99 protein-coding genes, 2 tRNA genes and 2 pseudogenes (2 of these 103 running past the window's edge) are annotated in these 115,343 nt (G+C 61.9%); 44 read left to right on the top strand and 59 right to left on the bottom strand.

Annotated elements, in window-relative coordinates; translation table 11 throughout:
* On the bottom strand, positions 1–373 hold the 5' portion of the coding sequence (greA, locus tag FJ958_RS10825; RefSeq protein ID WP_140742348.1) for a transcription elongation factor GreA. The gene continues 110 nt to the left of window position 1, outside the view; only the first 373 of its 483 coding nucleotides appear in the window; it begins with the start codon at positions 371–373; its stop codon lies beyond the left edge, outside the window.
* A gap of 115 nt (positions 374–488) precedes the next feature.
* Between greA and FJ958_RS10830 the strand changes: the two genes are divergently transcribed.
* Complete coding sequence (locus FJ958_RS10830; protein ID WP_140742350.1) at positions 489–1,865, top strand: TIGR03808 family TAT-translocated repetitive protein; 1,377 nt, start codon at positions 489–491, stop codon at positions 1,863–1,865.
* On the opposite strand, the gene FJ958_RS10835 is transcribed toward FJ958_RS10830, so the two are convergent.
* Positions 1,858–2,874, bottom strand: a complete 1,017-nt coding sequence (locus FJ958_RS10835; RefSeq protein ID WP_140742352.1) for an asparaginase — start codon at positions 2,872–2,874, stop codon at positions 1,858–1,860. The two genes, FJ958_RS10830 and FJ958_RS10835, sit on opposite strands and share 8 nt — an antisense overlap.
* 28 nt (positions 2,875–2,902) lie before the next feature.
* The gene (locus FJ958_RS10840; RefSeq protein WP_140613456.1) at positions 2,903–4,069 is read right to left on the bottom strand and encodes an acetyl-CoA acetyltransferase; all 1,167 of its coding nucleotides are present in this window, start codon (positions 4,067–4,069) and stop codon (positions 2,903–2,905) included.
* 200 nt (positions 4,070–4,269) lie between these two features.
* On the opposite strand from FJ958_RS10840, the gene betI reads away from it, so the two are divergent.
* The 5 genes from betI (at position 4,270) to betB (ending at position 10,659) form a co-directional block, all read left to right on the top strand.
* On the top strand, positions 4,270–4,860 hold the full coding sequence (betI, locus tag FJ958_RS10845; protein WP_140742354.1) for a transcriptional regulator BetI: 591 nt from the start codon (positions 4,270–4,272) through the stop codon (positions 4,858–4,860).
* Complete coding sequence (gene betC / locus FJ958_RS10850) at positions 4,857–6,386, top strand: choline-sulfatase (protein ID WP_140742356.1); 1,530 nt, start codon at positions 4,857–4,859, stop codon at positions 6,384–6,386. The genes betI and betC overlap by 4 nt, the downstream gene beginning before the upstream one ends.
* The gene (locus FJ958_RS10855) at positions 6,383–7,402 is read left to right on the top strand and encodes a threonine/serine dehydratase (RefSeq protein ID WP_181176362.1); all 1,020 of its coding nucleotides are present in this window, start codon (positions 6,383–6,385) and stop codon (positions 7,400–7,402) included. The genes betC and FJ958_RS10855 overlap by 4 nt, the downstream gene beginning before the upstream one ends.
* Positions 7,395–9,047, top strand: coding sequence for a choline dehydrogenase (gene betA / locus FJ958_RS10860; RefSeq protein WP_140742358.1), 1,653 nt, complete (start codon positions 7,395–7,397; stop codon positions 9,045–9,047). Before FJ958_RS10855 ends, betA begins: the two co-directional genes overlap by 8 nt.
* A gap of 148 nt (positions 9,048–9,195) precedes the next feature.
* Positions 9,196–10,659, top strand: a complete 1,464-nt coding sequence (gene betB, locus FJ958_RS10865; protein WP_140742360.1) for a betaine-aldehyde dehydrogenase — start codon at positions 9,196–9,198, stop codon at positions 10,657–10,659.
* Positions 10,660–10,843: 184 nt separating this feature from the next.
* Here betB and FJ958_RS10870 read toward each other — a convergent pair.
* Positions 10,844–10,920: transfer RNA gene (locus FJ958_RS10870), tRNA-Pro, on the bottom strand.
* A 420-nt stretch (positions 10,921–11,340) separates the two neighbouring features.
* On the opposite strand from FJ958_RS10870, the gene FJ958_RS10875 reads away from it, so the two are divergent.
* The 3 genes from FJ958_RS10875 (at position 11,341) to FJ958_RS10885 (ending at position 12,531) form a co-directional block, all read left to right on the top strand.
* Positions 11,341–11,556: a hypothetical protein gene (locus tag FJ958_RS10875; protein ID WP_140742646.1), complete on the top strand. Its 216-nt coding sequence runs from the start codon at positions 11,341–11,343 to the stop codon at positions 11,554–11,556.
* Positions 11,557–11,560: 4 nt separating this feature from the next.
* Entirely contained in the window at positions 11,561–12,001 is a 441-nt protein-coding gene (locus tag FJ958_RS10880; protein WP_140742362.1) for a hypothetical protein, read from the top strand.
* A 185-nt stretch (positions 12,002–12,186) separates the two neighbouring features.
* A complete protein-coding gene (locus FJ958_RS10885; RefSeq protein WP_140742364.1) occupies positions 12,187–12,531 on the top strand; it encodes a hypothetical protein in 345 nt (114 codons plus the stop codon).
* Between the two features lie 40 nt (positions 12,532–12,571).
* On the opposite strand, the gene FJ958_RS10890 is transcribed toward FJ958_RS10885, so the two are convergent.
* The 4 genes from FJ958_RS10890 to FJ958_RS10905 form a co-directional block, all read right to left on the bottom strand.
* A complete protein-coding gene (locus FJ958_RS10890) occupies positions 12,572–14,191 on the bottom strand; it encodes an ABC transporter ATP-binding protein (protein ID WP_140742366.1) in 1,620 nt (539 codons plus the stop codon).
* A 1-nt stretch (position 14,192) separates the two neighbouring features.
* Positions 14,193–15,314 (bottom strand): ABC transporter permease subunit, encoded by a 1,122-nt coding sequence (locus FJ958_RS10895; RefSeq protein ID WP_140742368.1) that lies wholly within the window; start codon positions 15,312–15,314, stop codon positions 14,193–14,195.
* Positions 15,307–16,230: an ABC transporter permease subunit gene (locus FJ958_RS10900; RefSeq protein ID WP_140693499.1), complete on the bottom strand. Its 924-nt coding sequence runs from the start codon at positions 16,228–16,230 to the stop codon at positions 15,307–15,309. Before FJ958_RS10900 ends, FJ958_RS10895 begins: the two co-directional genes overlap by 8 nt.
* Before the next feature lie 167 nt (positions 16,231–16,397).
* Positions 16,398–17,990 (bottom strand): peptide ABC transporter substrate-binding protein, encoded by a 1,593-nt coding sequence (locus FJ958_RS10905; protein WP_140742370.1) that lies wholly within the window; start codon positions 17,988–17,990, stop codon positions 16,398–16,400.
* 285 nt (positions 17,991–18,275) lie between these two features.
* On the opposite strand from FJ958_RS10905, the gene FJ958_RS10910 reads away from it, so the two are divergent.
* The gene (locus tag FJ958_RS10910) at positions 18,276–18,722 is read left to right on the top strand and encodes a TadE/TadG family type IV pilus assembly protein (protein WP_140742648.1); all 447 of its coding nucleotides are present in this window, start codon (positions 18,276–18,278) and stop codon (positions 18,720–18,722) included.
* Positions 18,723–20,480: a TadG family pilus assembly protein gene (locus tag FJ958_RS10915; RefSeq protein WP_140742372.1), complete on the top strand. Its 1,758-nt coding sequence runs from the start codon at positions 18,723–18,725 to the stop codon at positions 20,478–20,480.
* Positions 20,481–20,527: 47 nt separating this feature from the next.
* Here the strand turns inward: FJ958_RS10915 and FJ958_RS10920 are convergent, their stop codons facing one another.
* From FJ958_RS10920 to FJ958_RS10965, 10 genes are all read right to left on the bottom strand, one after another.
* Positions 20,528–22,162, bottom strand: a complete 1,635-nt coding sequence (locus FJ958_RS10920) for an alpha-glucosidase family protein (protein ID WP_140742650.1) — start codon at positions 22,160–22,162, stop codon at positions 20,528–20,530.
* Entirely contained in the window at positions 22,162–24,162 is a 2,001-nt protein-coding gene (glgX, locus tag FJ958_RS10925) for a glycogen debranching protein GlgX (protein ID WP_140742374.1), read from the bottom strand. Before glgX ends, FJ958_RS10920 begins: the two co-directional genes overlap by 1 nt.
* Before the next feature lie 160 nt (positions 24,163–24,322).
* Positions 24,323–25,951 carry an alpha-D-glucose phosphate-specific phosphoglucomutase gene (locus FJ958_RS10930; RefSeq protein ID WP_140742376.1) on the bottom strand — a complete coding sequence of 543 codons (1,629 nt, stop codon included), beginning with the start codon at positions 25,949–25,951 and terminating at the stop codon, positions 24,323–24,325.
* A 3-nt stretch (positions 25,952–25,954) separates the two neighbouring features.
* Positions 25,955–27,400, bottom strand: a complete 1,446-nt coding sequence (gene glgA, locus FJ958_RS10935; RefSeq protein ID WP_140742378.1) for a glycogen synthase GlgA — start codon at positions 27,398–27,400, stop codon at positions 25,955–25,957.
* Between the two features lie 82 nt (positions 27,401–27,482).
* Positions 27,483–28,748, bottom strand: coding sequence for a glucose-1-phosphate adenylyltransferase (gene glgC, locus FJ958_RS10940; RefSeq protein WP_140742380.1), 1,266 nt, complete (start codon positions 28,746–28,748; stop codon positions 27,483–27,485).
* 20 nt (positions 28,749–28,768) lie between these two features.
* A complete protein-coding gene (glgB, locus tag FJ958_RS10945; protein WP_140742652.1) occupies positions 28,769–30,982 on the bottom strand; it encodes a 1,4-alpha-glucan branching protein GlgB in 2,214 nt (737 codons plus the stop codon).
* Between the two features lie 107 nt (positions 30,983–31,089).
* Complete coding sequence (locus FJ958_RS10950) at positions 31,090–33,552, bottom strand: glycogen/starch/alpha-glucan phosphorylase (RefSeq protein ID WP_140742382.1); 2,463 nt, start codon at positions 33,550–33,552, stop codon at positions 31,090–31,092.
* Positions 33,553–33,685: 133 nt separating this feature from the next.
* Positions 33,686–34,492: an ATP-binding cassette domain-containing protein gene (locus FJ958_RS10955; protein ID WP_181176363.1), complete on the bottom strand. Its 807-nt coding sequence runs from the start codon at positions 34,490–34,492 to the stop codon at positions 33,686–33,688.
* Positions 34,468–35,550: an ABC transporter permease gene (locus FJ958_RS10960; RefSeq protein ID WP_140610030.1), complete on the bottom strand. Its 1,083-nt coding sequence runs from the start codon at positions 35,548–35,550 to the stop codon at positions 34,468–34,470. The genes FJ958_RS10955 and FJ958_RS10960 overlap by 25 nt, the downstream gene beginning before the upstream one ends.
* Before the next feature lie 95 nt (positions 35,551–35,645).
* Positions 35,646–36,662 (bottom strand): sugar ABC transporter substrate-binding protein, encoded by a 1,017-nt coding sequence (locus tag FJ958_RS10965; protein ID WP_140742654.1) that lies wholly within the window; start codon positions 36,660–36,662, stop codon positions 35,646–35,648.
* Positions 36,663–36,891: 229 nt separating this feature from the next.
* Here FJ958_RS10965 and FJ958_RS10970 point away from each other — a divergent pair, with 229 nt between their 5' ends.
* The 4 genes from FJ958_RS10970 to FJ958_RS10985 all read left to right on the top strand — a co-directional run bounded on the left by FJ958_RS10970 (position 36,892) and on the right by FJ958_RS10985 (position 40,856).
* A complete protein-coding gene (locus FJ958_RS10970) occupies positions 36,892–38,118 on the top strand; it encodes an ROK family transcriptional regulator (RefSeq protein WP_140742386.1) in 1,227 nt (408 codons plus the stop codon).
* Positions 38,119–38,565, top strand: coding sequence for an RbsD/FucU domain-containing protein (locus FJ958_RS10975; RefSeq protein WP_140742388.1), 447 nt, complete (start codon positions 38,119–38,121; stop codon positions 38,563–38,565). It abuts the gene before it with no gap.
* A complete protein-coding gene (locus FJ958_RS10980) occupies positions 38,562–39,485 on the top strand; it encodes a carbohydrate kinase (RefSeq protein WP_140742390.1) in 924 nt (307 codons plus the stop codon). The genes FJ958_RS10975 and FJ958_RS10980 overlap by 4 nt, the downstream gene beginning before the upstream one ends.
* Before the next feature lie 228 nt (positions 39,486–39,713).
* Positions 39,714–40,856, top strand: a complete 1,143-nt coding sequence (locus FJ958_RS10985) for a DegT/DnrJ/EryC1/StrS aminotransferase family protein (protein ID WP_140742392.1) — start codon at positions 39,714–39,716, stop codon at positions 40,854–40,856.
* Between the two features lie 9 nt (positions 40,857–40,865).
* Here the strand turns inward: FJ958_RS10985 and cysQ are convergent, their stop codons facing one another.
* From cysQ to cysD, 3 genes are read right to left on the bottom strand one after another with little or no spacing between them, the layout of a single operon-like run.
* A complete protein-coding gene (cysQ, locus tag FJ958_RS10990; RefSeq protein WP_181176371.1) occupies positions 40,866–41,657 on the bottom strand; it encodes a 3'(2'),5'-bisphosphate nucleotidase CysQ in 792 nt (263 codons plus the stop codon).
* 10 nt (positions 41,658–41,667) lie between these two features.
* A complete protein-coding gene (gene cysN, locus FJ958_RS10995) occupies positions 41,668–43,605 on the bottom strand; it encodes a sulfate adenylyltransferase subunit CysN (protein WP_181176364.1) in 1,938 nt (645 codons plus the stop codon).
* A gap of 2 nt (positions 43,606–43,607) precedes the next feature.
* Positions 43,608–44,513, bottom strand: coding sequence for a sulfate adenylyltransferase subunit CysD (cysD, locus tag FJ958_RS11000; RefSeq protein WP_140742396.1), 906 nt, complete (start codon positions 44,511–44,513; stop codon positions 43,608–43,610).
* 482 nt (positions 44,514–44,995) lie between these two features.
* On the opposite strand from cysD, the gene FJ958_RS11005 reads away from it, so the two are divergent.
* Positions 44,996–46,327 (top strand): O-antigen ligase, encoded by a 1,332-nt coding sequence (locus FJ958_RS11005; RefSeq protein WP_140742398.1) that lies wholly within the window; start codon positions 44,996–44,998, stop codon positions 46,325–46,327.
* A gap of 17 nt (positions 46,328–46,344) precedes the next feature.
* Positions 46,345–47,289: an NAD-dependent epimerase/dehydratase family protein gene (locus FJ958_RS11010; protein ID WP_140742400.1), complete on the top strand. Its 945-nt coding sequence runs from the start codon at positions 46,345–46,347 to the stop codon at positions 47,287–47,289.
* A gap of 99 nt (positions 47,290–47,388) precedes the next feature.
* Here FJ958_RS11010 and FJ958_RS11015 read toward each other — a convergent pair whose 3' ends face one another.
* The 3 genes from FJ958_RS11015 to FJ958_RS11025 all read right to left on the bottom strand — a co-directional run bounded on the left by FJ958_RS11015 (position 47,389) and on the right by FJ958_RS11025 (position 51,141).
* Entirely contained in the window at positions 47,389–47,928 is a 540-nt protein-coding gene (locus tag FJ958_RS11015) for a sugar transferase (RefSeq protein ID WP_140742402.1), read from the bottom strand.
* A gap of 121 nt (positions 47,929–48,049) precedes the next feature.
* Positions 48,050–48,982, bottom strand: coding sequence for a glycosyltransferase family 2 protein (locus FJ958_RS11020; RefSeq protein WP_140742404.1), 933 nt, complete (start codon positions 48,980–48,982; stop codon positions 48,050–48,052).
* A 167-nt stretch (positions 48,983–49,149) separates the two neighbouring features.
* Positions 49,150–51,141, bottom strand: coding sequence for a nucleoside-diphosphate sugar epimerase/dehydratase (locus tag FJ958_RS11025; protein WP_181176365.1), 1,992 nt, complete (start codon positions 51,139–51,141; stop codon positions 49,150–49,152).
* Positions 51,142–51,553: 412 nt separating this feature from the next.
* Here FJ958_RS11025 and FJ958_RS11030 point away from each other — a divergent pair, with 412 nt between their 5' ends.
* From FJ958_RS11030 to FJ958_RS11065, 8 genes and pseudogenes are all read left to right on the top strand, one after another.
* Entirely contained in the window at positions 51,554–52,345 is a 792-nt protein-coding gene (locus tag FJ958_RS11030; protein WP_140742406.1) for an ABC transporter permease, read from the top strand.
* 10 nt (positions 52,346–52,355) lie between these two features.
* The gene (locus FJ958_RS11035; RefSeq protein WP_140742408.1) at positions 52,356–53,096 is read left to right on the top strand and encodes an ABC transporter ATP-binding protein; all 741 of its coding nucleotides are present in this window, start codon (positions 52,356–52,358) and stop codon (positions 53,094–53,096) included.
* A gap of 241 nt (positions 53,097–53,337) precedes the next feature.
* Positions 53,338–54,465, top strand: a complete 1,128-nt coding sequence (locus tag FJ958_RS11040; RefSeq protein ID WP_140742410.1) for a DegT/DnrJ/EryC1/StrS family aminotransferase — start codon at positions 53,338–53,340, stop codon at positions 54,463–54,465.
* Entirely contained in the window at positions 54,450–55,400 is a 951-nt protein-coding gene (locus FJ958_RS11045) for a glycosyltransferase family 2 protein (RefSeq protein ID WP_140742412.1), read from the top strand. Before FJ958_RS11040 ends, FJ958_RS11045 begins: the two co-directional genes overlap by 16 nt.
* Positions 55,397–56,347 (top strand): WxcM-like domain-containing protein, encoded by a 951-nt coding sequence (locus FJ958_RS11050; RefSeq protein ID WP_140742414.1) that lies wholly within the window; start codon positions 55,397–55,399, stop codon positions 56,345–56,347. Before FJ958_RS11045 ends, FJ958_RS11050 begins: the two co-directional genes overlap by 4 nt.
* Positions 56,337–56,711, top strand: coding sequence for a GtrA family protein (locus tag FJ958_RS11055; RefSeq protein ID WP_140742416.1), 375 nt, complete (start codon positions 56,337–56,339; stop codon positions 56,709–56,711). The genes FJ958_RS11050 and FJ958_RS11055 overlap by 11 nt, the downstream gene beginning before the upstream one ends.
* The gene (locus tag FJ958_RS11060) at positions 56,711–58,222 is read left to right on the top strand and encodes a glucosyltransferase domain-containing protein (RefSeq protein ID WP_181176366.1); all 1,512 of its coding nucleotides are present in this window, start codon (positions 56,711–56,713) and stop codon (positions 58,220–58,222) included. The genes FJ958_RS11055 and FJ958_RS11060 overlap by 1 nt, the downstream gene beginning before the upstream one ends.
* A 281-nt stretch (positions 58,223–58,503) precedes the next feature.
* A pseudogene (locus FJ958_RS11065) lies at positions 58,504–58,654 on the top strand (IS630 family transposase); the annotation flags it as partial.
* Between the two features lie 21 nt (positions 58,655–58,675).
* Here FJ958_RS11065 and FJ958_RS11070 read toward each other — a convergent pair.
* From FJ958_RS11070 to FJ958_RS11105, 8 genes are all read right to left on the bottom strand, one after another.
* The gene (locus FJ958_RS11070; protein ID WP_246679575.1) at positions 58,676–59,173 is read right to left on the bottom strand and encodes a methyltransferase domain-containing protein; all 498 of its coding nucleotides are present in this window, start codon (positions 59,171–59,173) and stop codon (positions 58,676–58,678) included.
* A 243-nt stretch (positions 59,174–59,416) separates the two neighbouring features.
* Positions 59,417–60,616 (bottom strand): polysaccharide pyruvyl transferase family protein, encoded by a 1,200-nt coding sequence (locus FJ958_RS11075; protein WP_181176367.1) that lies wholly within the window; start codon positions 60,614–60,616, stop codon positions 59,417–59,419.
* A gap of 54 nt (positions 60,617–60,670) precedes the next feature.
* Positions 60,671–65,287 carry a glycoside hydrolase family 99-like domain-containing protein gene (locus tag FJ958_RS11080; RefSeq protein WP_140742424.1) on the bottom strand — a complete coding sequence of 1,539 codons (4,617 nt, stop codon included), beginning with the start codon at positions 65,285–65,287 and terminating at the stop codon, positions 60,671–60,673.
* A complete protein-coding gene (gene rfbD / locus FJ958_RS11085) occupies positions 65,284–66,192 on the bottom strand; it encodes a dTDP-4-dehydrorhamnose reductase (RefSeq protein ID WP_140742426.1) in 909 nt (302 codons plus the stop codon). The genes FJ958_RS11080 and rfbD overlap by 4 nt, the downstream gene beginning before the upstream one ends.
* Complete coding sequence (gene rfbB, locus FJ958_RS11090) at positions 66,189–67,259, bottom strand: dTDP-glucose 4,6-dehydratase (RefSeq protein ID WP_140742428.1); 1,071 nt, start codon at positions 67,257–67,259, stop codon at positions 66,189–66,191. The genes rfbD and rfbB overlap by 4 nt, the downstream gene beginning before the upstream one ends.
* A 70-nt stretch (positions 67,260–67,329) precedes the next feature.
* A complete protein-coding gene (gene rfbC, locus FJ958_RS11095; protein ID WP_140742430.1) occupies positions 67,330–67,884 on the bottom strand; it encodes a dTDP-4-dehydrorhamnose 3,5-epimerase in 555 nt (184 codons plus the stop codon).
* On the bottom strand, positions 67,885–68,766 hold the full coding sequence (rfbA, locus tag FJ958_RS11100; protein WP_140742432.1) for a glucose-1-phosphate thymidylyltransferase RfbA: 882 nt from the start codon (positions 68,764–68,766) through the stop codon (positions 67,885–67,887).
* 624 nt (positions 68,767–69,390) lie between these two features.
* A complete protein-coding gene (locus FJ958_RS11105) occupies positions 69,391–69,981 on the bottom strand; it encodes a biotin transporter BioY (RefSeq protein ID WP_140742434.1) in 591 nt (196 codons plus the stop codon).
* A gap of 116 nt (positions 69,982–70,097) precedes the next feature.
* Here FJ958_RS11105 and FJ958_RS11110 point away from each other — a divergent pair, with 116 nt between their 5' ends.
* Complete coding sequence (locus FJ958_RS11110; RefSeq protein WP_140742436.1) at positions 70,098–71,006, top strand: MBL fold metallo-hydrolase; 909 nt, start codon at positions 70,098–70,100, stop codon at positions 71,004–71,006.
* Positions 71,007–71,059: 53 nt separating this feature from the next.
* On the opposite strand, the gene FJ958_RS11115 is transcribed toward FJ958_RS11110, so the two are convergent.
* Together FJ958_RS11115 and FJ958_RS11120 are read right to left on the bottom strand one after the other, a co-directional pair.
* On the bottom strand, positions 71,060–71,845 hold the full coding sequence (locus FJ958_RS11115; protein ID WP_140742438.1) for a DUF1499 domain-containing protein: 786 nt from the start codon (positions 71,843–71,845) through the stop codon (positions 71,060–71,062).
* Between the two features lie 80 nt (positions 71,846–71,925).
* On the bottom strand, positions 71,926–73,554 hold the full coding sequence (locus FJ958_RS11120) for a fatty-acid--CoA ligase (RefSeq protein WP_140742440.1): 1,629 nt from the start codon (positions 73,552–73,554) through the stop codon (positions 71,926–71,928).
* 322 nt (positions 73,555–73,876) lie between these two features.
* On the opposite strand from FJ958_RS11120, the gene FJ958_RS11125 reads away from it, so the two are divergent.
* Both FJ958_RS11125 and FJ958_RS11130 read left to right on the top strand, forming a co-directional pair.
* The gene (locus tag FJ958_RS11125; RefSeq protein WP_140742442.1) at positions 73,877–74,233 is read left to right on the top strand and encodes a hypothetical protein; all 357 of its coding nucleotides are present in this window, start codon (positions 73,877–73,879) and stop codon (positions 74,231–74,233) included.
* Between the two features lie 127 nt (positions 74,234–74,360).
* A complete protein-coding gene (locus FJ958_RS11130; RefSeq protein WP_140742444.1) occupies positions 74,361–74,750 on the top strand; it encodes a DUF427 domain-containing protein in 390 nt (129 codons plus the stop codon).
* A gap of 53 nt (positions 74,751–74,803) precedes the next feature.
* On the opposite strand, the gene FJ958_RS11135 is transcribed toward FJ958_RS11130, so the two are convergent.
* The 3 genes from FJ958_RS11135 to ppdK form a co-directional block, all read right to left on the bottom strand.
* Positions 74,804–75,544, bottom strand: coding sequence for a polysaccharide deacetylase family protein (locus FJ958_RS11135; RefSeq protein ID WP_140742446.1), 741 nt, complete (start codon positions 75,542–75,544; stop codon positions 74,804–74,806).
* Positions 75,545–75,808: 264 nt separating this feature from the next.
* Positions 75,809–76,912 carry a glycosyltransferase family 9 protein gene (locus FJ958_RS11140; protein ID WP_140742448.1) on the bottom strand — a complete coding sequence of 368 codons (1,104 nt, stop codon included), beginning with the start codon at positions 76,910–76,912 and terminating at the stop codon, positions 75,809–75,811.
* Between the two features lie 129 nt (positions 76,913–77,041).
* The gene (ppdK, locus tag FJ958_RS11145) at positions 77,042–79,717 is read right to left on the bottom strand and encodes a pyruvate, phosphate dikinase (protein ID WP_140742450.1); all 2,676 of its coding nucleotides are present in this window, start codon (positions 79,715–79,717) and stop codon (positions 77,042–77,044) included.
* A gap of 224 nt (positions 79,718–79,941) precedes the next feature.
* On the opposite strand from ppdK, the gene FJ958_RS11150 reads away from it, so the two are divergent.
* Both FJ958_RS11150 and FJ958_RS11155 read left to right on the top strand, forming a co-directional pair.
* Positions 79,942–80,286 (top strand): VOC family protein, encoded by a 345-nt coding sequence (locus FJ958_RS11150; RefSeq protein WP_140742452.1) that lies wholly within the window; start codon positions 79,942–79,944, stop codon positions 80,284–80,286.
* A gap of 129 nt (positions 80,287–80,415) precedes the next feature.
* Positions 80,416–80,490: transfer RNA gene (locus FJ958_RS11155), tRNA-Gln, on the top strand.
* 156 nt (positions 80,491–80,646) lie between these two features.
* Here FJ958_RS11155 and FJ958_RS11160 read toward each other — a convergent pair.
* The 4 genes from FJ958_RS11160 to FJ958_RS11175 all read right to left on the bottom strand — a co-directional run bounded on the left by FJ958_RS11160 (position 80,647) and on the right by FJ958_RS11175 (position 86,214).
* Positions 80,647–81,159 carry a DUF1772 domain-containing protein gene (locus FJ958_RS11160; protein ID WP_140742454.1) on the bottom strand — a complete coding sequence of 171 codons (513 nt, stop codon included), beginning with the start codon at positions 81,157–81,159 and terminating at the stop codon, positions 80,647–80,649.
* 127 nt (positions 81,160–81,286) lie between these two features.
* Positions 81,287–84,745 (bottom strand): chromosome segregation protein SMC, encoded by a 3,459-nt coding sequence (gene smc / locus FJ958_RS11165; RefSeq protein WP_140742456.1) that lies wholly within the window; start codon positions 84,743–84,745, stop codon positions 81,287–81,289.
* Positions 84,746–84,805: 60 nt separating this feature from the next.
* The gene (locus FJ958_RS11170; protein ID WP_140742458.1) at positions 84,806–85,549 is read right to left on the bottom strand and encodes a DsbA family protein; all 744 of its coding nucleotides are present in this window, start codon (positions 85,547–85,549) and stop codon (positions 84,806–84,808) included.
* 164 nt (positions 85,550–85,713) lie between these two features.
* A complete protein-coding gene (locus tag FJ958_RS11175) occupies positions 85,714–86,214 on the bottom strand; it encodes a DUF721 domain-containing protein (protein WP_140742460.1) in 501 nt (166 codons plus the stop codon).
* A gap of 54 nt (positions 86,215–86,268) precedes the next feature.
* Here FJ958_RS11175 and mutY point away from each other — a divergent pair, with 54 nt between their 5' ends.
* Genes mutY through FJ958_RS11190 form a run of 3 tightly spaced genes read left to right on the top strand, consistent with a single transcriptional unit; the run spans position 86,269 to position 88,407 of the window.
* Complete coding sequence (gene mutY / locus FJ958_RS11180) at positions 86,269–87,408, top strand: A/G-specific adenine glycosylase (RefSeq protein WP_140742462.1); 1,140 nt, start codon at positions 86,269–86,271, stop codon at positions 87,406–87,408.
* A complete protein-coding gene (locus tag FJ958_RS11185) occupies positions 87,401–88,012 on the top strand; it encodes an HAD family phosphatase (protein ID WP_140742464.1) in 612 nt (203 codons plus the stop codon). Before mutY ends, FJ958_RS11185 begins: the two co-directional genes overlap by 8 nt.
* An 11-nt stretch (positions 88,013–88,023) precedes the next feature.
* Positions 88,024–88,407, top strand: coding sequence for a hypothetical protein (locus FJ958_RS11190; RefSeq protein ID WP_140742466.1), 384 nt, complete (start codon positions 88,024–88,026; stop codon positions 88,405–88,407).
* Positions 88,408–88,412: 5 nt separating this feature from the next.
* Here FJ958_RS11190 and FJ958_RS11195 read toward each other — a convergent pair whose 3' ends face one another.
* Positions 88,413–89,546 (bottom strand): site-specific DNA-methyltransferase, encoded by a 1,134-nt coding sequence (locus FJ958_RS11195; protein ID WP_140742468.1) that lies wholly within the window; start codon positions 89,544–89,546, stop codon positions 88,413–88,415.
* Between the two features lie 177 nt (positions 89,547–89,723).
* On the opposite strand from FJ958_RS11195, the gene FJ958_RS11200 reads away from it, so the two are divergent.
* Positions 89,724–90,413, top strand: a complete 690-nt coding sequence (locus FJ958_RS11200) for an HAD family phosphatase (RefSeq protein WP_140742470.1) — start codon at positions 89,724–89,726, stop codon at positions 90,411–90,413.
* 7 nt (positions 90,414–90,420) lie between these two features.
* Here the strand turns inward: FJ958_RS11200 and FJ958_RS11205 are convergent, their stop codons facing one another.
* A complete protein-coding gene (locus tag FJ958_RS11205) occupies positions 90,421–91,149 on the bottom strand; it encodes a hypothetical protein (RefSeq protein ID WP_140742472.1) in 729 nt (242 codons plus the stop codon).
* A 128-nt stretch (positions 91,150–91,277) separates the two neighbouring features.
* Between FJ958_RS11205 and thrC the strand changes: the two genes are divergently transcribed.
* Genes thrC through FJ958_RS11225 form a run of 4 tightly spaced genes read left to right on the top strand, consistent with a single transcriptional unit; the run spans position 91,278 to position 97,486 of the window.
* On the top strand, positions 91,278–92,675 hold the full coding sequence (gene thrC / locus FJ958_RS11210; protein ID WP_140742474.1) for a threonine synthase: 1,398 nt from the start codon (positions 91,278–91,280) through the stop codon (positions 92,673–92,675).
* Between the two features lie 14 nt (positions 92,676–92,689).
* The gene (locus FJ958_RS11215; RefSeq protein ID WP_140742476.1) at positions 92,690–93,982 is read left to right on the top strand and encodes a pitrilysin family protein; all 1,293 of its coding nucleotides are present in this window, start codon (positions 92,690–92,692) and stop codon (positions 93,980–93,982) included.
* A 15-nt stretch (positions 93,983–93,997) separates the two neighbouring features.
* The gene (locus FJ958_RS11220) at positions 93,998–94,594 is read left to right on the top strand and encodes a GNAT family protein (protein ID WP_140742478.1); all 597 of its coding nucleotides are present in this window, start codon (positions 93,998–94,000) and stop codon (positions 94,592–94,594) included.
* A 3-nt stretch (positions 94,595–94,597) separates the two neighbouring features.
* Positions 94,598–97,486, top strand: a complete 2,889-nt coding sequence (locus tag FJ958_RS11225) for an EAL domain-containing protein (RefSeq protein WP_140742480.1) — start codon at positions 94,598–94,600, stop codon at positions 97,484–97,486.
* 8 nt (positions 97,487–97,494) lie between these two features.
* Here FJ958_RS11225 and FJ958_RS11230 read toward each other — a convergent pair whose 3' ends face one another.
* Positions 97,495–98,103 carry a YqgE/AlgH family protein gene (locus FJ958_RS11230; protein ID WP_140610068.1) on the bottom strand — a complete coding sequence of 203 codons (609 nt, stop codon included), beginning with the start codon at positions 98,101–98,103 and terminating at the stop codon, positions 97,495–97,497.
* A 170-nt stretch (positions 98,104–98,273) separates the two neighbouring features.
* Between FJ958_RS11230 and FJ958_RS11235 the strand changes: the two genes are divergently transcribed.
* The 3 genes from FJ958_RS11235 to FJ958_RS11245 all read left to right on the top strand — a co-directional run bounded on the left by FJ958_RS11235 (position 98,274) and on the right by FJ958_RS11245 (position 100,216).
* Positions 98,274–99,080 carry a protein-disulfide reductase DsbD domain-containing protein gene (locus FJ958_RS11235; RefSeq protein ID WP_140742482.1) on the top strand — a complete coding sequence of 269 codons (807 nt, stop codon included), beginning with the start codon at positions 98,274–98,276 and terminating at the stop codon, positions 99,078–99,080.
* An 82-nt stretch (positions 99,081–99,162) separates the two neighbouring features.
* Entirely contained in the window at positions 99,163–99,645 is a 483-nt protein-coding gene (locus FJ958_RS11240; RefSeq protein WP_140742484.1) for a peroxiredoxin, read from the top strand.
* A 94-nt stretch (positions 99,646–99,739) separates the two neighbouring features.
* Positions 99,740–100,216: a DUF2938 domain-containing protein gene (locus FJ958_RS11245; protein ID WP_140742486.1), complete on the top strand. Its 477-nt coding sequence runs from the start codon at positions 99,740–99,742 to the stop codon at positions 100,214–100,216.
* A gap of 4 nt (positions 100,217–100,220) precedes the next feature.
* Here FJ958_RS11245 and FJ958_RS11250 read toward each other — a convergent pair whose 3' ends face one another.
* From FJ958_RS11250 to coxB, 13 genes and pseudogenes are all read right to left on the bottom strand, one after another.
* Complete coding sequence (locus tag FJ958_RS11250) at positions 100,221–100,805, bottom strand: histidine phosphatase family protein (protein ID WP_246679576.1); 585 nt, start codon at positions 100,803–100,805, stop codon at positions 100,221–100,223.
* A gap of 40 nt (positions 100,806–100,845) precedes the next feature.
* Positions 100,846–101,379: a ribonuclease HI gene (rnhA, locus tag FJ958_RS11255; RefSeq protein ID WP_140742488.1), complete on the bottom strand. Its 534-nt coding sequence runs from the start codon at positions 101,377–101,379 to the stop codon at positions 100,846–100,848.
* Positions 101,376–102,338 (bottom strand): homoserine kinase, encoded by a 963-nt coding sequence (locus FJ958_RS11260; RefSeq protein WP_140742490.1) that lies wholly within the window; start codon positions 102,336–102,338, stop codon positions 101,376–101,378. Before FJ958_RS11260 ends, rnhA begins: the two co-directional genes overlap by 4 nt.
* A gap of 5 nt (positions 102,339–102,343) precedes the next feature.
* A complete protein-coding gene (gene ispH / locus FJ958_RS11265) occupies positions 102,344–103,354 on the bottom strand; it encodes a 4-hydroxy-3-methylbut-2-enyl diphosphate reductase (protein WP_140742492.1) in 1,011 nt (336 codons plus the stop codon).
* Between the two features lie 88 nt (positions 103,355–103,442).
* Complete coding sequence (locus FJ958_RS11270) at positions 103,443–104,198, bottom strand: SURF1 family protein (protein ID WP_181176368.1); 756 nt, start codon at positions 104,196–104,198, stop codon at positions 103,443–103,445.
* On the bottom strand, positions 104,195–104,581 hold the full coding sequence (locus FJ958_RS11275; RefSeq protein WP_140742494.1) for a DUF983 domain-containing protein: 387 nt from the start codon (positions 104,579–104,581) through the stop codon (positions 104,195–104,197). The genes FJ958_RS11270 and FJ958_RS11275 overlap by 4 nt, the downstream gene beginning before the upstream one ends.
* A 2-nt stretch (positions 104,582–104,583) precedes the next feature.
* Positions 104,584–104,700 (bottom strand): annotated as a pseudogene (locus FJ958_RS32535) (L,D-transpeptidase family protein); the annotation flags it as partial.
* Between the two features lie 84 nt (positions 104,701–104,784).
* Positions 104,785–105,666 carry a cytochrome c oxidase subunit 3 gene (locus FJ958_RS11280; RefSeq protein WP_140742496.1) on the bottom strand — a complete coding sequence of 294 codons (882 nt, stop codon included), beginning with the start codon at positions 105,664–105,666 and terminating at the stop codon, positions 104,785–104,787.
* Between the two features lies 1 nt (position 105,667).
* Entirely contained in the window at positions 105,668–106,300 is a 633-nt protein-coding gene (locus FJ958_RS11285) for a cytochrome c oxidase assembly protein (protein ID WP_140742498.1), read from the bottom strand.
* On the bottom strand, positions 106,300–106,461 hold the full coding sequence (locus FJ958_RS11290; RefSeq protein ID WP_140742500.1) for a hypothetical protein: 162 nt from the start codon (positions 106,459–106,461) through the stop codon (positions 106,300–106,302). The genes FJ958_RS11285 and FJ958_RS11290 overlap by 1 nt, the downstream gene beginning before the upstream one ends.
* Positions 106,462–106,463: 2 nt before the next feature.
* A complete protein-coding gene (locus FJ958_RS11295; protein WP_140742501.1) occupies positions 106,464–107,408 on the bottom strand; it encodes a heme o synthase in 945 nt (314 codons plus the stop codon).
* A 69-nt stretch (positions 107,409–107,477) separates the two neighbouring features.
* Entirely contained in the window at positions 107,478–109,130 is a 1,653-nt protein-coding gene (gene ctaD, locus FJ958_RS11300; protein WP_140742503.1) for a cytochrome c oxidase subunit I, read from the bottom strand.
* Positions 109,131–109,167: 37 nt separating this feature from the next.
* A complete protein-coding gene (coxB, locus tag FJ958_RS11305) occupies positions 109,168–110,034 on the bottom strand; it encodes a cytochrome c oxidase subunit II (RefSeq protein WP_140742505.1) in 867 nt (288 codons plus the stop codon).
* A gap of 376 nt (positions 110,035–110,410) precedes the next feature.
* On the opposite strand from coxB, the gene FJ958_RS11310 reads away from it, so the two are divergent.
* Together FJ958_RS11310 and tldD are read left to right on the top strand one after the other, a co-directional pair.
* Positions 110,411–110,986: an invasion associated locus B family protein gene (locus FJ958_RS11310; protein WP_140742507.1), complete on the top strand. Its 576-nt coding sequence runs from the start codon at positions 110,411–110,413 to the stop codon at positions 110,984–110,986.
* Positions 110,987–111,152: 166 nt separating this feature from the next.
* Positions 111,153–112,565 (top strand): metalloprotease TldD, encoded by a 1,413-nt coding sequence (gene tldD / locus FJ958_RS11315; protein WP_140742509.1) that lies wholly within the window; start codon positions 111,153–111,155, stop codon positions 112,563–112,565.
* Between the two features lie 151 nt (positions 112,566–112,716).
* Here the strand turns inward: tldD and FJ958_RS31965 are convergent, their stop codons facing one another.
* Positions 112,717–112,863, bottom strand: coding sequence for a hypothetical protein (locus FJ958_RS31965; RefSeq protein ID WP_246678542.1), 147 nt, complete (start codon positions 112,861–112,863; stop codon positions 112,717–112,719).
* On the opposite strand from FJ958_RS31965, the gene FJ958_RS31970 reads away from it, so the two are divergent.
* A complete protein-coding gene (locus FJ958_RS31970) occupies positions 112,862–113,002 on the top strand; it encodes a hypothetical protein (protein WP_246679577.1) in 141 nt (46 codons plus the stop codon). The genes FJ958_RS31965 and FJ958_RS31970 overlap by 2 nt on opposite strands.
* Positions 113,003–113,227: 225 nt before the next feature.
* Here FJ958_RS31970 and FJ958_RS11325 read toward each other — a convergent pair whose 3' ends face one another.
* Positions 113,228–115,343: the 3' portion of a caspase domain-containing protein gene (locus tag FJ958_RS11325; protein ID WP_246679578.1), read on the bottom strand. 455 nt of this gene lie beyond the right edge of the window; only the last 2,116 of its 2,571 coding nucleotides appear in the window; the start codon falls outside the window, past its right edge; its stop codon occupies positions 113,228–113,230.

The following is a 115,343-nucleotide window of genomic DNA, read 5'->3' on the forward strand; positions in this document are numbered from 1 at the left end:
GCGAAATGCTGCCCTTCGACGGATCCGCTTCGTCTTCGCCGACGATCTTCCAGTGCACCTTCTTGCCGTCATCGCCTTCCAGCGTCACGCCCATGCCGAAGCGGACGACGTCGCTACCGGGCTCCGGTGTGGAAAGCTCGGCGCTCTCCCGCCGCGCGGTCCAGTAGCGGAGGTCGCGCGACACCACGGCGATGCGCTCGCGGTCGGCTTTCCGTTCGGCTTTCGCCAGAACATCGCGCAAGTCGGCCAGATTGTCCTCGATCTGCGCCAGGCCGCGCTCCGTCACCAGATTGCGGTGCGGACTGATCGGCCGCTCACCGACGCCAGCAATGGCATTCTCGCTGTCTTCTTCGCGGGTGAAAGCTCTGCTCATTCCCTGAACTTAGGCGCCGGATGGCTGCGCGACAAGCCATTGCTGCTGAGAACAAGCGCCGAACGTCTGGCACGATTCCTGCCATGTCAGGACTGAACACTGGGATTCTGTGCCGATGTTGAACAGACGAACGCTGCTGACGCGTACCGCCGGCTTTGCCATCATAGGCCTTTCGTTTGGCAAGGCGGCCGCCGCCAGCCTGACCGGCATCGAAAAGGCCTCGATGCGTGGTTCCATCAATGCCACAGAGTTCGGCGTGCAACCCGGCACCTTTGACGACCAGAGCAAGGCCTTCGCCAAGCTGCTGCGCGACGCGAACAGCCGCGATATGCCGGTGTTCCTCCCGCCCGGTACCTATCTTGTTTCCAACCTTTCGCTGCCCGGCCGCGTGCGTCTTTCCGGCGTGCCGGGTGCCACGCGGATCGTCTATGGCGGCGACGGCCACCTCTTCATGGCCGAACAGGCCGACCATATCGAACTGAGCGGGCTGGTCTTCGACGGTGCGAACCGCTCGATGGGCGACTACGCGCAAGGGTTGCTTGATTTGCGCCAGGTCGGCCATCTCGTCGTCGACAATTGCCAGGTAACCGGCAGCGGCAAGAACGGACTGGCGCTGGAACATGCGGCGGGCCGCATCGAACGCTCGGAGATATCGGGCGCAGCCGATGCCGGCATCTATTCAGTCGAGGCCGGTGGGCTGGCGATCACGGGCAACACGGTCGCCGACTGCGCCAATGGCGGCATTCTCGTTCATCGCTGGCAGGCGGCGGAAGACGGCACCATGGTCACCGGCAACCGCGTCGAACGCATTGGCGCGCGCAGCGGCGGAACCGGCCAGAACGGCAACGGCATCAATGCCTTCCGCGCCGGCAATGTCGTCATCTCGGGCAATGTAGTTTCGGACTGCGCTTTTTCGGCGATCCGGGCCAACAGCTCCAGCAACCTTCAAGTATCAGGCAACACCTGCTCGCGCTCTGGCGAGACTGCGGTCTATTCCGAATTCTCGTTCGAGGGCGCCGTCATCAGCAACAACATCGTCGATGGCGCGGCCAACGGAATCTCGATCGTCAACTTCAACGAAGGCGGCCGCATGGGTATCTGCTCGGGCAACATCGTGCGCAATCTGTCGACCACCGGCCCCTACCCGGCCGATCCGCCCGGCTTCGGCGTCGGCATCGGCGTCGAGGCCGACACCATCGCTTCCAACAACGTGATCGAGAACGCGCCGCTCTATGGCATGTCGATCGGTTGGGGACCGTATTTGCGCAATGTTGTGGCCACCGGCAACATCATCCGCAAGGCAGGCACCGGCATTGTCGTCAGCGTGGTCGAGGGTGCCGGCACGGCCGTCATCTCCGACAACGTCATTGACGGCACGTTGAACGGCGCCGTCGTCGGGCAGCGCTGGGCGGAACCGGTGACGGCCGACCTCACCCAGTTGACCAACAGCGGCTTCGCGCATCTGACCGTCGAGCGCAACCGGGTCAGTTGATCGCTGCTTTCAAGGCTTGTGTCGGCCGCAGTGCCCCGACCTTGGCCCCGACCCGGCTTTCGATCGGCGCGTTTGCCATTCCGGCCAGTTTTGCCGCCAAGGCCTCGTCCGCACGCAACAACCTGGCAAGGACGGCGGCAGCCATGGCTTCGCCGGCGCGGCCGGCACCATCATCGCATTTGATCGCTATGCCGAGGCCAAGTTCAGGTATTGCGCTGCAGTGGACGCCTTCGGCGCCGCCTTTCGCAAAAATCCGGCCCGGTGCGGCTTCCATCAAAGCGAGATCGGCGCGGCCGGTGCCGGCGACGAAGAAGGGCTCCGCCATGCAGGCGCCCAGCAACCGCTTCGCGGCCTTGGCTCGCTCGGGACCAAAACCATTTGTGGTGGCCATACGGGCAAAGCCGAGCGCGAAACTCCTGAGCGGCACTGCATAGGTCGGGATCGAGCAGCCGTCTGTCGCCCGCTCATCCGGGCCGTGGACAGCGCCGGTGACCGCCTGCATGGCGTCGCGCACCATCTCCTGTAAGGCGTGCCCCGCCTTGACGTAGCCGCGATGGCCGATGCCGGAATGGACGCAGGTGCAAAGGAAGCCGGAATGTTTGCCGGAACAGTTGTTGTGCAGCGCATTCGGCAAATCGCCGGCGCGGGCGAGCGCGATCTCCGCGTCATGATTCGACGGCCAATGCGCGCCGCATTCGAGTGCTGACTTGTCCAGTCCGGCCTTGGCCAGCATGGCCCGCGCCAGTTCGACATGCGCTGGCTCGCCCGAATGCGAGGCGCAGGCCAGCGCCAGTTCGCGGTTGCCGAAGCCATAAGCGTCGGCAGCACCGGTTTCGACCAGCGGCAAGGCCTGGATGGCTTTGACCGCCGAGCGTGGAAACACCGGCTTCGAGGTGTCGCCGATTTCCCAGACCAACTTGCCGTCGGCATCGAAGACCGCGACGGCACCACGATGGGCGCTCTCGACGATCGAGCCGCGCAGAACCTCGATCAGAACCGGATTTGCCAATGTAACCTCCCGCGAATGCAGGGGCGGTTTACCTGATCCGGTCGAGAATGGAAACGTAGTTGGCAACCGCCGCGCCACCCATGTTGAAGATGCCGCCAAGCTTTGCGCCCGGCACCTGGATGCCGCCGGCTTCACCGACAAGCTGCATGGCGGTCAAGACATGCATGGACACACCAGTGGCGCCGATCGGATGACCCTTGGCCTTCAGCCCGCCGGAGGGATTGACCGGCAAGCGGCCGTCCTTGGCCGTCGTGCCGTCAAGCGCCAGTTTGGCGCCTTCGCCGGGCTTCGCCAGGCCCATCGCCTCATACTCGATCAATTCGGCAATGGTGAAACAGTCATGCGTCTCGACGAAGGACAGGTCGTCGAGCGTCACGCCGGCGTTCTTCAGCGCGCGGGTCCAGGCCTGTTCACAACCTTCGAACGCCAGGATGTCACGCTTCGACATCGGCAGGAAATCCTGCACATGTTCGTTGGCGCGGAAGGCAACCGCACGGCGCATCTTCAAAGCCGTTGCCGTGTCGGCCAGGACAAGGGCCGCGGCGCCATCGGAAACCAGCGAGCAGTCGGTGCGCTTCAGCGGGCCGGCGACGAAGGGGTTTTTCTCGCTTTCCTGCCGGCAGAAATCATAGCCGAAATCCTTGCGCATCTGGGCATAGGGATTGTCGACGCCGTTCTTGTGGTTCTTGGCGGCAATCATGGCGAGCGCGTCCGACTGGTCGCCATAGCGCTGGAAATAGGCCTGCGCGATCTTGCCGAAGACGCCGGCAAAACCGGCGGGCGTTTCGCCATCCTCGGGCAGATAGGAAGCTTTCAGCAGGTTCTTGCCGATCTCGGGTCCAGGCGTCGTCGTCATCTGCTCGGCGCCAACCACCAGCACGATGCGGGCCGCATTGGCATCGATGGCGCGGATGCCTTGCCGGACCGCCGCCGATCCCGTCGCACAGGCATTCTCGACGCGCGTCGCCGGCTTGAAGCGCAACCGATCGTCCGCCTGCAGCACCAGGCTTGCGGTGAAATCCTGCGCCGAAAAGCCGGCGTTGAAATGGCCAAGCACGATCTCGTCGACATCGTCCGGGCCGATTCCGGCATGGTCGAGCGCGTCCGTCGCAACCTTGACGATGAGGTTTTCGAGCGTCTCGCCCTCGAGCTTGCCGAAACGCGAATGCGCCCAGCCGACGATGCATGCGGTCATGGCGGTCTCCATCCTTGGCGCCAGCCTAGCATATGGGCCCACGGCGCACTTCGCCTTTATTGTTCAAATATAAACATTCCTGCCTTCGCCGTGAAGGGCCGGAACCAGACAATCGCTTGGTGCAGGTCGAGCCTGCGACGATTTTTTTGTTGATTGATCCGTCAATAAAAAATAATCCTGCTTCAGAGGAATCTAGCGAGATGCCGAAAGTCGGAATGGAGCCACTGCGCCGCAAGGCGCTTATCGACGCGACGATCTCGGCGATCGGCGAGCGCGGTTCGCTTGACGTCACCATGTCCGAGATTGCCGGGCGCGCGGGCGTGTCCTCGGCCCTTGCCCATCACTATTTTGGCGCCAAGGACGAGCTGCTGTTCGCGACGATGCGGCACATCCTGGCCGAACTGACCATCGATATGCGTCGCGCGCTGCAATCCGCAGCGTCCCCGCGCGAACGTGTCTCGGCCGTGGTCGCCGTCAACTTTTCCGACATCCAGTTCCAGCCGGAAACCATCGCCGCATGGCTCGCCTTCTACGTCGAGGCACAGAAATCGTCCTCGCTGCGGCGGTTGCTCAGGGTCTATGCGCGACGGCTGCATTCGAACCTCATGAGCGGGCTCACCGGCATCCTGCCCAGGGCCGAGGCCGACCGTGCCGCCGAAGCGACAGCGGCGATGATCGACGGGCTCTACATCAGGCGTGCGCTGAAGGACGGCGTGCCCGACGCCGCGACCGCAATCGCGCTCGTCCAGGATTATCTCGAAACCAAACTCGGCGAGCGGCAAAAACAGTGACAGCGAAACGACCCAATTTCCTGATCGTCATGGTCGATCAACTCAACGGGACCTTATTTCCCGATGGCCCGGCGGACTTCCTGCACGCACCCCATCTGAAAGCGCTGGCCGCACGCGCGGCGCGCTTCAGGAATAACTACACGGCCTCGCCGCTCTGTGCGCCCGGCCGGGCCTCGTTCATGAGCGGCCAGTTGCCATCGCGCACGGAGGTCTATGACAACGCCGCCGAATTCGCCTCGTCCATCCCGACCTTCGCGCATCACCTGCGCTCCGACGGCTATCACACGGTGCTTTCGGGCAAGATGCATTTTGTCGGCCCCGACCAGTTGCACGGCTTCGAGGAGCGGCTGACGACCGATATCTACCCGGCTGATTTCGGCTGGACGCCGGATTATCGCAAGCCCGGCGAGCGCATCGACTGGTGGTACCACAATCTGGGCTCGGTGACCGGTGCCGGCGTCGCCGAGATCTCGAACCAGATGGAGTATGACGACGAGGTCGCTTTCCACGCTGTGCAGAAGCTCTATGATTTCGCCCGCGTTTCGGACGATGCGGCGCACCGGCCCTGGTGCCTGACGGTTTCCTTCACGCATCCGCACGATCCCTATGTAGCGCGGCGGCAATATTGGGATCTTTACGAGGATTGCGCGGCGCTCGAGCCCGAAGTGGCCTTCATTCCCTATGACAGCCAGGACCCGCATTCGAAGCGGCTGTACAAGGCCTGCGACCACGACAGTTTCGACATCACCGCCGAGCAGATCCGCCGCTCCCGTCGCGGCTATTTCGCCAACATCTCCTATCTCGACGACAAGGTCGGCGAGTTGCTGTCGGTGCTGGAGCGCACGCGCATGCTCGACGACACAATCATCCTGTTCTGCTCGGACCACGGCGATATGCTCGGCGAGCGCGGGCTGTGGTTCAAGATGTGCTTCTTCGAGGGCTCGGCGCGGGTCCCGCTGATGATCGCGGGCAAGGGCGTGCCGGCCGGCCGGATCGACACGCCAGTCTCCAATCTCGACGTAACGCCGACCTTGTGCGATCTCGCCGGCATCGACATGAGCGCGATCGCGCCCTGGACCGACGGGCAGTCGCTGCTGCCTCTGCTTCAAGGCAGGCAGCGCACCGCGCCAGTGCTGATGGAATACGCCGCCGAAGGCTCCAACGCGCCGTTGGTGGCGATCCGCGATGGCCGTTACAAGTTCGTCCATTGCGAGATCGATCCGCCTCAACTCTATGATATCGAATCCGACCCACATGAATTGGCCAATCTCGCCGCCGATCCGGCGCATGCCGGGCTGGTGGCGGCGTTCATGGAAAAAGTCCGCGCGCGCTGGGACATGGCGGCGTTCGATGCCGCCGTGCGCGCCAGCCAGGCGCGGCGCTGGGTGGTCTATCCGGCGCTGCGCAACGGCATGCACTACCCCTGGGAATTCCAGCCGCTGCAAAAGGCGTCGGAACGTTACATGCGCAACCACATGGATCTCAACGTGCTCGAAGAGCAGAAACGGTTCCCGAGAGGCGAATGATGGCAGACCTTCTTGTCCCTACCCTCGACCATCTCAAGCAGGCATACGCCGTCACCTCCCGGGCGACACAGATCACGCCCCTGCTGGAATCGGCGGCACTGGCGCGCGAGACAGGTGCGGCCCGTGTCTTCGTCAAGCCGGAATCGCTGCAATGGGCCGGATCCTTCAAGATACGCGGCGCCTATTGGCGGCTGAAGCGGCTTTCGGCCGACGAGGCGAAGATGGGCGTCGTCGCCTATTCCTCCGGCAATTTCGCGCAGGGACTGGCCGCCGCCGGCCAGGCGCTCGGCATTCCCGTCACCATCGTCATGCCGATCGACGCGCCGGCCGCCAAGCGTGACGCAACGGCAGGCTATGGCGCCCGCGTCGTGCTCACCGACCATGGCGATCGCGCCCGTGAGGAAGTCGCCGCCGCCAAGGCGCGCGAGATCGCCGAGACCGAAGGCTTGGCCCTCCTGCATCCGTTCGACGATCCCGAGATCGTCGCCGGCCAGGCGGGTGCCGGCCTCGAAGCACTCGACCAGCTTGCCGCCAAGGACGCCAGCGCCGACCTTTTGTTCTGCTCGGTCGGCGGCGGTGGGCTGATCGGCGGTGTTTCGCTTGCCTTCCACTATTTGTCGCCGGCTACCGAGATCATCGGCGTCGAGCCGGAAGGTTTCAACGGCATGGGTGCCTCCCTGGCGCATGGCAGCATCGAGACGATGCCGATCGGCCCGAAATCGATCTGCGACGGGTTGATGGCGCGCAAGCCGGGCGACGCGCCCTTCGCGGCGGTCAAGACCGCGGGCGTTCGCGGCATCACCGTCGACGATCAATCGGTGCGGCAGGCAATGCGGATCGCCTTCGAGCGCATGAAGCTGGTGCTGGAGCCGTCAGGCGCGGCATCGCTGGCGGCACTGCTCGGCGGCAAGGTGGATGTGAGGGGCAAGACCGTTCTTGTGGTGGCTACCGGCGGCAATGTCTCGCTCGCCGATTTCATCACGCATATGAATAATGGGCGCATAAACCATGCTTGAAGCGGATTTCGTCATCATCGGCTCCGGCTCCGCCGGCTCGGCCATGGCCTATCGCCTGTCGGAAGACGGCAAGCATTCGGTCATCGTCATCGAATTCGGCGGCAGCGATATCGGGCCGCTGATCCAGATGCCGTCGGCGCTGTCGATCCCGCTCAACATGAGCCTCTACGACTGGGGCTTCGCCAGCGAACCTGAGTCCCATCTCGGCGGCCGCGTGCTGGCGACGCCGCGCGGCAAGGTGATCGGCGGTTCGTCCTCGATCAATGGCATGGTCTATGTTCGCGGCCATGCCCGTGACTTCGATCATTGGGCCGAAGAGGGAGCGGCCGGTTGGGGCTTTGCCGACGTGCTTCCCTATTTCAAGCGCATGGAAGATTCCGACGGAGGCGAGGACGGCTGGCGCGGACATGGTGGGCCGCTGCATGTGCAGCGCGGCTCGCGGCGCAATCCGCTCTATGGCGCCTTCGTCGAGGCGGGCCGTCAGGCCGGGTTCGAACTGACCGACGACTACAATGGTGCCAAGCAGGAAGGCTTCGGCGCGATGGAGCAGACCATCCAGGGCGGTCGACGCTGGTCGGCGGCATCAGCCTATCTGAAGCCGGCGCTCAGGCGCAAAAACGTGAGTCTGGTCAAGGGCTTTGCCCGCCGGGTGATCATCGAGAATCAACGCGCCATCGGCGTCGAGATCGAGGCTCACAAACAGATTCAGGTCGTTAAGGCGCGACGTGAGGTGATCGTCGCCGCATCGTCGATCAACTCGCCCAAGATCCTGATGCTGTCCGGCATCGGCCCGGCCGAGCATCTGCGTGAAAACGGCATTGCCGTCGTCGCCGACCGGCCCGGCGTCGGCCGCAACCTGCAGGATCACCTGGAGCTCTACATCCAGCAGGAATCGACCAAGCCGATCACCCTCAATTCGGTGTTGAACCCGTTCTCCAAAGCGATGATCGGCGCACAGTGGCTGTTCTTCAAATCAGGCCTCGGCGCCACCAACCATTTCGAGGCGGCGGCATTCGTGCGCTCGCGCGCGGGCGTCGACTACCCCGATATCCAGTACCACTTCATCCCGGCGGCGGTTCGTTATGACGGCAAGGCGGCGGCGAAGTCGCATGGCTTCCAGGCCCATGTCGGACCGATGCGGTCGAAGTCGCGCGGTTCGGTGACGTTGCGCTCGCCGGATCCAAAATCGAAGCCGGTGATCCACTTCAACTACATGTCGCACCCGGACGACTGGGCGGAGTTCCGCCACTGCATCCGGCTGACGCGCGAAATCTTCGGCCAGTCGGCGTTCGACGCCTATCGCGGCGAGGAAATCTCGCCGGGCAGCCATGTGCAGTCGGACGACGATCTCGATGTCTTCATTCGCGACCATGCCGAGAGCGCCTACCACCCGTGCGGCACCTGCAAGATGGGGCGAGCCGACGACGCAATGAGTGTCGTCGATCCGGAATGCCGGGTCATCGGTGTCGAGGGCTTGCGCGTCGCCGATTCCTCGATCTTCCCGCGTGTCACCAACGGCAACCTCAACGCGCCATCGATCATGACCGGCGAGAAAGCCTCCGACCATATTCTCGGCCGCACGCCGCTGGCGCCTTCCAACCAGGAGCCATGGATCAATCCGCGCTGGCAGGTGTCGGACAGATAGCGCATGATCCCGGGGCATTCCGCTGGCGCATGATCCCGAAATCGGATTCGATTTCCGGCCAGATCATGCGCAAAAATAAGGTGCTGCAGCGTCCTTTGCGCATCCAGGAGGACGCGCGGCGCTGCCGCGAGACGATTTGGAGACACCCATGCGCGCCCAGCCCACGGCATCGCACTATGTCAACGGACGCTATATCGACGACGAGCAAGGCGCGCCGTTGCCGGTCATCTATCCGGCAACGGGCGAGACCATCGCCATGCTGCGTTCGGCGACGCCGAATGTGCTGGAACTCGCGATCGAGGCCGCACGGGCCGCACAGCCGGCCTGGGCACGGCTGAAGCCGGTGGAGCGCGGCCGCATCCTGCGCCGCGCCGCCGACATTTTGCGCGCCCGCAACGCCGATCTTGCCCGCATCGAGACCCTCGACACCGGCAAGGCGATCCAGGAGACACTGGTCGCGGACGCCCCTTCGGCCGCGGACTGCCTTGAATATTTCGCCGGCGCGGTCGCGGTCTTCAACGGCGAGGCGGTCGACCTCGGCGGTCCCTTTGCCTACACGCGGCGCGAGGCGCTCGGCGTCTGCGTCGGCATCGGCGCCTGGAACTATCCGATCCAGATCGCCGGCTGGAAATCGGCGCCGGCGCTGGCCATGGGCAATGCCATGGTGTTCAAGCCGTCGGAGAACACGCCTCTTTCAGCGCTGGCGCTGGCCGAGATCTACAGCGAGGCCGGCCTGCCCGACGGCCTGTTCAACGTGGTGCAGGGCTACGGCGATGTCGGTGCCGGGCTCGTCGGCCACGATGTGGTGGCCAAGGTCTCGGTGACCGGCTCTGTGCCGACCGGCCGCAAGGTGCTGTCGCTTGCCGGTTCGAAGATGAAGCACGCGACGATGGAACTCGGCGGCAAGTCGCCGCTGATCGTCTTCGACGACGCGGACATCGAAAACGCCATCGGCGGCGCCATGCTCGGCAATTTCTATTCGACCGGCCAGATCTGCTCCAACGGCACGCGCGTCTTCGTGCAAAGCGGCATTCATGACCGCTTCGTCGAACGATTGGTCGAGCGCACGAAGAAAATCCGTATCGGCGATCCGCTCGACCCGGAGACCCAGATGGGTCCGCTGGTATCCAAGGCGCAGCATGAGAAGGTGGTTGGCTATATCGAGGTCGGCAAGCAGGACGGCGCTGCACTCGCCTGTGGTGGCAACGTACCTTCCTTGCAAGGCTTCCAGGGCGGCTTCTTTGTCGAGCCGACGGTATTTACGGGTGTCACCGACACGATGCGCATCGCGCGCGAGGAAATCTTCGGGCCTGTGATGAGCGTGCTGAAATTCGATGGCGAGGACGAGGTGATCGACCGCGCCAACGACACCGAATTCGGCTTGGCCGCGGGCGTGTTCACGCGCGACCTGTCGCGCGCCCATCGCGTCATCGCCGAGCTTCAGGCCGGCACCTGCTGGATCAACGCCTATAATCTGACGCCGGTGGAAATCCCTTTCGGCGGCTTCAAGCAGTCCGGCATCGGCCGCGAGAACTCGCTGGCGGCACTGGCGCTTTATTCGCAGCTGAAGTCTGTCTATGTCGAGACGGGGGATGTGGCGAGCCCATATTGAGCGGTGCTACGCCGCCTTATCCTGCTCGCAAAAACCGAGGCCACTTTTGGGTGGCATGCCGCGCAGGCGATGAAGAACAGCAGGCCAGCCGATGTCAGCGGCGAAGCGAGACCTCTTAGTCCTTGTTTTCACCAAGATATAAGGTGGGCGCCACAGTCGGGATGCGCTAACATATTGTTTTTTCTGGTCGGAGTGGCAGGATTTGAACCTGCGACCCCCTCGTCCCGAACGAGGTGCGCTACCAGACTGCGCTACACTCCGTGACCAGACCGCGGGCTTATAGCCGCCACACTTCGTTCCTGCAAGCGGCAATGGCAGCACTTCTGTCGCATTTCGTCAGCTTTCGTCGCACGCGGGTGCGGAGCTGTGCCTGGACGGTCAGCCGATGGCTATGCCAATCACCATGAAGGTGATGGCCATCGCGAATTCCGGTGCGGGCAACCAACGCGCCTGGCCAACACTTTTCTCCATGGGCTTCCTCCGACGATTCTGCAGCGGACAACGAGGACAACCGGTGGCTGTTCCGGGCGGTGCGCCTGACGGGGCCAAAGGGTTTGCGGTCAGACTTAGGTCCTGCTCCCAACCGACCGAAGCCCGGCCCCGGGAACATTTGCACTCCGTCCCAGTTCGTTGGTGGGCGCGGACACGATCACACGATCAGATGAGCGGAATTGGATGAACATGTCGAACCGTGAGACTGCAAGATCCCATGCCTTGGGAATGCGCGTGGCCGGGCTCAGAAACAGGATGCGGGAGGCCCGGATTACCGAGGGTGAAATAAGGACCTTCCAGAAGGTCGCAGCCGTGATCGAGGACGGTCACGGCCGGATTGATGGCGACGATCTGATCGCGGCTTCTTTCGTTACCGACACGCTGGCCGACAAGGGAACGCCCTGAGACCATGCGGACAATCAGCAGGCTTTTTGATTCCCATGCCGAAGCGGCACGGGTCGCCGGCGATCTGGTGGCGGCGGGCATTCCTTGCGTACGCATTGCCATTATCGGCCCCTACCACGACGAGATCGGGATCCTAAGGACGCCGGCCGTCATCCTTGGCGCTGTCGCCGGGGTGCTGGCTTGCCTGAGTGCTGCCGCCGTCTACGGCGTCAGTTCGCTTCCGGCCGGATTATCCGCAACTGCAATGATTGGCGCGCTCTGCGGCGGTGGCGCTGGCGCGCTGCTTGGAGCATTCGTCCCGACTGCCAGAAAGCCGGATGATCGGAGCGCAGCCGAGGGGATTGTTTTGGTGACGGCGCATGTCGATGAAACCGAGACCGACATCGCGCAGGCCGTGCTTGGCGGTTGCGCGCCCTTGGACAGCTTGGTCGCCGAGGCGGCATGAGAATTTCCAAAAAGATCGATGCATCGGCCCAATAGCCACCGTGGGTGGGTCGACGGTTCACGCATTATGGCCGGAGCGGGCGGCGACCATGCCCGGCGGGGCGCAAGCTTTGACGAAATGGTCATCGGCCCTAGGTAGTTCGATGGAGATGAGGGGGCCGGTAAGACGGCGAGCCGGACGCGGACATGAACTTGGTTTCAACGACAGTGTCGGCACCGGCTGTTTTGGTTGCGGTGCTTCTTGCTGCCGGCTGCTCGTCGATCGGCGGAACGGGCGACCCAGCGAAATACGACAGCATGAGCTGCACCGAACTCAACAGCGCGCTGGGAAGCACCGCCAGCGCGATCTCGCAAACCGCGATCACGCGCGGCAAGGTCGCCAACAGCAATGTCCCACGCTGGCTTTTGGGTGGCTCGCGCGTGAAGACCGCGATCGCCAACCGCGAGACGGCCAGGATCGACCGGCTGAAGCAGCAACATGATGCCCTTGTCGCTGCCCGGGCGCGCAGGTGCCAAAGGTCAGCTGGCTGAACGCACAGCCGTGATGATTGCCTTCACCTGACGCGATGTCTCACGCATTCAACCGGAACCGCGTCACGTCGATCGCGGCGTTCATCAGCGTCTGCGTGTAGGGTGCTTGCGGATTGCTGAAAATCGCCTCCGTCGGCCCTTCTTCGACGATCTTGCCCTGCTTCATGACGATGATGTAGTCGGCCATGGCGCGCACCACGGCGAGATCGTGGCTGATGAACAGGTAGGACAGTTCATGGTCCGCCTGCAGCTTGCGCAATAGTTCGACGATCTGTTTCTGCACCGAGCGATCGAGCGCCGAGGTCGGTTCATCCAGTACGACCATTTTGGGCTTCAGGATCATGGCGCGGGCAATGGCGATGCGCTGCCGCTGCCCGCCGGAGAATTCATGCGGATAGCGGTTGCGGGCGTTCGGATCGAGGCCGACTTCGCGCAAGGCCTCGACCGCGCGCTGGTCGCGCTGTTTGCCCGAAAGGTTCGGCTCATGCACCAGCAGCCCTTCGGTAACGACCTGGCCGACCGTCATGCGCGGCGATAGCGAGCCGAATGGATCCTGGAAGACGAGCTGCATCTGGCGCCGCAACGGCCGCATCGCCTGCCGGTCGGCGGTGGAAATGTCGCGATCGCCAAAACGGATCAAACCCTCGCTCGGCAGCAGCCGCAGCAATGCGCGGCCGAGCGTCGATTTGCCCGAGCCGGATTCACCGACGATGCCGATGGTCTGGTTGCGCTGCAGCCGGATCGAAATGTGATCGACCGCACGCAGCATCAGCGGTTCACCAGCCAGAAATCCGCCGCCGATCTTGAATGTGACTTCGACGTTCCTGCCTTCAAGAACCACCGGCGCATTGGCGGGCGGAGGCGCCTTGGTGCCTGTCGGCTCGGCCGCCAGCAGCATCTTGGTATAGGCATGCTGCGGGTTGACGAAGATCGCCTCCGCCTCGCCTTCCTCGACGACCTCGCCCTGGCGCATGACATAGACCCGGTCGGCGAAGCGCCGGACGATGCCAAGGTCATGGGTGATGAAGACGATCGCCATGCCAAGCTTGCGCTGCAACTCGGCCAGAAGCATCAGTATCTGTGCCTGGATGGTCACGTCGAGGGCCGTCGTCGGCTCGTCGGCGATCAATATGTCGGGGTCGTTGGCGAGCGCCATGGCGATCATAACGCGCTGGCGCTGACCGCCCGACATTTCGTGCGGGTAGGATTTCATCCGCCGCTCGGGATCCGGAATATGCACCAGCCGCAGCAGCTTCAGCGCTTCTTCATGCGCCTCGGCGGCATTCAGACCCCGATGCCGCCGGATCGGTTCGATCAACTGGTTGCCGATCGAATAGAGCGGATCGAGCGAGGTCATCGGCTCCTGGAAGATCATGCTGATCTTGCGGCCCCTGACCTTGTTCAGCTCGGATTTGCTCAGTGTCAGCAGGTTGCGGCCGCGATAGTCGACACTGCCTGACGCCTCGCCATTGGAGGCCAGCAAGCTCATCGCCGCCATCATGGTCTGGCTTTTGCCGGAACCGGATTCGCCGACCACGGCAACGGTCTCACCCGCGTTGACATGAATGTTGATGCCTTTCACCGCCTCGACCGCGCCATCAAGGGTACGGAAGCGGACCCGCAGGTCCTTGACGCTGAGGATCGTTTCAGGAGCGGCCATCTCAGCGATCCTTCGGGTCGAGCGCGTCGCGCAGGCCGTCGCCGACGAAATTCAAGGCGAACAGAGTCGAGACGAGGAAGAAGGCGGGGAACAGGAGCAGCCAGTTGGCGGTGCCGATGTTCTTGGCACCGACCGAGATCAGCACGCCCCAGCTGGTCATCGGCTCCTGGATGCCAAGGCCGAGGAAGGACAGGAAGCTCTCCAGGATAATGACCTGTGGGACCAGCAGCGTCATGTAGATCACCACCGGACCAAGCAGGTTGGGGATAACATGGCGTAGCAGGATGCCGCGGTGGCCGACGCCCATCGCCTCCGCCGCCTGGACATATTCCTGACGTCGGATCGACAATGCCTGGCCACGCACGATGCGTGCCATATCGAGCCACAGCACGGCACCCACCGCCAGGAACATCAGCACGAAATTGCGGCCGAAGAACACCACCAGCATGATGACGAAGAAAATGAACGGCAAGGAATAGAGCACGTCGACGATGCGCATCATGATCTCGTCGACCTTGCCCCCTGAAAAGCCGGCCGTGGCGCCGTAGATCACCCCGATCACCACCGCCACGACACCAGCAAGCAGGCCGATGGCCAGCGATATGCGGCCGGCCATCAGTGTGCGCGAGAGAAGATCGCGGCCGGTATTGTCGGTGCCGAACAGGAAATATTGCTGCTTCACCGACGTGCTCATCACCACTTCGAGACCGTCGGGCGACTTGCTCTCGATCTTGGTGTCGTCGAAGGCGTCGGAGCGGTCGAGGTAGCGGATGTTGCGATCATCGATCGGCTTGGTGGAGGTGACGGTGACCGTGACGCGCTCCCCATCCTGCTTCCATTCCTTGATGTCGACCCGCATGCGCTTGATCGCATCGTTGAGGGCCGTCTCGATCATATCTGCCTTGGGGTAGGCCGTAAGACTCGGCGGCGTGCGCACATAGTCGGCATAGATGGTCGTGTACTGATGCGGCACGAACCAGGGGCCGAACACGCTGATGACGGCGATAAAAACGAGGTAGTAGAGGCTGAGCATGGCGGCGCGATTGGCCTTCAGGCGAGCCCAGGCATCGCCCCAGAGCGAGCGGCCGACGACGACGGGAGCTGTGGCTGCGATGTCAGTCATAGCGCACCCTCGGGTCGACGACCGCGTACATGACGTCGACGATCAGGTTGAAGACAATGGTGAAAATGGCGATCACCACCACCGTTCCCATCACCAGCGTGTAGTCGCGGTTGAGCGCGGCATCGACGAAATAACGGCCGACGCCGGGAATGGAGAAGATGGTCTCGACGATGACCGAGCCGGTCAGCAGCGCTGCCGCCGCCGGACCGGTGAAGGAGACGATCGGCAGGATGGCACCGCGCAGCGCGTGCTTGACCACCACCGACCAGTCGGAAAGGCCGAGCGCGCGGGCGGTTCGGATATGGTGGGACCGCAGCGATTCAATCATCGAACCGCGCATGAGGCGGGCAACGATGGCAATCTGGGGCAAGGCAAGCGTCAGCACCGGGCCGACCTTGTTGATGAAGGCACCATCACCCCAGCCGCCGATCGGCAAAAGCTTCCAGGTCAGCCCGAACAGGAGCTGGATCACCGGCGCGATGACGAAGGTCGGGATGGTGCTGCCGGCTGTCGCCAGCGCAATCACCGCATAGTCGCCAAGCTTGTTCTGGTTGAGCGCGGCAATGGTGCCGAGCAGGCTGCCGAGCAGCAGCGCCAGGATCAGCGCCGAGGCACCGAGCTGGACGGAAATGGGCAGGCCCTTGGCAAACAGTTCGGTGACGGTGAAGTCCGGCATGTTGTAGCTCGGGCCGAAATTACCGCGCAGCAGATTGCCGAGATAATGCGCATATTGCAGCCAGAGCGGGTCGTTGAGACCATACTGGGCTTCAAGATTAGCCCTGATCTCGGGGCTCAGTCCCCGCTCCTGGTTGAATGGGCCGCCTGGCGCAACCCGCATCAGGAAGAACGCCATCGTCACGATGACGAACAGCGTCGGGATGGCGGTCAAGAGCCGCCGGAATACATATCGCAGCATCGGTGCCCCGCTTGATCCGGAACACATCCGTCCAACAGGACGATTGTACTCCGGCTTTCAAATCTCCGCACCGAACTTTCCGAAAAGCGATTCCGGTTCCCGAGCCGATGCGATGGCAAACCAGTACCGCCGCACCACTCAAGGGCGCGGCGGTTTGGCCTGGGAGGTCAGTCCTTGCTGATGAAGCGGGACGGGTGAACGTCCATCACATTGTCGACAAAGCCGTGCAGCTTCGTGGAAACGATGTCGTGGTAGCTATAGTAGAGCAGCGGAATCTGACCGACGTCGTCGACGAGGATGCGCTCGGCTTCAGCGAGATCCTTCATGCGCTCTTCAGGCTTGCCGCCGGCAGCGGCTGCCTTGTCCATGGCAGCCTCGTATTGGGGGCTGTTGTAGCTCGAATAGTTGTTGCCGCTCGCCTTGCGCGAGATGCCGAGGAAGGTTTCCGGATCCTTGTAGTCGGCGATCCAGGCGGCGCGCGCCACGTCATAGTTGCCCTTCTGCTCCAGGAAGGAATAGTGGGTCTTGGTGTCGGTGTTGAGCAAGGTGACGTCGACGCCGAGGGGCTTCAACTGCTCCTGAATGGCAACGGCTGTGTTCTTGTGGTTCTCCGAGGTGTTGTAGCGGATCTCCATCTTCAGCGGATGTTCGGGCGTGTAGCCGAGCTTCTCGAGGATTTTCTTGGCCGCGTCCTCACGATCGATCTGCGGCATGTCGGCATATTTGGCCATTGCCGGCGTGTAACCCTCGATGCCGGGAGGCACCATCGAATAGCCGGGCAGCATCGAGTTCTGCCAGACCTTTTCGGCGATGAAGTCACGGTCGATCGCCATCGAGATGGCGTTGCGCAGCTCGGGGTTGTTCCACGGCGCCTTGTCGGTCTTGATCGCATAATAGTAGGTGCCGAGATACGGCCCGACATGGATCTGGTCGCCGAACTTGGTTTTCAGGTCGGCGAGCTGTTCAGTCGGCAGATCGTCGTAGCTGTCGAGTTCGCCAGCCTCGAAGCGCTTCATCGCCGAAGAACGGTCCTCGGTGGGAATGTAATTGACGACGTCGATCTTGACGCTGCCCGCGTCCCAGAATTTCGGATTCTTGACCAGCTTCATGTGGTCGTTGGGGACCCACTCCGCCAGCGTGTAGGCGCCGTTCGACACCAGCTTGCCCGGCTTGATCCAGTCGGCGCCGAGCTTTTCGATGGAGGCCTTGCTGACCGGATAGGTCGCCTGGTGAGTCAACATCTCCAGGAAGTAGGGTGTCGGCGCCTTCAGCGTCACTTCCAGCGTATTTGCGTCAATCGCCTTGGCGCCCATATCCTCGGGCTTGCCCTTCTTGGTGTTGACCTCCTCGGCGTTCTTGATGGGATAGAGCATGGAAGCATATTCGGCGCCGGTGGCAGGATCCTCCAGCCTGCGGAAGGCATAAACGAAGTCCTCGGCCGTCACCGGGCTGCCATCCGACCACATGCCGTCCTTGCGCAGCTTGAAGGTGTAGACGGTGCCGTCATCCGATACCGTCCAGCTCTCGGCGGCGCCTGGGATGACATTGGCCTTCTCATCCTGCATGACGAGGCCCTGGAACAGGTCGCGCAAGACATTGGCTTCGTAGACCGTCGAGGTCTTGTGCGGGTCGACGGATTCGGATTCGGCAGCGGTGCCTCGGTTGTAGACAATTTCGGCGAATGCCGGCGTGTAGAACGTGCCGGCGGTCACTGCCATGGTCGTGGCGAAAACCGTCGCCTTCAGCATGTTTTTCAGCATGAAGTTCTCCCTATCGGCGCTGCCGTCGCGCGCCTTTTTCGTGTTGACGCCCCCGGAACCGATGCCTGGCTCCTTTGAGCGCGCCGCCGGTTCCCTCCGGCAGCTGGTGGCAGGAGACTAGACAGGAGGTAAGCTCTTTTCAACCGAGTACTGATTGACCCTAAGTCAATCCCCGCAACCACAGAAGCAACCGCTAAATTAGAACGGCTTTTTCAATCGTGCGCAGCTGCCGGTTGTACCCAGAGTTTTCGCTTTCTGCATGCGAAATTTGGCATGCTCGGCACCATGGTTGAGAAGCTTATTTCCATGGTCAGAAGGCGCGCGTTCCGGACAGATGCTTCGGGGACCTCGGCGGTCGAGTTCGCCGTGCTGTCACCGCTCTTCATCCTTCTCCTACTCGGAATGGTTGCATACGGCATCTATTTTGGGGCCGCCAACTCAATCCAGCAGATCGCGGCCGACGCCGCCCGGACGGCCATCGCCGGGTTGAACCAGACCGAGCGGCAGACGCTCGTGGCCAGCTTCCTGACAAACAACGCCGGCGGCTATCCCTTCGTCGACGCCAGCAAGCTGACCTACCAGGCCAACGACAGCACCGCCGACGGGAGCCAGTTCGTGGTGTCCATCCAGTACGATGCACGCAACCTGCCGATCTGGAATCTCTTTCCGGGTATAGCCATGCCGGGGACCACGATCACGCGCCAGTCAACGATCAGGGTTGGGGGTATCTGAATGCCGTTGCGTCGGCGCACGAAGGTGGGGCGGCTTGCCCAGCGTATGCTTGCCGACAAGAGGGCGAACTTCGCCGTCATGACGGCATTGAGCGCACCGGTCGCGCTGGCGCTGGCCGCGGTGGCCATCGATGAGGCCTCAATCTACACCGAGCGCCGGCAAGCCCAGGCGATGGTCGACCTGGCGGCGATCACCGCCGCCTCGAACATCAACAATGTCAACACCGCGGTCGTCACCACGCTCACCGACAACGGCATGCCAGGTGTCGTCGTTCAAGCTTCGGGCCAGACCATTCCCCCGGCTGTCGATAAGACAGTGGTGACGGTCACGCGAGGCCGATATGCGTCGTCGACCGCCAATGTCGGCCAGCGCTTCCAGCCGGGCGTGACACCCTATAATGCAGCGCGCGTCACGTTGACGAAAATCCCCGCCCGCTACTTCGCCAGCTCGCTTTTGCCCACTCCGGTCATCGGCACCCAAGCCACCGCCAGCACGACGCCGCAGGCGACATTCTCGGTCGGATCCAGACTGCTCAGCGTCAACGGCGGCATCCTGAACGCTCTTTTGAGCGGACTTCTCGGCGGCAACATCTCGCTCAGCGTCATGGACTATAATGGGCTGATTTCGGCCGATGTCAGCGTGCTTTCCTTCATGAGTGCGCTCGCCACACAACTGAACATCACGGCCGGCACCTACTCCGACGTCCTGGCCTCGAAAGCGACCGTGGGCCAGATCGCCACCGCCATGGCCAATGTTCCTGGCCTCGGCAATACCGCCAAGGTCGCGTTGCAGACCATCGCCTCCAAATCGACCGGTACCGCCAAGATCCCGCTCAGCAGCCTTGTCGACCTTGGTTCCATCGGCAGCCTCGGCCTCGGGCAACAGCCCTCCGGCCTTGGGATCGACGCAAGCGCCGTGGGAATGTTGACCGCCGCGGCCGTACTCGCCAACGGCACCAACCAAGCCGCGGTCGATCTCGGCGCCACCATACCGGGGTTGCTTTCCACCAAGCTCAACATTGCCATTGGGGAGCCGGCGCAATCCTCGCCCTGGCTCGCGGTCGGCGGCATCGGCACTGTCGTGCGGACCGCCCAGACGCGCATCAAACTCACGGCCTCCGTCGGCATCGGCACGCCCGGCCTCGCCGGCGGCATCAACCTGGTCGCCGTCAATCTGCCGCTCAATGTGGAAGTCGCCTATGCCGAAGCGAAGCTGACCGACATCACCTGTCCGACAGGACCTTCCAGCATCAACGTTTCCGTCGCCGCACACCCCGGTATTGCCCAGTTGAACCTGGCCAACAGCAACACCCCCTCCAGCTTCGCCGATTTTAGCCAGCCGCAAACCTTCACCGATGCGGACATCGCCGAAGTGAAGCTGCTGTTGATACCACTGATCCAGGTGACAGGGTCGGCCGCGACCTCGGTCACCAACAACAGCCCGCAACCCCTGACCTTCAACGCGACCGATATCGCCAACAAGACGGTGAGGACCGTTTCGACGCGCAACATCTCGCAGTCGCTCACCACCTCGCTGGTCGACGACCTGTCGCTTTCGGCCAATCTGCTTGGTCTCGGGATCGATGCGACCGCCCTGCTCAGAACGGTCAAGCCGGCGGTGGTGGCTTTGCTTAACACCGTAACGGCGCCCGTCGACGACTTGCTTTATAATGTGCTTTCGGCACTGGGTGTCGGTCTCGGCCAGGCCGACGTGCGCGTCACCGGAGCGACCTGCGGGCGTGCGGTGCTCGTTCAGTAGGGCATTCCGCGGCCAAACGGATCGCTTGGAGGCCGGTCGAACCGCGATCAGTCAAGCCGACCGAGGAAACAGCCGAGCGCCGGCAGCGCGAGCGCGTTGTCGTCAACGTTTGTGGTGCCGCCCAAGACAGCCGTAACAGTTCCGATATCCGGCGGCACCGGCCAATTCGCCGGCTCCCAGGCGAAATTGAAGACACAGAGCAATCTCTCCTCGCCGCCTTCGCGGATGAAGGCGAGCACGTCGCCCTCGGCGTCAAGAAAGCGGATCGAACCGCCGACCAGCGCCGGATGCCGCTTGCGCAAAGCGAGCGCTGACCGGTAGGCGGCCAGCACCGATTGCTCCTCGCCGTTCTGCACATCGACCGCACGGGCACGATGGCTTGCCGGCACCGGCAACCAGGGCTTGCCAGTGGAGAAACCGGCATTGTCGGCACCAGCCTCCCAGACCATCGGCGTGCGACAACCATCCCTGCCCTTCACACCGGGCCAGAAGCGGATGCCAACGGGATCGCGCAGATCCTCATAGGCAAGCTCCGCCTCCTCGAGGCCAAGTTCCTCGCCCTGGTAGAGACAGATCGAGCCGCGCAGGCTGCACAGCAACAGGATCGAGAACCTGGCCACCGTGTCCGGATCGCCGTGCGGCCGCGTCCAGCGGCTCACATGGCGCATCACATCATGGTTGGAGAACGCCCAGCAGACCCAGCCATCGGCAACCACGCTTTCAAAAGCCTCGACACAACCGCGCACATGCGCGGCCGAAAACTGCGGACCGAGCAGGTCGAAAGTGTAGCACATCTGCAGCTTGTCGCCGCCGGATGTGTAGGCGGCCAGCGTCTGCAGCGAGCGTCCTTCATCGCCGATCTCACCGACAGCGGCGCGGTCCTGATACTCGTCGAGCAGCGCCCTGAAGCGCCTCAGGAAGGCAAGGTTTTCCGGCTGCGACTTGTCGAACAGATGCTCCTGATAGAGATAGGTGTTGGTCTCGCCATTGGTGCCGGCGACGCTCGACGCCAGAGGCGGGTTGCTGCGCAGCCAGCGGTCATGGACGTAATAATTGACCGTATCGAGCCGGAAACCGTCGACGCCACGCTCCAGCCAGAAGCGCACCGTGTCCAGAAGCGCATCCTGGACATCCGGATTGTGGAAATTCAGGTCGGGCTGCGAGGCGAGGAAATTGTGCATGTAATATTGCCGGCGGGTCGAATCCCACTCCCAGGCCGGCCCGCCGAAGACGGACAGCCAGTTGTTGGGCGCGTTGCCATCGGGTTTCGTATCGGCCCAGACGTACCAGTCTGCCTTGGGATTGTCTCGGCTGGCTCGACTTTCGACAAACCATTCGTGCCTGTCGGACGAGTGCGACAGCACCTGGTCGATGATGATCTTCAGGCCCAACCGGTGCGCCTCGGCAACCAGCGCATCGAAATCGTCCAGCGTGCCGAACATCGGATCGACGTCGCGATAGTCCGATACGTCATAGCCCATGTCGGCCATCGGCGACTTGAAGAAGGGTGATAGCCAGACGGCATCGACACCGAGCGAGGCGATATGGGCAAGCCTCGCCGTGATGCCCCTGAGATCGCCGCTGCCGTCACCGGTCGTGTCCTGGAAGGAGCGCGGATAAACCTGGTAGATGACGCAGCCGCGCCACCATTCGGCCCCCTGCCCGGCACCATCATCGACCATCACGAATCCTTCCCGGCGCGGTCCATTCCGGTCCGGCGCTCAATCATGAAACCGACGCCGCGGCCCGGCAGCGGCCGCGCGAGGTCGATCGTCTGCGTTTCCATCGCCGGCAGCCATTGGAACCCGTCACGCGCAGGCAAGGTGAAGACGCATTGGCGGCGATCGCCGTTGATCATGACGGCAAAGCGGCCGCCCTCTGGATCGCCCAGCAGCATGACGAGGCGGTGTCGGGCGGGATCGTTCCAATCCGCTTCGGCAAGCGCCACGCCGGTTTCGGTCAGCCACGCGACATCGGGAACGCCTGAAGCACCGGCCGGCTCTCCTGTCAGGAAATGCGTGTCCGACAACGCCGGGACAGTACGGCGCAGCGCTGCGAGCGCCGAGGCGTATTGCTCCAGCGCCTGGTCGCGGCCTGCCCAGTCGAGCCAGGTGATGGCGTTGTCCTGCGCGTAGGCGTTGTTGTTGCCCTTCTGGGTGCGGCCGAATTCGTCGCCGGCGGTGAGCATGATGGTGCCGCGCGAGGCAAAAAGCGTGGCAAGCAGCGCGCACTGGTCGTCGAAGCGCGCCCTGGTGATCGCCGCATTGTCGGTCTCGCCTTCGGCGCCATTGTTCCAGGACAGGTTGTCGTTGTGGCCGTCGCGGTTCTGCTCGCCATTGGCGCCGTTGTGCTTGCGCTCATAGGCGACGATGTCCGCCAGTGTCATGCCGTCATGGGCGGCGATGAAATTGACCGCGCGGCCGGTTGGCTGGCCAGTCTTGCCAAAAATATCGGACGAGCCGGCAAGCCGCGTCGCCAACGGTCCAACCGCGCCGGCATCGCCACGCCAGAAGCGCCTGACATCGTCGCGATAGCGATCGTTCCATTCAAGATAGCGCGCCGGAAAATTGCCGAGTTGATAGCCGTCGGGACCGATGTCCCAGGGTTCGGCGACCAGCACGCGATCGGCGAGGACAGGATCTCCAGCGATCGCCCCGAGCAATGGCGATGCGGGATCGAACGCGCCGTCGACGCGCCCCAGCACTGGTGCCAGATCGAAGCGAAAACCGTCGACGCCGGCGTGGCGGACAAAATGGCGAAGCGTGTCGAGCACCATCTGCCGCATCACCGGACGGTCGCACGCAACCGTGTTGCCGGTGCCGGTGTCGTTGACCAGCCGGCCATCCGGCTGGTGCCGGTAGTAGGCTTGATTGTCGAGCCCGCGCAGCGACAGCGTCGGACCCAGCCGGTCGCTTTCACCCGTATGGTTGAAGACAAGATCGAGAATGGTGCCGATGCCGGCCTGACGCAGCGCCGCGACGGCGTCGCGCAATTCCGCCAGGCCGCCGGGCGCCAGGCGCGGGTCGAGCGCCATGAAGGTCACGGGATTGTAGCCCCAAGCGTTGCTGAGGCCCAGCGGCGGCAGATGCCGCTCGTCGATCGACGCCGTCACCGGCATCAGTTCGACGGCTGAGACGCCAAGCCTTTGCAGATGCTCGATGACAGTCGGGTGGGCGAGCGCCGCGATGGTGCCGCGCTGCGCCTCCGGCACGTCCGGATGCAGCTTGGTGAAAGCGCGCACCGGCACCTCATAGATCAGGCCGCCCGGACGAAACAGAGGCGGCAGGATGGGCGCAACCGTGGGCAAGGCCTTCGCCACGGTCTTGGGCATCAGCGGCGCGGTGTCGGCGCCCTCATTGCGCCGCGCGGCAAGCCGCCAGTGATAGGCATAAGGCCGGTCGATTTCGAGAGCGTAGGGATCGGTCAGCAGCTTGTCAGGGTCGAACCAAAGCCCCCGCTCTGGCGCATAATCGCCATCGGCACGGAAGCCGTAGCGCGTGCCCGCGGCAACGCCAGAGACAAAGAGCGCATGCACCCCCTCGCCTTCCGGCTTCAGCTCCAGCCGGTCGAGTTCACGATTTCCCTGCTCGTCAAAGATCGAGACCCAGAGGCGGCGGGCCGATGAGGACCATGCGGCGAAGCGGATGCCGTCGCGGGTGACGGTTGCGCCGAGATTGTTCACGCCTACCAGCCTCGCAGCGCGTTGCAAGCGATGGCGGTTTCAGTCCAACAACCCTCATCCGTCTCGGCGCTTCGCGCCGATCCACCGCCCCGGGGCGAGCCACGGGTCTCGCCCCGTCCTTCGGACCCCGCAAGGGGAGAAGGGAAGACGCGCATCACCCTCAAGTAATCACGCTCGGCTTGTTGCGGCCGGTGTGGCTCTTGATCCCGGCGATATCGTCGGCCGCAGCGATGAGGTCGGCGAGCGCTTCCTGCGTGTCGAGATCGTGCCTGGCCCTGTCCGGCTCGTAGCGTTCGATATAGACACGGATCGTCGCGCCCGACGTGCCGGTTCCGGAAAGCCGGAAGACGACGCGAGAGCCGCCTTCGAACAGGACCCTGATGCCCTGGTGCTCGCTGATCGAGCCATCGACCGGGTCGTGATAGGCGAAGTCGTCGGCATTGGTGATCTTCAGGCCACGCACGCTGGTGCCGGGCAGCGAGCCGAGCTTGGCGCGCAGTTCGTCGACCAGCGCGTTGGCACGGTCGCTCTCGACCTCCTCATAGTCGTGGCGCGAATAGTAGTTGCGCCCATAGGTTGCCCAGTGTTCGGTGACGATCTGCTTGCAGCCCTCGCCGCGCGCCGCGATGATGTTGAGCCACAAGAGAACCGCCCACAGGCCGTCCTTTTCACGGACATGGTTGGAGCCGGTCCCCGCGCTTTCCTCGCCACAGATCGTCGCCATGCCGGCATCGAGCAGATTACCGAAGAACTTCCAGCCGGTCGGCGTCTCGTAGATGCCGATGCCGAGCTTGTGGGCGACGCGATCGGCCGCGCCACTGGTCGGCATCGAACGGGCGATGCCCTTCAGCCCGTCCTTGTAGCCCGGCGCCAGGCGGGCGTTGGCGGCCAGCATCGCCACCGAATCGGACGGGGTGACGAAAATGCCCTTACCGATGATCAGGTTACGGTCGCCGTCGCCATCGGAAGCGGCGCCGAAATCGGGCGCGTCCGGTCCCATCATCTCATCATAGAGATGCTTGGCATGGACGAGGTTCGGGTCCGGGTGGTGGCCGCCGAAATCCGGAAGCGGCTTGAAGTTGCGGCAGGTGCCGTTGGGCGCGCCGAGCCTGTGTTCGAGGATCTCCTTGGCATAGGGCCCGGTCACCGCATGCATGGCGTCGAAGCGCATGCGGAAGCCCGACTTGAACAGTTTGCGCAGCGCGTCGAAGTCGAACAGGCTTTCCATCAACTCGGCATAGTCGGCGACGGGATCGATGATCTCGACCGTCATGCCGGCGGCCTTGACCGTGCCGATCGTGTCAATGTCGATCGGATCGATGTCGGCGATCTTGAAGCTCGAAATCGCCTTGGTCTTCTCAAAGATGGCGTCGGTCAGCTTTTCCGGGGCCGGGCCGCCATTGCCGGCATTGTACTTGATGCCGAAATCCTCATGCGGGCCGCCGGGATTGTGGCTGGCCGACAGGATGATGCCGCCGAAGGTCTTGTATTTGCGGATGACATGCGAGGCGGCCGGCGTCGACAATATGCCGCCCTGCCCGACCATCACCTTGCCGAAGCCGTTGGCGGCAGCCATGGCGATAGCCTTCTGGATGACCTCGCGGTTGTAGAAGCGACCGTCGCCGCCGATCACCAGGGTCTTGCCCTTGAAGCCGTCGAGCGCGTCGAAGATCGACTGGATGAAGTTCTCGGCATAGTGCTCCTGCTGGAACACAGGCACCTTCTTGCGCAGGCCCGACGTGCCGGGCTTCTGATCGGAATAGGGTTTGGTGGGGACGGTCCGTATCATGCTTCAGGCAACCCTTTTCGAAAGCAACAGGCGATAGAGTTCGACATATTTTTCCGCGCTTCGATCCCACGACACATCGCTCTTCATGCCTTGGCGCTGGATGGTTTCGAAAGCCGCGGGATTGGCGTGGGCGTCCGCCAGGCGGCGGATGGCGTGCAGCATAGCGCCGCCATTGTTGGGAGCAAACTGGAAACCGGTCGCCACGCCGGCCGCCATCGCTGCCTCATTGGCATCGATGATGGTGTCGGCGAGGCCGCCGGTGCGGGCGACCACGGGCACACAGCCATAGCGCAGACCGTAGAGCTGCGTCAGTCCGCAAGGCTCGAAGCGCGATGGAATGATGATGGCATCGCAGCCGCCCTGCATGATATGCGACAGCCCCTCGTCATAGCCGACGACCACGCCGATGCGGCCGCGGTGGCGCGCCGCGGCGGCAAGCAGAGCGCCTTCAAGGCCGGCATCGCCCGAGCCCAGTATGGCCAGCCGCGCGCCGGTCGCGACGATGCCATCGACCACGGTCGCCAATATGTCCATGCCCTTCTGCCAGGTCAGGCGGCTGACGACGCAGACGATCGGGCTGTCGTCGCGATCAAGGCCAAACCGCTCCTCGACGGCGGCTCTGTTGGGCGCGCGCGCCTCGAGCGTTCCAGCCGTATAATCCGATACCAGATGCTTGTCGGTTTCCGGGTTCCAGATCGCGGTGTCGATGCCATTGACGATGCCGTAGAGATCGCTGGAGCGCATGTTGATCAGACCGTCGAGACCCATGCCGAACTCCGGCGAGCGGATCTCCTGCGCATAGGTCGGGCTCACCGTGGTGATCGCCCAGGCAGCCTGCAGGCCGGCCTTGAGGAAGCCGACGCCGCCATAATATTCGACGCCATCAAGCGCCATCGCCGCTGCCGGCAAGCCAAGTTCCCCGAAAATGCCGGCGCCGAACTGCCCCTGGAAGGCGAGATTGTGGACGGTCATCATCGACGGGGTGCCAACCGCCTTGCCGTAGCGCATATAGGCAAGCGTCATCGCCGACTGCCAGTCATGGGCATGGACGATGTCGGGCAGGTAGCCAGAGATGGCGCCCCCGGCGATATCGGCGCCGGCCTGGCTCAGCGCCGCGAAGCGCCGCCAATTGTCCGGCCAGTCCGCACCCGAGGCGTTGCCGTAGGGACCGCCGGGACGGTCGAACAGGTGCGGCGCGTCAAGCACGAAAAGATCGAGCCCTGCGAGTTGGACGGCATGCACCGAAGCCTTGCCGCCCTGCAGCAGTGGATACTGGTAAACGGCCTTACGTTTCTTGAAGGCTTCCATCACCACGGGAAAGCCTGGAATGAGCGTGCGCATGGTCACGCCCTTGGCCGCCAGCGCGATGGGCAGCGCGCCGGTCACGTCGGCAAGCCCGCCGGTCTTGATCAGCGGAAAGATCTCGGGCGTGACCGACAGAACCTGCATGCGTCTTTCCGATCCTGTCCAACTCTTCGTTTCCAAGCAAATTCCGGACGGAAAACCGTTTCACAGTCTTCCCCGAATTTCTCTAGAGCCCCAGTTTGTTGATCATGTCCTGCGTGATCAGGCAGATACCCTTTTCCGAGACGCGGAAGCGCTTGGCGTCGAGCACGGGATCCTCGCCGACCACCAGCCCCTCCGGTATCCTTACACCGTGGTCGATGACGACGCGCTTCAACTTTGCATTCCGGCCGACATGAACGTCGGGCAGCATGACGACCTCTTCCAATGTCGAATAGGAATTGATGCGCGCGCCGGTGAAGATCAGGCTCTTCTTCAGCGTCGCGCCGGAGACGATGCAATCGCCCGAGACCAGCGACGACACGGCCGAACCGCGCCTGCCATCCTCGTCATGGACGAATTTTGCCGGCGGCTTCAACTCGGCATAGGTCCAGATCGGCCAGTCGCGATCGTAGAGGTCGAGTTCCGGCGTCACGTCGGTCAGGTCGATATTGGCTTCCCAATAGGCATCGACCGTTCCCACATCGCGCCAATAGGCTTCGTTTTCGGCGGTCGAACGCACGCAGGACTTGGTGAAGCGGTGCGCGATCGCCTTACCGTGCTCAACGATATAGGGGATGATGTCCTTGCCGAAATCGCGGCTCGAACCCGGCTCGGCGGCGTCGCGGCGCAGCTGTTCCATCAGGAACTTGGTCTTGAACACGTAGATGCCCATGGAGGCCAGCGCATAGTCCGGCTTGTCGGGAATGCCCGGCGGATCGGCCGGCTTCTCGATGAAGGAGATGATCGTGTCCTTGGCATCGACATGCATGACGCCGAAACCGGTCGCTTCCATACGCGGCACTTCGAGGCAGCCGACGGTGACGTCGGCATTGGCGTCGACGTGCTGGCGCAGCATCATCTCATAGTCCATCTTGTAGATGTGGTCGCCGGCGAGAATGACCATGTATTCCGGCCCGTAGGCCTCGATGATGTCGATGTTCTGGTAGACGGCGTCAGCCGTGCCTTCATACCATTGCGTTTCCGACACGCGCTGGCTCGCCGGCAGGATGTCGAAACTCTCGTTTCGTTCGGGCCGCAGGAAGTTCCAGCCCCGCTGCAGGTGGCGGATCAGCGAATGGGCCTTATACTGCGTGGCCACGCCGAGGCGGCGAATGCCGGAGTTGAGCGCATTGGAGAGCGCGAAGTCGATGATGCGCGTCTTGCCGCCGAAATAGACCGCCGGCTTGGCGCGCCGGTCGGTCAGTTCCTTGAGACGGCTGCCGCGCCCGCCGGCCAACACGTAGGCCATCGCATCGCGAGCCAGCGGCTGGGTCCGTTTCGTTTCTGCCATGTTTCACCCTCCCCGTTTATTCAGTCTGGAACATATTCGAGCATGATCGTCGACAGCGGCGGCAAAAGCATCGTTGCCGAGATGCTTTTATCCTCCGCCCTTGCCTCGACCATGCCGCCATTGCCCATGCCGGAGCCGCCATATTCGGAAGCGTCGGTGTTGATGATCTCGCGCCACTTGCCGGCCTTCGGCAGCGGCACGCGATAATTGTCACGCGGCACCGGCGTGAAGTTGGAGATGACAGCCACCGGGTTGCCGTCAGGCGCGTTGCGTGCCCAGGCAAAAACCGAATTCTGGCTGTCGTCGACGATCAGCCAGGAAAAGCCCTCCGGCTCGCAGTCCCGGCCATGCAGCGCCGGGCGCGAACGGTAGAGATAATTGAGATCGCGCACCGTCTGCCAGACGCCGCGATGCGGGCGGAAATCCAGCAGGTTCCAGTCGAGCGCGCGCGCCTCGCTCCATTCGCGGCGCTGCGCGAATTCCTGACCCATGAACAAGAGCTTCTTGCCGGGATAGCCCCACATGAAACCATAGTAGGCGCGCAAGGTCGCGAATTTCTGCCAGTCGTCGCCGGCCATCTTGCTCAAGAGCGTGCCTTTGCCATGCACGACCTCGTCATGCGAGAGCGGCAGCACGAAATTTTCCGAGAAGGCATAGACCAGGCCAAAGGTCAGGTCGTTGTGGTGGTGCTTGCGGAAAATCGGCTCCTTGGAAAAATACTCCAGCGTGTCGTGCATGAAGCCCATATTCCACTTGAAGCCGAAGCCCAGTCCGCCTTCATGGACCGGCGACGAGACCTTCGGCCATGAGGTCGATTCCTCGGCGATGGTCATGACGCCGGGATGGTGGCCGTAGAGCTCCTTGTTCATCTTCTGCAGGAAGCTGACCGCCTCGAGGTTCTCGCGGCCGCCCTTCTCGTTGGGGATCCATTCGCCCTGCTTGCGCGAATAGTCGAGGTAGAGCATCGAGGCGACCGCATCGACGCGCAGACCGTCGACATGGTATTTTTCAGCCCAGAACAGCGCGTTGTTGACAAGGAACGACATCACCTCGCGGCGGCCGAAATTGTAGATCGCGGTGTTCCAGTCGGGATGAAAGCCCTTGCGCGGGTCGGCATGCTCATAGAGCGCGGTGCCGTCGAAATGGACCAGGCCGTGCTCGTCGACAGGAAAATGCGCCGGCACCCAGTCGAGGATCACGCCGACGCCGGCGCGGTGGGCGCCATCGACGAAGCGGGCAAAGCCGTCCGGATCGCCAAAACGCGCCGACGGCGCGTAGAGGCCAGTCGTCTGATAGCCCCAGGAGGGATCATAGGGATGTTCGGAGATCGGCATGAACTCGATATGGGTGAAGCCGGTCTCGACCACATAGGGGATCAGCCGGTCGGCCAATTCATCCCATGACAGGAACGTCCCGTCGTCGCGACGTTGCCAGGAGCCGGCATGGACCTCATAGATCGTGATGGCCTCGCGTCGGGGATCGGCATTGCGCCAGAAGGTGCGATGCGCCTCGTCACCCCATGAATGCGACGGCGGCACCGCGGTCACCGACGCCGTCGCTGGGCGCAGTTCGGACTTGAAGGCAAACGGGTCGGCCTTGAGCGGCAGCCTGATCCCATCGGAGCCGATGATCTCGTATTTGTAGGGTCGGCCGGCGCCGATATCGGGAATGAACACCTCCCAGATGCCGGTGTCGCGACGGTCTCGCATCGAATGCCGGCGGCCGTCCCAGTCGTTGAAATCGCCGACCACCGACACGCGCCGAGCGTTTGGAGCCCAGACGGCGAAGTGCACCCCAGTGGCGCCCTCGTGCTCGATGATATGCGCGCCAAGCTTGTCGAACAGCCTGAGATGCGACCCCTCGGCGATATAATAGTCGTCCATCGGCCCCAGCACCGGGCCGAACGAATAGGGATCGGTCAGCCACCAGTCGCCGCCGGCGTTCCTGGCGTGATAGCGCAGCGGCTGTCGCTTCTTGATCGACAGCTTGCCCTCGAAGAAGCCGGCATCGTCTCGCCTGGACAATTCGCCTGCCTTGATGCCGGTCAGCGTGTAGGCGGTGACGAGTTCTGCATGCGGGACGAAGCAGCGGGCAAACAGGCCCTTGCCGATCTCATGGATACCAAGGACCGCGAACGGATCTCCGTGCGTGCCGGCGACAATCGCCGCAACATCGCTGGCTGGCGCCAGTCCGTCCGGCCCGCTTGTCGCCGCGGTCGCGCTCGGCTTCCTCATCAGGCAGTGTCCCTCCCAGGGCACCATGTTCTTGTTTTCCGGTGACGTGAGTTTGGCACTCAACTCACATCCCGGGACCACATTGTTCGTGGTCTCATGCAATCACATCAGACGGGCACGTTCCAGATTTCTTTCGCGTATTGGCGGATGGTGCGATCGGACGAGAACCAGCCGACGCGCGCGACGTTGCGGATTGCCCGGGCGTTCCAATCGGGGCTGTTGCGCCAGACCGCATCGACATCGCGCTGGCAAGCGGCATAGGCGTCGAAATCCGCCGCGACCATGAACCAGTCTCTCTCGTAGAGACCGTTGATGAGGTCGCGGTAGCGATTGGGATCATCGGGCGAGAAGACCCCCGACGAGACGGCCGCGACCGCCTGCGCCAATTCGGAGGAAGCCTCGATGATGCCGCGCGGGTTGTAGCCATTGTTACGCCGCTCGGCGACCTCTGCCGTGGTGAGGCCGAAGATGAAGATGTTGTCGTCGCCGACGCACTCCTTGATCTCGACATTCGCGCCATCGAGCGTACCGATGGTCAGCGCGCCGTTGAGCGCGAACTTCATGTTGCCAGTGCCCGACGCTTCCATGCCCGCGGTCGAAATCTGCTCGGACAGGTCAGCTGCCGGCATCATGATCTCGGCCAGGCTGACATTGTAGTTCGGCAAGAACACCACCTTCAGCAAACCGCGAACGGCCGGATCGCGATTGATGACCCTGGCGACGTCGTTGGCGAGTTTGATGATCAGCTTGGCGTTGTGGTAGCTGGGCGCGGCCTTGCCGCCGAAGAATTTCACGCGCGGCATCCAGTCGCGCTCGGGATGTGAGCGGATCTGGTCGTAGAGCGCGATCGCCTCGAGGATGTTCAAAAGCTGGCGCTTGTATTCGTGGATGCGCTTGACCTGGATGTCGAACAGTGCCGAGGGATCGACCTTGATGCCGAGCCGATCGGCGACGAGATTGGCCAGCCGCACCTTGTTCTGCCGCTTGACGGCGGCGAATTTGTCACGAAACGCGCTGTCGTTGGCAAAGGCCTCGAGCCCTTTGATGGCGTCTATGTCGTCGAGAAAACGGTCACCGATCGTCTCGCGGGCGAGCGATGTCAGCCCGGGATTGCACTGGATCAACCAGCGCCGTGGCGTGATGCCGTTGGTCTTGTTGTTGATGCGATCAGGATAGAGCCGGTGGAGATCGGCGAAGACCGTTTCCTTCATCAACTCGGTATGCAGCGCCGAGACGCCGTTGATCGAATGCGAGCCGACAAAGGCCAGGTTGCCCATGCGCACGCGGCGGTCGCCATTTTCCTGGATCAGCGAGATGCGGCTGATCTGCTCGCCCGAAAATTGGTTTGTCGCGCGGGCTTCGATCAGCACCTCGGCGTTGATGGCATAGACGATCTGCATATGGCGCGGCAAAAGCCGCTCGAACAGCGGCACCGGCCAGCTCTCCAGCGCCTCCGGCAGCAGCGTATGGTTGGTGTAGCCGAAAGTGCGCTTGGTGATGTCCCAGGCAAGGTCGAAGTCCATGCCGTGGACATCCATCAGGAGCCGCATCAGCTCAGGCACCGCGATCGCCGGGTGGGTGTCGTTGAGGTGGATCGCCGCCTTGTCGGGCAGTGACTTGAGGTCGCCATACTGGCTCAGATGCCGCTGCACGATGTCCTGCAGCGAGGCGGTCGAGAAAAAATACTCCTGCCGCAGCCTGAGCTCCTGACCGGCCATGTGGGAATCGGCGGGATAGAGCACGCGCGACAAAGCGTCGGCCTTGTTGCTTTCGGCAAGCGCGCCGATGTGATCGCCGGCATTGAACTTGTCGAGCAGGATCGGATCGACCGGCATGCCCGACCACAGCCGCAGCGTGTTGACGCGGTTTCCCCGCCAGCCGACCACGGGCGTGTCGTAGGCGACGGCGAGCACGTGCTCGGTCGGCTTCCAGACATGGCGTTCGAGCCGGCCGTCCTTGGTGGTGATGGATTCCACCGAACCGCCGAAGCCGACCTCGAAGGAGCGTTCGCGCCGCTCGAATTCCCAGGGGTTGCCGTGGTCGAGCCAGGTCTCGGGCAGCTCGACCTGCCAGCCATCGTGAATCTCCTGGCGGAACATGCCGTTGGCGTAGCGGATGCCGTAGCCATGCGCGGGAATGTCGACGGTCGCCATGCTTTCCATGAAGCAGGCGGCGAGCCGGCCAAGGCCGCCATTGCCGAGCGCCGCATCCGGCTCCAACGCCGCGATGACGTCGAGGTCGACGCCGAGCGAGGTCAGTGCTTCGCGCATGTTCTCCATCAGGCCGAGATTGGAAAAGGCGTCGCGCATCAGGCGGCCGATGAGGAACTCCAGCGACAGGTAATAGACGCGCTTTTCCCGCTGGTCGTATGCCTCCTTCGTCGCCTGCATCCAGTGGTCGACGATGCGGTCGCGCACGACCTTGATCGAGGCGGTCAGCCAGTCGTACTGGGTCGCGACGGTGGTGTCCTTGCCGACCCTGTATTTGAGGGACATCAAGACTTCTTCGGCGAGCGTTCTGGGATCTGGATTGTCGAGAGCGGGGGCTTCGATCGTCATGGCGGATGTCATATCGCCTCTCGTTCAGTTGGCCTGATCATACCGGCTTTCACAATTTCTCCCAGCCTGTCTTAGTGCATTGCAGCATGCTTTCAATCGATTTAAACTATCGCCGGCTTGGATGCCCCCGCGGCAATTGGCAAGATCAGGCCGCCAGGACCTCCGGTGGCGCCTTGGCCCCGGTCATGAAGGCTACCGCGTCGGACATCGTATATTGTTTCGGGTCGATGACGGCCAGGCGACGGCCCAGCCGATGGATGTGGATACGGTCGGCGACCTCGAAGACATGCGGCATATTGTGTGAAATGAGCACGATCGGAAGGCCGCGTTTCTTGACGTCGAGGATCAATTCGAGCACGCGGCGGCTCTCCTTGACACCGAGCGCCGCGGTCGGCTCGTCCATGATGACCATCTTCGAGCCGAAGGCGGCAGCGCGTGCCACGGCAACGCCCTGACGTTGGCCGCCAGACAGCGTCTCCACCGCCTGGCTGATGTTCTGGATCGTCATCAGACCGAGTTCGGTCAGTTTGTCACGCGCGCGCTTTTCCATCACCGGGCGGTCGAGCATGCGAAGCCATCGACCAAGGAAACCCGGCTTGCGGATTTCGCGACCAAGAAACATGTTGTCGGCGATGGACAGTGCCGGCGACAACGCCAGGTTCTGGTAGACGGTTTCGATACCCGCTTCGCGGGCTTCCATCGGCGACTTGAAGGCAATCGGTTTGCCGTCGAGCCGGATCTCTCCCTCATCCGGCGTCACCGCACCGGAAATGGCCTTGATGAGAGATGACTTGCCGGCGCCGTTGTCGCCGATCACGGCGAGGATTTCTCCGGGGTAGAGATCGAAGTCGGCGCTGTCGAGGGCCGTGACGCGACCGTAACGCTTGACCAGGCCGCGCGCGGTGAGGATGGGTTCCTGAGCCTGGGTCATGCCGAGATCTTCCTGATCCATTGGTCGATGCCGACCGCGACGATGATAAGGGCGCCGACCGACAATTGCGTCCATTGAGGATCCGTTCCCCACAACCGCAATCCCAGTGCGAACACGCCGACGATCAGAGCACCGAAGATGGTGCCGAGGATGGAGCCGCGTCCGCCAAACAGCGAAGTACCGCCGATCACCACGGCCGTGATCGAATTGATGTTCTCGAACTGGCCGGCCTGAGGCGAGACCGAGCCGATGCGCCCGATCAGCGCCCAGCCGGCAATGGCGCAAATGATGCCCGTCAGCGTGTAGACCACGAGCAGCATCCGGTCGACACGGACACCCGACAGTTCGGCTGCCTCCGGATCGTCACCCACCGCATAGACATGGCGGCCCCAGGCAGTCTGGTTGAGCACGTACCATGCGATCGCCGCCATGATCAGCATCAGAAGCACACCATAGGTAAAGACAGCGCCGCCAACCTTGAACGAGTTGCCGAAGAATTGCAGCAATGGCGCCGTTGCCTCGAGGTCCTGGCTGCGGATGGTCTCGTTGCCCGAATAGATGAAGTTGATGGCAGCGTAGATTGACCAGGTGCCGAGCGTCACGATGAAGGGCGGCAGTTTCACCCTGGCAATGAGGACGCCATTGACCAGGCCGCAAAGCGCGCCGACAAGCAGCCCGACCGCGACAGCCACGGGTGCCGGGACACCGTAGTGCATGGCAAACTGGCCCATGACGACGGAACTCAGGACCATGATGGCACCAACGGACAGGTCGATGCCGGCGGTCAGCACCACCAGCGTCTGGGCGATGCCGACCATGCCTGTTATCGCCACCTGCTGCAGGATCAGCGTCAGAGTGAAGGGGGAGAAGAAGCGGCCACCGACGACGACGCCGAACAGGATCACCGAGAGCACGAGGATGATCAGGGGCACCATTGCCGGGCTTTTGTGAAGCCTGTGCTGGATGCTTTCCAGCGGGGTGCGTGAATGTGTGTCGAAGGAAGCGACGCTGCCGTCGCTTGCGGCCAACGCCTTTTCGAACTCCTGCGGTCCGCTGACTTTGGTTGTCTCGATGCTCAACTCGGCCTCCCCGCCTTATGGGTGGAGCGGCCGGAGCCGCCCCACACCATTTTTTCTTGTGGTTTTCTGGAAAATGAGCCGATCAGGAGATCAAATCAACCCCAGCACTTGGCGAGACCTGCCTTGGTGTCGATGGAATCGACGCCGGCAGCGGGCTTGTCAGTGATCAGCGTCACGCCGGTATTGTAGAAGTTCAAGCCGGGCGACGGCTCAGGCTTCTTGCCGGTGTCGGCGAAAGCCTTGATCGCCTCGATGCCAAGCGAGGCCATCAGCAAGGGATATTGCTGAGAGGTGGCGCCGATAATACCTTCCGCCACATTCTTGACGCCCGGGCAGCCGCCGTCGATCGAAACGATCAACACGTCCTTCTCCTTGCCGACCGCCTTCAATGCCTGGTAGGCGCCCGCGGCGGCGGGTTCATTGATGGTATAGACGACGTTGATGTTCGGGTCCTTCTGCAGGCAGTTCTCCATGGCGGTATGGCCGCCATCCTCATTGCCGCTCGATAGATCGTGGCAGACATTGCGCGGATCCTTCTCGTCACCGATCTTCTTGGGATCGTTGACGTCGATACCGAAGCCCTTCATGAAGCCCTGGTCACGCTGCACGTCGACCGATGGCTGGCTGGCAATCAGGTCCATATAGGCAATGTGGGCATCCTTGGCCTTGTCGCCCAAAGTCGCTTTTGCCCATGAGCCGATGAGTTCGCCGGCTTTGAAATTGTCGGTTGCAAACGTCGCATCCGCGGCGTCGGCGGGCTCAAGCTGCGTGTCCAGCGCGATCACGAGAAGTCCGGCGTCCCGCGCCTTCTTCACCGCCGGCACGATAGCGGCGGTGTCGGTGGCGGTGATCAGAATACCCTTGGCGCCATCGGCGATGCATGATTCGATCGCCGCGACCTGGCCTTCATTGTCGCCTTCGGCCTTGCCGGCATAGGCTTTGAGATCGACGCCGATTTCCTTGGCCTTCGCCGTAGCGCCTTCCTTCATCTTGACGAAGAAGGGATTGGTGTCGGTCTTGGTGATCAGGCAAGCGCTGACATTGGCGGCGAAGGCGGCCGGTGCAAACGCCATCGCGCCAAACGCCGCGGCGGCAAAAACTGTGGCTTTCAATACTCTTTTGTCGGTCACGATTGTCCTCCCAGTGGAACCATTTCGGGTGCCGGCCAACCGGCATCCATACAAGCATCCAGACAAACAGCCCAGCGTGGATGCTGGCTTCAGCAGACACCAGACCGCGCTGGCTGTCAATAATTAAATCACTCTTATTTATTATTGACACACTTGCCTCGACCGCTCATTCTGGCCCAAAGCCCCGAGGGGAATTAACGGGAGGATCAGGGTGGAGACCGGCAGTGCGAGGCGCGGTTCGCCCGAGACAGCCGAGAGTCGGCTTCACCGGGGCACCAATCAGAGCGGGATGCGGGACCACAATGAGCGGCTCGTGCTTTCGCTGGTGCGCCAGCATGGCAGCCTCGCCAAATCCGACATCGCCCGTATGACCGGCCTTTCGGCCCAGACCGTTTCAGTCATCATGCGGGAACTTGAAGACGACAATCTTCTCGTGCGTCAGGCGCCGTTGCGCGGCAAGATCGGCCAACCGTCCATTCCGATGGCGCTCAATCCGGAAGGTGCGTATTTCATAGGCCTGAAGATCGGCCGGCGCAGCGCCGAACTCGTGCTGATCGATTTCCTCGGCAATGTCCGTTCGATGTTGCAGCACTCCTACCGCTACCCGGCGCCACGCGAGACAGTGGAATTCGTCACCTCGGGCATGGAAAAGATGCGCGCGGAACTCAGCCCCGCTCAGAACAAGCGCATTGCCGGGCTCGGCATCGCCATGCCGTTCGAATTGTGGAACTGGGCCGATAGGGCCAACGCGCCCCGGGACGTGATGGATGAATGGCGCCACCGCGACATCAGGGCCGAGATCCAGTTGCAGTGCGAATTTCCGGTCTACCTTCAAAACGACGCCACCTCGGCTTGCGGCGCCGAGCTCGTCTTCGGCCAGGCAGGAGCCGCCCGCGACTTCGTCTATTTCTATATCGGCGCCTTTGCCGGCGGCGGTATCGTGTTGAATGGACGCCTCTATGGGGGCCCCACCGGCAATGCCGGCGCGCTGGGCTCCATGCCGGTGCCAGGCCCCGAGGGCAAGCCAACCCAGCTGATCGACATCGCGTCGATCGCCATGCTGGAAAAGGCGCTCAACGCGCGCGGTGTCGAAGCTTCACATCTGTGGACATCTCCGGAAGACTGGGGCGAGATCGGCGTCGAGCTCGACGATTGGATCGCCAGCGCCTCGCGGGCGCTCGCCTACGCCATCGTGGCGGCCTCTTCCGTCATCGATTTCGAGGCGGCGGTGATCGACGGCTGGATGCCGCTCACCGTACGGCGGCGGCTGGTCGATGCCGTCATCGAAGCCGTCGGCACCGTTGACGGCGAAGGATTGAAGCTTCCAGCCGTCCGCGAGGGAACCGTCGGCATCCATGCTCGGGCCCTTGGTGGCGCCAGCCTGCCGCTTTCGGAGCGATTTCTCGTCGGTTCGACCACGATTTCCAGGAGCGCCTGAATGCTGATCGGAATACCGGCGCTACTCGGTCCGGAACTCCTGGCGACCCTGCGTGCCATGGGGCATGGCGACGAGATCGCCCTGGTCGATGGAAACTATCCGGCCGAGGAGCAGGCAAGACGCCTCGTCCGGGCCGACGGTCATCCCCTCATTCCGGTGCTCGACGCGATCCTGAGCATCCTGCCGGTCGACGACGTCGTCCCGGAGGCGTTGTTTCGCGCCTCGGTGAAGGGCGATCCGTCACTCGCCGACCCCGTCCATCATGAGATGGAGGCGATCTGTGCCAAACGCGTGCCGGGCCGCAAGGTGGTTGCGCTGGCCGGCGCCGACTTCTATGCACGGGTCAAATCGGCGCACGCCATCGTCGCGACAAGCGAGCCGCGGCTTTACGCCAACATCATCATCCGCAAGGGCGTGATCTATCCGCCGGAGACCAAGAAGCCATGATCCTCTGCTGCGGCGAAGCCCTGATCGACATGCTGCCGCGCACCACGACGGAAGGGGAGCCGGCCTTTGCTCCCTATGTCGGCGGCGCGGTGTTCAACACGGCGATCGCGCTTGGCCGGCTCGGTGCGCCGGCCGGCTTCTTCTCTGGCCTGTCATCGGATCTTTTCGGCGGCCAATTCCGGGATGCGCTGGGAGCGAGCAAGGTCAGTTCCACCTATGCCCACACGTCGCCGAGGCCGACGACGCTGGCTTTCGTAAAACTGAACAATGGCCAGGCGACCTACACCTTCTATGACGAGAATACCGCCGGGCGCATGCTGACCATCGACGACCTGCCGCAGCTCGGGTCCGAGATCGAGGCGATGCTGTTCGGCGCCATCAGCCTGATCTCGGAGCCCGCGGGATCAGCGTATGAGGAATTCATGAAGCGCGAGCATGGCCATCGCGTCATGATGCTCGACCCCAACATCCGGCCCAACTTCATCCCGGACAAGGCCAAGCACCTCAGACGCATCCGCGCCATGATGGCGATGGCCGACATCCTAAAGCTCTCGGACGAAGACCTCCATTGGTTCGGCGAAGCCGGTTCGCATGAAGACGTCGTGCGCAACTGGCTCGACCGCGGGCCGAAGCTCATCGTCGTCACGCATGGCAGCGAAGGTGCGGTCGGCTACAGTAAGGATCATGCCGTCACGGTAATGCCGGAGAGGGTCACGGTGGTCGATACGGTCGGCGCCGGCGACACATTCAACGCCGGCATCCTTGCCTCCCTGCATGAACAAGGCCTGCTGACGAAGGCGGCCATAGGCGGGCTTACACAAGACGCCATCCGCAAGGCACTGTCGCTCGGCGCCAAGGCGGCGGCGGTGACGGTGTCGCGCGCCGGCGCCAATCCACCCTGGCGGCATGAGATCGACTGATCCGCGCCCCAGCCGATCACTTTATGTTTCGATGGGCTGGAAAAGCGCGACAGAGAAGGTTCCAAATGCGCGCTGAAGGCCGGATTTCCGGCTTTTGGGTACTATGCGCCGGCAAAGGACGGTAACAGACTGCGACACTGGCGCAGTTCGCGCCGCCCTCGGCCGGCTTTTTCAGCCGTGCCAAGTCTGTTACCAGCAGGCCGGTTTACTGGCAGCTTTGAGGCCGACATGCAGTTCATCGATCTTGGCGCGCAGCGCGAACGAATCCGCGACCGGCTGAAAGCCGCGATCGACCATGTCGTCGAGGACGGCCGCTACATTCTCGGCCCCCAGGTCGCGGAGTTCGAGAAGAAGCTCGCCGCCTATGTCGGCACCAAGCATGTCGTGGCGTGCGCCAACGGCACCGACGCACTGCTGCTGCCGCTGTTTGCCGCCGGTATCGGTCCGGGCGATGCCGTGTTCGTGCCGAGCTTCACTTTCGCCGCCACGGCTGAAGTGGTGGCGCTGGCCAAGGCGGAGCCTGTGTTCGTCGACGTCGACGCCAAGACCTACAACATCGACATCGCCAGCCTCGAGGCCGCGATCGCGATGATCAAGAAGGAAGGCCGGCTGAAGCCGAAGGCGATCATCCCGGTCGACCTGTTCGGCCTAGCCGCCGACTACGAAGCCATCATGGCCATCGCCAACCGTGAAGGCTTGATGGTGATCGAGGACGCCGCCCAGTCGATGGGCGGGTCACTTGACGGCAAGATGTGCGGTGCCTTCGGCCATGTCGGCTCGACCAGCTTCTATCCAGCCAAGCCGCTTGGCTGCTATGGCGACGGCGGCGCGATGTTCACCAACGATGACGCACTGGCCGACAAGTTGCGTTCCTTTGCCTTCCACGGCAAGGGCGAGACGCAATATGACAATATCCGTGTCGGCATCAATTCTCGCCTCGACACGCTGCAGGCGGCGATCCTCATCGAGAAGCTCGCCATTCTCGAAGACGAAATGATTGCACGCCAAGTCGTGGCGAATCGCTATGCCGAAGGTCTCGGCGACATCGTCACCGCCGCCCGCAACCTCGACGGCAGCCGCTCGGCGTGGGCGCAGTACGCCATTGAAACCCCGAAGCGCGACGGGCTGAAGGCGCATCTGAGCGAGAAGGGCATTCCCTCGGTCGTCTACTACGTCAAGCCGTTGCACGAGCAGGTCGCCTATCGCGACTATCCGCGCGCGCCGACGGGTCTTGCCGTTTCGGACGGATTGCCGAAGCGTATCCTGTGCCTGCCGATGCACCCCTATTTGAGCGAAGCCGACCAGGACCGAATCATAGAGACGATCCGCAACTATATCGGTTCGAACTCGGCGCAGGCCGCGGCCGAGTAACCGTTAGTCTCAGGCGGGGCTGGTCCCTGCCCTGCCGCTGGCGATGAAATGCGGATTGGCGAAATCCTCATCGTCGACCTGGTCGCGTTTGCCATAGGCCAGAGGCTTGCCGTCCAGCGTGCACGTCGTGCCGCCCGCCGCGCGAAGCACCGCGTCGCCCGCCGCCGTGTCCCATTCCATGGTGCGGCCGAAACGCGGGTAGACATCCGCCTCGGCGCTGGCGAGAAGGCAGAATTTCAAGGAAGAACCGACCGAAACGATCTCGGCGGCACCGAGGTCGCGAATATAGGCTTCGGTTTCCGGCGTGTTGTGGGAGCGGCTGGCCACCACGGCCAGCGGGGCCGCGGCCGTTCTCACCGAAATCGGCCGGCGAGCGACGATCTGGAAGTCGCCATCGATTTCGAGAGCTTCCGCCCTGCCCGGCCGGCCGGAAAAGAAACGGCCGCTGCAGGGGGCGAAGACGACGCCGACTTCCGGCACGCCACGACGGACAAGCGCGATGTTGACGGTGAAGTCGGTGCGGCGGTTGACGAATTCCTTGGTGCCGTCGAGCGGATCGATGAGGAAGAAGGCCTCGCCAAGATCGGCAGGCATGAAGCCGGCGGCCGCTTCCTCTTCAGCCACGCACGGAATGTCGGGGAATGCGGCGCGCAGCCCGGCGAGAATGATCTTCTCGCTTTCGCGATCCGCCTCCGTAACCGGCGAGGAGTCCGATTTCCGGTCCACCGCGCAACCGGCGTGAAACACGCGCATGACCTCGCGTCCAGCCGCCAGCGCCAGATGCTCGAAGATTTCGAGCATCGACCTGTCGTCAGATGCCGCCGCCGTTGTCGTATTGGTCTTCGGCAATGTCACGCTCATTCAGCCAGTGTTCCAGGGCATCTACCATCTCTTCCGCCGATCTGCCGAGCGTCTTCAGATGGATTTCCGGTTTTTCCGGCGCCTCGTATGGGGAATCGACACCGGTGAAATTCTTGATCTCGCCATTCAGCGCGCGGGCGTAGAGGCCCTTTGGATCCCGCCTGGCGCATTCCTCGAAGGGCGTGTCGACAAACACTTCGATGAACTCGCCATCGGCCATCAGCTCGCGCGCCATGCGCCGCTCGGCGCTGAACGGCGAAATGAAGGAGACAATGACGATCAACCCGGCATCAGCCATCAGCCTGGCCACCTCGGCGACCCGGCGGATGTTTTCGACGCGGTCGGCATCGGTGAATCCGAGATCGCGGTTGAGACCGTGACGGACATTGTCGCCATCCAGGATATAGGTGTGCCGGCCGGTGGCGAACAGCTTCTTCTCGAACAGGTTGGCGATGGTCGACTTGCCGGAGCCCGAAAGCCCGGTGAACCAGAACACGGCAGGCCGCTGGTTCTTCATGTCGGCACGCGCGCGCTTGCCGACATCGAGCGATTGCCAGTGGATGTTTTCAGCACGGCGCAGCGAGTGCACGATCATGCCGGCACCGACGGTGGCATTGCTGATGCGATCGATCAGGATGAAGGCGCCGGTGGTGCGGTTCTCGGCAAAAGGATCGAAGGCGATCGGTGCTCGTGTCGAGATGTTGCAGATGCCGACTTCATTCATCTCAAGCGACTTGGCCGCCTCATGGGCGAAGTCGTTGACGTTGATGCGGTATTTCAGGTCGGTGACAGTGGCGCTGGTCTGGTCGGTTTCGGTGCGCAGGATATAGGAGCGGCCCGGCAACAGCGCATGCTCGTCAAACCAGACGATGTTGGCGGCGAACTGATCGGCGACCTGTGGCCGGGCTGCCGGCGAAACCAACATGTTGCCTCTGGAAACCTCGACCTCGTCGTCAAGAACAAGCGTGATGGCCTGACCGGCGACCGCCTGTTTGAGATCGCCGCCATGAGCGACGATGCGCTTGACATGCGAGGACTTGCCGGATTTGGCGACGACGACCTCGTCGCCCTGCGAGACCGAACCTGACGCAATCGTGCCGGCAAAACCGCGGAAGTCGAGATTCGGGCGATTGACGTACTGGACCGGGAAACGGAACGGCAGCTCGACGGTCGCCTCCTCGACCGAGACGGCCTCAAGGTGCTCGATCAGCGTCGGACCGGAATACCATTTCATGTTTTCAGAGCGGTTGCTGACATTGTCCCCGTAACGAGCAGACATCGGGATCGGCACGATGGTCTGGAAGCCGAGATCGCGTGAGAACTGCCGGTAGTCTTCGACGATCCGGTCGAAGACCAACCGGTCGAAATCGACGAGATCGATCTTGTTGACGGCAAGCACGATGTGGCGGATGCCCAGCAAGGAGGCGATGATCGAATGGCGCCTGGTTTGGCGCAACACCCCTTGCCGCGCATCGATCAGCACGATCGCCAGGTCGGCGGTCGAAGCGCCTGTCGCCATGTTGCGTGTATATTGTTCGTGGCCGGGCGTGTCGGCGACGATGAACTTGCGCTTGGGCGTGGCAAAGAAACGATAGGCAACATCGATGGTGATGCCTTGTTCGCGTTCTGCCTCGAGACCATCGACAAGCAGCGCGAAGTCGATGTCGTCGCCGGTGGTGCCATGCTTACGCGAATCGCGCTCGAGCGCGGCGAGCTGGTCCTCGAAAATCTGCTTGGTGTCTGACAAAAGGCGACCGATCAGCGTCGACTTGCCGTCATCGACCGAACCGCAGGTGAGGAAGCGCAGCAGCGACTTCTTTTCTTGCGCCGCCAGATAATCGCGTACGCTGTCGGTGGGGGCGAGGCTCTTGGCCATGATGTGGCGCATGGTCAGAAATACCCCTCGCGCTTCTTCTTTTCCATGGAGCCCGCCTCATCACGGTCGATAAGGCGACCCTGGCGTTCGGAAGTGCGTGCGGTCAGCATCTCACCAACGATGGCTTCGAGCGTGTCGGCATCGGATTCGATGGCGCCGGTCAACGGATAGCAGCCCAAAGTGCGGAAACGCACAAGCCGGTCCTCCACGACCTCGCCGGGGCGCAGTTTCATGCGCTCGTCGTCCTTGAGAATCAGCATGCCGTCACGCTCCACCACCGGCCGCTGCTTGGCAAAATAGAGCGGCACGATCGGGATGTTCTCCTGCAGGATGTACTGCCAGATATCGAGCTCGGTCCAGTTCGACAGCGGAAAGACGCGGATCGATTCACCCGAGGCGATGCGGGTGTTGAATATCTTCCACATTTCGGGCCGCTGGTTTTTCGGATCCCAGACATGCTGGGCATTGCGGAACGAGAAGATGCGCTCCTTGGCGCGCGACTTTTCTTCGTCGCGCCGGGCACCACCAAAGGCGGCATCGAAACCGTATTTGTCGAGCGCCTGGCGCAGCGCCACGGTCTTCATGACATGGGTGTGGGTGTTCGAACCGTGATCGAACGGATTGATATTGTCGCGCACGCCGTCTTCGTTGACATGAACCAGCAGGTCGAAGCCCAGCTTCTGCGCCATCTGATCGCGAAAGGCGGTCATTTCGCGGAATTTCCAGGTGGTGTCGACGTGAAGAAAGGGGAATGGTGGCTTGGCGGGATAAAACGCCTTCATCGCCAGATGCATCAGCACGGATGAATCCTTGCCGACCGAATAGAGCATGACCGGCTTGGCGAAGGCGGCCGCAACCTCGCGGAATATATGGATGGACTCGGCTTCAAGCCGCTGCAGATGCGTAAGCGCTATGGTCATAAACTGTGAGCGTTCTCTCATGCCTTGCGACAGAAGACCTTGCGTCAAACCATCGAGCCTTCTTGCGCCCGGTTCAAGCTTCGCTTCTGAACAAAGTGTTTCGTGCGGGCGTTCTAGCAGATCGGCGCGCGGCAGAACAATGCAAGACGAGCCCGGCAACGGTCGGTTCGAGAATGAATTTTCCATGCTTTCGCCAGAACCCGGAAATTTCCATTCGCAACGGCTCCGGTCGGCAAAATGCGCGAAAAATCTTGCTCGGGAGAACCGGACGTCAGCGCTCTTGGAAGCACTCCCTGCTCTCCCGACCCAGACGTCGATTTCGGTGGCAATCGGCCCAGATGCACTATCGAAAGGTTAGCCCAGCCGCTATACCGAACGAAGGCGGGCAACATGCGTCATAAGGGCAATTCGAGGCGAGCACATCTGCGTTCACTGAAAAGACGTGCCGCACAAAGCTTCTCGAGAATAGCGAGCCCCGCAACTTGAACCGGCTTTTGTCTATAAGGCAGCGACTGACGCCTTCGCGGGTCAATGTCTACTTCTCCATTATCTGCTTCTTTTTTCCGCCAGTTCTGGGATCGGTGGTGAGCTTCGTGTTCAATGGCGGCGGTCTGTGGTCCGTCCTGTTGATCGCCTTGAAGAAGAGACGCTTCAATATCGACCGAGCGATGATGGCGCTGACGATCGCGATCTATGCCTATTGCGCGGCCAATGTCATGGCTTCCATAGTCAACAATACGATCGTCAGGGATGCGCCGCGCCTGATCCCGCTCGTCACCTTCCTGTTCTTCCCCCTCTCCTATTCGACCTGGAGCATCACGCAGAAAACAACGCTTGTCCGTATCATCATGCTGAGCAGCATGGCGGCCTGTTTTGTCGCGCTGCTCCTGGCGATCACCCAGCAATACGGGCTGGGGATCCGGGCGAAGGGCGGGGCGGGAAATGCGATCGTGTTCGCGGAGGTTCTCTGCCTTGCCGTGATGGTGTGCGTGGCCGGCGCCCTGTCTGGGATCGAGAGGCATAGGGTCGCCTTCGTCTGTGCCGCGCTTTGCGGGACGATCGCCATCATTTACTCCGGTACCCGCATTATCTGGCTGGTGCTGCTGATTGCAGGCATAGCCGTACTGCTGATCAACCAGCGGAGGCTGAGAGGGAGGAATGCCGTCAGCCTGCTTTTGCTCCTGTTGGCGATCGGCATCGTCATCACGGCCGTCGGTTTCCAGACGATATGGGGGCGTGTCGAATTTCTGCGCTCCGACTGGGAAGCGCTCGCCATCCATGGCGACTACACGACAGCCTTGGGATTGCGCGTCGCTCTTTGGGACATCGGCCTGAAGGCGTTTCGTGAAATGCCCTTGTTCGGCCATGGAGTGGGTGCCACCCAGCTCTTGATAAAGCAGGGCTTCCAGAATCAATTCGGGATGGATGCGGGCTTCAATCATTTCCACAACGGTTTCCTGACCGCCTTGGTGCAGGCAGGGATCCTGGGCGCCGTGATGTTGGCGGCGATCTTCATCGTTGCGGCCAGGAATGCCGCCCTGGTCCTGCGGAACAGCGCCGATCCGATCGAGCGGTTCGGCGCCACCATGATTGTCATCGTGGTGATCACCTATCTCATCGCCGGGATGACGGGCATCCTGATCGGTCACGACATTCTGGACTCGGTGCTGATGGTCTTCCTGGTGTCGGGAACCTATCTTGCTTCGGGACGTCGTGCCCTGTTGGCAGAAGAGCAGACACGCCCGCCCCTGACTGAAAACCAATTCCCTTCGCCGGTGATGGAAGAGCAGGCGCTTCCATCCGCCACTCAATAACCGTTCCGGGCGAGGCGATGAAAGTCCTGGTTACAGGCGCGACAGGCTTTATCGGCCGCCAGGTGGTCCATCGGCTTCGTGAGGCCGGCGTCGAGCTTCGCCTCGCCTCGCGCCGCCCGGAGGGACTTGACCCAGGGTCCAGCTCAATGCTGATGCCTGGTTTCGATGCGCCGGCCGCGGCCTTCCTGGCGCTGACCCGGGATGTTACGGATGTCGTCCATTGCGCGGGCCTGAACAATGATGAAGGCAACGCCACCGAGGCCGATTTCAAGGCAGCCAATGCGGAACTGAGCGCACGGTTGGCGCATGCCGCCGCCACGCAGGCAAGCGGACGCTTCATCCTTCTCTCTTCGATCCGCGCCGTGATTGGCGCACGTGCCAGCGCAACGATCAACGAGGAGACGATGCCCGACCCGCAATGCGCCTATGGGCGCTCGAAGCGCGAAGCGGAGATCAGGGTACTGGACGCCTATGCCTCGCATGGCCGTTCCGATGCCACCTTGTTGCGGCTGCCTCCGGTCTATGGAGCCGGCATGAAAGGAAATCTGGCGATGCTGATGCGCCTGGCCGATACGGCCCTGCCGCTGCCGACGGGCGCGCTGACCGGGAAACGCTCGCTGCTGTCATCGCTGTCAGCGGCGGGAGCCGTATGGCATCTGCTGAACCGTCCGGCGTCGCTTCGCCCGGTCTACATCGCCAGCGATGTGTCGCCGGTTTCGGTCGCGGCCGTCGTCGGCGCCTTTCGCAGCGGCTTCGGAAGGCCGACGCGCCTGATGGCCGTGCCGGCCGGACCGCTGCGCGCAGCCGCGGTCCTCGCGGGCAAACGCCTGTTCTGGGACAGCATGACGGCGACGCAGATATGCGACCCTTCCCTGCTCGTATCAGAAGGCTGGCTGCCGGAAACCCACACGCTGGAGCGGTTGGCCGCAATAGCGCGGTTGGAAAAATTCCGACGTCTTTAACCCCTGATCCAAACCGGCGTCCACCTTCGGGATCGTGGTTTTTTGTCTGACCACGATCTTTCCAAAAACCGGCGTCCACTTTTTGGGATCGTGGTCTGTTCAACCGCGATAGAGCGTTCCAAGCAGGATTCGCAAATCGAGCCAGAGCGACGCGGTCCTGAGATAGGTAGCGTCGGTTTCGGCCAGGAGCTGCGGGGTGGACATGTCGATGCCCCTAATCTGTGCCAGACCGGTTATGCCCGGAAGCACCGCCAAAACTCCAAGCTGCCTCCGGTACTCGATCAATTCCGTCTGGGTCGGTAGGCAGGGGCGCGGCCCGACCAGGCTCATCTCGCCTTTCAGAACGTTCCAGAACTGCGGCAACTCATCGAGCTTGAACTTCCGAAGGACCTTTCCGACCGATGTCACGGCGCTCACAGGCGCCTCATGTGAAGGCAAGGACAGCGTGCCGAGATACATCGTCCGCAACTTGTGGCAGCGAAAAGGCACGCCGTCGCGGCCTACCCGCGTTTGGGAAAAAATCGCCGGCCCGGGCGACGATGCCCGAACGGCAAGGACGGCAAGCAATAGAACAGGAGATGTGGCCACCAGCAGCAACGCCGCACCGGCAAGATCGAAGATTTTCTTGGCTGTCTTCATGAACGGCAGATCGTGCTCCCTGGCAAAGCTCCGTGCGACAACACCGCGGATGAAGCCTGTCAATCCGGCCGAGGTAGCACGGGCTCGCCTCTCGACCAAGCACGCTGCGGCCGTTGGATGTTCAGATGCGCCCCAGGACGAAAGCGAGATAGAGCCCCAGGGTCCCGGCAAGTGTCTGTCGATAGACACCGCTTTTGCGCAGAGCGCCCAGGCGCTGGAAAAGACTGCCTTGCCGGCCCTTCGCGAACAGGTCGAGGCACGCCGCCGCATCCTTCGTGAGGATCTCGCGATTGAGGGCAAGACCGGCAAGATTGAGATCGGTCCAGCCGGCAAACTCGCCCTTGAACAGGCGGCCAAGCCGCGAGATCCTGGCCGGCCACGATACATTGGCGCCGACCAGGTTTGCCGCATGCTGCCGGTAGCGCACCAGCGGCCGCGGATCGTAACGGACGATGCCGCCCGCGCCGGTGACAATCAGATAGGCCCACCAGTCGTGACTGACGAAGCCGGTCCGTGCGGAAGCACCGGCCAGCAGATCGCGTGCGGCGCGATTGAGCAGGATCGTGTTGCCGCCAGCGATGCTCTGGACGAGCGCGTTGCGGAAGGATGGTGGCTGTTGAAACAGCGGCGAATAGCCGACAAGGCTTCCGGTTTCGGTCATGGTCGAGGTTCGCGAGCAGAACATCAACGGGATTCCGGCGTCGAACGCCTGCACCCATCGGATGGCGGTTTCCAGCCTGTCCGGCTCCCAGACGTCATCCTGATCGCTGAAAGCATAGCAGTCGGCATCGATGCGCCGGTCGAGAAGCATCGACCGGAAATTCGCGGCAAACCCTTGCCGCGGCCCGTCCACCAATGTCAGCCGACCCTTTGTCCAGCGGGGTTTCCAGGCCTCGATGATGGCAATCGTGCCATCGTTGGAGCCATCGTCGGATATCCAGAGGTCGATGAGAGGATGTGACTGCGCGAGCAGCGATTGCACTTGCTCATCGATGAAGGCGGCGCCGTCTTTCGTGCCCATCAGGACCGCAATGCGCAGATCTGCTTTATCCACTGAAGTCAAATACCTTGCATGTGCCCGAGATTTTGAGAGGCCCGAAGTCACGCTCCTTTGTCAGAAGCGGGTCCGGCTGTCGCGTCGAATCGGTTTCATGCGACGCGCATCAGGTCTTCGCTCTCATGCATGTCGCCCAAACCTAGGATCACTTTGGGTGACATGTATCAGTTCACCTGCCCGGCCGTCTTCGGGATGATGTCCTGATGCGCTTTCGCGCTCGTCTTCGTCGCGCGATCGAGGTCCACCAGGACAGCGAGCGAAGCCGCCTTGTCGTGGTTCTTCATCGATTGCTGCAGCGCTGCAAGAGCGGCCTGGACATCCGACCATTGCGCGACATCAGTGCTCAGGCCAAAAATCTTCGAAATACCGAGCTCGACCAATTCCTCGTCTTCGCCGTGCAGCGTCTCGTGGAGTTTTTCACCAGGCCTGATGCCGGTGAAGCGAATCGGGATATCCGTGTATGGGCTCTTTCCCGACAAGCGGATCATCGTTTCGGCCACTTCAAGGATCGGCACCGGCTTGCCCATGTCGAGCATGTAGACGGCATAGTCTTGGCTGCTTGGCCGCGACGCGGCATCGGCCGCCGACATGATGACGAGATCGACGGCTTCGGCGACAGTCATGAAATAGCGTGTCATGCGCCGGTCCGTGATGGTGACAGGCCCGCCTGCCTCGATCTGCGCCTGGAATATGGTCGCCACCGAGCCATTGCTGCCAAAGACGTTGCCGAAACGGACGGCGATGAACTTGGTGGCGGCATGCCGCCCGCCCGGTTCGCCGGCCGGTGTTCCGTGCAAGGCGCTGACGATCTGTTCGGCGGCCCGTTTGGTCATACCAAGCACGGATGACGGATCCACCGCCTTGTCGCTCGACACGAGGACAAATTGCGCCACCCCGCATTTGGCGGCGACGTCGGCGCAGACGAGCGTGCCTATAATATTGGTCTGGATGGCCGATTCCCAATTCTCCTCGAGCAGCGGAACGTGCTTCAGCGCCGCGGCATGGAAAATGATGTCGGGTTTGAACTCCGTGACGACACGCACCATCTGGCGCCGGTCCGCGACATCGACGATGCGGACCTTGAGGCGGTCATGGTCCTTCTCGTTGACATACTGGCTCAACTGGAAGATGCCAAACTCGGAATTGTCGGCGACCAGCACCGCCTCGGCCCCAAGTTCCAGAGACCGCTTGACCAGTGTGCGGCCGATGGAGCCGGCGCCTCCCGTAACCAGGACGCGCTTGCCGCCGACGAAGGCGCCGATGCGTTCGATATCGGACGGCACCGTGGGGCGGCGCAGGATCGTTTCCATCTCGACGGCGTCGAGAACGAGCTTTCCCTCCTGGCCCAGTTGCGAAAGCCCGGAGAACTGCACAACCGCTATGTCAGCGTGGCGGGCGACGCGAACCAGCTCGGAATATTCCTCGATCTCATGCTCGGCGCCGCTGCCGAAAATCAGGAGATCGAGGCTCTTGGTGCCGGTCGCATAGTCCTCCAGGACATCGATGAGGCGTGGTCGCGTCGCCACGACGGGGACACCTTGAATGCGCGTGCCCAGTGGCGCGCCATGCTCGGTCGCCATGATCCCGGCGATGGAATAGTCGGCGGGATCAGCCGTGCGCGTAAAGCGGATGATCAGGTCGGCTTCACCGAGGCGGCCGACGAACAATGCCTGTTTGGTGCCCGCCTTGTCGGCCTTGCGGTTCAGGATGCCCCAACTCGCACCGTCACGCAGGAAGCGGTAGAACAGACGGGGCGCCGAAATGATGGTGAAGGAGACGAGGAAAAAGACAATGAATTGGCGCTCGTTGAGGCCCGCGACAGGCTGGAAGAAGCGAAGGACCAGCGAAACGGCATAGAGCGTGAACGTCAAAATCGCGCAACTCTTCAGGATGTTGAAGAAATCAGGCGTCGAGGCGAAGCGCCAGACCGTGGTGTAGAGGCCGCAGTAGCGGAAAAGCAGGTGGCTGATGAGAACAATGCTGGCCCAGGTGGCCAGTCCCTCGCGGGACAACGCCTCGAACGAAAGATCCGACCGTGACAAGACAAGGCTGAGCGCCACCGCGACCAGGACCATGACCACGTCCTGGACCATCATGAAGGCGCGCCGCACTTCCGGCCTGAGTCCGAAGACAGCTTCCAGGTAAGTATTATTCATTAGGCAGTACTAACTCCGGCTCGCGGATATGAACATCAGCAAAGTGTGAGCACGAGTTATTCGTGGCCGATCACGCCTTCAAAGCATCATATCCGGCCCCCGCCGTGTTGTATCGCATACTGCGGGCGGGAGGCCATAGCTAGATGTTTTGTGGAAGGGAGAACGAATAAGAGCAGGTTTGATGCCTTATCCCCGGATGGTGGTCGCCGGCCCAAGGTCAGCCATGCGAATTGCGTAATCCCGCAACGTCAGCGTGTATTCGGTCCTGTCGCGGTTGACTCTGTCTGCGACCTCGTTACGACGCAATGCGTTGCCATAAGCTCGTCGCAATGGCTATTAAAAGGTCCCCGGTGGTTCGTCACGGACCTTGATGAGATGAAGCAGCGGAACAACAGATGCGATACTGCCCACGATGATTTCGGCACTAAACGGCGCCCTTGACGACATCTCGAAGGCCATGAGGCTGCACAGGGTCTGGATCGCGCTGGCCCACGAGGACATCGGCGACCAACACAGGCGCACGACGCTTGGCCCCCTTTGGCTGCTGGTCAACTATCTGGCTTTCATCGGCACTTTCATCTTCGTTTTCAAGACCAGCGACACGGACTCGGCCGGGTACACGGCCTACGCATCGATCGGCCTTGTTGTCTGGTTCTATCTTATGGAGATGATCAGTCTGAGCGTGCCCCTGTTTTCGCGCGAAGGCAGTTTCATTCAAGGCACGAGGCTACCACTCTTCGTGTATGTAATGCGGCTGACGGTGCAATGTATCATCCGAGCGGCCTATTCAGTCGCGGGTTGCATCGTCATTCTTCTGTTTAGTGGCCTGGGGATTAGCACTGAGTGGCTTCTCTCAATTCCAGGGATGCTGTTGATTGTCCTAGCAACGCCTGCAATGGTGACGGTCTTTGCGTTTCTGGGCGCATTCTTTCCCGACGCTCAGTTCATCGTTGGCAACATCATGCGGGTCGGCACGTTTCTTACGCCCGTCTTCTGGGTCTACCATGGGCAAAGCGGCATACAGAACTATGCCTATCATTGGAATCCGTTCACATATTTCCTGGAAGTGGTGCGCGCACCAATCGCGAGCGGCGAATTCCCAATGCATGCCTTTGTCTTGACGGCCTATATCTCCTTGGCCTTCTGGGTGATCGCGCTGTTGTTGCTGGGCAGATATCGCAAGCGCGTTGTTTTCCTGATCTGAGTTTCAAAAAATGATCTCCGTAAAGCTGGATAATGTCAGTCTTGCCTATCGTCTCTACGAAAAATTGACGCTTTCGGCGCCTGATCGCCGTTTAGGGGCTCTGGGCGGCACGATCGGACGCTCCGGCGGCATGCAGGTCGTGCAAGCGCTCGAAGATGTCAGCTTTGAACTTAAAGCAGGCGATCGTTTGGGTTTGGTCGGCCCAAACGGGGCAGGCAAGACGACACTGCTGAAGGTATTGTACGGCATCTATCAGCCCTCGTCCGGTACCGTATCTATCGAAGGCAAAGTCGACGCCTTGTTCAACATCAACATCGGATTTCGCCCGGAGGCGACGGGACGGCGAAATATCGTTCTGAGAGGGTTGATCAGCGGATGGACCGAGGCTGAGATCGAAGAAAAAATGCCGGAGATCATCACCTTCAGCGAACTTGGCGACTTTATCGATGTCCCGTTCAAAACCTACAGCCAGGGTATGGCCGCCCGTCTCGCTTTTTCAGCGGCGACAGCACTCGATCCCGAAATTCTGCTGATGGACGAATGGATCGGCGCCGGCGACGCCGCGTTTCAGGAAAAAGCCAAACGACGGATGGATGAGCTGGCAGAAAAGGCGGGCATCATCGTCCTGGCGAGCCACAATGAAAACCTGCTCGAAAGCGTATGCACGAAGAGAATGACGCTTAAGAACGGAAGGGTGGAATCTCTCATCACGAGACCAACAAAGAAGGTTGGAGCTCGAGCCAAGTCTTAACGACGCAAGTCCTCTTCCGTAATCCAGCCTCTTCCACTTACCAGGAGGTGAGACGCGTCGTTCGCACAATGAGCAAAAGTCCGTTGCGGTGGCGCCAGAATCCCAATAATTGTGCCTCTTATTCTGGCGCCTTTTACGCTTGCGATCGGATCCAGGGCTTGCCATGCCTGCGGCAACCGAGCTTGCCAACGTTCGCCCCTGCGAACATTCTCGAATGAAATATGCTTAAGCAGGTGAGCCAATGACGAAACAAGAAACCATTCCGATGAATGACCTGAAGCGCCTTTATCAGCGCTATCAGATCGAAATTGAACGCGAGGTGGCAAGCACTTTACAGTCGGGATGGTGGCTCAATGGCGCGGTGGGCAAGAGATTTGCGGCAAATTTTTCCAAGTTCATAGGTGCTTCCGAATGCATCCTTGTGGCCAACGGTACCGACGCGCTCGAGTTTGCGTTGGCTGCGGTCACGCGCGGTGGGTCGCGCGGACGTGAGGTTATCCTGGCGGCCAATGCCGGGGGATATGCCAGCTGTGCGAGCTGGCATAACGATCTTGTTCCGCACTACGTCGATATCGAACCAGCCAGCCAACTGGTAGATCGTCGATCGGTGCTCAAAGCGGCCAACGCGGACACCGCTGCAATCGTTGTGACCCATCTTTATGGCGGCGTCGTCGATGTGCGCGCGCTCCGGACCGAACTCGCCGATGCTGGGCTCCCGCACATTCCGATCGTGGAGGATTGCGCGCAAGCGCACGGGGCAAGGGTCGGCGGCGACGTTGCGGGTTCGCTGGGAGATATCTCCACTTTCAGCTTCTATCCAACCAAGAATCTCGGGGCCATGGGTGACGGCGGCGCCGTTCTCACCTCCAACGCCTCGGCCGCGGCATATGTGCGGCAACTGCAGCAATATGGCTGGAGTTCAAAATATCATGTCGGCGTGCCCAATGGCCGCAACTCTCGCATGGACGAGGTTCAAGCTGCGATACTGGACATTTTGTTGGGCGACGTTGATAACCGCAACGGGCAGCGGCGTACCATTCTCAACCGTTACAAGTCGGCCTCCGGGCGTCGATTGCAATTCTTGGAAGGTGGCGGCGGCAGCGTCGCACATCTCGCGGTCGCGCTCTGCGACGACCGGGATGCGTTCAGGACGTTTATGAAAGAACGTGGCGTCGATACCGACATCCACTATCCTGTGCTGGATTGCGACCAGGTCGGCTGGGCGGCAATGCCGATGAAGGGAATGGAAAATCTCGCCGTTTCAAGAGCCAGCGTCAGCCGCCTCTGCTCCGTTCCCTGCTATCCCGACATGACGGAAGACGAAATAGAGCATGTGTGTCAGGTGCTCCGAGCATGGGAGGCAGTGTGACAACACGCTCGATTGTTTTCCCGATCTATCGAAATCAGGCGAACATCCCCTCCCTTTTGCAAGCGGTCGCAGATTTCCATTCCAGATATCAAGGTGACATCGAGTTCGTCTTCGTTGTCGACGGATCTCCTGATGAATCCGGCCCTCTGCTGGTCAGGGCATTGAAAGGCTCGGGCTACGATTACAAGATCATCTTCCACAGCCGGAATTTCGGCTCATTCACCGCCATTCGAACCGGGCTCGAACATGCGTCAGGCGAACAGGTCGCCGCCATGGCCGCCGACCTGCAGGAACCGCCGGACCTGATCGTCGAATTCTTTTCAAAACTGGCACAGGATGAAGCGGATGTGGTGTTTGGTCAGCGAACCGGGCGGAGCGATCCGCCCCTGACCAAATTTCTGTCGCGAATTTTTTGGGCAGCCTATCGCAAGTTGGTTTTGCCAAGCATGCCAAGTGGCGGGGTCGATATCTTCGCCTGCAATCGCCAGGTCCTGGAAGCGATCCTGTCGATTGAAGAACCCAACAGCTCACTTGTCGTGCAGCTGTTCTGGGTCGGGTTCAGACGGGAATTCGTGCCGTACCGCCGCCGGGAACGAGAGCATGGAACAAGCGCCTGGAGTATGGCGCGACGGTTCCGATATATGATGGACAGCATTCTCTCGTTCTCCGACTTCCCGATCATGCTCACGCTATGGGTGGGTTTTGCCGGCTGTGTGCTGAGCATTCTGTTTGCAGCGGTTACCGTTATTGCTCGCCTGCTTGGAAATATCGACCCTGCCGGCTACACGACACTGGTGCTGCTGATCGTCGGCTTCGGTTCAGCAAGCCTCATGGTTCAGGGCATCCTGGGTTGCTATCTCTGGCGGGCGGTCGAGAATACCAAGTCGCGTCCACTTAGAATCATCAGCCGCGTCATTGACGGAACAGCTAAATGACCGACAAGCCATTTTTCGTCCACGAACGCGGCATCTGCGAAAGCCTCCGCGTCGGCAGTGGAACTCGCATCTGGGCGTTCGCCCATGTCCTCCCTGATGCCGTGATCGGCTCGAACTGCAACATCTGCGACCACGTCTTCATCGAGAACGACGTGATCGTCGGCGATGACGTGACCATCAAGAGTGGTGTCCAGCTCTGGGATGGCGTGCGCTTGGGCGATGGCGTGTTTGTCGGCCCGAATGCGACCTTCACCAACGATCGCTTTCCGCGTTCCAAGGAGTATCCCGAGGCGTTTCTGCTGACGACTGTCCAGGACGGCGCGTCGATCGGCGCCAACGCGACGATCCTGCCGGGCATTGTGATCGGCCGCCGAGCGATGATCGGCGCGGGTGCAGTGGTGACAAAAGATGTCCCCGCCAACGCCGTTGTCGTCGGAAACCCGGCCGTGATCGTCGGCTACCAGACCGGCCCGCAAATCGTGTCGGCACTGACGCAGACCCAACCCGGCGCGGTCGGCGAGAAAATGTCGCTTGGAGTTGGCGGCAGCGAACTGTGGCGGCTGCCGCATTTTGGCGATTTGCGCGGTGAGCTTGCGCCGCTGGAATTCGGCTCGGACCTGCCCTTCGAGCCGGTCCGCTCATTCATGGTCTACGGTGTGCCCTCCGACAAGGTCAGGGGCGAGCACGCGCACCGGGAATGCCAACAATTCCTTATCGCGGCTCATGGCCGCCTATCCGTGGTCGTGGATGACGGCCATGACAGGAAAGAGGTTTCGCTCACCGAGCCTTCGATCGGCCTCTACATTCCGCCCGGTGTCTGGGGAATCCAATACAAATTTCAGCCAGATACGGCACTGCTTGTCCTGGCTTCACATCCCTATGATGCCGGCGACTACATCAGGGATTATGCTGATTTCCTGGATACGGTCAGGCAGGATGGCAGTTGATCGAATTGGCGGCGATGCTGTCCGCTTCCTTGTCGCCGGCGGCCTGAACACTGCATTGACGAGTGCCGTCTATTTCGCCGGTCTGATCGTGCTCCCTTCGGGGTTGTCCTACGCGCTTGCCTGGCTGGCAGGCCTCGTGTTTGTAATGGTGTTCTACCCTGACCGTGTCTTTCCAGGAAGCCGTACAGGTCTTACGGATCGGCTGGCGATCGGGGCCACGATCGCAGTTGTGTTCGTGGTCGGATTGGTGAGCCTTCACGTTCTCCAAGCCATCCTGCAAAACAACGTGATGGCATTCATCTTAACTCTTGCCACGACAACCGTCCTAAACTTCCTTTTTTCTCGATGGATACTCCGCAGATAATGCTGATTCGACCAAGCACAATTCGACCTGCCATCACTTTTTTTGCGATTTTTGTCGCGATGTATTTCTCTGAACTGGCTTCCTTTTCGCTGTCAGTTGACGAAGAAGTGGCCGCCTTCCGAACGGATGCGTCGATCTGGATCGTTCAGGGACGCTGGGGCGCATATCTGATCGAAAGATTCCTTATTACCCACCCGGTGATGCCTTTGCTGGCGCCGGCCGTCTTTGGCGCAGGTTGTGTCGCCGCCTACCTTCTCGTCATGGACGCCATCGGCAAGGACGAGTTCACCGTCCCCGAGTATGCATGCTTTGCGGTCTTCTGCGGCTTTCCAAGCTGGTTCTTCATCGTCGAATTCTATTCGAACATTGCCGCAGTCGGGATCGGCCTGTTCGCCACCGCCCTTGCGCTTTGGCTGATCGCCCAAACAGACTTTTCGCTGCGGAGTCCGCGCTTCCTTGGCGCAGTTGCTGCGGGCGGTTTCGCGATTTCGATCTATCAGAGTTTCGCGCCAGCAATTCTGGTACTCGGCATCGCGATCTCAATTCTGCAGGCGCGGGGCGATACCGAAAAATCGGTGCCGAAATTTCTGCTTCGCGTTGGCATCCTGCTGGCCGGCGCCATTTTGTTCTACGCGATGGGCAATGCCATTTTCAGATCGTTCACATCCATGCGGAACGAGTATTTCGACTCGCTTTCCCAGCCGGGGTTTCTGTTTCAACATCCAGTTATAGTCATTGAGCGCGTCCTGCAGGCGATGGGAGGAGCGTATGGCCTGGACAAGGGCACCTACGCCGTTGTGTTGTGGACTATTCCCCTGATGCTGAGCCTGGGCGGCTGGGAAATCTTCAGGGGATCGACCCACTCAAGGCTGCTATCGACAGCAGCAGCCTTTGTTTCGCTGCTTGTCCCCTTCAGTCTTCATTTTCTCGCTGCGGGCAACATGCCAGTCAGAAGCCTCGTCGGGCTGCCGATCGCCGTGTGGCTATTTGTCTATGTCGCGGTGACCAGCAAAAACTCCAGAATCAAAACAGCCTCGGCGATCTTGCTGGCGGTGGCGCTTTTTCAATTCCAGGTGATCCAGAATTATCGTCAGGCATCCAGCTATCTGGTCGACAAGCACGACACTCTTTTGGCGGGCGCCATCTACGACAGACTGTCGGTCACACCCGGTTTTGATGCAAAACGCACCTATGCTTTAAGTGTGTTCGGCGCACAGCCATTTGTAACCAACTATCCCAGGCCTCCCGATTCGACAGTCGGTCACTCTTTCTTCGAATGGGACGGCGGCAATCCTTGGCGTATCGCCTACTATATGAAGTTGCTTGGCTATTCCAATTTGAACGGCACGACCCCGGAGCAGGTGAAGCAAACGATCGTCCGTCTTTCGACCATGCCTGTGTGGCCGGCTCCCGGCAGCGTGGAAATCAAAGATGATATCGTCTTGATAAGGCTCGGTGAGTCGCCGAGTTATGCAAACCAGCAGGCTCTTAAAAGTACAGCCAATCAATGAGAAACGCCGCAAATAGTTCGGGGCTGAAACCTATGGCACCCGGTCGTCATCGTCATCTTGGATCGCTTGGGCCTCTACCGCGCGATCTACGTATCTTTCGGTGGAGCATCCTTGCCGTTCGCCAGCTCAATGATGGTTACCCTTCTGGCGTTGATACATTGCTAAGCTATCGCTATATCGAGCGGCCCGGCATGAGGCGCTCTGCTCTCGGACGACCAGCTTGAAGACTTTTGCATGAAGGCCGTCGCGACCGCCCGTCGGCTCAGCCGCCATCCGGCTTCGACTTCAATCCTATCGAGAACGCCTTCTCAAAACTCAAGGCTCTCTTGCATGCCAAACCGGAGCGAACCGTCAAAGCCTAAGGATCGCTACGGTGCCGAACTGCAATCTCCGACCGAGTGCGAAAGACCACTTCGAAGCCCAGGGCTATGATCCGATTTCGTAGGCGATGCTCTAGCGGGCGCGTTTATGAGCCAAATATACCTCGGTGAACTCGCCTATTATGCCGTGCCGGTGATCGTGAAAACGGTACACCTCAACGTCCATTCCTGACCACTGTTGGATCAGTTCCGGGAGGTCGTAACCATAGTGGAATGTTACGAGCGAACCGGCGTCACTCACCGGATTTCCATGATACTCTGGCTCGCCAATGTACTGGATCGTTCCATCCGGTCTGTAGAGCGCACGACGCTCACTGACACTCTTGCCCTTGTAGGTGGGAACGGTGAAAAGATAGGCGCCACCAGGTTTCAGGGTCCGGGCAACCTCCTTTGTCACCCGCTCCGGCATATTCACATGCTCCATTACGTCAAGTGTTATCACCAGATCAAAAGTCGCATCACCAAACGTCTGCGCTTCCAGATTTTCGTTTCGGACGCCCTTGATAGACGAGCCCAAATGCTCCTTGGGAAAGTATTGCGATTCGACATAGGCAGCACATTCCCGCTTCAACTTCGGAGAAATTCCCCGAGGGGTGGGAGACGATTCATGGATAGCGAGATTGCGCCAATGAGGAGCATGTCGCGTGAGCGTAAGAGCCAAAGCTCGCTCGCGCGGGATCGATCCGCATCTGGAGCAGAGGAGATGATCGCGATACCAATCAAAACTAGCAGCAAACTCAACATGAGCCTCACAGATCGGACAGTAGCCGGCTCGACGGTAAACTAGCGAAGAATCAGAATTCATAGAGCACCATTAGGATCCTCCAAAACGAAGCCGCAAGCCGGATGCTGCTTTGGTTACAAGGTCGGACAACCGCGAAAGAGCACCGCCGCCGCGCTGCTGCTCCAGCCTATGGCTGACCCCATTCGCCGAAAGGAATTGGGCAAAACGATCATATAGAACGGTGTACTTGCGCTGAAAACCATCATAGTCGCCAACGCGCGCAAGCTGGTGGACATCCAATTGTCCTACCTTCCCAACCGGGACGTGCGGGATGCTCATAAGCTCCGCCATTTCCGTCGTTCTTGAGTCATGGGAAATAATAGTTGCAGGAATGCCGTTGGTTAACGCGATCAAGTTCCCGTGAAAGCGTGTCCCTACTGAATAGTCTACCTTCGATATATACCGATCCCATTCCGCCAGATCGAAGAAAAATTTTGCTTTCTCTTTGATATGCCTTACATAGACAGTCGGATCCACGTCCATATTCATCTGCTCAAGCACTGCTCGAGCATTCTCGAAATCAATTTCTTGCCCGTCTCCGGAAAGTAACATTCTCATTTCCGGTTCTTCGTTCTGAAGGACATAGGGATAGTGATTATCGATAGACATTTTCAAAAGATCAGCCTCAACGCGTCGAGCGGACTCAGGATCTCCCGAATGCAAAAATACATTTCGCGATCCATTCACCGCAATTTTCAGCTTGGCGCCCTTTCTCGGCCTCTTTATTCTCAAGTCACGACGCAATTTACGAAACAGGCTTGGGCATCCAACCTCTGTAACGTTCTTTATTCCGAAGTCATTCATGACTTCAGCCGTAAAATGGCCACGAACTCCAACCGTTTTACTGCGCTCGGATATGATATGAAGGAACCTCTTACTACCTTCTGGAATATCCGTTACTTTGTGACCAATGGCAGGCGCCTGCGCACCAAGTCCAGCGACCACGCATGGTAGTTTTGTTGGCTCTATAAAGTCAGCCAGATAAGACAAATCAAAGTCTTTGTAAATGAAATTTGCCGCAGAGATAGCTATGATATCGAAACGTTCATTTACCTGATGCGGGGAGTAACCCAATCCTTGCCCGAATTCCTCAAAGCGAAGCTCCTCGAACAGAGACTGCCCTATCAAAAGATTTCCGGTGTTATACCCAACGACTTCAAATTTTTTTTCAAAGGCAATCTGCGGGTCAGGATGCGGAGCTATTGGCGCTCCGAGAAAAAGAATCCTCACTAAAATCTCCTCGCCGCTCTATAAACGTGTAATTTTCGACAATCGCCAGCATTGTCATTCATGAATTGGGATGCCAAACTGCTCACTGAGTTCACGTTCGTAGATGCTTGCCCGCTTGAGCGCAACAGGCCCAAGTTCGTGCCTGTGTATCGTGTCAGCCTGCACCTGCCTAATCTCCTGTAGGTGCCTTAAATCAAAATTTCCTACAGTCACGCTCGACTGATGTCGGCGGTGAGAATTGAGAGAGCGAGGCGAAAAAGCAATAGAACCATGCTCAAGTAGACGCAAATATGTCACCCAATCCCCGGCGTTGCGCAACGACATAATCTCTTCGCTGTGCTTGGCTAACGCGTCCTCGATCGCCTCCCTTCGAAACAAAACCCCACTGACGTTAGGAATGGTGTTCTTGAGATACAGCGCCTCGGCAATTTCCCGACGGCCATCGATGACATAGGGCCTTGTCCACCGAGCGCGGTCAATATCGGCCACATAGTCGAGATAGTGCTCTGACAAGACGCGGCCGACACCGTCTATCTGACGCGACTGGCAGTAACTCATCACGACTTCGTCACGCTCAAAGGCCGGCATAAGCTCTGCCAGAAAGCCGGGATCGGCCAAGTCGTCGGCTTCTGCGATCCAAACGTAATCGCCGCGCGCCATTTCAACGCCACGCATCCATTGGCGGAAAACCGAGCCTGAATTCTGGGCATTCACGACCAGCCTGCATGGAATGTCGCATTGGGCTCGAAATTCCTCGATGATTTCGATGCTGCCGTCGGTAGAAGCGTCGTCCAGAACGATGATCTCATAGGGCCGCACCGTCTGCCGGACAATCGAATCAAGGCGCGCACCGAGATAACGGGCATAGTTGTAGTTCGGCACTATGACGGACACGCGCGGCAACGGCCTCTCAGCGTAAGCCAGCAGGTCGTGCAGGTAATGGCTGAAGTCAAACTCCTGTCGGACGATCTCCTGGCCGGTGCCTGCAAGTCGCCGCGCATCATCTGGGTCATCAAGCAGACCGCCAATGGCTGTTGCCATGGCATCGGTGTCGAACCCGGGGACAAGAATGCCGCAATCGCGCCTCAGCAGATCCTGGAAGCCGCCGGCGCCCTCGAACGCGACCACCGGGATCGCCGCATCAAGCGCTTCGAGCACCACCGAAGGGAACGGATCTTCACGCGAGGTCAACGCGTAGACATCGGCCGCGAAATAGTATTCCTGCGGGTTCTCGACCAGTCCAACGAAAACGAAGCGATCCTCAAGGCCAGCCTCTTTCGCCCGTTGTATTTGCTTTGCATGCAGGCTGTGGTCGAAGTGGCCGAGCCAGACAGCGACCACATCTGGCCTGGTCCCCATCACCTTTAGGCAAGCATCCACGAAAAGATCGAGGCCCTTCCGATGGTCGGCATAGCCAGCGCACAAGACGATGCTGGCGTTCGACGACAACCGCAACTTCTTGCGGACCGTCTCGCGGACCATTTGGCGTTCGGCGGCGCGATAGGGCGTACGCAGGTATAGACCCTGCGGTCTGACAACCGACTGGCGAACCGCCCGGCCGACAAACTCCTCGAACCCGGCCTTCACGATCGCGGCTGGGAAAACAACCATGTTGGCGCTTTCAGCAATTGCGGCCGCAGCATCGGCGAGTCCGTACGACCGCAGGATTCCAGGAAGTTCATGGATCAGAGATACCGTGCGAAATCCGGCACGCTTCAGCAACGGTACGATATCGCCGGAAACCGTCGTATTGACGATCGCGACGTCCGCGCCGGCATTCCTGATGGCAGTCAAACGGGATAACACATCGGCATCACCACGCTCAGGCAGGTCGATCCTGTGCACTGTCGCGACACCGGCGAAGCGGCCGAGCAGCGGCCCATCGCCAAGGACGATCATGTCGACATCAAATTGCAGTCTCCCAAATTCGCGAGCCATCGCCAGCGCCAGCAGTTGCGCTCCGTGCGGATGGGCATCGTGGGAAACGACAACTATGCGCGGCCTCGATTTCCCGCCCGCCGCCTCCAGAGCGTCGCGGGTCGCCTGTAGATAGGCATAACCGTTTACGTTGTCTGGCTCCAGGTGCGCGCCTTCCGCCCATTCGTTCCAGGCATTGACGAAGACCAGTCGCTCGGACGGCTCCTCGATATGAGCCAGCGTGTCCTCGATGGCGTTGTCGAGCCATTTGCGGTAGAGCGCGGGGGTGTTGTTGATGAATACGGTGCCGCCGTGCTTGCGGCGCGCGGTGTTGTCCCAGCCTGGGCAAACCGAACGGAAGAGTTTGTATTTGCGGGGCGGATAGTTCTCGCTGCGCTGCGGGAAAACCGACCAGTCATAAACGGTTGATGCAAAATCCCCATGCAGCGGCGTCACGGTGTGCGTGACGTTTGGCGGCGCGGAATTGTTTGGGGGAAATTCAACAGCACCATCGAACCCATAGCGATCAGGAGACACGGACTCGAAGGATTGGGTATAGGCGAGGAAAATTTCCCCAACGCCGTTATCCCGGCACCATTTCCGCCAGCGCCCGGCCGTCTCCGCTGCCGCCGGAAGCAAGCTTGGGCGATACACAAGCAGCAGTGGCTTGCCGTCGATGCGGATGTAGCGGGGGTCGCTCAGGTAAGGAGCCACCTCGGCGATAAAGGCGAGATCGTCCTGAGGAGAATGGTCCTGGGCGATAAGTATTTCCTGATCCATGCCATCCCAGCGGCGTGACCAGTTCTCATTGGCCCAGCAGAGGCAAAACGGCATATCGAGGCTCTTGTCCTCAAGCCAATTTTCGAGCGGCGTTTCCAGGAGCCGCTTGCCGCCGAACCAATAAAAGTAGAAACAGAAACCCTCCACGCCATAGAGCTTTGCCAGTTCGATCTGCTGACGCTGCACGGCCGTATCGCGCAAATCATAATAGCCAAGCCCCTCCGGCACGTGCGGCTGGTAATGGCTGACAAACTGCGGCTGAGCGGGCCTGACGTTGGTCCACTCAGTGAAACCCTCCCCCCACCATTCATCATTTTCCGGGATCGGATGGAACTGTGGCAGGTAGAATGCGATTACCCGCACCGGCTTTTGAAGCAAAGGCGGCCCTGCGAGGCGCGGCAGGTAGACCGGCTCTGGCGCAAGACTCGGGCCAGACCTGAACAGAACCGCCTGTGAGCCTCCGCCCAGGGGAGCATCAGGCGCCTCCAGGCTTCTCCAGGCGCGATAGGCGTTCGTCACGCCAAACAGCGAGGGAAACCGCGAGAAAACAGTGCTCTTCAACTTTCTCTTCGCATCGTTAGACAGCGGCAGATCGTGCCAACAGCGGTAAGCGGCGCGAGCCATGATGCGGCGAACTCCGGCGGGCGCTCTGCCGATGGCGCGGGCGCGATTCCCAAGCCCTCGCAATGGCTTGGTGAGCTGCCAGGACGTACTGGCATAAACGGCATGGAGAACGCCGTGCAGCCGGGCTTCCTCGGAGCGCGCATTGTCGCGGTCTGCAAGCAAGCTGCCGGTCATTTCTCGCACGGCATGAAGAACGCCGTGCAGCCGGGCTTCCTCGGAGCGCGCATTGTCGCGGTCTGCAAGCAAGCTGCCGGTCATTTCTCGCGCGGCCGACAATTCTTCTTGCAGAGCCTGGACCTCTTCGGCCCTGGCGTTGATTTGCGCCCTTGCCTGTGCGATCTCGTCTTCGTGATCCCTGACATGCGCGCGCATTGCGACCAGTTTGCTGGAGAAAGCCTTGATCAGAGCCCCTTGCCGTCCCACCAACTCTCTGTTGGTCGCAATTTCTTCTTCCATGGTCACCGCCTTCAACGACCACGGATTCCCGGTTTGATCGGCCGCCTCGTTCTCGGTGCCGTCGAGAGGAACCATGCTTCCGTCGGCGAGAGCGATCCTGCCTTGCACGCTGCGAGGCCCCAGGACGTTTTCCTGGATCGGTCGCTTCGTTACGATGCAGAGCGAGTTCAGGAATTCGATGGAATGGATCGATGCCAGAGCAGCATCATCGAAGGCGACCTCATGCTTTTCGGCGAAGGTGGCCAAAGCCTCCATCCGACTGCGGTTCAGCCCCCAATGCTCATGGTTGACCACATCAAGAAGACGTTTGAAAAATGACATCGAGGAAAGAGGATCGTAGAGGCCGCCCTCGAACTCCCGCCAATAGCTGCAATGCAAATCTTCCACTATATACAGCCCGCCCTGGGAAATGTAAGGAAAATAGCGGGCGAAGGAGCGTATAATGTCGGACGACGTGTGCGACCCGTCATCTATGATAATATCAAATTCTTTGGAAACCGCAGCAATATTGCTTTCTACCTCATCCGTATTTGCGTCCCCGACAATAACAGCGATTTTCTTGTCGTCGAAAACCAGATTGCCGCACGCCACATTGATGTCGCATCCGAGAACGAGTTCCGCTTTGGTAAAATATTCCCGCCAGACCTCGAGTGAACCGCCGTTCTGGACCCCGATTTCCAGAATTCGAACCGGTCTGTTTCGATATTGCGCGAAGATTCGGTCATATGTCTCAAGATAGATCGACCATTTGTCCGAAATCTTGCCGCTATGGGCCAGGTACAGGTCACGAAGTGAGCTGTCTGGTGCTTCAGCTTGCTTGGTTATCATCCCGGCGTGCACTTCAGGTCCGGCGTCGCCAGCAGTCTGCCGCTCCGGCAAAGGAAACTCGCTCATGCGGTTAATGCCTGTTTCGTCTCACCGACCACAAGCCGGCGCACCACCTTGTCCGCCGATCGCCGCCAGTCCGGCGCGTTCCAGCCGAAGGTGGAGGCGAATTTCGCGCTCGATAGCCGGGAGTTGGCGGGGCGGCGCGCCTTGGTCGGATAGTCCATCGTAGCAATGTCCCGTACCCGCGCCCAAGGGCCACCAAACACGCGGCTTGTGTCGAGGATATGACGGGCAAAATCGCTCCAATTGGTCTCGTCCGTGCCAGCCAGATGATAGATGCCGAACGCTGTGAAGCTGTTGTCGCGCCGCAACACGGCCGCCGCATGCAGGATCGCGTCGGCGATATCAAGCGCCGATGTGGGATTTCCCCATTGATCGGCCACCACGGAAATCTCGTCGCGGTCGGCGGCCAGCCGCAGCATGGTTTTCACGAAATTCCTGCCGAACGGGCTGTAGACCCAGGCGGTGCGCAGGATCAGGTGGCGCAGGTTAGCGGCGGCTACCGCCTGCTCGCCGGCGAGCTTGGAGGCGCCATAGACACCGAGCGGCGCCGTCGCGTCGGTCTCGACATAGGCGCCGGGGGCGCTGCCGTCGAAGACGTAATCAGTCGACAGATGGATGACGGGAACGCCGAGCCGCGCCGCCGCTTCAGCCACCTTGCCGGCGCCGGTCGCGTTGACCGCAAAGGCCAGATCGGGTTCGTCCTCAGCCTGATCCACGGCCGTGTAGGCAGCGGCCGAGACGACGATATCCGGCTTCGCAACCGCGATGGCGTCGATGACGGTTTGGGGTCTTGTCAGGTCGAGTTCGGGACGGCCGATGGCGACGACCTCCACGCCGGCATTTCCCTGGCCGGCCTCCAGAAGACTTGCCGCGACCTGGCCGTCGCGTCCGGTGACAACGAGCCTCACGCGCCCACCTTGCGGGCTTCGCCCAATCTTTCGCCGGCATAGCGCTGTTCGCGGATCGGTCCCCACCACCACTTGTTGTCGAGGAACCAGTCCACGGTTCGAGCCAGGCCGCTGTCGAAATTTTCCCTGGGCGCCCAGCCGAGCTCGCGGCCGATCTTGGAGGCATCAATGGCGTAGCGGCGGTCGTGGCCGGGACGGTCTGTGACGAAGGAGATCAGCTCGCGATAGCGCCGGCCGCCGGCCCTGGGACGCCTGATGTCGAGCAGATCGCAGATCGTCTCGACGACGGAAAGGTTCGTGCGCTCCGAATTACCGCCGACATTGTAGCTCTCGCCCGGCATGCCCTTGGTGGCGATCAGTTCCAAAGCTCGCGCGTGGTCCTCGACGAACAGCCAGTCACGCACATTGGCGCCGGCGCCATAGACCGGCAGCGGCTTCTCGTCGAGCGCGTTGAGGATGACGAGCGGGATCAGTTTTTCGGGGAAATGATAGGGACCGTAATTGTTCGAACAGTTGGAAAGCACGATTGGCAGGCCATAGGTCTCGTGCCAGGCCCGCACCAGATGATCAGAGGCCGCCTTGGAGGCGGAATAGGGCGAGGACGGCGCGTAAGGCGTCTCCTCGACGAACATGCCGCCATCGAAGGGCAGGTCGCCGAACACCTCGTCGGTCGAGACATGATGGAAGCGGAAGCGGCTTTTCCTGTCGTCGGATAGGCTGCGCCAGTATTCGAGCGCGGCATTGAGAATCTTGTAGGTGCCGACGATATTGGTCTCGATGAAGGCGCCAGGCCCGTCGATCGAACGGTCGACATGGCTCTCGGCCGCAAGGTTTATGACGATGTCGATGTCATCACGGTGCATTATGTCGAGGACCGCCCTCTCGTCGCAGATATCGGCCTGGGCGAAGCTGTAATTATGGGCATTCTCGATCGGCCTCAGCGAGGCCAGGTTGCCGGCGTAGGTCAGCTTGTCGAGATTGGTCACCCGGTAGGCCGGATTGGCGCACAGATGCCGGCATACCGCCGAGCCGATGAAACCGGCGCCGCCTGTCACCAGAAAGTTCATACCACTATCCCCATGCAGCACCCTCTCTTGGCCACACTCTTTCTAGCTGCATTCTCTTTGGCAACGCTCATCAGTCGAACACCTCCGCCGCGGCCAGCGGCGGCGCCTTGAGGTCCTTGTCCGAAAGCTGGAAACCGCCAGGCAGCGAAGGCCATTCGATGCCGATTGCGGGATCGTCGAAACGGATCGACCGGTCATGCTCGGGCGAATAGGTGTCGGTCACCTTATACAGAACCTCGGTGTCGGGTAGGAGCGTCACAAAACCGTGCGCGAAGCCCTTGGGCACCAGGATCTGGTTGCCTCTTTCGGCCGACACTTCCAGAGCGACCCATCCTCCAAAGGTCTTCGAACCCCGGCGGATATCGACCGCGATGTCGAGGATGCTGCCACGGATGACGCGCAGCAGCTTGTCCTGGGCGCGCGGCGCGAGCTGGTAGTGAAGCCCGCGCAAGACCCCAGCGGCAGCGGAATAGGAGTGATTATCCTGCACGAAAAGCAGGTCAATGCCGGCCTGCGAAAAGCGTTCGGCATTGTAGGTTTCCATGAAGAAGCCGCGTGCATCGCCAAGTCGCTTCGGAACGATTTCCAGCAGGCCATCTATGCCAAGGGGCCTCACCTCCAGCATCTACCCCTCCGAAAGATCGACCACACGCCGGCGCAGATAGGCAGCGTACTCGTTCTTTCCGAGCCGGGTTGCCCGCTCCAGCACCTTGTCCGCCGTCAGCCAGCCCTGTTCAAAGGCGATTTCCTCCGGACAGGCCACCTTGATACCCTGGCGGTGTTCGATCGTGCGCACGAAGGAAGAGGCCTCGTGCAGGCTGTCATGAGTGCCGGTGTCGAGCCAGGCATAGCCACGGCCCAATCGGTGCACATGCAGTCGGCCGCGCTCGAGATAGACGTTGTTGATCGCCGTGATCTCCAGTTCGCCGCGGGCTGAGGGGCGGATGGTCGGAGCGATCTCGACCACCTCATTGTCGTAGAAATACAGGCCTGTGACGGCCCAGTTGGATTTCGGGTTTTGCGGCTTTTCCTCAATCGTCAGCGCGGTTCCAGTCGCCTTGTCGAAGGATACGACGCCGTAGCGTTCGGGATCCTCGACATGATAGGCGAACACCGAGGCGCCTGCGTCGCGCGATGCCGCGGTTCGGCAGAGCTGCGACAGGCCGTCGCCGAAATAGATGTTGTCGCCCAGGATCATCGACACGCTGTCCTTGCCGATGAACTCCCGGCCAATGATGAAGGCTTCCGCAAGGCCATTGGGGTGCGGCTGCTCGGCATAAGACAACACAAGGCCGAACTCCGATCCGTCGCCCAGTAGATCACGAAAGGCCGGCAGATCGCGCGGTGTCGAAATGACCAGAATCTCTCGGATTCCCGCGAGCATCAATACGCTCAGCGGGTAATAGATCATCGGCTTGTCGTAAATCGGAAGGATTTGCTTAGAGACGGCTAATGTTAGTGGATAAAGACGTGTTCCACTGCCTCCAGCAAGGATAATTCCTTTCAAAAAGCTCTCCTCGACATGCCGAAGCCCCCCGGCCTTGACCGCCAGTGCTTAGGTTTCATGCAATAGCTTGTCAATGCGGCAGGGGCAAACAAGAACACGGCGTCGGTTGCTGACATTAAAGGATGCTTTCCGCCGTTCGTAGTGCCGGCAAGGCCCGGCTCTGGAGGCAATACAGGCTGTCATCATACTGATAGCCGATCCCGATTGACGCGCTCCTCTGGCAAGGCCGATCAGCAGAGTCTCTCTGAATAGTACCATCCAAATGAGCGAACGTCATCGCAGGCGCCCCCGGTTCGCATGGGATAATCAACGAGAATAAGTGGAAAAGATACGTCCCAGAATTCAACATCGAGCCCTTGAGGCAAGAACTCATGTGACTTCCCTGTGTCCGGCGTGGCCGGCAAGGCAGCCGCCCGCAATGCTCTGCAGCAAAAGATTGCCGTGGAGAATGACGGCAATCGCTGATGCTGTCGATGCCGACAACCTCATCGCCGCACTCCAGGAACTGTCTGGCGACGTGATAGCCTTTGAAGCCCGCAACCCTATGACCAGAACCTTCTTTCGAACCGCCCATCCTCGGGACTTGACCCTGACGTCTACGGCACACCGAGCTTCTTGCTAAAATCAGGAGCGCTTGAGCAGCGACCAGACCGCCGGCACCAGGCTTGCCGCAAGGGCAACCTTGATCAGGTCGCCGACGATGAACGGCACGACGCCGAACTGCCAGGATTTTTCCGGACCGATGAGCAGCGCCAGCCAGGCAAAGCCCATCGCCATCATCACCACCTCGGCAACCAGCATCGCGTTGAAAAGCTTGATCGGGTGACGGTCCCAGCCGCGATCGGCGGCCCAGCCGACAATCGCCGCCATGACCACGAAGCCAGCGAGGTAGCCGCCGGTCGAGCCGAGCATGTAGGCAATGCCGATGCCTTTCTCCGGCGTGCTCTGGAAGACCGGGAAGCCCATCGCGCCTTCCGCCATGTAGAGCAGGAGAGTGGCGACGCCGAGACGCATGCCGAAGGCGGCAGCGATCAGGAAGACGGCGAGTGTCTGCATCGAGATATCGACAGGTCCCAGCATGACCTTGGTCCTGGCCGACAGGGTCAGCAGCAGCGTTCCGGCAATCGCCAGGACAAACTGCGTTGCCAGCCGCGCCGCGCCTTCCTGCGGCAAGGCCAGAGAAACAAGCGGGCGCATCGTCGTTGCAGTTGCCATGGTCACTTCCCCAATCCGATTTGCCGCGATCCAACAATCGCGCTCTTGCGTTTTCCTATATTGGCTTGCGTGCTATGCGGCAATCGCTTTTGCCATTCCAGGAACAATGTGGCGACATGGCCCTCAAATTCGACACCAGCTTCGATCCCAATTACGGCCAGGGCGTGAACGTGGCGCCTGACGTGCAGCGCGTCACGGCCCGTAACCCGAGCCCCTTCACCTTTTATGGCACCAACAGCTATATCGTGGGGCGCGAGACGTTGGCGGTGATCGATCCCGGTCCCGATGACGATGCGCATCTTCAGATCCTGCTCGACGTGATCGCCGGCAGGCCGGTCAGCCATATCTTCGTCAGCCACACGCATCGCGACCATTCTCCGCTGGCGGCCCGGCTGAAAGAGCGCACCGGCGCCACGGTGCTCGCTGAGGGACCGCACCGGCCGGCAAGGCCATTGCATATCGGCGAGACCAATGCGCTCGATGCCAGTGCCGACATTGCCTTCCTACCCGACATCGCGCTACCAGACGATGCGGTCGTCGCCGGCGATGGCTGGGCGATCCGGACGGTTCTCACCCCCGGCCACACCGCCAATCACGCGGCGTACGCGCTGGAAGGAACCGGCATCCTGTTTTCGGCCGATCATGTCATGGGCTGGGCGACATCCATCGTCGCCCCCCCAGACGGGGCAATGGCCGATTACATGGCATCGCTGGACAAGCTGATCGGGCGCGACGACCACCTGCTGCTGCCCGGCCATGGCGGGCCGGTGACCGCGCCGCGCAGTTTCACGCGCGGACTGAAGACGCATCGCAAGATGCGCGAGCGGGCCATACTGGAGCGGATCAGGGCCGGCGACCGGACGGTTCCGGACATGGTCAAGGCGATCTACCGGGACACCGATCCCCGGCTGCACGGTGCGGCCGGCCTGTCCGTGCTTGCCCATCTCGAGGATCTGGTGGCGCGCGGCATGGTCTCGACGGACGCCGCCCCCGCCATCGACGGCATTTTCACGCCAGCTCGATAGGCGCCTGACCCGGACGCCCGCCTTGTCGCGGGCGCGGGATCGCGGGGATACGACTATTCGGCTGGCGCCGCCCCGACCTGTCCGGCGACTTCCTGGTCCAGTTCCGCCAGGAATTCGGTGATGCGCGCGGCATTGTCGCCGAGGTCATGGCGGCCGTAACGCGAAGCCGACCGCATGTCGACGATGATCATATCGCCGTTATCGGTCACGCGGATCGCCACATCGGCCGGGAGGCCGAGCGCGAAGCTCGAGGCGACGGCGGTAATGGTCACTTCTCTCTGCCCAGCGAGGTCGGGATAGGGTTCCGAAAGGTCCCAGCCGCGCCGGTCGAGCACGGTTTCGACGGCATTGACGACGGTCTCGAACGGCAGGTCATAGCTGCGTGCGCTGACCAGCGGATAGCTGTCGGTCTGCAACGTCTGCTCGCCCGGCGTGGACGGAGACAGCACATTCATGTCGTTCGTGCGGTCACTCACATCGAGCGCGGGCGGATCGTCGAAATCGGTCGAGATGTCCCTCAGCGGCGGATAGATCGTCGCCCAGTAGGCAGCGACGCCATACGGGGTAAGCACCAGCAGGGCCAGCAAGGCGCCGACGGTCAGATCGCGGCCGCCACGGTCGCCGAAATTCCATAGCCTGGAAAAGGCCAGCCCGGCAAACAGCAGCGCCAGCGCCGCCAAAAGCGCGACAATGCCCAGCACCCACAGGAATACGGGCGTCTCGACGAGACCGAAGCGATGGCCGACGAAGTCGGTCAGCAAAAGCACCGCTGAAAATGCGCCCGTGCGCCGCGACCAGCCGGCGGCCTTCGACGTTTGCCGTTCGGGAATGCTAACCATTGTTCTCTGCGCTGTCCCCACCCGGACGGAGGTTTAGTGCCTTTTTGCGACGGCTTGAAGCCGAAACACGCAACATCCCGTCAATCCGTCGGCAAGCGATAATCCCTGAACTGCTGGCGCAAGGTGATCTTCTGGATCTTGCCGGTGGCGGTATGCGGTATTTCGCCGACGAAAGCGACATCATCGGGCATCCACCATTTGGCCAGCTTGCCATCCATGAAGCCGAGAATATCAGCCTTGGTCGGTTCCTTGCCCGGCTTGGCGACGACGACCAGCAGGGGCCGCTCGCCCCATTTCGAATGATGAACACCGATGGCCGCCGCTTCCGCCACGTCCGGATGGCCGACGGCCAGATTCTCGAGTTCGATGGTCGAGATCCATTCGCCGCCGGACTTGATGACGTCCTTGGCGCGATCGGTGATCTGCATATAGCCGCCGGCATCGATATGAGCGACGTCTCCCGTATCGAACCAGCCGTCCTCGTCGAATTGGTCCGCGCCCGCGCCGCCATAATAGGCGCGGGCAACAGCCGGACCGCGCACCTTCAGCCGGCCAAAGGTCTTGCCATCCCAGGGTTGCGGGTTGTTCTCGTCGTCGGTCACCTTCATTTCGACGCCAAAGGGCGGGTAGCCCTGCTTGCCCTGGATGTCGAGCCGCGCCTCTCCCTCAAGACCGACATATTCGGGCTTCAAGGTGCACAGCGTGCCGAGCGGCGACATCTCGGTCATGCCCCAGGCATGGATCACCTGGACACCGTAATTGTCCTGGAATTTCGTCATGATCGCGCGCGGGCAGGACGAGCCGCCGATGACGACCTTGTTCAGATGAGGCAGCTTCCTGCCGGTTTCTTCCAGATATTGCAGCAGCATCATCCAGACCGTCGGCACGGCAGCGCTGAAGGTCACTTTCTCGGTGTCGAGCAATTCGTAGATCGAGGCGCCGTCCATCTTGCAGCCAGGCATGACCAGCTTGGCGCCGATCATCGGCCCGCTCTGGCCAAGGCCCCAGGCATTGGCGTGGAACATCGGCACCACCGGCAGAATCGTGTCGCGTGCCGACAGGCCCATCGCATCGGGCATGGCCGCGATCATGGCGTGCAGCACGTTCGAACGGTGACTATAGACAACGCCCTTGGGATCGCCTGTCGTGCCAGATGTGTAGCACATGCCCGCGGCAGTACCTTCGTCGAAGGTCTTCCAGGCGAAATCGCCATCGACCTCTTCAAGCCAGCCTTCATAGGCGACGGCGTTGGGCAGCGCCGTTTTCGGCATGTGCGCATTGTCGGTGAGCACGATAACCTTTTTCAGCGATTTGACGGCGCCGACGATCGTCTCGAGCAACGGTATGAAGGTAAGGTCGACGAAGACAGCCTTGTCCTCGGCATGGTTCATGATCCAGACGATCTGCTCGGGAAACAGGCGCGGATTGAGCGTATGATAGATCGCGCCGATGCCCATGATGCCGTACCAGGCCTCGATATGGCGAGCGGTGTTCCAGGCCAGCGTGGCGATACGGTCGCCCAACCCATAGCCGTCGCGTTCCAGCCGCTGTGCGACCTTCAGAGAACGACGATGGATGTCGGCATAGGTGGTGCGCACGATCGGCCCCTCGATCGAACGCGACACGATCTCGCGCACGCCATGCTGCCGTTCAGCATTATCGATCAGCTTGTGGCACAGCAGTGGCCATTCCTGCATCAGCCCCAGCATCTCGTTCCTCCCCTAGGCTTTTTGCGTTGTAGCTTTGGTTCATTGTGAAGCGAACCGGAGGATTGTCCAGTCACTCGCTTGCATGGCGAACGATTTTCTGAGGCCGCGCAAAATCGGCAAACAGTTGAATTTTGACAGGTTTTGGGCCTTCGGCTCCTGAATGCTCGTGCCGACAAGGTGGCAGGAGGGTCGAAACCATCCGTGTTGGAAGCGGTGTCGTATTGGACGAAATCACGAGTAAATTCGCCACAATCCGGCCATCGTCCGCGTTAAGTTTCGTTAACGGGCAAAGGGGTGCGATTGGCGACTGAAAGAGGTTCGCATGGACGCGCAGCTCGACGACAAGGCCCTGGAGAGCACACTTGCGGAAAGCCTGGCCGATTTGGTGCCGGACGAAAAGACTGTTTCCGAAGAAGAATTTGTTGAAGTTGTCGGCGGCGCGCTCGAAGCGGTCGGCGGCACGCTGCTGTTCAAGATGTGCGTCCAGAACGAAGGGGAAGGCCAGCACGTCGCGGCGGCATCCGTCGGCGATGGCGGCAATCGCCAGTTCCTGCTGCTCACCTTGCCGACCGGCGGCGGCGCGCTGAAAGTCGAGACCGTTTCGAGAAGCAGCAATCCGGTGGCGGGCATCGCGGCCGCCTATGCCGGCCTGCTGGATGCCTTCAAAGCCGCCGCCTGAGCCTCAGCGGACACGAAAGCGCTGGTGTGCCACCCCTCGGCGGCTGGCGGCTGCCATGCTTGATGCCAAGGGGCTTGCGCAACAGCCGTATCCGCCACACCTTAAGGCCAGGCAAGGAGGAACTAGCATGGACAAGATCGCCAACCCGGCACCCGGCTTCCAGCGCAATCCTGACAAGATCATCACCGTCGAGCCCTATGTCGGCACTATCACGGTGCGCGTCGGCGATTCGATTATCGCTTCATCTGCGAAGGCCAAGGTGCTGACCGAGGCGCCTTATCCGGTCGCCTTCTACATTCCGTTCGCCGATATCGATTTCAACAAATTGAGCGGCACGGAACACTCGAGCCATTGCCCCTACAAGGGCGACGCCAGCTATTGGAGCGTGCTGCCGGCTGGCGAGGCGGGCAAGGACGCGATGTGGGCCTATCGGAAACCTTTCGACGAAATGACCGAGATTCGCGACCACGGCGCGTTCTACGCCAGCAAGGTCAGCATCGAAGCCAAGCCGGGCTGAGCACTTCGCGTCAGCCATTTGCAGGCCGGTATCACCTTAATATCAACGCGCAATCAGTCGGTAGTGCCGTGATCGCCTGTGCCGTCGGCATCGTCGAGGCGCACGAAGGTCATGCCCTTGTTCTTGAGCGCCAGGAGGCCCTGCACCACGCCCTCGCCGGCGGCGTGGGTCGGCTGGTTGATGTGGGCGATGATGACGTCACCGTCCTTGGCCGCGGCGATGCGCTTGGCGGTTTCCTTGGCGCCGAGCAGCGAGCCGCCATCGCCATTGATCGAGAAGCCGGCAATCTTGAAGCCGAGCTTGCGGATCATCGCGATGGCCGAAGGGCTGTATTCGGCGGTTGCGCCACGGAACCATTTCGGCGCCGGCTCACCCGTCCTGGCAAGAGCAGCGGCGCCCGATTCGACCTCGGCGAGCACCGCGTCAGGGCTGCCGGCGCTGCGTATGCCATAGATTTTCTGCGGCGTGTCGACCGCCGGAATATGGCGCCCGCCGTGATTTTCCAATTCGAAAAGGTCCGGATGTGCCCGCATGATGGCGACGGCCGCGGCGTTGCGCTTCAGCCAGATACCGGTGACGAAAATGGTGGCTGGTATGTTGTTTTCCACCAGCGCCGAGAGAATCCGCGTGTCGGTCTGTCCGCCGCAGGCATCGAGCGTGAGCGCGACGTGGCCCGCTCCGCTAGCCGCGGGCTTGATGTGCAGCGTGGGCTCTACCAGCGTCGCGGCATTGGCACTGGACAGCAGCGCCAAGGACGTGGCGATCATGCAGAGATGTCTTTGCAGCAGACGCATCAACCCGAATTCCTGACTGGCGATTTCTAGAGCATGATGCCGAAAAGTGTGAAGCGGTTTCGGACGACATCATCTCTTGGATTTAGAGGCAGATTCAGATTTCAGGTCGATTCGACCTGAAATCATCCGGCTCTAGCCGGTATCCCAAAACCCGCATGAAGGCGGAAATCGGGACGATGGATAGCAGAAAATGCCCGGCGCGGCGATTTGACCGCCCGCTGGGTGACCCCGCCTTTCGAGGCAGCCCCGACGATCAATCGCCGCTCAGACAGCGCCTTCGCGCTTCATCTCGGTGCGCGCGAGAACCTCGCGGGCCGCTTCGACGACAGGCTTGACCTCCAGGCGCCAGACACAACACGCCTTGCTGGGGTCGGTGCGGCGGCACAAGTCCTTGGCCACGCAGTCGCATGGCATCGGCGGCCGAAGCGCGATGCTGGGCACACCGACAGGTCCCCAGCGTGAAGGATGCGTCAGGCCGAACAGCCCGACAACCGGCGTGCCCGCGGCAGCGGCCATATGCATCGGGCCGCTCTCATTGCCGAGAAACAGCCGGGCCTGTTTCAGGACCGCCATCAGGCTCTCGAGCGACAATGTGCCGACAAGATCGACGACCGGCGTCGCTGTCTTGGCCAGGACCTGCGCGGCGGTCTCGCGTTCGTCCGGCCCTCCCACCAGGACGACGCCCAATCCGGCGTCGGTCGCAATTTCGTCGATCGCCTCGGCAAACCGTTCCGGCTGCCATTGCCGGCCCTTGAAACTGGCGCCGGCATGGACGGCGACAAAGGCGTTCGGGCGAAGATGGTGCTTGCCCAGAAGCGTCAGGGCTTTCACGGTCTCGAACGGCAGCGGCTGGATGCTTGGCACCGTCACGCGCAAATCGACCCCAAGCGCTTCAAGCGGCGAAAGATAGCGATAGACAAAATGCTGGCCGCCAAATCCGTATGGTTTGGCACGCACATTGGCAGGCTGCCTCTCCAGCAGCCGCAGCGGCCTTTCGGACGGATCATAGCCGACGCGTGTCTTTGCGTTGACGAGCCCGCTGATGATGCGCGAGGTTTTTGAATCGGTCAGGTCAATCGTCAGGTCGAAGCGGAAGCCACGCAGCGCCCGCACCATGGCGTAAAGCTCCTTTGCGCGCTCCAGAGTGGTGCCGCGCATGCGGGACCGCCTGAATGCGACCACCTCGGAGGCGATGCCATGCGCAACCACGAAGTTCTCGAATTGCGCTTCGCAGAGGAAGACGATCCTGGCACCGGGGAATTCGAGTTGCAGGTTCCTTGCCAGCGCCGAGGCAAGAACGATGTCACCTATGAACTTCGTTTGAATGATCAGGATCGAGCGGAACTGCACGGGTGAGATCTGCAACATCTGATTCCGAAGACAATTGGCGGGCCGTCCGCAAATTGGGCAGAAACAATGTCGAGATTACGCGATGCCGTCAGCACGTTCGCGTGAGTTTTCATACAAAACCGTAAGCTTTGATACAGCCTGACCGGCTTAGCCACGCTCCTTCGCCACCTGCACAGCAGCCTGCGCGGCCGCCAGCCTGGCGATCGGCACGCGATAGGGCGAGCACGACACATAGTCGAGCCCAACCTCCTCGCAGAAACGGATCGACGAGGGATCACCGCCATGTTCGCCGCAGATGCCGAGCTTGATCTGAGGCCGGGTCGCCCTGCCCTTTTGCGCGGCCATGCGCACCAGTTCGCCGACGCCATCGATGTCGAGCGAGACGAACGGATCCTGCTCGATAATGCCCTTCTGGCGATAGGTCTCCAGGAATGAAGCCGCATCGTCGCGCGAGATGCCGAAGGTGGTCTGGGTGAGGTCGTTTGTGCCGAAGGAGAAGAACTCGGCCGATTCGGCGATGACATGGGCACGGATCGCGGCGCGTGGCAGTTCGATCATCGTCCCCGTGAGGTAATCGATCTTGATGCCGCTCTCGTCCATGACGCTTTTGGCGACCGCGTCGATGCGCGCCTTCACGTAATCGAGTTCCTTCACAAGGCCGACCAGCGGCACCATGATCTCGGGCACCACCAGCGCGCCGGCCTTCTTGCCGGCCTCGACGGCCGCCTCGAAAATGGCGCGCGCCTGCATCTCGGCGATCTCGGGATAGGAGACAGCCAGCCGGCAGCCACGATGGCCGAGCATCGGGTTGAATTCGTGCAGGGCCTCGGTGCGCTGCCGAAGCTTGTCTGGCGATACATTCATGGCGGACGCGACCTCGGCGATTTCGGCCTCGGTCTTGGGCAGGAATTCATGCAACGGCGGGTCAAGCAAGCGGATCGTCACCGGCAGGCCGGCCATGATCTCGAACAACTCCAGGAAATCCGAGCGCTGCATGGGCAGAAGCTTGGCAAGGGCCGCGCGCCGGTCCTTCTCGGTGTCGGCGAGGATCATCTCGCGCATGGCCACGATGCGGGCGCCGTCGAAGAACATGTGTTCGGTGCGGCAAAGCCCGATACCCTCGGCACCGAAGGAGCGCGCCATGCGGGCATCGAGCGGCGTTTCGGCGTTGGTACGCACCTTCATGCGCCGCGCCGCGTCCGCCCATTCCATGATGGCGGCGAAATCACCAGACAATTCCGGCTGCAGCATCGCGACGGCGCCCTTGAGCACTTGGCCATTGCCGCCGTCGATGGTGATGACATCGCCCTTGCGGAAGGTCTGCCCCATCGAGAGCAGCGTGCCGGCCTTGTAATCGACGCGCAGCGAGCCGGCTCCGGAGACGCAGGGCTTGCCCATGCCGCGCGCCACGACCGCCGCATGGCTGGTCATGCCGCCACGCGTGGTCAGGATGCCCTCGGCGGCATGCATGCCGTGGATATCTTCGGGACTGGTCTCGATGCGCACCAGGATCGCCTTGCGTCCCTGTGTCTTGAGGTCCTCGGCATCGCCGGACGAAAAGACGATCTCGCCGGTGGCGGCTCCGGGCGACGCCGGCAGGCCGACGCCAATCACATCACGCGCGGCCTTCGGGTCGATGGTCGGGTGCAGCAACTGATCGAGCGAGGCAGGGTCGATACGAGCGACGGCCTCCTCCTTCGTGATCAGACCGTCCCTTGCCATCTCGACAGCGATCCGGAGCGCGGCCTTGGCGGTGCGCTTGCCGGACCGGGTCTGCAGCATCCACAACTTGCCGCGCTCGATGGTGAATTCGAGGTCCTGCATGTCGCGGTAGTGCTTTTCCAGACTGTCGGAGATGGTGACGAAGGACTGGAAGGCGTCCGGCATCAGCTTCTGCAGCGACGGCTTGTCGGAGCCGGCGGCGATGCGGGCCGCTTCGGTGATGTTCTGCGGTGTGCGGATGCCGGCGACGACATCCTCGCCCTGCGCGTTCACCAGGAACTCGCCATAGAGCTGCTTTTCGCCGGTCGAGGGATTGCGGGTGAAGGCCACGCCGGTGGCGGAGGTCTCGCCCATATTGCCGAACACCATGGCCTGGACGTTGACCGCCGTACCCCAGCTTTCTGGGATGTCGTGCAGGCGCCGGTAGGTGATGGCGCGATTATTCATCCAGCTTGAAAACACAGCACCAATGGCGCCCCAGAGCTGTTCGTGCGGGTCCTGAGGGAACGGCCTGCCGAGTTCTTCCTCGACCTTGGCCTTGTAGAGCGCGATCACGCCTTGCCATTCGATGGCCGTCAGTTCGGTGTCGAGTTCATGGCCGAGGCTGGCCTTCTGGTCTTCCAGGATCTCCTCGAACACCTCGTGATCAAGGCCCATGACGACATCGGAATACATCTGGATGAAGCGGCGGTAGCTGTCATAGGCGAAGCGCGCATCGCCGGAATCGGTGGCCAGTGCCTCGACCGTCTCGTCGTTCAGGCCGAGATTGAGCACGGTGTCCATCATGCCCGGCATCGAGGCGCGTGCCCCGGAGCGCACCGACACCAGCAACAGCTTCGACGGATCGCCGAACCGACGGCCGGTCAGCCGGCCGATATGATCGAGCGCGACCGCGACATCGGCTTCCAGTCCCGCGGGATAGGTGCGGCCGTTGGCATAATAAGCGTTGCAGACCTCGGTGGTAATGGTGAAGCCCGGCGGCACCGGCAGGCCCAGGCTGCACATCTCGGCCAGATTGGCGCCCTTGCCGCCCAGCAGATTCTTGTCGCCGGCACGGCCTTCCGCCGCACCATCGCCAAAGGTGAAAACCCATTTGGTCATGCTTTGCTCTCCGGTTGCAGGAGATTGGAAAGGTTGGCGAAACGGAAAGTTCCGCCCGTGTCCGACTTTGGAGCGATATGATGCTGCAGTGCGAAAGGCAAGCGCCGGAAAAGCCGGCTGGCCGCTACAATCGATTAAGAAAAAGCCCTTCCGGGACATGCGGCAAAAAGACTTGCCACCTCACGGTTCGGTGTCTAGAACATAAAGAGAACAAGAGGTGCCTCATGAAACAGAATGGAAAACTCGACTATCTGGAAATGCCGGCGACCGGCGGCACACTGGATCGGGTGAAGGCTTTCTACAGCACCGCCTTTGCCTGGTCGTTCACCGATTACGGGCCGACCTACTCAGCCTTTGCCGAAGGCCTCGACGGCGGTTTTCAGGCCGATGCCGCGGAAGCATCGGCAAAGCCGCTGCCCGTGCTCTATAGCGAAAATCTCGAGGAGACCCTCCACGCTGTGGAAAGCGCTGGCGGCACGATCGTCAAGCCGATCTTCCCGTTCCCGGGCGGCCGACGTTTCCACTTCGTCGATCCGGCTGGCAATGAGTTGGCTGTGTGGTCCGAATAGTCCGTTTGTAGACCACCGGGGGCCAACCGCACTGCTGGTCGATTTGAGTGTTCCCGTGATTGCTCATAAGCATTGTGCTTTTCGGCTGCTCTGCTAATAACGCGCCGCACAAGCGACTCTGACGGCTATTGGGGCGTCGCCAAGTGGTAAGGCATCGGTTTTTGGTACCGACATTCCCAGGTTCGAATCCTGGCGCCCCAGCCATCTATTTTCGTCAGCTACAGCAACCACTTAGTGGAGCTGAGCGCTATTTGCCGGGATGAGCGCGGGCTTCGGTTTCGAATCCCTTGGCGTCCCGCATCTGCTCTCACGTTTCAAAGTCGGCCCGTCGGAAGCTGGTTGCGACAGTCAGGTAACCTATCAGACGTCATGCAACGCGATTGCCGTGGTCAGCAGGGCCAAGCTCAGCATCGCCGCCACTGCGCGCATAACATGCGAGATCTCCCACCGGTTGCGAAGAGCGATCCACTCTGTCTCCTGTGACTGGGCTGGACGTCCTCTACCCTCGGTACCGAAGAAGCCCTTGGCGGGTGAGCTCAATTCAACGCCTTGCAGCCAGCACTTGTTCACCGGCTGGGTCATGAACCAGAAGATGCCCTGCATGACCAGCAGTGCGGCCAACGCGCAGGCGATCAGCCAGAATTGGATCGACCCCACTCTCGCAGTCAGCAGCGACGCAAGCGTCGCAATGATCCCGCCAACCTCCGCGACGCCGCCCCCGATCGTAAACCCTGGATAGTAGATCTGCTGGACGACAAAATACCGCTCCTTGCCGAGCCTGAGCTTACCAGGCAGTTCCAGAGCGTGGGCAAGCGCCATAGCCATCGCGCTCGCTACCAAGATGACGGTCACTACTTCAAGCAAAACATACATCGCGATCTCGCTTCGATGGCATTGCCCCGGCCCGCGAAAGAGCAGCCATCCGTAGTTCGAGCGGCTCCAAGTCGAACGCGACCGCCCCGATCGAGTTCCATCGAGCTAGCCGCTACCGTCGTGAACGTTAGCTCGCCTCGCGCATCGCTTCCGCGGCTTGCAGATCGACCGACACGAGTTGGCTGACGCCCTGCTCGGCCATGGTCACGCCAAACAACCGATCCATGCGTGCCATGGTGATCGGATTGTGGGTGATGATGACGAAGCGCGTCTCCGTGGTCTTGGCCATCTCGTCCATGAGGTTGCAGAAGCGTTCGACATTGTGATCGTCGAGCGGCGCATCGACTTCGTCGAGCACGCAGATCGGCGCCGGGTTGGTCAGGAACACGGCGAAGATCAGCGACATCGCCGTCAGCGCCTGCTCGCCGCCCGACAGCAGCGTCATGGTCTGCGGCTTCTTGCCGGGCGGGCGGGCAAGGATTTCCAGCCCCGCCTCTAGCGGATCCTCGGATTCGATCAGCTGCAATTCCGCCGTGCCGCCGCCGAACAGATGCGAGAACAACCGCTGGAAGTGGCTGTTGACCACATCGAAAGCGGCGAGAAGCCGCTCGCGGCCCTCGCGGTTGAGGCTCTGGATCGCTTGTCTGAGCTTGCGGATCGCCTCGATGATGTCCTCGCGCTCCGAAACGATGGTCTCCAGCCGGTCGGAAAGCTCCTTCTGCTCTTCCTCGGCGCGCAAATTGACGGCGCCGAGCCGTTCGCGCTCGATCTTCAACCGATCGAGCTGGCGTTCAATCTCGGCCATTTCAGGCATCGGATCGTCGACTTCCAGCCCGGTATGGCGAATGACGAGATGGGGCGGCGTGTTCAGCGTTTCCTGGATACGCGCCTCGACCTCCAGCCGGCGCTCGTCGGCCGCCGTCAGCCTTTCCTCGGCGCGGGCACGGGTCTCGCGCGCCTCGGCCAATGACTGGATGGCCCCTGTGGCCGCCTTGTCCAGTTCGGCCTGCCTATTCTCGGCTTCCTGCAGCCGGTCGGCGGCGGCCCTGCGCAAGGCCTCGGCCTCGGTGAGTTGCGACAGCAAGGCGCGCCGCTTGGCATCGATCTCGTCAGGCGCATCGGCCAGCCGCTCGCGCTCGGCCTCGGCCTCGGCCTTGCGTTCGCCAAGCGATGCGATCTGCGTCGAGGCGTTTTCGGCACGCACCAGCCAGTTGCTGCGTTCGGCGCCGATGGCATCGAGCCGGCGCGTGCGTGCCTCGGCTTCGCGCCGCAAGCCTTCATGCATGGCACGCGCGTCGGCAAGCGTGGCGCGGTCGCGGGAGACATTGGCCGAGGACTGTTCGAGCTGCAATTGCAGGTCGCCGAGATCGGGGGCATCCTGCAGCAGCATTTCGGCCTCGACGAACGCCGCCGAGGTCTCCTCATGGCTGTCGACGATGCGGGCACGCGCCTCGCCCAAAGCCGCGCGCCGGCTCGACAGCTCGCCGCCGGCCTTTTCGGCTTCGACCAGCGCATTGCGGGCGGCGTCCAGTCGGTGCTGGGCGTCGCGCCCGGCCTGACGCGTGTTACGCTCGGCCTCGCTTGCCTGGCGAAGCGCCTGTTCAGCCTGCGCCAGCGCCTCCTCGGCCTGACGCAGGGCGAGCGTCGCCTGCACCGCCTCGGCATCGAGTTCGGCAAGCCGGTTCTTCTGCGCCAGCCGCTGAGCCGCGGCCGTCGGCGCGTCGGCACTGGCGGTAAGGCCGTCCCAGCGCCATAGCGCGCCTTCGCGGCTGACCAGTCTCTGGCCGGGCGCGAGCAGCGCCTGGAGCCGGCGGCCATCAGCGGCCTCGACGATGCCGATCTGCGCCAGGCGGCGGGCAAGCTGCGCCGGGGCGCGAACCACGCTGGCAAGGCTTCTGGTCCCTTCCGGCAGGGCCGCGTCGCCGGGCTGGATCTGGCTTTCGCCCCAATGCGCCGGCGCGCTGCGGTCGAGCGGCACGTCTAGGTCTTCGCCAAGGGCCGCACCCAGCGCCGTCTCGAAGCCGCGCTCGACGCTGATCTGCTCCAGCACCGAAGGGAAGAGATCGCCGCTGGCCGCGTTCAGAATCTTGGCCAGTGTCCGGGCTTCGGTCTCGATCCGCGCCAGCTCCGCCCTTGCGTCCTGTAGCGGTGGGCGAGCGGCATTTTCGGCGGCACGGGCATCGATGACCGACTGCTCGGCCTGCGCCACCGCGGCCTCGGATTCTTCCAGCAACGCGACGGCCTGTTCGACCAGTATCCGCTTCTCGGCAGGATCCGGCAGGCCGGCTACCTTCGAGAGGATATCCGACAATTCGCGGTCCACCTCGGCGAGCTGGCGGGCAAAGCGGTCGCGGCGCTCGGCGGTTTCGCGCAGCGTCCGTTCGATCTGATGGCGCGAAGCGACGGCCTCGGCCCGTTCAGCGGTCAGCGCGGCAAGCCTGGCTTCACTTTGCGCAAGCGTCGATGCGGCCTGTTCGAATGCGGCGCGGGTGGTGGCCTCGCGCTCGGCGGCGCCGGCGTTTTCGGAATTCAGCGTAGCTTCTTCGGTGCGCAGGCGTTCGAGAACATCGGCATTGTCGCGCACCATCCGCTCCTCGCGGGCGATGTCGCCGTCGAGCTGCTGCAACCGGCGCTCGATCTCGGCCTGGCGAGCGCGGATGCGGCCGGCTTCCTCCTCGATCTGCGACTTGGCGATCGACAGCCGCTGGAAGGCAGCGGCGGCGGCGGCTTCCGCGTCGCGCAGCTCGGGCAAGCGATGGGCGCTGATGCCCTGCTCCTTGGCGGCGTTCATCTGCGCGGCGGCGCGGTCGCCGACAAGTGCCGTGGCGGTCGCCAGCGCCGAACGCGCCTCACCTTCCTGGGTCTTGGCCAGTGTCCAGCGCAGATGCAGAAGCGTCGCTTCGGCCTTGCGGATATCGGCCGACAGGTTCTTGAAGCGTGACGCCTGGCGCGCCTGGCGTTTCAGGCTTTCGATCTGGCTTTCCAGTTCGCCGACGACATCGTCGAGGCGTTCGAGATTCTGTTCCGCAGCCTTCAGCCGCAATTCCGCCTCGTGGCGGCGGGTATGCAGGCCGGAAATGCCGGCGGCCTCCTCGAGAAGTGCGCGGCGCGCCTGTGGTTTGGCCTGGATTAATTCGCCGATACGGCCCTGCCCGACCATCGACGGCGAGCGCGCGCCGGTCGACTGGTCGGCAAACAGAAGCTGCACGTCCTTGGCGCGCGCTTCCTTGCCGTTGATGCGATAAAGGGAGCCTGCCTCGCGTTCGATGCGGCGTGACACCTGCAACTCGTCGGCATCGTTGAAGGCGGCCGGCGCCGAGCGATCGCTGTTGTCGAGGAACAGCGTGACTTCGGCGGTGTTGCGTGCGGGCCGCGTGCCCGAACCGGAAAAGATCACGTCGTCCATGCCGGACGCGCGCATGTTCTTGTAGGAGCTTTCGCCCATCACCCAGCGCAACGCCTCGACGAGGTTCGACTTGCCGCAACCGTTCGGCCCGACAATACCCGTCAGGCCGCGTTCGATCACGAACTCGCCGGGTTCGACGAAGGACTTGAAACCAAGCAGGCGAAGGCGCGAAAACTTCATTCACGCGCCTCACAAAGGCGGGCAGCGCCGAAACGCCGCCGCCTCAGCGCCGAGCCGATGTCAGAGCAGAGGGTCGATGATAGCCGACATTTCCTCAATCGACATCGCCCCCTTGTAGGTCTTACCGTTGATGAAGAAGGTCGGTGTCGAGTCGACCTTGAATTCATTGGCGCCACGCTTCTGGACCGATCTCACATCGTCCAGAAGTTTCTGGTCCGTCAAGCAGGCCTCGAAGGACTCCTGTGTAAAACCGGCGAGCTTCGAGATTTGCAGCAGCGCATCCTTTGTGTTCGACACGCCAACCCAGTTGGCCTGCTGCTTGAACAGCACGTCGACCATCGGGAAATAGTTGTCCTTGGCGCAGCGCGCCAGCATGAAACCGGCTTCCGCGCTCGGATCGAAGGGGAATTCGCGCAGGATATAGCGGGCCTTGCCGGTGTCGATATACTTCGTCTTCAGCGCCGGGAAGGTCGTTTCGGCGAAATGCGCGCAATGCGGGCAGGTCATCGAAGCGTATTCGACGATGGTGACCTTCGCATTGTCCTTGCCAAGCTGCTTGTCGGGCAGTGCGCCCGGCTTCAGCAATTCGGCCATATCGACAGTGCCCTGTGCTTCCGGCACCTGAACCGCCGCCGGCGTGGCGGGCTTCGCGGGCGTGGCCGGATCGGCGGGCCTTACATCCGCGGCCTTGGCCTGTTCGCCGGAGTCGCTGCAGGCGGCGAGCAGGGCGACCGCCGGAATGGCGGCCAGCGAAGACAGGACGTTTCTGCGAGACAAGCTTGGGCCAAACGAGGAACGGCTCATACGAATCACCTGACAGGGGTTGGATTTTGCAATGCAAAAGTACGAAAAAGCGAGAGTTGGCGCGAATTAAGGCATCTCTGTCCCCAATCCAATCGCGAAACCTGACAAGGGTGATCACGAATGCGCGAGATTAACGACAAACCTGTGACTCTTTCCAGTGGGAACTAGACTTTCCTCCCGCCAAGAATTGTCGCACCCAGCCTTTCCAGGGAGGCTCGCAGTCCGTCATCTTCGATCAGCCCGACAGTATCGGACAATTTCATTTTTTCGGCCTCTGTCAGCGGCCTGAGGGCAGGCTTTGGCCGGACTTTGCCTGACATCACCGGCTTCTGCACGATCCTGATGCGGCCAATGGCGTTGAAGCCGAGGAAGGCGTTGACCCTGTTGATGATCTCACCCGTCTCATGCTGCAGGTGGAGCGCCGCCATGCCCTCGCAGGCGATGACCAGCACGGCCGGCTCGAACGGATCGTCTTCATGCAAGCGGCGCGGCCACTGGATCTTCTCGGGCCGCGAGCGGCTGGCAAGGCGCGGGCCCGCGATCTCTTCCCAGGACTGGACGAGACCAATCGAGATGCCTGCCCGCTTGCGCAGCACCGGATCGAGGATCTCAGTGGCGAGATCGCTCACCGGAACGGGATTGCCGAAGGGCCTTTTCCCTGCCATGTGCGTTCTCCAGCCACGACCTCACCCGATATCGGCCAGGCCAACACAAGATCAATGGCACCAGCAGACCAGACCCGCAAGGCCGAGATTGACAGGACAATGTCAGACGATGCCGCGTCGCGCCTGCTCGCCTGGTACGACGTGCATCATCGCGAACTGCCCTGGCGGGTTTCGCCGCGCGACCATGCCCGCGGCGTGCGGCCCGACCCCTACCGCATCTGGCTGTCGGAAGTCATGCTGCAGCAGACCACCGTCGAGGCGGTAAAATCCTATTTCCGCGCCTTTGTCGAGAAATGGCCTGATGTCGAGGCTCTCGCCGCGGCACCGACCGAGGACGTGATGAAGGCCTGGGCGGGGCTCGGCTACTATTCCCGCGCACGCAACCTCAAGGCCTGCGCCGATCTGGTGGCGGCGCGTGGCGGCCGGTTTCCCGACACGGAGGCCGCTTTGAGAGACCTGCCCGGCATCGGCGCCTACACCTCGGCGGCCATCACGGCGATCGCCTTCGACCGTCCCGCGGCCGTCGTGGACGGCAATGTCGAGCGTGTCATCTCGAGGCTGTTTTCGATCACGATGCCGCTCAGCGAGGCCAAGCCCGAGATACGCGCTCATGTCGAGCGCATGGTGCCGGCGGCAAGGCCGGGCGACTTCGCCCAGGCGATGATGGATCTCGGCGCCACGATCTGCACGCCGCGCCGGCCGCGCTGCATGCTGTGCCCACTGCGCGAGGATTGCACCGCGATCCTGTCGGGCGACCCTGAACATTTCCCGGTTCGCCTGCCGAAGGCCGACAAGCCGTTGCGGCGCGGCGCCGCTTTCGTGGCCATGCGCGAGGACGGCGCCGTTCTCCTGCGCAAACGGCCGGAGAAAGGATTGCTCGGCGGCATGACGGAGGTGCCGACCACCGCCTGGACGGCACGGGTGGATGGAGCCACCACGGCGGCGGCGGCGCCCTTTCCCGGCGAATGGCGGCGGGCCGGAACAATCACGCATGTCTTCACCCATTTCGCTCTCGAACTCGACGTCTTTCATGCCCACATCAAAGGTGATGCGCCGGAAGGGCATTTCTGGTCGCCGGTTCGAGAGATTTCCGGCGAGGCCCTGCCGACCGTCATGAAAAAGGCAATCGAGGCTGCGATACCCGGCGCGACGAAAAAGCCGTCACCATTGAGTGCAACGAGGCACCATGACTGAAGTCCGCCACATCGTTTTCGACATCGGCAAAGTGTTGCTCCATTACGATCCCAGCATTCCGTTCAGCCGGCTGATTCCCGACGAGACGGAGCGGAAATGGTTCTTCGACAATGTCTGCACGCATGACTGGAACGTCGAGCAGGATCGCGGCCGGACCTGGGAAGAGGCCGAGGCGCTGCTGATCGCCGAGCATCCCGATCACGCGGAAAACATCCGCAATTTCCGAAGGCACTGGCACGACATGGTGCCGCATGCCTATGACGACAGCGTCGCCATCATGCTCGGCCTGATCGAGAGCGGCCATGATGTGACCATGCTGACCAACTTCGCCGCCGACACCTTGGCCGAAGCCCGCAAACGCTTCGATTTCCTCGATCGTCCACGCGGTGTGACCATCTCCGGCGAGATCGGCAAGATCAAGCCGGATCGTGATATTTACGACCATCACGTTGCTGCGTTCGGCCTCGAACCGTCCGCGACGCTGTTCATCGACGACAGCCAGAAGAATGTCGACGGCGCCAGGGCGGCCGGCTGGCAAGCCGTGCTGTTCACCGATGCCAAGACGCTTCAAGCAGACCTTGAACGCCTCGGCGTCGTAGCCTAACCCCGTCCCAGATGGGCAGGCTTGTTTTGAGGTTTGATTCAGAGTGGTCGGTACTCGGCGTCAGTATCGAGCGCGGCCACTTCCACGGACATGGCGTCGCATATTTTCCGACCAACGACGTCAGCGAATTCCTTGCATTGCTGCAGGCATATCCGATCCAGCGCTCAGAGCTGGCACTGAAGTCACCCGGCCTGATCAACATCTCTGTCTTTCCGGCAGATGGCGTCGGCCACTTATTCGTCAGAATCGAGGTCGCTGAAGACATTGATGATCGTGATTTTGCGCGCGTTCGGCTCCGGACGGACTATGCGCGCCTGTCCCGCTTCGCCAACCAGCTCTCGCTGATGGCCAAAGGCGAGATCACCGAAATCATCCTTGAGGAAGACAAGGCCTGATCGAATCAACCCCCTGCCCGCTCCATGCCGAGGCGGGCGATGCGGCGAAGTTCGTCGATCGGGGTGAGCCCGCCGCTGCGCTCATAGTGCCAGAAGGTCCAGCCGTTGCAGGCGTCCAGTCCCTGCACTTCGGCGCCGATCTTGTGGATCGAGCCGGCGCTGTCGCCGATCGCCACAGTGCCGTCGGCGCGCACCTTGGCCGCCCAGCGCTTCTTGGCGTCGTAGAGTGTTACGCCTGGCGTCATCAGCCCGGTGTCGATCAGGCTTACGAAGGCCACGCGCGGCTCGGCGCGCTTGCCGGTGAGAACCGTGAGATCGGCTCCCTCAAGCGGCCGAACCGCGTCGATACGTTCATTGGCGGCGTCGATATAGGCCTGCTCGCGCTCGATGCCGACGAAATGACGGCCGAGGCGCTTGGCCACCGCGCCGGTCGTGCCGGAGCCGAAGAAGGGATCGAGCACGATGTCGCCCGGTTTGGTCGAGGCCATCATGACACGGGCGAGCAGGGCCTCGGGCTTCTGCGTCGGGTGCAGCTTGTCGCCATCGTCATTCTTCAACCGCTCCGCGCCGGTGCAGATCGGGAACAGCCAGTCGGAGCGCATCTGGACATCGTCATTCGATGCCTTCAGCGCCTCGTAGTTGAAGGTATAGCCCTTGCCCTTCTGGTCGCGCGAAGCCCAGATCATGGTCTCATGCGCGTTCTGGAAGCGGCGGCCACGGAAATTCGGCATCGGGTTGGTCTTGCGCCAGACCACGTCATTGAGGATCCAGAAGCCCAGATCCTGCATCTTGGCGCCGACACGGAAGATGTTGTGATAGGAGCCGATCACCCAGATGGTGCCGTTGGGCTTAAGCACCCGGCGAGCCGCCAGCAGCCAGGCGCGGGTGAAGGCGTCATATGCCTCGAAGCTCTCGAACTGGTCCCAGGCGTCGTCGACCGCGTCGACCTTGGATTGGTCGGGCCGGTGCAGGTCGCCGTCGAGCTGCAGGTTGTAGGGCGGATCGGCGAAGATGACGTCGATGGATTTTTCGGGCAGCCGGTCGAGGGCTGCGACGCAGTCGCCCTTGAGGATAGTGTCCAGCCATTCGGACTGCTGGGGAGCATGGGAAAGCTCGTCGAGAAGACGTACGGCAGACATTTTTACACCCAAGGCACGCGTTACTGTTTACTCCCCGTTATGGTTACCGATCAGCGTAAATATTCGGTGAAGGCCCGCCGGATGGCCGGTCAGGTTTGCGAAGGCCGGGCCATTGGTGTATGCCGCGCCGCTTGAGCCCTGAGCGGCCATTCATCCTCCTCCTTGTTCCGGATCACCATGCCCCAGCCAGACCTTGTCATCTTCGATTGCGACGGCGTTCTCGTCGATTCCGAAATCATCGCCGCACGGATCGAGGCTGAGCTGATAACCCTGGCCGGATACGAAATCTCGGCGGAAGAGATTGCCGAGACCTATGCGGGCCTGACATTCAAGGACATCCTTATACGCATAGAGGAGAAGTCCAAGATCCCGTTCCAGGTGTCGCTGATCGATCGTGCAGAGGACCTGGTCGACAGGAAACTGCGCAGCGACGTGCGTGCCATTGAAGGTGTGCGCGAAGCGGTCGCCTCCGTCACGGCGCAACGTTGCATCTGCTCCAACTCCCGCTCGGAGCGGATCGATTTCATGCTGGAGAAGGTTCACCTGCTGCCGTTTTTCGCCGGGCGGATCTTCTCGGCGATGGAAACGCCCACCGGCAAAACCAAGCCGGCTCCTGACGTGTTCCTGTTTGCCGCCGAAAAACTCAACGCCAAACCGGCCAACACCTTCGTCATTGAGGATTCCGTGCACGGCGTCACCGGAGCCAGGACGGCCGGCATGCGCGTGATCGGCTTCACCGGCGCCAGCCATAGCTATCCCGGCCATGCCGACGCGCTGACGGAGGCCGGCGCGGAGACGGTGATCCGTCGCTGGGCGGAACTGAAAAGCGTTATCGCGGCGCTGTCGGAATGGTCGGCCGACGCCTGACCAACGTCTAGTTTGTCGTCGCGGCCTTCTTCCTGTGGGTCTTCTTCGGCTTGCTCGTCGTCGCCTTCGGCACGGTTTCGTCATAACCGGCATAGGCCTGATAGTCCGGCGCCGTCGGTGCGGGCACGACGACATTGGAGTCGGTGAAGACGAACTGGGTGGCGACCGAGGGATCGGTCACCTGAACCTGATACTGATGAATCTGCGAATAAAGCACATCAGTGCCATGCATTACGGCAGTGCGGATCGGCATGGTGATGGTGCCGGGCGCGAATTTCGGTCCTGGAACGACCTTGCCGGCGACCGCGATCTTCATCGTCAATTGCCCGTCGGCACGGCCGCAATCGCGGGTCACATCGCTGATCGAAGCCTGATAGATGATCCTCGCCGAATCGTCGGGCGGCGTGGCAGCAGCCGCGTCAGCCGCGGCTTGGGCCGCGGCGTCCTGCGCGGCGTCGCCAGTCTTCTTAACTCTCGGCTTGGGCTTCTGCACGTCCTTGACGTAGGTGTTGAAGAAGGCCGTGCCGTCGCGCACCGTGACCTTCGGGCAATAGGCGGTCAGCTGGCTGGCCAGGATTTTGGGATCCTGCGGCGGCGGTGGCGCTGTCGGATCCTTTTTGCCGAAGCCGAGGTTCAGGATGCCGTTGTCGCTTGATTGGCAACCCGCGGCGGCGAGCATAAAGCCGGTGAGCGCAAGACCCGCCACAAAGCGACCGCCGAATGTATGAAACCCCATGAAACTGCTCTTCCCTCTCGCAAAGCTGGTGACGTATATCAACCGCGCGGCAAAAATGCGACTGAGCCAGCACAGAAATTAACCACCTTGTGGTGAACGGAAAAGCCTAGCGGCAACGGATCTGTGACATGCAATATGTGAGTACTCGCGGGGAAGCGCCCGCGCTTGGATTTTCTGACGCGGTGCTGGCGGGACTGGCGCGCGATGGCGGGCTTTACGTGCCGCGCGAGTGGCCCCAGTTTTCGCCATCCGAAATTCGCGCCATGCGCGGCCTTGCCTATCCAGACCTCGCCATCCGCGTGCTGTCGCCCTTCCTTGGCGGCGAAATCCCGGCGCCGGTCTTCGAACGTCTGGTCCGCGAAGCCTACGCCACCTTCCGCCACGAGGCTGTCTGTCCGTTGGTCCAGACCGGGCCCAACACCTTTGTCCTCGAACTCTTCCATGGACCGACGCTGGCGTTCAAGGACGTGGCGATGCAGCTGCTCGCCCGGCTGATGGACCACGTGCTTGCCCAACGTGGCCAGCATGCCACGATCGTAGGCGCCACCTCGGGCGATACCGGCGGCGCGGCCATCGACGCCTTCGCCGGACGCAGCCGCACCGACATCTTCATCCTTTTCCCGCATGGCCGGGTTTCGCCCGTGCAGCAGCGGCAGATGACGACGTCCAAGGCTGAAAACGTCCATGCGCTGGCAATCGAGGGCAATTTCGACGATTGCCAGGGCCTGCTCAAGGACATGTTCAACGATCACGCCTTCCGCGATCGCGTCGCGCTGTCAGGGGTCAATTCGATCAACTGGGCGCGCATCATGGCGCAGATCGTCTATTATTTCTCCTCGGCGCTGTCTCTCGGCGGACCGGATAGGCCGATATCGTTCACGGTGCCGACCGGCAATTTCGGCGACATCTTCGCCGGCTATGCTGCCAAGAAGATGGGCCTGCCGATCGAACGGCTGGTCATCGCCACCAATGACAACGACATACTGGCCCGCACCTTCGCGACCGGCGAATACAGCACCAAAGGCGTCTTCGCCACCACCTCGCCGTCGATGGACATCCAGGTATCGTCGAATTTCGAACGCCTGCTGTTCGAGGCCTCCAACCGTGACGCGGCGACCGTGCGGCGCTATATGGCAAGCCTCAAGCAATCGGGCGCCTTCACCATCGAAGCAGCGGAAATCGCCAGGATGCGGTCCGAATTCGACGCCGGCCGCGCCGATATGGACGAGGTCGCCGCCACCATCCGCTCGACGCTGGCGGCCAGCAATTACCTGCTCGATCCGCACACGGCGGCAGCGGTGCATGTGGCGTCGGGCAAGGCTGCGGGTGCCACGCCGATGGTGGTGCTGGGCACCGCTCACCCGGCAAAGTTTCCTGCCGCCGTCGAGGCCGCCAGCGGGGTCTCGCCCGCCCTGCCCGCATGGCTAGGCGGATTGATGACATTTGAGGAAAAATACACGGTACTTCCATCCGACCTGAAAATGGTGGAAGATTACGTCGGCCGCCGTGCGCGAGCGGCGCGTTAGGGAGTAAGAGCCATATGGGTGTTGAGGTAAGCCGTCTGTCGAACGGCCTGACAGTCGCCACCGAAACCCTTCCAAGTATCGAATCGGTTGCCCTTGGTGCCTGGGTCAAGTCCGGCGCCCGCAATGAGCGTGACGAAGAGCATGGCATGGCCCATCTGCTCGAGCACATGGCGTTCAAGGGCACGAAGCGGCGAAGTGCCTTCGAGATCGCCTCGGAAATCGAGGACGTCGGCGGTGAGATCAACGCCGCGACCAGCGTCGAGACCACCTCCTACTATGCAAGGGTGCTCTCCGACGACGTGCCGCTGGCGGTCGACATTCTTGCCGACATCCTGCAGGAGTCCGAATTCGACCCGCAGGAGCTCGAACGCGAGCAGCATGTCATCCTGCAGGAGATCGGCGCCGCACACGACACGCCCGACGATATCGTCTTCGACCGTTTCACCGAGACAGCCTTTCGCCACCAGACCATCGGCCGCTCGATCCTGGGCACGCCGGAAACGGTGAAATCCTTCACCTCCAAGCAGTTGCACGATTTCATCGAGCGCCAATACGGCGCCGAGCGGATGGTGATCGTAGCCGCAGGCGACATCAAGCACGACAAGTTCGTGCGCGAGGTCGAAAAGCATCTCGGCGGCTTCCGCAGCAAGGCCGACAGCACTATCCCGCAATATGCGCAATATGTCGGCGGCGATTTCCGCGAGGACCGCGACCTGATGGATGCGCAGATCGTGCTGGGCTTCGAGGGCCGCGCCTATCATGTACGCGACTTCTACGCCTCGCAGGTGCTGTCGATGATCCTCGGCGGCGGCATGTCATCGCGCCTGTTCCAGGAAGTCCGCGAGAAGCGCGGCTTGTGCTACTCCGTCTATGCCTTCCACTGGGGCTTTTCCGACACCGGCATTTTCGGCGTCCATGCCGCGACAGGCCAGAGCGACATTGCCGAACTGGTGCCGGTCATCATCGACGAATTGCAGAAGGCCGGCGAAAACATCCTGCAGGAAGAACTCGACCGGGCGCGTGCGCAGTATCGCGCCGGGCTGATCATGTCCGCCGAAAGCCCGGCCAGCCGCGCCTCGCAGATCGCGCGCCAACTGCTTTTGTTCGGCCGCCCGATCGCCAAGGAAGAGCTGATGGAACGGCTGTCGGCACTGACGGTCGAAAGGCTGACCGACCTGTCGGCGCGCATGTTCTCGACGAAGCCGACGCTTACCGCTGTCGGGCCCGTGGGTACGCTGGCACCATACGAGGCGATCCTCGATTCGCTTCCGGGTACGCAGACCACGGCCCGCAGGCTCGCCGTCTAAGCCCGCACAAGCGCCGTGTTCGCGCTCCCTTTCTTTCGCCGTGACCTGCCGGCACTGAAGGGCAATCTCGTCACATTGCGCGTACCATTCACCAATGACTACCGTGAATGGTCGACGCTGCGCGGTGAAAGCCGCGCTTTTCTCGAGCCGTGGGAGCCACGCTGGACACCTGACGAGCTCGATCGTACGGCGTGGCGCCTGCGCATCAGCCGCTACCGCGAAGACTATGCGCAGGGCACCGCGATCGCTTTCTTTATCTTCGAGAAATCGAGCGGCAAGCTGGCGGGCGGCATCACGCTCGGCAACATACGCCACGGCGTCTCGCAAAGCGGTCATGTCGGCTACTGGATCGGCGAGCGCTTCGGCGGCCGCGGCCTGATGACCGACGCGGTCAAGGTCGTGGCCCGCTTCGCCTTCGATACGCTGAGGTTGCACCGGATCGAAGCCGCCTGTATTCCCGACAATATCAGGTCGATCCGCGTGCTTGAAAAAGCCGGATTCCGGCGCGAAGGACTTCTGCGATCCTATCTCAGGATCAACGGCATCTGGCAGGACCACTACCTCTACGCCCGGATCGCCGACGATCCGCCGGGCGCTGGAACGAAGGACTGATTTTTGACGAATTTCCTGCGAACCGGGCCGCTCTTCGCCTTTGTCCTCGCGGCAATCCTGACGCTGTGCGCGGCTCCGGCGGCCTTTGCCGTCGAACCGATCAAGATCGCCCGCGACGACAAGGCACTCGACCTTTCGGGTGCCGTCGAGATCTACCGCAACCAGGGCGACAATTTCCAGGTGTCGACCGCGCCCGGCCCCGACGGCATCGTGCGGCGCATCGAGGTCGAGGCCAAGGATGCCCGCTCGACCGGCGACTGGGCGGTGTTCGCGCTCGCCAACTCCACCGACCAGCAGCTCGACCGGCTGATCGTCGCCCCGCATTTCCGCCTGGTGAATTCCGGCATCTTCTGGCCCGATCTCGGCTCGACCCGCATCGCGGCGATTACGCCCAGCGAAGGCTTCGCGCTCGACCGCCAGACCAGTCCTGATGCCGATGTCTACCGGGTGACACTGAACCCCGGCACGGTGATCACCTTCATCGCCGAACTCGCCTCGCCGAAGCTGCCCCAAGTCTATCTGTGGGACCCTGAATCCTACAAGGACTCGGTCAATTCCTACACGCTGTTTCGCGGCATCGTCATCGGCATCGCCGGCCTTCTGGCGCTGTTCCTGACCATCCTGTTCGTGGTCAAGGGCACCTCGATGTTTCCGGCGACGGCGGCGCTCGCCTGGGCGGTGCTTGCCTATATCTGCGTCGATTTCGGTTTCCTCAACAAGATCATCGAAATCTCGCCCGGCAATGAGCAGATGTGGCGGGCGGGAACGGAGGTGGCGCTGGCGGGGACCTTCGTGGTGTTCCTGTTCGCCTACCTGAACCTCAACCGATGGCACGGCCATTTCAGCTATGGCGCCCTGGTCTGGATACTGGGGCTGCTGCTGATCGCCGGCGTCGCCATTGTCGACCCAGCGGTCGCCGCCGGCATCGCCAGACTGTCCTTCGCGGCCACCGCGCTGACCGGGCTCGGCCTGATCATCTTCCTCGGCATACGCGGCTATGACCGCGCCATCATGCTGGTGCCCAGTTGGGTCATGGTGCTGTTGTGGCTATGTGGATCGTGGATGGCGATCACCGGCATGCTCGACAACGACATCGCCCAGCCGGCGCTCGGCGGTGGCTTGATCCTCATCATCCTGTTGATTGGCTTCACCGTCATGCAGCACGCCTTTGCCGGCGGCGCGCTGCACCAAGGACTGTTCTCCGACCTCGAACGCCAGGCGCTGGCGGTCGCGGGATCAGGCGACACAGTGTGGGATTGGGACGTGCTGCGCGATCGCGTCGTCACCAAGCCTGATGTCAGCATCCAGCTCGGGCTGGCGCCCAACAGCCTGGGTGGTGCGGCGCGCAACTGGCTGCCGGTGCTGCATGCCGATGACCGCGACACGTTCCGCACGACGCTCGACGTGGTGCTGGAGCACCGTCGTGGCCGGGTGGCACAGAATTTCCGCCTGCGCGGCGCCGACGGGCATTATCATTGGTTTGCCTTGCGCGCCCGCCCGGTGATCGGGTCGGACGGCGAGGTCATCCGCTGCGTCGGCACCATGGTCGACGTCACCGAGCAGAAGAAGTCCGAGGAGCGGCTGCTGCACGACGCCGTGCACGACAATCTGACGGGCCTGCCGAACCGCGAATTGTTCATGAACCGGCTGGAAGCGATCATCTCGATCGCCCGCACCGAAGAGAAGGTGCGTCCGACCGTCTTCGTCATCGATATCGACCGCTTCAAGCAGGTCAATGACGGGCTCGGCATCTCGGCCGGCGACACGATCCTGCTCACGATAGCACGCCGCTTGCACCGGCTGTTGAAGCCCAAGGATTCGCTGTCGCGCTTTGCCGGCGACCAGTTCGCGCTGATGCTGCTGTCCGAGCAGGACCCTGCCCGCATCGCCGGCGTGGCGGATGCCATCAAGCATGCGATCAACAATCCGATCACCTTTGCCAAGCGCGAGATCGTGCTGACCGCCTCGATCGGCCTGATCACCTGGACATCGGCCCAGACCTCGGCCGAGGACATGGTCAAGGACGCCGAGCTTGCCATGCACCAGGCCAAGCGCTTCGGCGGCGACAGGATCGAGCCGTTCCGCCCGGCTTTCCGCACCGTCGGCACCGACCGGCTGCAGTTTGAATCCGATTTGCGGCGCGCCATCGAACGGCGCGAATTCACGCTTGCCTACCAGCCGATCGTGCGCCTGGAAGACGGCAGCGTTGCCGGTTTCGAAGCGTTGCTGCGCTGGGACCATCCGCGCCGCGGCATGATCCCGCCGGCCGATTTCATCCCGGTCGCCGAAAGCTGCGGGTTGATCGTGCAGCTTGGGCTGTTCGCCATGCAGCAGGCGGCCGAGGATCTGGCGGGATGGCAAAAGCAGATCGGCGACGCGCCGCTGTCGGTCTCGGTCAACCTGTCCAGCCGCCAGCTCATCCGCCGCGACCTGGTCAGCGATGTCCGCTCCGTCATCGCGCGAGCCAATCTGAAGCCGCGCTGTTTCCGGCTCGAACTCACCGAGTCCCTGGTGATGGACAACCCCGAGCAGACCGCCCACGTGCTGACCAAGCTGAAGCAGCTCGGCATCGGCCTGTCGCTGGACGATTTCGGCACCGGTTATTCCTCGCTCGCTTACCTCACGCGTTTCCCGTTCGACACGATCAAGATCGACAAGAGTTTTGTCGACGACAACACGCCCAAGCGCGCCGTGCTGCTCAAGTCCATGGTCAACATGGCGCATGAGCTCGGTCTTTCGGTGGTCGCCGAGGGCATCGCCGACGAGCGCGATGCGCTGGAACTGCGCCAGATGGGCTGCGAATATGTGCAGAGCTTCATGTTCGGCGCGCCGATGCCGGGCGACCAGGTGCTGAAGACGCTGAAAGAGCAGTATCCGCTGACGCAGGCGTGAGGCGAAGCTCAGGCGTGTCCGGCGGCCAGGCTGAGATGGGCGAGATCAATGCCGATCGAGGCGAGAATCCGATCGTATTTGCGCTCGATGTCGGCGTCGAACAGAAGCTCGGGACTGGCCGGGCAGGTCAGCCAGCCATTCTCGGCGATCTCGGTTTCCAGCTGGCCGGCGCCCCAGCCCGAATAACCCAGCGCCATCAGCGCGTGACGGGGACCGCGGCCCGACGATATGGCGCGCAGTATGTCGACCGTCGCGGTCAGGCAGATGTCGTCGGAAACGGTCAGCGACGATTCCACGCGGTAGTCGCCGGAATGCAGGACGAAGCCCCGGCTGCGATCGACAGGACCGCCATTGCGGACGACGAAATCGCGCGCCTGCGCCGGCAGGCGGATCGCCTCCTGCTCGTTCATGATGCCGAGTTGCACCAGAAGGTCCGGAAACAGCATCTGCTGGGTCTGGTTGATGATCAGGCCCATCGCGCCTTCATCGCTGTGCGCGCAGATGTAAATGACCGAGCGCGTGAAACGATCGTCCTTCATGCCGGGCATGGCAATCAGGAACTGATCGTCGAGAAAGCCGCGGCCAGCGGTTGTCTTCTTGTGGCGCAACAAATCCATGACAAGGAGGGTAACGTGTTTCCCGGGCGCCGAAAAGATGCGCAGCGCCGGATTCGACCAAAGCCCATGTTGCCAAGCCAGCAGTGGCTTGCCGCGAAGTCACGCAAATATGATATCGGCAAGACCATGAAATCATTGCGCTGCCACGAACGGACGATCAAATCACCGCCATGCATAGCTTGAAAATCCTGTTGCTTGGCGCCGCCATCGGTTCGGCAACCGTCCTACCCGCTTATGCCTCTTCGTCCGCGTGGTACAACAGCGAAGGCGGCAAGGTGCGGCTGGTGACAAGCGGCAAGCCGGACAAGGCCGGACGCATCCAGGGCGTTCTCGACATAGCGCTCAAGCCTGGCTGGAAGACATACTGGCGCGATCCGGGCGACGCCGGCGTGCCACCACAGCTCGACATCTCGGCCAGCACCAACATTGCCGATGCGACACTTGCGTTTCCGCCACCCCAACGCCACGACGATGGTTATGGCAAATGGGCCGGCTACAACTATCCGGTTTCGCTGCCTGTCACATTCACGCTGGCGACGCCGAACCAGCCGGCCGTCATCGACGCCGACATCTTTCTCGGCATTTGTGAAACGATCTGCATTCCGGTGCAGACACGGCTGACCGTCGACCCCGCTTCGGATCCCGACAATGCCGACGATGCAGCCCTTGTGAAAGCGAGTTTCGCGGCCTTACCAGCGCCGGCAAAGCCTGACTTCGGCATCAATGTGCTGCCGGGCGATCACGAGACGCTGGTTGTCGAGGCGAGCTTTCCCGGTGACCCCGCGGCCGCGGATTTCTTCGTCGCCGCCGAGCGAGATTACATGTTCGGCGCTCCTTCCCGCCGGGAAAAGGACGGCAAGCTGATCTTCACCGTGCCGATCCTCGACCGCCCCTCGACGACGCCCACGGATGGCGGGCTGCACTATACGCTGACGAGTTCCGCGGGGGCCGTGGAAGGGCTGCTACCTTTCCCTTGATGCTGCCGGCTCGATGGTTGCAGGAAGCCGCTGAGTTCGCTACGCAAGCACGCATCCTTTCCATTCCCCAAGCGAGGAACTCATGATCATTTCCGTCGGCGACAAGCTGCCCGAAGCGACCTTCAAGACGATGACCGCCGACGGCGCCAAGGCGATCACGTCGGCCGAGATTTTCCCGGGAAAGAAGGTGGTCCTGTTCGGCGTTCCCGGCGCCTTCACGCCGACCTGCAGCAACAACCATTTGCCCGGCTATCTCGAAAACCATGACGCCATCCTGGCGCGTGGCGTCGACACGATCGCCGTCGTTTCGGTCAACGACGTCCATGTCATGGGCGCCTGGGCGCGCTTCACCGGCGGTGAAGGCAAGATCCTGTTCCTTGCCGACGGCAACGGCGATTTCGCCAAGGCGGTCGGCCTCGACAACGACCTTTCGGCGGGCGGCATGGGCCTACGCTCGAAGCGGTTTTCGATGATCATCGACGACGGTAAGGTCACCGCGCTCAATGTCGAGACCAAGCCCGGCGTCGACGAATCCGGAGCGGCTCATATTCTCGGACAGCTCTGAGCTTCAACGGTCGCATCGGGCGAGGCCGCAACGGCCGCTCCTCGCCCGACAACCGCTTGCGCTCCATAACTGCCGGCCCTCGGGGAATCCAACGATGTTTGACATCTTTTGGCGCGCTTTCGCGATCGGCATCGGCGCCACCGTGCTTATGGATCTCTGGGCGCTCTTCCTCCACAAGGCGTTCGGCCAGCCACGGCCGAACTGGGGACCGGTCGGCCGCTGGGTCTGGCACCTCGGCGACAAGGTCTTTCATGACGATATTGGCGACGCGGCGCCCTATGCATATGAGGTGGCGCTAGGTTGGGCCTTTCACTACTTCGTCGGCATCGTCTACGGCATCATCCTGGTCGTCGTGGCTGGAACAGACTGGCTTACCGCGCCGACCTTCCTGCCAGCCTTCATTCTCGGCATCGTCACCGTCGGCGCCGGCTGGTTCCTGCTGGCGCCCGGCATGGGCGCCGGATGGGCAGCATCGAAGCGGCCGAATCCGATGCAGATCCGGGCGCTCAACCTGGTCTCGCACACGGTGTTCGCGCTCGGGCTGTGGGGCACGGCGCTGCTGATCCTCTGAGGGCTTAGGACTGCTCCAGCATGTCGATCGGTCGCCATCCGTGGAGAACGCGACGCGCGGCGATATCGAAGGCGAAGTAGTTGCCGCCGCCAGGTGGCTGATCCCTGTCGCGGCTTATCTGCTTGCCGCTCAGCGCAAGCAGCAAGAGGGTGCCGACACCGCCGTGCCCGACAAAGGCGATGTCTCCGGTGCCGCCGGCCTCGAGCACGGCCTCGACCTCGCCCGCGATGCGCTGCTGCGCGTCGATCGCCCGCTCCCAGCCCCGAATGCTTTCGTGCGGATTGGCGAAGAACTGGTCGGCGACCGCCTCGAACTCCGGAGGCGGCAGGAAACCCATCGCCGACCGGCCATTCTCATGCATCCGCTCCCTTACCTGGACCGCGAGGTCGAGGTGCCGCCCGAGCACTTCGGCGGTTTCAATCGCCTTACGCTCGCCCGAGGATACCACTTGCCTGATCGATCCGACCCATGGTTGGCCCAGCATCGCGTACGCCCTCGCACGGTCGACATCGGACAAACCCCAATCCGGCACGGGCATGGCAGGATCGATCTGAACCTGGGGGTGCGTGATGTAGTAGGCGATTGGCAAGGCAAGGGCTCCCGTCGCTCGGAGGCCGCAGGACTGGAACTCAATAGCTCTGCGTCGAGCGACGTGCCTTCGTCGCCAGCGGCTGCTTTGCCTGGGCATCCGGCTTTGGCGCTGAAACCGCTGGCTTGAAGGGGCCCTTCTTGAACGGCGCCATGCCTTCCCTTGCCAATTCGTCGGCGCGCTCGTTCTCGGCGTGACCGGCATGGCCCCTGACCCAGTTCCAGGTGACCTTGTGGCGTCTGTTGGCTTCGTCCAGCGCCTGCCACAGCTCACCATTCTTGACCGGCTTCTTGTCGGCGGTCCTCCAGCCGTTCTTCTTCCAGCCATGGATCCACTTGGAAATGCCGTCCATGACATATTTGCTGTCGGTATGAAGCTCGACGGTGCAAGGCTCCTTGAGCGCGTTCAGGGCAGAGATGGCCGCCAGCAATTCCATGCGGTTGTTGGTCGTCTCGGCCTCGCCGCCGGAGAGCTCCTTGGTGGTGCCGTTGAAGCGCAGGATGGCGCCCCAGCCGCCAGGGCCCGGGTTGCCCGAACAGGCGCCGTCAGTGAAGATCTCAACCTGTTTGCTCATGCCAATCCATATTCCGAAGGAGATTTGATTGCCCGGTGGAACCGCATCCTGCGGATATATTCCGTCGGATCGCGCTTCATCACCAGCCCGCCGTCGGGAACGGTCAGCCAGTCATAGAGGCGGGTCAGCATGAAGCGCAGCGCTGAACCGCGTGCCAGCATCGGCAGCGCCGCCTTCTCCCCGGCGCTCAGGGGCCGCACGCTTTGGTAGCTTTCGAGCAGTGCCTTGCCCTTGGTGAGATTGAAGGAAAAGTCCTTCTCGAAGCACCAGGCGTTGAGGCAGGTGGCGACGTCATAGCCGTAGAGGTCGTCGCAAGCGAAATAGAAGTCGATCAGGCCGGAGAGCTTTTCGCCGAGGAAGAAGACATTGTCGGGGAAAAGATCGGCATGGATGATGCCTTTAGGGAGATCGTTCGGCCAGTTGCGCTCGAAATCGGCGAAGTCGGCATCGACCTCGGCCGCCAGTCCCGGTTCGACTTCGTCGGCGCGGTCGCGGGACGCATCCCAAAGCTTGCGCCAGCCGTTGATAGCGAGGGCGTTGGGGCGGGTCATCGGAAAATCAGCACCGGCCAGGTGGAGGGCGGCCAGCGCCTTGCCGACTTCGGCGCAGTGCGTTGCCATCGGCCGGCGCAGCGAAAGCCCTTCGAGGAAGGTTATGATGACGGCCGGACGGCCGGCCAGCATGCCGATGACGCTGCCGTCATGCGCGGTCACCGGCAGCGGACAGGAAACCCCCTTGTTGGCGAGGTGGCCCATCAGTCCGAGAAAGAACGGCAGATCCGCCTTCTCCACGCGCTTCTCGTAGAGCGTCAGGATGTAGGAGCCGCTCGAGGTGTGCAGCAGGAAGTTCGAGTTTTCCGTGCCTTCGGCGATGCCCTTGTAGGACAGGAGATCGCCGACAGGATAGTGCTTCAAGAATGCGCCGAGTTCGCCCTCCGCAACGTCGGTATAGACCGCCATGTGCCCTACGCGGCCCCGTTGACGAAGGCCATGTCGGCCGGCGTCAGTTCGACATCGCGTAGTACCCGCATGACCGGAAAATCCTCTGTTTCGGTGGCCGTGATGGCCAGATCGATTGTGACATCGAAACGCTGGCGGAACGCATCGATGATCTCGTCGACGATGATCTCCGGCGCCGATGCCCCTGCCGACAGACCGAGCGTCGAAATGTTGCCGATGTCATTCCACGGAATTTCGGCGGCGCGCTGCACGAGAAGCGACATCGAAGCGCCGGCACGCTCCGCCACTTCGACAAGGCGGCGCGAATTGGAGGAATTGGGGGCGCCGACGATCAGATAGAGATCGGCGCCGGCCGCTGTTTCCTTCACCGCCTCCTGGCGGTTGGTGGTGGCGTAGCAGATCGATTCCGCAGCCGGCGCCTGCAGGTCCGGAAAGCGGTCCTGCAAGGCGCGGATGATGCCGGCGGTGTCCTCGACCGACAGCGTGGTCTGGGTGACGAAGCCGAGCGCGTGCGGATCGGCGGGCTCAAGCCCGGCGGCATCGGCCTCGGTCTCGATCAGCGTTACCGCGCCCTCCGGCAACTGTCCCATGGTGCCGATCACCTCGGGATGTCCGGCATGGCCGATCAACAGCACGTGGCGGCCAAGCCGCTGATGGCGCATCGCCTGCTTGTGGACCTTCGAGACCAGCGGACAGGTGGCGTCGAGGTAGAACAGTTTGCGCGCCTGGGCATCCGCCGGCACCGATTTCGGCACGCCATGCGCGGAGAAGACGACCGGCGACTGCCGGTGTTCGGCCGGGATTTCGGAAAGCTCCTCGATAAAGACCGCGCCAAGGCTTTGCAGCCCCTCGACGACATAGCGGTTATGGACGATCTCGTGGCGGACATAGACCGGTGCGCCGTATTTCTTCAGCGCCAGCACGACGATCTGGATGGCGCGGTCGACGCCGGCGCAGAAACCACGCGGCTGGCAGAGCCGGATCGTCAGAGGAGGTTTGGCGATTGTCTGAAGCATTACATCCTGGCCGGTTCGTCAGCGCCGAAATGAGGTGCCTACCCCTGCCCTGTCAAGAGCATCGGTAGAAAGGGGGCGTCGCTCGCGTTCAGTCCTCTTTCGCGGGCCGGCGAAGCCGCAGGACGAGCACGACGGCGAGCGCGGCGGCAAGCCCATACCAGGTGACAGCATATTGCAGGTGGCTGTTCGGCAGATCGATGATGGTAACGCCTCCGATCGGCAGGCCGCCGGGATTCGGCGTCTTGTCGGCGTCGATGAAGATCCGCACCAGCTTGAACCCGGCCGGCAGACCGGCGCTCGCCGCCATCACATCGCGGTCCTTCCAGTAGAAGATATTCTTTGCCACGTCATTGTCGGGAAGCATCATCGATGGCTTTCCCGGCAGCGGATTGCGGGCGAGCCCGGTGACCGTAACCTTGCCCGTCACCTGTCCCTGGACGCGCTTGGCGGCATCCTTGAGGTCGTAGGGTATGAAGCCGCGATTGATCAGGACGAAGCGGCCATCGTCGAGGGCGAGCGGGGTGTAGACGTTGAAGCCGGCGTCGCCTTCCCAGGTCGTGTAGAAATGCCGTTCGCCGGAATGCAGGAAAGTTCCCGAAACCGTCACCGGTGTATAGTCGACGTCGCCGGTCGAGGCGAACTCCTTCTCGACCTCGGCCAGCGGCAGCGGCGCCGAGTGGGTGCGCTGGTCGATGGTTTGCAGAAGGCCTTCCTTCCAGTGAAGGCGCTGCACCTGCCAGGTGCCGAGCGCCAGCAGGATGAGCAGCAGCACAAGGCCAAGGCCGAGCAGCAATGCCGATCGCGGCCGCGAACGGCCGTCGGCTTTAAAGGACGTCTCGCTCATTCGCCGCGGTCCAACCGGCCTTCTGCCGCCTTATTGGCGTATTGCAGGGTGAGCAGGACGCCCTTGATCAATCGGAGCGCTGTCAGGCACAGCACCAAGGCCAGCGGGATCCAGACAAGCAGATGCAGCCAGAGCGGCGGGCTCAGTGTCACTTCGACCCAAAGCGCAAGGCCGACGATGATGAAGCCGATGATCAGGATGACGAAGACCGCGGGTCCGTCGCCGGCATCAGCATAGGAATAGTCGAGCCCGCAATTGGCGCAGCGTTTTCCGACGGTGAGGAAGCCCGAAAACAGCCGCCCCTCGCCACAGCGGGGACAGCGGCCGTGCAGGCCGGCCGAAATCGGATCGATCGGAGGCCAGATCGCCTTATCGTCACTCATGGTTACTTCTCGATCTCGATTGGTGTCCCGTCGGCCACCATCGCCCAGATTTCGTCCATGTCGGAATCCCTAGCGGCAATGCAGCCGTCGGTCCAGTCGACCAATTGAAGCAGCCACCCCCCAGCCGAAACATTGCGCCGAAAAGAAGAAGGCGGCCACGTCGCCGCGGCCGCCTTCCCGAAATCTAAATCCTCAGGCCTGGATCAGTGGCCTTCGATCACCGCGCCGACCGATCCCCAGACATAAATCGAGGCGAACAGGAACAGCCAGACCACGTCGACGAAGTGCCAGTACCAGGCGGCCGCCTCGAAGCCGAAATGCTGCTTGGGGGTGAAGTCGCCCCTCATTGCCCGGATCAGGCAGACCAGCAGGAAAATGGTGCCGATGATGACATGGAAACCATGGAAGCCGGTCGCCATGAAGAAGGTGGCGCCGTAAATGGAATCCTTGAAGCCGAACGGAGCGTGCATGTACTCGTAGGCCTGCACCATGGTGAAGAGCATGCCGAGAGCGACGGTCAGAACCAGGCCGTTGATCAACCCCTTGCGGTCGCCGTGAAGCAGCGAATGGTGCGCCCAGGTGACCGTTGTGCCCGACAGGAGCAGGATGACGGTGTTGTAGAGCGGCAAATGGAAGGGATCGAGAACTTCCATGCCCTTCGGCGGCCAGACACCACCGGTGAAGGTGTGGCGCGCGTAGTTCTGCGCCTCACCGGCAAAAAGGCTGGCATCGAAATAGGCCCAGAACCAGGCAACGAAGAACATCACCTCCGAGGCGATGAACATGATCATGCCGTAGCGCAGGTGCAGCGACACGACCCGCGTGTGATGGCCTTCATGCGCTTCCTTGATCGTGTCCGACCACCAGGCGAACATGGTGTAGAGCACGATCACGATGCCGATGAAGAACAGCCACGGATTGGCGATGTTGAAGCCGAAGATCGGGAAGGAGCCACCCTTCAGGTACTCCATCAGGCAGACACCGCCGAAAGCGGTGACAAGCGCGCCGACCGACCCTAGGAAAGGCCACGGGCTCGGGTCGACGAGATGGTAGTCGTGGTGTGGTTTTGCGTGCGCGTCTGCCATATCAACCCCCGAGATTTCCTTCGGTATTTGAAATTGTCTTGCTTTTGCCCTGGACCGGCTCCGAGGAGGCGACGGGCTTGTTCTTCTCGACCGGGAACATCGTATAGGACAGGGTGATCGTCTTCACGTCCTTCAGTTCCGGCACATTCACGATATCGGGGTCCACGTAGAACAGGACCGGCATGTCAAGCGTCTCGCCGGGCTTCAGCGACGTATCGGTGAAGCAGAAGCACTCGACCTTGTTGAAATACGGCCCCGCCAGTTCCGGCTGCACGTTGAAGGTGGCGCGGCCGGTGACAGGGCGATCGAACTTGTTGGTCGCCCGATAATGCGCCTGGACCGTCTCGCCGATCTTCATCGTCATCGAGCGCTGGACCGGCTGGAACTCCCAAGGCACGCCGGCAATATTAGCGTCGAAGCGCACCGTGATCTCGCGGTCGAGCACGCGGCCGGCATACTGTTTCTCGACCCGTTGCGTCGTGCCGCCATAACCGGTCGCCTGGCAGAACATCTTGTAGAGGGGCACGGCCGCATAGGCCATGCCGATCATGCCGGTGAAGAAGGCGAGGCAGACCGCCGCGACAATACGGTTGCTGTTTTTCCCGGCCGTCTTTTTGGGCAACTCGATGCTCATCACATCCTACCCGACAAATTGTGGCCGAACTTCACGATCGTCGCGATGTAGAAAATGACCACCAGCACCGCGAGCGCCACGCCGATGGCGATGGAACGGCTGCGCTGAGCCTTTTTCTGACGCTCGGTCAAGGTGACCGTTTCGAGCTTGTCTTCGGCCATGCTCATGCTCCACCAGCCGCGAGTACACGCCCGATGACGCTGTCGGCGAGATAGACGGCGAAAATGGCGAAGAGATAGAGCAGCGAGTAGGCGAACAACGCCTTGGCCGGCTTCATCGCGCGATCGCTATCGGGCATGCCAAGCACTTTCCAGGCATACCAGACAAAGCCTGCGCCCAGCAGCAGCGCGGCCACGCCATAGATCGATGTCGTATAGCCGAGCAGCCAGGGCAGCACGCCGACCGGGGCCAGCACCAATGCGTAGGCGAAAATCTGACGACGGGTCGATGCATGGCCGGCGACGTTCGGCATCATAGGGATGCCGGCGCGCCCATAGTCCTCGGACTTGAACAGCGCGAGCGCCCAGAAATGCGGCGGCGTCCACAGGAAGATGATCAGGAACAGGATGATGCTTTCGAGGCTGACCGACCCGGTCACGGCGGCCCAGCCGATGACCGGCGGGATCGCACCGGCCGCGCCGCCGATGACGATATTCTGCGGCGTCCAGCGCTTCAGCCACATCGTGTAGACGACGGCATAGAAGAAGATGGTGAAGGCCAGCAGCGTCGCCGACAGCCAGTTGACCAGCACGCCGAGCGTCATCACCGACAGCACCGACAGCACCAGACCGAAGCTCAGCGCCTCGTGTGGCTGGATGCGGCCGGAGGGCACCGGACGGCTGGCCGTCCTGGTCATCACCGCGTCGATGTCGGCGTCGTACCACATGTTGAGCGCGCCCGAGGCGCCGGCACCGATGGCTATCGACAGGATGGCGATCACCGCCAGCAGCGGGTTGATGGTCACGGGCGCCGCGACCAACCCGACAAAGGCGGTGAACACCACCAGCGACATGACGCGCGGCTTCAGCAGGGCGAAGAAATCGCCCGCCGTGGCTTCCGACATGCGGAAGCCTGCTTCGTCAATGCTGGTCTCGTCGACTAGGGCCATGCGTACTCAATTCCATCCGTTTGGCCAAAACCGCCGGCAAACCGGCGGTTTTGATTCCAGGCTGCCGCCTTACTTGATCTTCGGCAGCTGCTCCCACTGGTGGAACGGCGGCGGCGAAGGCAGCTGCCATTCGAGCGTGGTGGCGCCCTCACCCCATGGATTGGCACCGGCGATCCGCTTCTTCTGGAAGGCTTCGAACACGCCATAGAGGAAGATCGCGACACCGACGGCCGAAATGTACGAACCGTAGGATGACACCATGTTCCAGCCCGCAAATGCGTCCGGATAGTCGATGGTGCGGCGCGGCATGCCGGCGAGGCCAAGGAAGTGCTGCGGGAAGAAGACCAGGTTCACGCCGACGAACATGACCCAGAAATGGGTGTTGGCGATGACAGGCGAGTACATATAGCCGGTCATCTTCGGGAACCAGTAGTACCAGCCGGCGAAGATGGCGAACACCGCGCCCAGCGACAGCACATAGTGGAAGTGCGCGATGACGAAATAGGTGTCATGCAGCGAGCGGTCGAGGCCGGCATTGGCCAGCTGCACGCCGGTGACGCCACCGATGGTGAACAGGAAGATGAAGCCCAGCGCCCACAGCATTGGCGGCTTGAAAGAGATCGAACCGCCCCACATCGTCGCGATCCAGGAGAAGATCTTCACGCCCGTCGGCACCGCGATGACCATGGTGGCGAAGACGAAGTAGCGCTGCGTGTCGAGCGACAGGCCGGTCGTGTACATGTGGTGCGCCCAGACGATGAAGCCGACGGCGCCGATCGCAACCATGGCGTAAGCCATGCCGAGATAACCGAACACCGGCTTCCTCGAGAAGGTCGAGACGATATGGCTGATGATGCCGAAGCCCGGCAGGATCAGGATGTACACTTCCGGATGGCCGAAGAACCAGAACAGGTGCTGGAACAGGATCGGATCGCCGCCACCATCGGGAGCGAAGAAGGTGGTGCCGAAATTGCGGTCGGTGAGCAGCATGGTGATGCCGCCGGCCAGAACCGGCAGGGACAGCAACAGCAGGAAGGCAGTGACCAGCACCGACCAGGCAAACAGCGGCATCTTGTGCAGCGTCATGCCGGGAGCGCGCATATTGAAGATGGTGGTGATGAAGTTGATGGCACCGAGAATCGAGGACGCGCCGGCGATGTGGATCGACAGGATCGCCAGATCCATCGCCGGTCCAGGCTGGCCCGAGGTCGAAAGCGGCGGATAGAGCGTCCAGCCGCCGCCGACGCCGTAGGCGCCCGGCGCGCTCGGCATGAACATCGAGGTGAGCAGCAGGATGAAGGCAGGCGGCAGCAGCCAGAAGGAGATGTTGTTCATGCGCGGGAACGCCATGTCGGGAGCACCGATCATGATCGGCACCATCCAGTTGGCGAAACCGCCGATCAGCGCCGGCATGACCATGAAGAAGATCATGATCAGCGCATGCGCGGTGGCGAAGGCATTGTACATGCTCTTGCCGCCATCGATCGCCGCATCACCGTTCATGCCGTAGACCATCTGCGCGAGGCCGCTGAAGATCTGGATGCCAGGCTCCTGAAGCTCCATGCGGATGGCAACCGACAGCGCGCCGCCGATGATGCCGGCCATGATCGCGAAGATCAGGTAGAGCGTACCGATGTCCTTGTGGTTGGTCGAATAAACCCAGCGCACCCAACCGTGATAAGGCTTGTGGTCGTGCCCGTCGTGAGCTGCAGCGTCTGCCATGTTCCGCTCCGTTCCCTGATCTTTCCTGGCCGCGGCATCAATTGCCGGCGGCCGCTACCTTGTTCTGGCCATCGACCTCGGCCATCAGCGTCTTGTTGGCGCCGGGCAGATCGGTCTTGGCCGCAGCCAGCCAGGTCTTGAACTGCGCGTCCGAGACGACACGAATGGCGATCGGCATGAAGGCGTGATCCTTGCCGCAGAGCTGCGAGCACTGGCCATAATAGAGGCCTTCCTTCTCCGCCTTGAACCAGGTCTCGTTGGTGCGACCGGGAATGGCGTCGATCTTGATGCCGAAGGACGGCATGGCAAAGGAATGGATCACGTCGGTCGCGGTGACGAGTACGCGGGTCATCGTGTTGACCGGCACCACCAGTTCATTGTCGACGGCGAGCAGACGCGGATAGACCGCGCGGTCCTCCTTGCCGGCCTTGGCGCGGTCGCCATCCTGGAGGATGGCCGAATTGAAGGCGAGCGTGTTGTCGGTCTGATATTCGTAGTCCCAGTTCCACTGGTTGCCGGTCGCCTTCACGGTCAGCTTGGCTTCCTCCGGCGGCGTATACTGCGCGGTCAGAAGCTGAAACGAGGGAATGGCGAGACAAAGCAGGACAACGACGGGGCCAACGGTCCAGATAACCTCGATCAGCGTGTTGTGGCTGGTGTTGGACGGAACCGGGTTGGCGCTCGCGCGGAATTTCACGATGCAATAGATAAGGAGGAACAGCACCAGGACGGTGATCGGGATGATGAACCACATCGTGTAGTTTCCAAACCACTCGATCTGCCGCATCATGTCGGTCGCAGGCGCCTGGAAGCCCGTCTCCCACGCCTTGGGCTGGTCCGCATGAGCGGATCCGCAGGCGAGGAATGTGGCAGCAGCACCGGTGCTTGCTAGGAATTTTCTCATCGCCCTCTTCGTCTCCCAGTCTCTCGCGGCTGTGCCCGCGAGAATAACGAACAATGCCGGGACGGGAATCCCGGACAGTCTCAAGGTGGTTCAAACCATACTCTTTTTCCCTCCGCAAGAAAGGAGCGGAGGAAACTGTGCGGCATTTTTGCGCGCAAGCCGGCACGGCTCTTCCAGGGCGGCGGCAATGGCGGCGAATCGCGTATGTCCGGCAGGCCGCTGCCTCATGCCGGCCGGGCGCGCGAAGCGTCGTAATTCAGGCGAATTTGGCAGGGAAAAGCGCTCTATTGCCTGTTTCGGGGCAGTTCGGCCGCGGTCTCGTCCTTTACTTGGCATTGGCGCGGCTTAAAGTGCCGTGATTCGCAATGGAGCCGTCATGAACTCTTGGCTTTCAAGACTTGGGCACACAAGACTGGGGCATACGCGACCGGGGCTTTCGAGCACTTTGGTCAAGGCCATGCTTGTTGCCGCCCTGTCCGCGGCCGGTCTGTTCGTGGCCGGTCAGGCCGATGCCGCCCAGCCGAGCGGCACGGTGCGCTCGACGCATGGCGCATGGTCGATCATCTGCGACACGCCCGCCGGCGCCACCTCGGAACAATGCGTGATGATGCAGAACGTCGTCGCCGAGGACCGTCCGGAGATGGGGCTGTCGGTCGTCGTGCTGCGCACCGCCGACAACAAGGCCGAGATCCTGCGCGTGCTGGCGCCGCTCGGCGTGCTGTTGCCCAATGGGCTCGGCCTCAATGTCGACGGCAAGGACATTGGCCGCGCCTATTTCGTGCGCTGTTTCCAGGATGGATGCTATGCCGAGGTGATCCTCGAAAAGCCGCTGCTCGACACGCTGAAGACCGGCACGTCGGCAACGTTCATCGTCTTCCAGACGCCGGAAGAAGGCATCGGCATTCCCGTCGACCTGAAGGGTTTTGCCGAAGGCTTTGCAGCGCTGCCCTGATCCCGCCCTTGCGCAAAGCCGGGCCCTGACGCGATTTTTGCCGCACCCGAAGCCGGACTTGTGTCGGCCGGCCGCTGCCGTTCGTCGATCCCGATCTTCATTGAGATTGTGCAGGCGCGTCTTCGCGCCTACATCGTGGAAACAATTCTTTCCACGGATGGACGCCATGAACAGCCTGATCGGCCAATTCGACATTTCAGACGATCGCATCAAGCAGATCGTTGCCGACACCATCAATGGCGCCGACGACGGCGAGCTGTTTCTCGAATACAGCGAAAGCGAAGCGCTGATGTTCGACAATGGGCGGCTCAAGACCGCCAATTTCAACACCGACCAGGGGTTTGGCCTCCGCGCCGTCGCAGGTGAGGCCAGCGGCTACGCCCATTCGAGCGACCTGTCCGAAGCGTCGCTGTTGCGTGCGGCCAATGCCGTCTCGACCGTCAAGGGTGGCTATTCAGGTACGCTTGCCGCCGCGCCCGCCCGCACCAACCGTCATCTCTATGGCGACGAGAACCCGATCCCCTCGCCTTCCTTCGAGGCCAAGGCGAAGCTGCTGCAGGAAATCGACGCCTGGCTGCGCGCGGAGGATCCGCGCGTGCGCCAGGTGACCGCCTCGCTCGCCGCGTCCTGGCAGCATGTCGAGATCGTGCGCGCCGACGGCCAGGTGGTTCGCGATATCAGGCCTCTGGTCCGTATCAACGTCTCCGTCGTGGTCGGAGATGGCGACCGCCAGGAAAGCGGCTCCTACGGCATGGGTGGGCGCAAGGCCTTTGGCGATTTCCTGACCGAGGACAATTGGAAGCATGCCGCCAGGGAGGCGCTCCGGCAGGCTCTGGTCAATCTCGCGGCGGTTCCCGCGCCGGCCGGCACGTTCGACATCGTCCTGTCCAGCGGCTGGCCGGGCGTCATGCTGCATGAGGCCGTCGGGCACGGGCTGGAAGGCGATTTCAATCGCAAGAAAACCTCGGCCTTTGCCGGCCTGATGGGCCAGCAGGTCGCCGCCAAGGGCGTCACCGTCGTCGACGACGGCACCATCCCGGAGCGGCGCGGTTCGCTCACCGTCGACGATGAAGGCACGCCGTCGGCCCGCAACGTGCTGATCGAGGACGGCAAGCTGGTCGGTTACATGCAGGACCGGCAGAACGCACGGCTGATGGGCATGAAGGCCACCGGCAATGGCCGGCGCGAAGGCTATGCGCACCAGCCGATGCCGCGCATGACCAACACCTACATGACGGCAGGCGACATGGAGCCGGACGAGATCATCGCTTCGGTCAAGAACGGCATTTACGCGGTCTCCTTCGGCGGCGGTCAGGTCGACATCACATCGGGCAAGTTCGTGTTCGGCTGCACCGAGGCCTACATGATCGAGAACGGCAAGGTGACGCAGCCGATCAAGGGCGCGATGCTGATCGGCAACGGGCCCGATGCCATGCATCGCGTTTCGATGGTCGGCAATGACATGAAGCTCGACAATGGCATTGGCATGTGCGGCAAGGCCGGCCAGGGCGTGCCGGTCGGCGTCGGCCAGCCGCATCTGCGCATGAACCAGATGACGGTGGGCGGCACCCGGGTTTGAGGCCCTGGTTGTTCCGGTAATACCGCCTCTTCTGCGGCTTTTAAGGTGGTTCAGGTTTGGAGTGGTCTAGGACAGAGAACCGCTTCACCTCCAGAATTGCTGCCAGCCTCTCCAAGCAGGCCAGGCTGGCAGCGCCGCGGACAGCCGAAGATCAGCTGGCTTTGCCGCCATTCTTCTTGCAGTCGGCCCGGAACTTCGCGCGCGCTTTGCCGTGCAGCTTCTTGGTATCCGCAAGCGCGGAACATTGCTTCGAAATCGCCGTTTGCTGCGGCGTCATGGCAGGCGCAGCCTTCTTCATGGGCGCCATCGTAGTGGTGGCCGGCGCCGTCGTGGTCGCCGCTTTCGTCGCCGCCGCGGCGGCTCCCGTCGCAATGAACCCTGCCAGGGCGACAGACGTCAGAACGCTTGCAATCCTCATCGTGCTCACTCCTTTTTAGTCCCCCTGCACTCCACTGGGTAACAGCGAGCCGGGGCACTGCGCAATCTTGGCAGCGGCCAACCACGCAGATGTGATCTGTTCGCGGGTTGCAGCCGCGGCCTGGCCATGTATGCGGCCAGCCCGGCACAGCCGTGTCATCTCACACAACGCGACCAGCGAGGCGTTTCGAGCCTTGCCTTATGCCTGTCGCGACCCAAGCCGGCCCCCCTCTGGGCGACATGCGCTATTGCTTGCAAGCAGGCTCATTGGGATGCCCGCAAGACGGCTTCTTGACGGCTGGCGGCTGCTGCGGCCTTGGCTGCGCCTGCGGCTGCCGGTGCACCTCTTGCATCTGCTGCTTCGGCGGTCTTGGCTGTACCTGCGGCTGCCGGTGCAGCGCTTGCATCTGCTGCTGCGGCGGCCGTGGCTGTGCCTGCGGTTGCCGGTGCACCTCTTGCATCTGCTGCTTCGGCTGAGCGCGGAACTCCGGCCTCCGCGGCTTGGGCTGACCCTGCACCTTCAGCTGCGGATTGCCATTGTTGACCTTGAATTTCTGCTGGACGTCGCCGCCACCGTTTCCGTTGGCGGGCAGCTTGTGGAACCTGGGACCGTTGCCCGGGCCCCCATTGCCTTGCCCATTGGCCTGGCCGTTCGTCTGGCCACCGCCCTGATCATGAAGCTTCCTGAACTTGCCGTTGGGCGGGGTCGGGCCTGAATTCTGACCCTTGAGCGCCGATGGGTTGTTCGTCCCATTCGCCACAGGCGTGCCATTTGCACCCGGGATCCTGCGGAACTTGCCATTCTTGCCTGTTCCGTTCTTGCCAGTACTGTTCTGGCCCTGCCCGTTGGCCCCGTTTTGCCCATTAACCGCAGGGTTGCCGGCTACGGCGTTTCCACCCGCGGTGCCCTGCTTGTTCAAGAGCTTCCTGGACTTGCTGTTGGGCAGGTTCGGGTCGTTGGGCAAGTTCTGTCCATTCACCACGGCGTTGCCGGTCACGGCGTTTCCACCTGCCGTGCCCTGCTTGTTCAAGAGCTTCCTGGATTTGTTGTTTGGCAGGTTCGGGTTGGGCAGGTTCTGTCCATTCAGCACCGGCTTGCCATTGACGAGCGGGAGCGTCTTGCCGTCGGCGCCGGGCAAGGCATGACCTGTCAGCCTGCCGGCAGGCAATGTCTTCGACAGCGGCGTGGAGCCGCCAGGCTGCTGGCTGCCCTGCCCCGGCTTCAGTGGCAGGCCGCCGGGGTTCTGCTTGGCGAGCGTGGCTTCCTTCTTCTGCAGGACAGCCGGCAGCGCCACCTTGGTCGCCAGCGCGGCCGCACCCAGGCCCACCGCGCCGGCGGTCAGCTTCTGGCCGGTGGTGAGGCTGCGGCCCTGATTGTTGCTCTCGTTGATCGTCGTGTTGTTGATGATCGTGGTGTTGTGGATGTTGTTGAAGATGACGTCGTTCGGCGGCGGGTAGATATCCCTCGGTGGGTTCACCCAGGCCGGCACGGGCACGAAGACCGGCGTCGGCAGGACGAAGATGCCGATGGGCGGCGGCGGCGGCGGCAGCACGACGAAATCCGGCGGCGGCGGCGGCAGGAAGATCACGGCAACCGGCGGCGGCGGATCGAAATCGAAATCGGGGTCGTCGAAATAGAGTACGGGACGGTCGACATAGACGATTTCCTCCTCCGGCGGCGGCGGCACGTCATAGGCGTAGACGGTGAAATCCTCCGGGGGCTCCAGGGCCGCCTCGAAATGCTCGAGCCGGCGGCGGGCGTCCCAGGCATGCGGGCCATGCGGGTAGCGCCGGAGATAGGACCAGTAGGCTTCCGGCGTGTCCCGCAGCCAGGTTTCGCGCCAAGTAATCGCCTCGCGCCGCGCCGCGATGATGGCGCGCACGCGCTTGGCCATCGGATCGTGTGGATAGACGCCGACGAAATCCTCATAACCGCGCAGCGTGTCGCGATCGAGCGCCGCCACATAGGCGTCGTGGGCATCGAAGTCGCGGATTTCCCTGGTCCGGTTGGCCTGGGATTCGGCCTCGGAAACCTTCGGCGCGGGCGCATCCGGGGCACGATCGAAGAAGACGAAGGGCGCGCTGATCCTCGAGGCGTTCCACGGCACTTCGGCCCCTTGCGTTACTTCGTTGACGCGCAGGCGCGTGCGGTCGAACACATCGCTAAGCGGCAGGCCGCCATCGCGCATCATCTCGGCCAGCGCCTGGGCATAGGCGCCGTATGGGCCTTTGCCTTCCGGCGCGACGGTTCCCGGGGCGGCGTTGAAGGCGATCAGCATGTTCGGGTCGGGATCGACCAGCGCGAGACCGCCGGCCAGCGGCTGGTTCGTCTGCGGGAATGCGTTTGGCCGCGCCGCGTCG

It is taken from the genome of Mesorhizobium sp. B2-3-5, assembly GCF_006442395.1.
Taxonomy (GTDB): domain Bacteria; phylum Pseudomonadota; class Alphaproteobacteria; order Rhizobiales; family Rhizobiaceae; genus Mesorhizobium.

Excerpts from the sequence above, each read along its gene's own strand:
- FJ958_RS10830 (WP_140742350.1), top strand. The coding sequence starts at position 489 with ATGTTGAACAGACGAACGCTGCTGACGCGTACCGCCGGCTTTGCCATC.
- FJ958_RS10840 (WP_140613456.1), bottom strand. The coding sequence starts at position 4,069 with ATGACCGCATGCATCGTCGGCTGGGCGCATTCGCGTTTCGGCAAGCTC.
- betI (WP_140742354.1), top strand. The coding sequence starts at position 4,270 with ATGCCGAAAGTCGGAATGGAGCCACTGCGCCGCAAGGCGCTTATCGAC.
- FJ958_RS10855 (WP_181176362.1), top strand. The coding sequence starts at position 6,383 with ATGATGGCAGACCTTCTTGTCCCTACCCTCGACCATCTCAAGCAGGCA.
- betA (WP_140742358.1), top strand. The coding sequence starts at position 7,395 with ATGCTTGAAGCGGATTTCGTCATCATCGGCTCCGGCTCCGCCGGCTCG.
- betB (WP_140742360.1), top strand. The coding sequence starts at position 9,196 with ATGCGCGCCCAGCCCACGGCATCGCACTATGTCAACGGACGCTATATC.
- FJ958_RS10875 (WP_140742646.1), top strand. The coding sequence starts at position 11,341 with ATGTCGAACCGTGAGACTGCAAGATCCCATGCCTTGGGAATGCGCGTG.
- FJ958_RS10880 (WP_140742362.1), top strand. The coding sequence starts at position 11,561 with ATGCGGACAATCAGCAGGCTTTTTGATTCCCATGCCGAAGCGGCACGG.
- FJ958_RS10885 (WP_140742364.1), top strand. The coding sequence starts at position 12,187 with ATGAACTTGGTTTCAACGACAGTGTCGGCACCGGCTGTTTTGGTTGCG.
- FJ958_RS10890 (WP_140742366.1), bottom strand. The coding sequence starts at position 14,191 with ATGGCCGCTCCTGAAACGATCCTCAGCGTCAAGGACCTGCGGGTCCGC.
- FJ958_RS10895 (WP_140742368.1), bottom strand. The coding sequence starts at position 15,314 with ATGACTGACATCGCAGCCACAGCTCCCGTCGTCGTCGGCCGCTCGCTC.
- FJ958_RS10900 (WP_140693499.1), bottom strand. The coding sequence starts at position 16,230 with ATGCTGCGATATGTATTCCGGCGGCTCTTGACCGCCATCCCGACGCTG.
- FJ958_RS10905 (WP_140742370.1), bottom strand. The coding sequence starts at position 17,990 with ATGCTGAAAAACATGCTGAAGGCGACGGTTTTCGCCACGACCATGGCA.
- FJ958_RS10910 (WP_140742648.1), top strand. The coding sequence starts at position 18,276 with ATGGTTGAGAAGCTTATTTCCATGGTCAGAAGGCGCGCGTTCCGGACA.
- FJ958_RS10915 (WP_140742372.1), top strand. The coding sequence starts at position 18,723 with ATGCCGTTGCGTCGGCGCACGAAGGTGGGGCGGCTTGCCCAGCGTATG.
- FJ958_RS10920 (WP_140742650.1), bottom strand. The coding sequence starts at position 22,162 with ATGGTCGATGATGGTGCCGGGCAGGGGGCCGAATGGTGGCGCGGCTGC.
- FJ958_RS10930 (WP_140742376.1), bottom strand. The coding sequence starts at position 25,951 with ATGATACGGACCGTCCCCACCAAACCCTATTCCGATCAGAAGCCCGGC.
- glgA (WP_140742378.1), bottom strand. The coding sequence starts at position 27,400 with ATGCAGGTTCTGTCGGTCACGCCCGAGATCTTTCCGCTGATCAAGACC.
- glgC (WP_140742380.1), bottom strand. The coding sequence starts at position 28,748 with ATGGCAGAAACGAAACGGACCCAGCCGCTGGCTCGCGATGCGATGGCC.
- glgB (WP_140742652.1), bottom strand. The coding sequence starts at position 30,982 with ATGAGGAAGCCGAGCGCGACCGCGGCGACAAGCGGGCCGGACGGACTG.
- FJ958_RS10950 (WP_140742382.1), bottom strand. The coding sequence starts at position 33,552 with ATGACATCCGCCATGACGATCGAAGCCCCCGCTCTCGACAATCCAGAT.
- FJ958_RS10955 (WP_181176363.1), bottom strand. The coding sequence starts at position 34,492 with ATGGATCAGGAAGATCTCGGCATGACCCAGGCTCAGGAACCCATCCTC.
- FJ958_RS10975 (WP_140742388.1), top strand. The coding sequence starts at position 38,119 with ATGCTGATCGGAATACCGGCGCTACTCGGTCCGGAACTCCTGGCGACC.
- FJ958_RS10980 (WP_140742390.1), top strand. The coding sequence starts at position 38,562 with ATGATCCTCTGCTGCGGCGAAGCCCTGATCGACATGCTGCCGCGCACC.
- FJ958_RS10985 (WP_140742392.1), top strand. The coding sequence starts at position 39,714 with ATGCAGTTCATCGATCTTGGCGCGCAGCGCGAACGAATCCGCGACCGG.
- cysQ (WP_181176371.1), bottom strand. The coding sequence starts at position 41,657 with ATGCTCGAAATCTTCGAGCATCTGGCGCTGGCGGCTGGACGCGAGGTC.
- cysN (WP_181176364.1), bottom strand. The coding sequence starts at position 43,605 with ATGCGCCACATCATGGCCAAGAGCCTCGCCCCCACCGACAGCGTACGC.
- cysD (WP_140742396.1), bottom strand. The coding sequence starts at position 44,513 with ATGACCATAGCGCTTACGCATCTGCAGCGGCTTGAAGCCGAGTCCATC.
- FJ958_RS11010 (WP_140742400.1), top strand. The coding sequence starts at position 46,345 with ATGAAAGTCCTGGTTACAGGCGCGACAGGCTTTATCGGCCGCCAGGTG.
- FJ958_RS11015 (WP_140742402.1), bottom strand. The coding sequence starts at position 47,928 with ATGAAGACAGCCAAGAAAATCTTCGATCTTGCCGGTGCGGCGTTGCTG.
- FJ958_RS11025 (WP_181176365.1), bottom strand. The coding sequence starts at position 51,141 with ATGAATAATACTTACCTGGAAGCTGTCTTCGGACTCAGGCCGGAAGTG.
- FJ958_RS11030 (WP_140742406.1), top strand. The coding sequence starts at position 51,554 with ATGATTTCGGCACTAAACGGCGCCCTTGACGACATCTCGAAGGCCATG.
- FJ958_RS11035 (WP_140742408.1), top strand. The coding sequence starts at position 52,356 with ATGATCTCCGTAAAGCTGGATAATGTCAGTCTTGCCTATCGTCTCTAC.
- FJ958_RS11040 (WP_140742410.1), top strand. The coding sequence starts at position 53,338 with ATGACGAAACAAGAAACCATTCCGATGAATGACCTGAAGCGCCTTTAT.
- FJ958_RS11045 (WP_140742412.1), top strand. The coding sequence starts at position 54,450 with ATGGGAGGCAGTGTGACAACACGCTCGATTGTTTTCCCGATCTATCGA.
- FJ958_RS11050 (WP_140742414.1), top strand. The coding sequence starts at position 55,397 with ATGACCGACAAGCCATTTTTCGTCCACGAACGCGGCATCTGCGAAAGC.
- FJ958_RS11055 (WP_140742416.1), top strand. The coding sequence starts at position 56,337 with ATGGCAGTTGATCGAATTGGCGGCGATGCTGTCCGCTTCCTTGTCGCC.
- FJ958_RS11060 (WP_181176366.1), top strand. The coding sequence starts at position 56,711 with ATGCTGATTCGACCAAGCACAATTCGACCTGCCATCACTTTTTTTGCG.
- FJ958_RS11080 (WP_140742424.1), bottom strand. The coding sequence starts at position 65,287 with ATGAGCGAGTTTCCTTTGCCGGAGCGGCAGACTGCTGGCGACGCCGGA.
- rfbB (WP_140742428.1), bottom strand. The coding sequence starts at position 67,259 with ATGAACTTTCTGGTGACAGGCGGCGCCGGTTTCATCGGCTCGGCGGTA.
- rfbC (WP_140742430.1), bottom strand. The coding sequence starts at position 67,884 with ATGCTGGAGGTGAGGCCCCTTGGCATAGATGGCCTGCTGGAAATCGTT.
- FJ958_RS11105 (WP_140742434.1), bottom strand. The coding sequence starts at position 69,981 with ATGGCAACTGCAACGACGATGCGCCCGCTTGTTTCTCTGGCCTTGCCG.
- FJ958_RS11110 (WP_140742436.1), top strand. The coding sequence starts at position 70,098 with ATGGCCCTCAAATTCGACACCAGCTTCGATCCCAATTACGGCCAGGGC.
- FJ958_RS11115 (WP_140742438.1), bottom strand. The coding sequence starts at position 71,845 with ATGGTTAGCATTCCCGAACGGCAAACGTCGAAGGCCGCCGGCTGGTCG.
- FJ958_RS11120 (WP_140742440.1), bottom strand. The coding sequence starts at position 73,554 with ATGCTGGGGCTGATGCAGGAATGGCCACTGCTGTGCCACAAGCTGATC.
- FJ958_RS11125 (WP_140742442.1), top strand. The coding sequence starts at position 73,877 with ATGGACGCGCAGCTCGACGACAAGGCCCTGGAGAGCACACTTGCGGAA.
- FJ958_RS11130 (WP_140742444.1), top strand. The coding sequence starts at position 74,361 with ATGGACAAGATCGCCAACCCGGCACCCGGCTTCCAGCGCAATCCTGAC.
- FJ958_RS11135 (WP_140742446.1), bottom strand. The coding sequence starts at position 75,544 with ATGCGTCTGCTGCAAAGACATCTCTGCATGATCGCCACGTCCTTGGCG.
- FJ958_RS11140 (WP_140742448.1), bottom strand. The coding sequence starts at position 76,912 with ATGTTGCAGATCTCACCCGTGCAGTTCCGCTCGATCCTGATCATTCAA.
- ppdK (WP_140742450.1), bottom strand. The coding sequence starts at position 79,717 with ATGACCAAATGGGTTTTCACCTTTGGCGATGGTGCGGCGGAAGGCCGT.
- FJ958_RS11150 (WP_140742452.1), top strand. The coding sequence starts at position 79,942 with ATGAAACAGAATGGAAAACTCGACTATCTGGAAATGCCGGCGACCGGC.
- FJ958_RS11160 (WP_140742454.1), bottom strand. The coding sequence starts at position 81,159 with ATGTATGTTTTGCTTGAAGTAGTGACCGTCATCTTGGTAGCGAGCGCG.
- smc (WP_140742456.1), bottom strand. The coding sequence starts at position 84,745 with ATGAAGTTTTCGCGCCTTCGCCTGCTTGGTTTCAAGTCCTTCGTCGAA.
- FJ958_RS11170 (WP_140742458.1), bottom strand. The coding sequence starts at position 85,549 with ATGAGCCGTTCCTCGTTTGGCCCAAGCTTGTCTCGCAGAAACGTCCTG.
- FJ958_RS11175 (WP_140742460.1), bottom strand. The coding sequence starts at position 86,214 with ATGGCAGGGAAAAGGCCCTTCGGCAATCCCGTTCCGGTGAGCGATCTC.
- mutY (WP_140742462.1), top strand. The coding sequence starts at position 86,269 with ATGGCACCAGCAGACCAGACCCGCAAGGCCGAGATTGACAGGACAATG.
- FJ958_RS11185 (WP_140742464.1), top strand. The coding sequence starts at position 87,401 with ATGACTGAAGTCCGCCACATCGTTTTCGACATCGGCAAAGTGTTGCTC.
- FJ958_RS11190 (WP_140742466.1), top strand. The coding sequence starts at position 88,024 with ATGGGCAGGCTTGTTTTGAGGTTTGATTCAGAGTGGTCGGTACTCGGC.
- FJ958_RS11195 (WP_140742468.1), bottom strand. The coding sequence starts at position 89,546 with ATGTCTGCCGTACGTCTTCTCGACGAGCTTTCCCATGCTCCCCAGCAG.
- FJ958_RS11200 (WP_140742470.1), top strand. The coding sequence starts at position 89,724 with ATGCCCCAGCCAGACCTTGTCATCTTCGATTGCGACGGCGTTCTCGTC.
- FJ958_RS11205 (WP_140742472.1), bottom strand. The coding sequence starts at position 91,149 with ATGGGGTTTCATACATTCGGCGGTCGCTTTGTGGCGGGTCTTGCGCTC.
- thrC (WP_140742474.1), top strand. The coding sequence starts at position 91,278 with ATGCAATATGTGAGTACTCGCGGGGAAGCGCCCGCGCTTGGATTTTCT.
- FJ958_RS11215 (WP_140742476.1), top strand. The coding sequence starts at position 92,690 with ATGGGTGTTGAGGTAAGCCGTCTGTCGAACGGCCTGACAGTCGCCACC.
- FJ958_RS11230 (WP_140610068.1), bottom strand. The coding sequence starts at position 98,103 with ATGGATTTGTTGCGCCACAAGAAGACAACCGCTGGCCGCGGCTTTCTC.
- FJ958_RS11235 (WP_140742482.1), top strand. The coding sequence starts at position 98,274 with ATGCATAGCTTGAAAATCCTGTTGCTTGGCGCCGCCATCGGTTCGGCA.
- FJ958_RS11240 (WP_140742484.1), top strand. The coding sequence starts at position 99,163 with ATGATCATTTCCGTCGGCGACAAGCTGCCCGAAGCGACCTTCAAGACG.
- FJ958_RS11245 (WP_140742486.1), top strand. The coding sequence starts at position 99,740 with ATGTTTGACATCTTTTGGCGCGCTTTCGCGATCGGCATCGGCGCCACC.
- rnhA (WP_140742488.1), bottom strand. The coding sequence starts at position 101,379 with ATGAGCAAACAGGTTGAGATCTTCACTGACGGCGCCTGTTCGGGCAAC.
- FJ958_RS11260 (WP_140742490.1), bottom strand. The coding sequence starts at position 102,338 with ATGGCGGTCTATACCGACGTTGCGGAGGGCGAACTCGGCGCATTCTTG.
- ispH (WP_140742492.1), bottom strand. The coding sequence starts at position 103,354 with ATGCTTCAGACAATCGCCAAACCTCCTCTGACGATCCGGCTCTGCCAG.
- FJ958_RS11270 (WP_181176368.1), bottom strand. The coding sequence starts at position 104,198 with ATGAGCGAGACGTCCTTTAAAGCCGACGGCCGTTCGCGGCCGCGATCG.
- FJ958_RS11275 (WP_140742494.1), bottom strand. The coding sequence starts at position 104,581 with ATGAGTGACGATAAGGCGATCTGGCCTCCGATCGATCCGATTTCGGCC.
- FJ958_RS11280 (WP_140742496.1), bottom strand. The coding sequence starts at position 105,666 with ATGGCAGACGCGCACGCAAAACCACACCACGACTACCATCTCGTCGAC.
- FJ958_RS11285 (WP_140742498.1), bottom strand. The coding sequence starts at position 106,300 with ATGAGCATCGAGTTGCCCAAAAAGACGGCCGGGAAAAACAGCAACCGT.
- FJ958_RS11290 (WP_140742500.1), bottom strand. The coding sequence starts at position 106,461 with ATGGCCGAAGACAAGCTCGAAACGGTCACCTTGACCGAGCGTCAGAAA.
- FJ958_RS11295 (WP_140742501.1), bottom strand. The coding sequence starts at position 107,408 with ATGGCCCTAGTCGACGAGACCAGCATTGACGAAGCAGGCTTCCGCATG.
- ctaD (WP_140742503.1), bottom strand. The coding sequence starts at position 109,130 with ATGGCAGACGCTGCAGCTCACGACGGGCACGACCACAAGCCTTATCAC.
- coxB (WP_140742505.1), bottom strand. The coding sequence starts at position 110,034 with ATGAGAAAATTCCTAGCAAGCACCGGTGCTGCTGCCACATTCCTCGCC.
- FJ958_RS11310 (WP_140742507.1), top strand. The coding sequence starts at position 110,411 with ATGAACTCTTGGCTTTCAAGACTTGGGCACACAAGACTGGGGCATACG.
- tldD (WP_140742509.1), top strand. The coding sequence starts at position 111,153 with ATGAACAGCCTGATCGGCCAATTCGACATTTCAGACGATCGCATCAAG.
- FJ958_RS31970 (WP_246679577.1), top strand. The coding sequence starts at position 112,862 with ATGGGCGCCATCGTAGTGGTGGCCGGCGCCGTCGTGGTCGCCGCTTTC.
- FJ958_RS31965 (WP_246678542.1), bottom strand. The coding sequence starts at position 112,863 with ATGAAGAAGGCTGCGCCTGCCATGACGCCGCAGCAAACGGCGATTTCG.